Consider the following 115,343-nt stretch of genomic DNA (forward strand, 5'->3'; position numbering starts at 1 on the left):
CGTAGGCGGTGGAACAGCCGGCTGGCTGACTGCATGTTTCATGGCCAAACACCTGTCATCTTCCAAAGAGGGAGAGTGCATACAGATACGCCTGGTGGAGTCAAAAGACATAGGCATAATTGGCGTAGGCGAGGGCAGCTTTCCTTCGATACGCGGTACGCTGGCGGCGATAGGTATAGATGAGGCACGTTTTATCCGGGAGTGTCATGGCACATTCAAGCAGGGCATACGCTTTGATCATTGGGTCAGGCCAGCTGGTCGCACAGGTGCCGATCATTATTTCCATCCCTTCAGTCACCCCAGCCAGCGTGGGCCAGAATTATTACCTTACTGGTTGAAAGGCCTGGCTGCGCACGATGGTCAACAGCCGGCCTTCGCGGATGCCGTGACCATGCAGAAATGTATAGCAGATGCGTCACGCGGCCCCAAGAGATTTGCCGACAAGGACTTTCTGGGGCCGATGAATTATGCCTATCATTTCGATGCTGGCCGTCTTGCCGCATTATTGTCTGAGCATGGACAGTCACTCGGGGTGAAACAAATACTGGGCACGGTAGAGCATGTGCAACTCGATGATGATGGAGCCATTGCTGCCGTGCACACGCAAGATGGTCAGGTACTGGCGGCAGATTTGTTCATAGACTGCACAGGTTTTAGCGCAGGCTTGATAGGCAAGACCCTGGGCTCCCCATTCAAGTCTTTGAATGATGTGCTGTTTGTAGACAGGGCCCTGGCCTTGCAAGTACCTTATGCAAAGCCAGATGCGCCTATACCTTCATATACCATCTCCAGTGCGCAGGAAGCCGGCTGGATATGGGACATAGGATTGCAGGAAAGACGCGGCATAGGTTATGTGTTTTCCAGTCGTCATACGGACGAGGCCAGGGCGGAGCAAGTTTTGCGTCAATACATAGGCCCGGCAGCAGATGGCATGACACCCAGGTTATTGAAGCTCAATGTCGGTTATCGTGAAACTCAATGGATCAAGAACTGTGTGGCCATAGGCTTGTCCGGTGGTTTTATCGAACCGCTGGAATCTTCAGGCATAGGCTTGATAGAAACAGCGGCGTATTTGCTGACTTATCTGTTCCCATTCAATGGCGAATTTGATGCGGTGGCAACCCAGTTTAATCAGCACATGAAGGCGCGTTATGAGCGCATCGTTGATTTCGTCAAAATGCATTTCAGCCTGAGCCAAAGGACAGACTCTGCATTCTGGCGTGATAACAGGGATGCGGCCTCCATCCCTCAGAGCCTGCAGGAAAAACTCAAGATGTGGAGCTGCCGTCCACCGCACCGCATGGACTTTATTGCAGACCTGGAAATGTATCCGCCATCAAGCTGGCAGTTCGTTTTATATGGAATGGAGTTCCAGACTGACATGGCTAATAACAAATTCGTGTATCCGCAAGAGCAGGAAGCCACCCAGGAATTCCAGATGATAGCCCAGATGGCGCAGCGTGCCCTGGCTGACTTGCCTGATCACAGAAAACTGGTTGAACACTTGTGCAAGGCGGCATCTCCGCTTCCTTCTGTACTGGCAAGAAGGGCTTGATGGCGTTCAATACCATGCCTCTCTGGTTGGCAAGGTAAAACCACAGCGCAAGCACAAAAATCCATGATATGCTAATTGTGAAAAGCTTTTCACTGAATTGTGAAGACAAGTTGTCAATACTAAAATAATTACCCTGCTTGGGAAGGCATTGCGTGGTTGAGAGAACGAAAAGAAAAAACGAGCCAGTCACCTTATTGGATGTTGCGCGTGAGGCGGGTGTGTCGCCCAGCACGGTATCGCGCATCCTTAATGGCACGGCCAAGGTCTCTGATGACAAGCGCAAGGCAGTAGAAACTGCCATCGCAGAAATGAAGTTTGAACCCAACCAGCTGGCGCAAGGGCTGAAAAGTGGTCGCTCCATGACCATAGGCATCGTCGTGCAGGATATCTCCAGCCCCTTCTTTGATGAAACCCTGCACGGAGTCGATGATGGCTTGAAGGGTACTGGCTATGCATCGGTGATCGTAAGCGGGCACTGGAATGCTGACGAAGAGGCTTCCCGCATCAAGCTTTTACTGGCACGCAAAGTGGATGGCATCATCTTGCTGTCTGGCCGTATCGCCGATAAAAAAGTGCTGGAATTTGCTGTTGATAAACCCATAGTCGCAACAGGCCGCAGTTTAAACAGCAAGACCGCAGTGGGCTTCAAGCTTGATAATGTGCACGGGGCATATCTGGCAACCAGGCATTTGATAGAGCTGGGCCACAGGCGCATCGCCTTTGTGACCGGACCTGCAAACAATACTGATGCGGCTGAACGGCAGGAAGGCTATCAGAAAGCCTTGCGCGAAGCGAATATTCCCTTTGAAAAAAATCTGGTGGCTGAGGGTAATTTCCATGAGGCCAGTGGTTTGCTGGCAATTAACCGTCTGCTCGAAACCCAGCAGCAATTCAGTGCCGTGTTTGCGGCCAACGATCTTTCTGCCTATGGTGTCAGGCTGGGCCTGTACCGCAAGGGCATACGCGTACCAGAAGATATCTCCCTGATAGGTTTCGATGACTTGCCCAGTTCACTGTATACCACGCCACCGCTGACTACCATCCACCAGCCGCTGTACGACATGGGGCTGCTCGCGACCAAGACCCTGCTGGGCCTGATAGCGGGCAATGAAGTCGATACCAGCTTGCCTGGCCTGGAACTGATTGCCAGGGAAACCACCAGACGCCTGCGCTGATGTATGAGGTGTTGACCTATTTTTGCATCTTGAAAATAGGTCAACACTGGTGGTAATTGCAATTATCAGCAGCTAACTGACCGATGATGGGCTAACTACTTCTAGTCCTGTACATGCATGTCTGGCATAGTTTTTTGATATTCCTTCCACGTTTTATTCATTTCCTACCCTGATTTCGTCAGTTTGTCGCAAATCCCGTACCGGTTTTTATGGGATTTGTCAGAATGCCTGCCTTAGCCCGAGTGTTTATCTTGACGCTGAACAGGGGGCGGACTATATTACTGACTCAAAAGTAAGTTAATTTGAGTCGTTAATATTATGCTATGCCCTTTTAAGCCCAAGTGGGAGCGCCGCAAGGATGCCCGCCCGCAAGAATTACTCGCAGCTGCCCTCGATTTATTCGTAGAGCGCGGTTTCGCTGCAACACGTCTGGACGATGTGGCGCGCGCTGCTGGCGTCTCCAAAGGCACTTTGTACCTGTATTTTTCCAGTAAGGAAGAGCTGTTCAAGGCGGTGGTCAGGGAGAGCATAGTTCCTCTGATAGGTGAAGCAGAAGGTGTGATTGATCAGTTTGAAGGCAGTAGTGAAGAGTTGTTCCGCCTGATCATGGCAACCTGGTGGGGCAGCGTGGGGAATAACAAATTATCTGGCCTGCCGAAACTGATGATGGCAGAAGCCGGGAATTTCCCTGAGCTTGCCCGGTTTTACCAGGAAGAGGTCATAGACCGTGGCGAAAGCATGGTCGCCAAGATGCTAAAGCGCGGCATGGCTCGCGGGGATATACGGGATGTGAATCTGGTAATTGATTCCCGTCTTTTGATTGCTCCCATGATCATGATGATGATATGGAAACATTCTCACGGCGTCTGCAAAGTAGATCCTGAGCAGCTTGATACTTATATAGAACACTATATAGAAATGGCTTTGCGTAGTTTGTTGAAAAAATAGATTTTTTACTTATTGGAGAGCATGCGCTGCTTGACCCTCACATTATGTCAGGCTTTAAAGTCAGGGTTTCTTACGACCTGGACAGTTGATTGACCGTCTTAGCCCCAGGTCCCTGAAACAATTACTTTTGGAAAACAATCATGTTAAAGCGCAAGACTTTCTGGATCATTGCTGTAGTGCTGTTGCTGGCTGCAGGCATGGTGGTAATGAAGAAAAAATCTCAGGGTACCGTAGTCCAGGCTTCGGCAAGTGCTGTAGCAGTGTCTGGGCAGACGGCACCTTCAACACTGGAATTCTTGCCTGCCGACATCGTCGAAGTGGGTAATGCCGAAGTCAGAAAATTGCTGGCTTTGTCCGGCGCTCTGCGCGCCATCAACCAGGCTGCCGTCAAGGCTAAGGTGGCTGGTGATATTACCGAAGTGCTGGTGCGCGAAGGCGAGGCCGTGCAGGCTGGTCAAGTCCTGATCAAGATGGACAGCAGTGATTACCTGGCAAGACAGGAGCAGGCCAAAGGCGCTTTGAATGCTGCACAGGGGCAACTCGAGATTGCCCGTCTGGCACGTGACAACAACAAGGCCTTGCTGGAAAAAAGTTTTATCTCCAAAAACGCCTACGACAATACCAACAGCCAATATGCCATTGCCGTCGCCAATGTCGATAGCGCCAAAGCTGCATTGAATGTGGCGCAAAAAGCGCTGGCAGATACTGTCATACGCGCGCCCATCTCAGGCATGATCAGCAACCGTATGGTGCAACCCGGTGAAAAGATTTCGCCGGATAACCGCTTGCTTGATGTCGTTGATTTACGCATGCTGGAAATGGAAGCACCGGTACCAACCCAGGATATTGCCAGCATCAAAATTGGTCAGGCCGTGCAACTGAAAATAGAAGGTGTGCCAGCGGCTGTCGATGGCAAGGTAGTGCGCATCAATCCTGCCACGACTGCAGGCTCACGTTCCATCATGGCCTATGTGCAGGTTGCCAATCCCGATACGATTTTGCGTGCGGGCATGTTTGGCGAGGCACAACTGGTCGTCGATAAAAAGTCAGAAGTGCTGACGGTGCCGGAAACAGCGATACAGTATGAAGCCGAACAGGCGTTTGTGTATGCGATAGAAAACAATGTCCTGCAACAAAAGCCAGTCAAGCTGGGCCTGCGTGGCGAAAACCAGGGCAAGCCTGTGGTGGAGGTGTTGTCCGGCCTGGCACCGCAAGCAAAGATAGTTAAAGCCAATCTGGGGCGCTTGCGTGCAGGCGTGGCTGTGAAGCTGATTACAACGACAGGCAAGGTGTAATCATGTGGTTCACACGTATCAGCATAGGCAACCCGGTACTGGCGACTATGATGATGGTTGCCTTTGTGGTGCTGGGTTTGTTTTCTTACAAACGCTTGCGGGTCGATCAGTTTCCCGATATTACTTTCCCGGTGGTGGTGATACAGACCGATTATCCTGGTGCCGCACCTGAGACCATAGAGTCGGACATTACCCGCAAGGTTGAAGAAACCGTCAATACCATCAATGGTATCAGCGCGCTGACTTCGCGTTCATACGAAGGCACGTCTGTCGTTATCCTGGAATTTGACCTGACCGTTGATCCCGCACAGGCAGCGCAGGATGTGCGTGAAAAAGTCGCGCTCATCAAGGCGGGCTTTCGCAAGGAAGTCAAAGAGCCCAGGGTGACGCGTTACGATCCTTCTGATAAACCTATCTTCTCGGTCTCGGTGACTAACGATGAGAAGATCAAAAAACGTGATTTCCGTGAACTGACCACCATCGGTGACCAGTTGGTGAAAAAGCGTCTGGAAAATGTACGCGGCGTCGGTTCAGTCACCCTGGTCGGTGGCGTCAAGCGTGAGATCAAGATTTACCTTAAGCCGGGTGAAATGGAATCGCTGGGCCTGGGTGTCGACCAGGTCATCAATGCCTTGCGCAATGAAAACCAGGAGTTGCCTACCGGTGCCATCCGTGCGCTCGACAATGAAAAGGTCGTACAGATACAAGGGCGCATCAAGAACCCGCAAGACTTCGCCCGCATCATCGTGGCCCGTCGCGGCGGCCAGCCAGTCATGCTGTCGCAAGTCGCCAGTGTGGTGGATGGTCAGGAAGAGCAAGAAAGTTTGGCCCTGTATAACGGCCAGCGCACGGTCGCACTGGATATTTTGAAGGCGCAGGGACAAAATACCATAGAGGTCGCCGATGGCCTGACTGCAGCTTTGCAGGCACTGGAGCCACAATTGCAGGCACAGTATCCGGGTGTCAAAGTACAAGTCATCAAGGATGGTTCGCGCCAGATACGTGTGGGTGTAGAGAATGTGCGCCGTACCCTGATAGAAGGTGCTGCACTGACAGTGCTGATCGTCTTCCTGTTTCTGAACTCCTGGCGTTCTACCGTCATCACGGGCCTGACCTTGCCGGTTGCCTTGATAGGTACCTTCCTGTTCATGGACATGTTTGGCTTTACCATCAACATGATTACCCTGATGGCCTTGTCGCTTTGTGTGGGTTTGCTGATTGATGATGCCATCGTCGTGCGTGAAAACATCGTGCGCCATGCTGGTATGAAGGTCAATGGCAAGTTCAAGGATCATCACACGGCAGCGCTCGAAGGTACGGCAGAGATAGGCCTGGCAGTTTTGGCGACGACCTTTTCTATCGTCGCGGTATTCTTGCCTGTCGGTTTCATGGGCGGGATTATCGGTCGCTTCTTCCACCAGTTTGGTATTACCGTCACTGCAGCCGTACTGATTTCCATGTTTGTGTCTTTCACGCTCGATCCTATGCTGTCATCGATCTGGCCAGACCCGGATGCCCATGGCCATACTGCGCTGGATGCAAATGGCAAGCCTGTACGCAAGGGCTGGTATGCGAATAGCATAGGCCGTGTGCTGGAACAGTTTGAGCGTGGTGTGCAATGGTTTTCGCGTGGCTATCAGGTGATGTTGCGCTGGTCGCTCAAGCATCGTATCAAGACCTTGCTGATTGCAGCGCTGACTTTTTTCCTTGGCCTGGCAATACCGGGTACAGGCATGATCGGTTCAGAATTCGTACCGCAGGCTGACTATTCCGAAACAGGCGTTAATTACTATACGCCGGTAGGTTCATCGCTGGAGCTGACCGAGACCAAGGTGCATCAGGTAGAGGCTGTCGTGAAGGAATTCCCCGAAGTGCTGGATACCTATAGCACGGTGAATACCGGTTCGGCACAGGGCAAGAATTATGTGACCACCTTTATCCGCCTGGTACCACGCAAGGACAGGGCAAGGACTACCAGCCAGATGTCAGTACCACTGCGCACGCGCCTGAGCCAGATAGCTGGAATTACGGTCACGCATATCGGTGCGCTGGATGGTGTCGGTGGTGATAACAAGAATCTGCGTTTCAGTCTGCAGGGCAGTGATCTTGGTGAGTTGGCGAAATTGTCGGAGCAGGTACAGGGAAAACTGCGTGCCATTCCCGGCCTGGTGGATCTGGATTCCAGTCTGAAGGCGCAAAAACCAACCATCTCGGTGCAACCACGCCGTGATATCGCCGCTGACCTCGGTGTAGGTGTGGCCCAGATAGGTGGTGCTTTGCGGCCTTTGCTGGCAGGCGAGATTGCCACTACCTGGCGTGCACCTGACGAAGAAAACTACGATGTCACCGTGCGCCTCTCGCCGAACGACAGAAATAACCCTGAAGACCTGTCACGCCTGATGCTCAGCAGCACGCAAACCAATGCTGACGGTTCACCAAAAATGGTGCCCTTGCGTCAGGTGGCAGACATCAAGCCATCAACAGGCGCCAACCAGATCAACCGCCGCGACCTGAACCGTGAAGTCGAATTGTCTGCCAATGTGGTGGGCCGTTCTGCAGGTGAAGTCAGTGCTGAAGTCAAAAAAGTGCTGGATGGCATGCAATGGCAGCCCGGTTACCGCTACAAGATGGGCGGTGCCACCAAGAACATGACTGAATCCTTCGGCTATGCCTTGTCAGCGCTGGCTTTGGCGGTGATTTTCATCTACATGATCCTGGCATCACAATTTGCCAGTTTCTTGCAGCCGATTGCCATCATGTCGGCCCTGCCCATGACTTTGATCGGTGTTTTCCTGGCTTTGATGTTCTTCCGCTCTACCTTGAACATGTTTTCCATCATCGGTTTCATCATGTTGATGGGATTAGTTACCAAAAATGCGATTTTGCTGGTAGATTTTGCTAATCAGGCAAGAAAAGATGGCATGGGCCGCATGGAAGCCTTGCTGGAAGCGGCCCATGTGCGTCTGCGTCCCATTCTGATGACAACGCTGGCGATGGTATTTGGCATGGTGCCACTGGCCTTTGCCCTGTCTGAGGGGTCTGAGCAGCGCGCACCGATGGGACAGGCTGTGATAGGCGGGATTATCACTTCGTCATTGCTGACTTTGGTGGTTGTTCCGGTGATTTACACCTATCTGGATGATCTGGGTCTATGGATTACGCAAAAATGGCGCGGTAATCGTCAAACTGCCCAAGCGCTTTGATAAAATGCCGTTTCCATCAATTTTGCAATCGAGTATAGAAATGAATATCGAAAAAGCACGCTTCAACATGATAGAGCAACAAATCCGCCCCTGGAATGTGTTGAACCAGGAAGTACTGGATATGCTGATTGTGGTCAAACGCGAAGATTATTTCCCGGCGGAACAAAAAAGCCTGGCATTTTTTGATACTGAATTGCCTTTGCCGGATGGTAGCAAAGCCATGACGCCCAAGCTGGAAGCGCGCATTTTGCAGGAACTGGTGCTCAAGAAGCAGGAAAACGTCTTGCTGATTGGCGCAGGCACAGGTTATCTGGCCGCATTGCTGGCTTACTCTGCCCGCCATGTGACCGTGCTGGAATCATCCAAGGTCTTGCATGCACTGGCGACAGCTAATCTGCAACGCAATCATGTCAGCAATGTTGATGTGGTTCTGGCTGATGCCTTCAGCGACAAGAACACCGGCAGCTATGATGCCATCGTTATCGCTGGTGGACTCGAGCAATTGCCTGAACATCTGCAACAGCAATTGAATGTTGGTGGCCGCTTGCTGGCTTTCGTTGGTCAGTTGCCGACGCTGACAGCGAAATTGCTGACCCGTACTTCAGCGTCTGCAGTGGGCACGCAAAACCTGTTTGAAACTGTGGTGGAGCCTGCAGCAGGTGCCAAGCCGGTTTCGCATTTCAGCCTTTAATCCTGAAAAGAAAACAGGAGACATGACATGCAAAACATTACCGCAACGGAGCTGGCGCAATGGTTAAACGATAGTAGTAGAAAAGCCCCGGTTTTACTCGATGTACGGGAACCTTGGGAGCATGAGACTTGTCATATCCCGGGTGTGCAACTGATGCCCATGCAGACAGTACCAGCCCGTTTTCAAGAACTGGAACCGGATGATGTGATTGTCTGCATCTGCCATCACGGCGGGCGCAGTATGCAGGTAGCAAATTTTTTAGAGCGTCAGGGTTTTACCCAAACAATTAATCTGACTGGTGGTGTGCATGCATGGGCACAACAAGTCGATACGGGTATGCCCACTTATTAATTTACTTTTTTTCGGAGCCTTACATGCGTAATCCTATTCTTGCCACACTGCTGGCCTCAGCTTTCCTGACCTTGAATGCAAATGCAGGTGATTTGCTGCAAGTCTATAAGGATGCTCTGGCAAATGATGCGCAGTACGCAAGTGCCCGTGCCAGCCTGACTGCAGGTCAGGAAAAACCTGTGCAAGGCCGCGCAGGTCTGTTGCCCGGTATCGCTCTGAAAGGAAGTGACACCAAGTCCAGTACCGAGGCCGAAGTCGATGCGGTATCAGGTTCGCGCACTTTGAAAGGCGTGACCAATACCTGGACCCTGGCTTTATCCCAACCTTTGTTCAACTGGGGTAACTGGCAGCAATATGAACAAAGCAAATTGTCGCTGCTGGTCAGTGAAGCACAGTTTGCGCAAGCTAAACAAGATCTGATCCTGCGTGTGGCCCAGGCTTATTTTGATGTGCTGGCAGCGCAGGATACGCTGGAAACCTTGCGCGCTCAAAAGAGTGCCATCTCCGAGCAACTGGCTTCTGCCAAGCGTAATTTTGAAGTGGGTACGTCAACGATTACTGATACCCATGAAGCGCAGGCACGTTATGACCTGGTGACCGCGCAGGAATTTGCCGGTCAGAGTGATTTGCAAGTCAAGCGCGCAGCTCTGCAGCAAATTATCGCCAAGGATGCCGGTGAACTGGCAACCCTGAAAGTCGGTGTCAAACTCAGTGAGCCCCAGCCAGCATTGATTGATGACTGGGTTTCCTCCGCAGAAAAGCAAAATTTTAGCGTCGTCGCTTCACAAGTGGCAGTTGAAATAGCCAAGCGCGAGATACAGAGAAACCGTGCAGGTCACTACCCTACCGTTGATCTGGTTGCCAGTACTGGACGTACCTCGAATGCGGGTGCTGGCAATCCGAATGGCGCAGGTGTGGTCAAGCCAACGACCATAGGTGTACAGTGGAATATTCCTATTTTCTCTGGTTTTTCTGTCGATAGCCGCGTCAAGGAAGCGATTGCGCTGGAAGATAAATCACGCAGTGACTATGAAAATGCCCGCCGTACTGCAGCGCAGGGTGCACGTCAGGCATTTGTCGGCGTCAGCTCTGGCCTGGCTCAGGTAAAGGCCTATGAAGCGGCTGAAGTCTCCAGCCAGTCCGCACTGGATTCCAACAAGCTTGGTTATCAGGTTGGTGTGCGTATCAATATCGACGTATTGAATGCACAGCAGCAGTTGTACACCACGCGTCAGACCCTGGCGAAAGCGCGCTACGACACTATCCTGAATGGCCTGCGCTTGAAATCAGCAGCAGGCACCTTGAAAGAAGATGATCTGGCCGAAGTGAATACCTTGTTGCAGCACTAAGTCCAATTATTTCCAGTTTATAAAAAGCTCGCTTCAGGCGAGCTTTTTTTATTATTGCTTGCTTAAGATCAAGTCTGTTTCCTGAAATGCTATCAAACTCAGTTTGCATGGTTCTGGCATGAAAGGCTTGAAGATGGAGAAAACTCAGGGATTTCTGAATAAATCCAATGTGATACTTTGGGCGCTTGGTGTCGCCATATTTTCCCTACTTGCCTATTTTGCCTCGCCTTATGTGGTAGGCAGGAAATCCGTGATATTCCAGGCTAAGCGAGGTGAACTTGTGCAGACGGTGGTCGCCAGTGGCCGGGTAGAAACGCCTGCCAGGGTCGATATTGGTGCGCAGGTAACCGGCATGGTGGCAGCCGTGCCGGTAAAGGAGGGCCAGACAGTCAAGGCAGGTGAGTTGCTGATAGAACTCGATGGCGCCGACGAGAAAGCTGCTCTTGATCTGGCCAACGCCAACCTGCATCAGGCAGAAATCAAACTCAAACAAATTCAGGAACTGAGCCAGCCGCTTGCAGAGCAGGCGGTGACGCAGGCTCAAGTTAACCTCGGGAACGTGCAAAAACAATATGACCGCACCAGAGAGCTGGTGGCACAGGGTTTTGTTGGTCAGGCACAGCTGGATGACGCCAGGCGCAACCTGGACATAGCACGCAGCCAGGTTGATAGTGTAAAGCTGCAGGCACAGTCCACCCAGCCTGCGGGTAGTGACTATCAACTGGCACTCGCGGCCCTGGACCTGGCCAGGGCAAATCAAAAATCAGCACAGGCAAAATTGCAGCATACCCAGATCAGGGCAGTGGCAGATGGCATCTTGATTTCACGCGATGTTGAGCGTGGCGACACCGTTCAGCCCGGAAAGGTATTGATGGTCTTGTCACCTGTTGGCCTGACACAGTTACTCATACAAATCGATGAGAAAAATTTACGGTATATGCAACTGGGGCAAAGTGCGCTGGCTGTGGCAGACGCTTATCCTGGACAGAAATTTCCAGCACAACTCAGTTATATCAATCCTGGGGTCAATGCTCAGCGTGGATCTGTCGATGTGAAACTGAATGTGTCAAATCCACCCGCCTATCTGAAACAAGACATGACCGTGTCGGTAGAAATAGAAGTCGCCAGACGCAAAGATACCCTGTCACTCAGTGCTGAAGCCATTCATGATGTGGCGACTTCGCCCTGGGTGATGGTGATCAATAAGGGGAAAGCAGAGCGTCGCGCGATTGGCATCGGTGTACGCGGTGACAAGTCCGTGGAGATTTTATCCGGCTTGAGCGAGCAGGACATGGTGTTGCCCGCAACTGGCGTTGCCGTTCAGGAAGGTAAGCGAGCCCGGGCAGACTTGCAGCACAGTGGCGCTGGCAATCCGGCCAGAAGCAGTAACTAGCCATGACTAGCCATGACCAGCCATGACCAGCTATGAATAAGCTCTTGCCATTTGAATGGATAGTTGCGATGCGCTTCTTGCGCGAGGGACGCATGCAATCGATATTCATTATCCTGGGCGTTGCCATTGGGGTAGGGGTTATCGTCTTTATGTCAGCGCTGTTGTCCGGGATGCAGGGTAATTTGTTTAAACGCGTATTGAGTTCGCAACCTCACATTACCCTCGAGAGACCCAAGCAACAGGCCACTGCCGTATTGAATACCAACGAACAGCAGACCATTGCTGCGACAATACAAAAACCCTCACAACGCATGAATACCATCGATCAATGGCAAAAAGTACGTGATCAGATGCAGGCACGCGGCGACGTTGTGGCCGTGTCTCCAAATGCTTCTGGCCCTGCTCTGGTCGTGCGTGGCAGTGCTACTCAGGCCATTTCGCTGATAGGCATAGAGCCAGACGCCTATGTCAGGATCGTGCCCTTGCCGGAGAAAATGATAGCGGGTAGTTTTCGCATGATGAATACCGATATGATCATCGGCATGCAACTGGCAGAGGATATGGGCGTACAGCTTGGAGACAAGCTGCGGGTGACCAGTGCAGCAGGCGCCAGCCTGAATCTCAATATTGCCGGGATCTTTGACCTGGGTAGCCGTGGTGCAAACCAGCGAACGGTATTTGTCTTGCTGTCGACAGCGCAGAATCTGCTGGGCATGAATGGCGGCGTCTCAAGTATAGATTTGACCGTACAAGACCCCTATGCTGCCGAGACGATTGCTCAGTTGATTGCGAATGCAACCGGGCTGACTGCCATGAGCTGGATAGCCAGCAATAACCAGTTTTTCCTGGGGATGCGTGCGCAAACCTATTCCAGTCTGTTGATACGTATCTTTGTCGCACTGTCAGTAGCGGCTGGTATTGCCAGCGTCCTGGTGGTCTCGGTCGTACAGCGCCAAAAAGAAATTGGTATTCTCCGTGCAATGGGGGGAGCCGCAGCCAGGTGTTAAGAATCTTTCTGATACAAGGTGCCGTGGTCGGTTTGCTTGGTTCACTGGTGGGTTCTACACTTGCGACAGGCTTGCTGGCCGCATGGCGCATGATCGCGAAAAATCCGGATGGCACTCCTATGTTCCCAATCAGCATGGACTTCAATCTGTTCTTCTGGAGTGCCGTGATTGCCACGCTGACGGGCCTGCTGGCTGCAGTCACGCCTGCCTTGCGCGCATCCCGACTTGATCCTGTGGTGGCTATCCGTGGCTGAATCCCTGTTGCGTCTTGAGAACCTCAATAAATCCTATGGACTTGGCACGCCTGCAGAAACGCAGGTTTTACATGATATACAGATAGATATCAGCAAGGGCGAATTCGTGGCTCTGATCGGGCCATCAGGTTCAGGCAAGAGCACGCTGCTCAATATTATTGGATTGCTTGACAGACCAAGTAGTGGTTTGCTCTATCTGACCGGCAAAGAAACCAGTACGATGAATGATGCCGAACTGACTCATCTGCGAGGGGCGGCAATTGGTTTTGTATTTCAGGCGCATTATCTGCTGAGCGCATTTACGGCAACCGAAAACGTCATGATTCCCCTGATGATGCAAAAAGGCCATGCTGATGCCGATATGCGCCAGCGGGCAGAGGCATTACTTGCTCAAGTGGGTCTGGAGCAATGGAAAAACAATATGGTTGGCAATATGTCGGGTGGGCAGCAACAAAGGGTGGCCATTGCCCGTGCCCTTGCCTTGAATCCTCCGCTAATACTTGCTGACGAACCAACGGGTAACCTGGACACCAAATCGACTGACGCGATATTTGAATTGATGCGCAAGTTGAACGTGGAAAATGGCACTACTTTCCTGATGGTGACGCACAATATGGATTTGGCCCAGCGTTGCGACCGCATTATTGAATTGGTGGATGGCCGCGTTGTCTGAATTGTTTAATATAGACAGAGTTCAATGGCAAGTCCGTCGGGCAGGTTAATCAAATCCATATTCGCAATTCACTCAGTACCTGCGCCGATTTTTCTATAGCTGGCGGCCTGGTCTCCCAACCACTGTTCAGCCAGATGCAGATTCTCGCGTTCCCAGGGACGGAAGCCAGGCTTGAAATAAGCCAGGTAATGCGGCAGCGAAAACCATAGCAAGCCACGCGGGCGCAGGCAATATTTGATGGCCTGCCACCAGGTCTTCGGCTTAAATAACTGGCCATCCTTGTACAGGCAATGCATGGTTTGTAGTAGCGTATCAACGCTGAACAGCATGGTCACATACAGGAACCAGGCAATCCGACCGAAGTAACCACCACCTATTGCATGATAGGCGTCAAAGGCCACGGATTTGTGTTCGGTCTCTTCTACCGAATGCCAGGCCCATAGAGTTTTCAGCGGCTCTTCTGCGTCACCTATCCAGCAAGCTTCGCTCAAGGTACCGTCAGCGAAAATGGCAGTGAAATGTTCGTAGGCCATGGTGATGGCGAGGTTACTCCTGACACTGAGCATGGCTGCCGTGCGTATGCGCCAGGCCACATAGCCTTCCAGGAGATAGCTCAGGCCCTGGGCATCCAGTTGCTGATTATATTGCTTGTGAATATGACGGTGACTGGCTTCCTGGCCGATAAAACCCCTGATGTCTTCTTTTAATTGTTCATCCTTGAGCAGGGGCAGAGCAGCCCTGATGCTGTCGATGAAATATTGTTCACCAAGCGGGAAACTGTAGGACTGGGCATTGAACAGATGAGTGCGGAAGGCATCACCTCCCAGCCAGTGACGTGAAAAGCCTTGGGATAAATCAATGTTCAATTGACGTACTTGCAGAGGCTTTCGTGGACTATTTGGGCTGTTTTCTTGCTGGCTCATCTTTATCGTGTTTCTCATGTTGATCATGAAAAAAAGTGTAAATAATTAGCCTTTTAGGTCATTGTATCAATGCGTCAAATTTGTACCGACCCGTCAATCAATCAATAAAAAGAGTTTATTGAAATCTTCATCCGGCATCAGATAAATCCAGTATGCCGGATCGCGGGCGCTGATTTTTTGCCTGAGCTGCGCAGGTGGAATGCCTGCCAGCTCCACATATTCCCTGTGCATGTGAGCCTGATCGTAGTAACCGGTATCCTGGGCAATCTGGGTCAGGTCTCCCCAGCCGACATCTGGCTTGATGATGTGGGGCAGGGAAAAACCAAACCTGACTATGCGCCTGACATCACGCAGGGTGACACCAAAATTCTCGCGTACCCGGCGCTCCAGCTGTCTTTGCCCTATGCCAAAATATTCGGATAACTCCAACAGCGGGAAAAATATCTTCTTGTGTGCCGCCAGAAATGCCGCGCCTATGCTGCTCCTGGGTTTGTGATCAAGTACATCGAGCAAAAGCTGCTGAAATAAACCCACGATGGCTTTGCCATCTTCTACTTTGTCCAGCCCTTGCAGGAAGTTTTGAGTGCGCTCGGGACAAACCAGATCCTGAAAAGGCAGGGCACTGCCGACAATGCTGGCAACATTGATGCCCATGGCTTGTTGCAGCATGCCAGGACGGAAACATACCGACAAGCTCAGGGTTCCAGGAGCGTAGCGCACATGTGCAGGTTCCATGAAGGGGCCACGCAAGAAAAAGCGCTCAGCGACGAATTCGCTTTGATCTGCCCCGATGACGGTTGCGCCACCACGGGCGAACAGCATGATGGACGGACACAAGGTCGCAGGCAAAAATACTTCGCAGGCATCCAGTTCCACCATCATGATATGCATGATTAATGGAGACAGCTTGGGGTGTGAGGGGAAAACCTGGTATTTAATAGGAGTATGCAAGGTGGTTTGGATAGTCGTCTGGTACTGGGGCAGGCGCTATTTTACCCAAAGCCTGCACGTCTCTGCTATTTCATGCAGATGAAGAGCAGAGAACCCCATCATCTGCTGATGCTGCATGCTGGGTGTGGAGCCTGGCAATCACATTTTATACATGACTTGCAGATAAAAACTGCGTTTTGGCAGCGGTATGTCATTGGTAATGCTGCCGGGTGCAAAACTGGGTTCGCGCGCATCGACATTCAGCAGGTTGCGGATACTGCCGGATACTTCCCAGGCACCCGCATTGGTACGCAGGCTAAGATCAATCAATTTGTAATCTGCCACTGGCGGGCGCAGATCGCCAACGGTGCGCTTGCGTCCTGCCACCCAGTTGAATTGCGGGCTCAATAACCAGTCTGGCGCAAATTGCCAGTCGGCGCGGGCAAAGACATGGTGGTGTGGCGCATAGCCGGCATCCTGATTGGTGACCTGATCGGTATTGATTTGATAGCTGTAGTTGCCGCTAACCCGCAACTGGCGGCTGGCTTGCCAGTTAAGTTCAGTTTCCATGCCATGTCCTTCCTGGCTATTGGTATTGGCGTAGGAGCTACCCGTGCCTTTGATTGCATTCGGCACGGTACGTATCAAGTTTTTCATCCTGAACTGGAAGACATTGAGTTTTGCCTGCAAATCATTGCGTGCCTGCCATATCAGGGCAGCTTCCAGCGTCTTGATACTCTCGGGTTGTATGGACGAGTTGCCGCGTTGTGCAGGATTATTGATGCTGTAAAGCTCGTTAAAAGAGGGCGCACGGAAAGCCTGTCCATACAGGAGCTTGGCAGTCAGGTTGTACGCCGCTTCCCATACCAGCGCTACACGTGGGTTGGTCGTGCTGCCTACATCAGAAAAATTATCATGCCGGATACCGGCAGTCAGATTCCAGTCCGGCGCGAATTGCCATTCATCCTGGGCATACACATAATCAATCTTGCGGCGGTGCGGCTCCAGAAATGTCAGCGCACCCGTGTAAGTTTGTACCGCACCCGCAGGTTGCGGCAACCCGGCAGGGGTGATCAGAAAATTCTTGAATTCATAGGTGTCGTACATGTTCAGGTCATCATGCCCGACACCAACACGTAAATGATGGTCACGCCAGCCTGAATACACGGCATAGGCAGACACACGCAATTGTCGCTCTGAGGTATTGGGGGCACCTATGATCCCGTCAGGGAAATTACCAGTAGGGAACGTCACTCCTGGTGGATACAAGACCAGGGGCGAGGGCAGGCGTTGCAAGTATTGCGAATAACTCATATTGAAGCCCAGACCCCAGTCTTGACCAATGTGATGATCGCTCCACGACAAGTCTGACGTGAGACGCTGGCTTTTTAATTTGCCGCTAGGGTCAAGTGCCGAAGAAGTCCCGGTTCCCGTGCCAATGTTATCGCGCAGGATGAAATTGCTGCGCCAGCGCCATTTCTCATAACTCAGGTCAAGATGGGCATCAACTGCATCATGACCATTATTCAAGGGGCCAGGTGCCAGGCTGGCATGGGTGCCAAATACGCGGTCCAGGCCGGTTTGCGCATCGGCTGTGACGATTTCTGCACTGCCTGCGCTTTTGCCTATCCGAAAATAAGCGGCGACATCAACGCTGCCCAGTTTGCCGCCATGCTGTATCCAGACATCGCGAGTGGAAAATGAGCCGGTGTTAATACCAAATTCCGTGCCCTGTATTTCTGCAGCGGTTTTGGTGATGATATTGATGACACCGCTATAGGCATCAGCACCGTAAAGGGCGGAGCCCGGCCCCCGGATGATTTCTATGCGGGAGATATGCTGCAAGGGGTAACTGCCCCAAAGGCGCGACCTGTTCCCTGTCAGCAGCACGGTCATCGGTACGCCGTTTTGCAATACCAGGATTTGCGAATTGAGTTCATTGATAATGCCCCGTAATACATAGGCAGAAAAATTGTTGGCACCGATTTTTTCTGCATGCATGCCCGCTACGGTTTCCATGACCTGATCGAGATCAGTCGCACCCATGGCGCGAATATCGGCGGCCGTGATGACACTGGTAACGGCGGGTGCCAGCCGCAGCGACTTTTGGCTGCCCGTGGCGATACTGACGGTCAGTTTATCGCCATAGACGGCTTTGAGGTCGTCATCTTCTTCGGTATTGCCTGCAGCGGCATGTGCTGCCAGTGAAAAAGACAAAAGCAGGGCGCTCAGCATGGCTGTATGTGGTGGCAACTGCATCATTCCTCCCGGAGCAGACATTGCTTGAATGCACTCATCATAAATCCGCCAGCGAAGGCTGTCACCGGTTTCTGCAGCAGCCTGCTGAATGTAGCAATGCTTAACAAGTCTGAAGACATGCTGTGTGGTGGGAATGCCGCATTCACGCTGATCTTGAGGCGGGATTATATTTTGTGCATGACTTGCAGATACACCGCTCTGGGTGCCATCGGCAGGTTATCAAGCCAGGCAAGCTTAAATCTTTAAAAACAACGCCGTTTTACAACGGTGGCAAGAAATCGCGGAAATCCTGATGGTATGATGCACGTTTAATACCCTGCTTTTGTCAGTATTTGCTTTCTCATTTCTGGTTTGACAGATCATGTTAATCACTATCTTTGTGGCTGCCAGTTTGCTGGTGCTGGCAGGAACTTACAGCCTGTGCGGCAACCTGTATCTGTTGTTTTCAGGCGAGCGCCCCGCGAATTGGCAAAAACACTTTTACCTCTGCTTGCTGGGCGGACTGTTGTTGGGTCTGGCATCGTGGCTGGGCACTTTCTGGATGCTGCTGCCTTATCCAAATATAGCGGGTGATGGCTGGTTTGCTGGCTTCCCCTATGTGGCGGTATATATCGATGACACTGCTTATCACTACCATTTTGGTTTCACCAGGACCAGTGTGCTCGCCAATGGCTTGTTCTGGTTTCTGTTGCCCATGACGGGTCTGCATTTATATGCCAGGCACTGGCAACGTCAACAAAAGAAAACTCGCTGAGAATTTGCCTGGCGTCAAAGATTTTTTGCCTATACTGGTGAGATGGTTCTGAACCAGGGCTGACCAGGGAGCAAAAAATGAAAAAACAAGTTTTCCCATTTACCATGGTGGATGTCTTTGCCAGGCAAACACTGGCAGGCAATGGTCTCAGTGTCTTCGTGCTGGAGCAAACCTTGTCTGCTTACATGATGCAGGCAATGACGCGCGAAATGCGCCAGTTCGAGAGTATCTTCCTGCAGAAGCTGGAAGGGCAACACAGATGGCGCACCCATATATTCACCATGGAAGAAGAGCTGGGCTTTGCTGGTCATCCCATCATCGGCGCGGCAGCATGCCTGCACCAACTTTACCAGCCGGACAGCAAGACAGCGGAATTTGAATTCGTCCTGAATGAACGCAGTGTATTTGCCAGCAGCAAACAAGAGAGTGGCAATTTTTTTGCTGAAATGAATCAGGGCAAGGCCAGTTTTGGCGAACCCTTGAGCGCAAGTGTTGCTGAAAATTTCTTGAAAGCCCTAAACCTGCATGCGCATGACCAGGTAGCGGATTTGCCACTGCAAGTGGTATCGACAGGCCTGCCTTATCTGATCGTGCCTATACAACAGCACCTCGACAAAGCCCGTATCTGCCATGAAAAGTTTGAAGCGCTGCTGGCCAGCGTAGGTGCAAAATTTGTCTATGTGCTGGATGTGCAGCGCCGCGAAGGGCGTACCTGGGACAATGAAGGCAAGGTTGAAGATATCGCCACTGGTAGTGCGGTTGGCCCTGCCGGTGCCTATATGGTCAGGCACTTGCGTGCCCAGGCTGGTGATACGCAAATTTTTGCCCAGGGCGCCTATGTGCACAGACCCAGTGAATTGCATGTGAGCCTGAATGCCGAAGATGAAACTGTGCTGGTACATGGGCAAGTTTGTCTGGTTGCAAAGGGCGAGCTCTACGTCTAAAACCCTGAAGCATGAGTCAAGCATCAGTGGATCCGTCTTGTTCAGGTGGGTCATAGGGCAGGCATCCATCAATGAATTGCAATAATGGAATCATGATTTTTGCTTCTTGAAACTATGGCCGCCTGATATTGACATGCCAGATGCTGCTTTTCTTCAGACTTGCCTTATTGGCCCCTGCATGGTTCAGGCGTCACATTTTTGTGCTGACCATAGCTCTTGCAAGCCCTCGCGGCAATCTTTGCACACGAAATCTTTTGGATTTAACAAGTAGTTCAATTACATAAAGTAGTCTAACTACATTGCTCTCTTGCCCCCTTGTGGGGCGTACACAACACATTTCAGTGCATAGAGGTGGCCTTGCTATAGAGGTCTTATCTGGTGCACGTATTTTGTTTGTAGTTTTTTGTAGTCTTCGTTTGACATTGAATCTAGTTTTAGTACAAAATTCATCTCGGAACGTTGGGTTCTGATTGCCGGGCTGGAATGTTGGGTTTCTGTCCGGTGACTCAAAGAGTGCAAGTCATATAAAAGTGTGAGGGGACATTACATGAAACAAGCTACGCAAAAGCGTCGGCAGGGCGAAGCTCTGCACCGTTTTTCTTTTAAGTTGAGTCCAGTCGCCGCTGGATGTGCCGTATTGATCTTTGGCATGACCGACATCGCTGCAGCGCAAGAAGCAACTGGTACTACCGTGGTCGTGACAGGCATCCGCAAGGGCATAGAAGAAGCCATCTCGATCAAGAAAAATTCCAATTCCATCGTCGAGGCCATTTCAGCGGAAGACATAGGTAAATTGCCTGATGCCAGCGTGGCCGAATCGATTGCCCGTTTGCCGGGTGTGACCGCGCAGCGCAGCCGTTCATCAGGTAAGGCGGCAGATGTCAGCGTGCGTGGCTTGTCGCCAAGTTTTAATGGTTCCTTGTTGAATGGCCGTGAACAGGCTTCTACAGGTAATGCCCGCAGCCCGGAGTTTGATCTGTTCCCGGCTGAGCTCATGGGTTCCGTATTGATCTACAAAACGCCAGACGCAGCACTGGTTGGTCAGGGTCTGGCAGCGACGATCGATCTGAATACACTCAAGCCACTGGATTTTGGCAAGCGTGTACTGGCAGCCAGCTATCGCAAACAACGCACGGGCGTAAAATCAGGCTCCGAAGAGGGTACAGGCGACCGCGCATCTTTCTCTTATGTAGATCAGTTTGCGAACCGTACTCTGGGCGTGTCTTTGGGCTTGACCAAGTTCAAGGAAGATGGCGGCGGCCAGCAAAAGTTTGATTCCTGGGGCGGGTTTGCGCCGACTGTCGATTATAACGGTGCCAAAGTTGTGGCTCCGGGTGGTTTCAAGTCTGACACGGAAGTCAGTAAGAGTAACCGTGACGGCGCTTCCCTGACTCTGCAATACAAGCCAAATAAAAACTTCAAATCTACGGTTGATGTATTTTATTCTGCCGGCTCTACCAGCCTGAAGAAAACCGGTCTGGAAGGTGCAATTGCCGGTTCAGCCGGTGGCTATGATCCAGACGGCGTGCTCAGTAATGCAACCATCGTCAATGGTGTTGCCACCACCGGTACTTTCAGTAACTATAAAGGCGTAGTTCGCAATCATAAAGAAAGCGCTGACGATAAACTGACGTCGATAGGCTGGAACAGTGAAATGAAACTCGACGAGTGGACGGCAGTAGCTGATCTGTCTTATTCAAAGGCCGTCAAGCATAGCAAACGCTACGAAACCACGGCAGGTCAGCCGGGTGACGTAACGCCACTGGGCTCGATTTCTTATACCGGTTTTAATGGTGGTAATTTTTCTGATGTGAAGTACTCCACCAGCCTGAATTATTCCGACCGCAATGTCTCCAGATTGACAGACGTCGATGGCTGGGGTGGTGGTCCAAATACGCCGCAAGCCGGGTATGTTGCTTTGCCAGATATTAATGACAAGGTCAACAGCATACGTCTGAGTGCTAAACGCGACCTGAATTTTGGTCCAGTGGTAGCGGCACAGTTTGGCCTTAACTATACTGAGCGCGATAAAGCCCGTACTGGCCAGGAAGGCCGTCTGGTCGTTAAAGGCGGTGGTGGCTATGCTTCTGCAGCGGTACCAGGCAGTGCAGTGGCAACTGCGGGCACGGTTGGTTTGCCAGTAGTCTCGTTTGATCCTGATGGCTCTTTGGGCTCGATTTATGAGCTGGCGCGCTGGGTTGATGCATCCGTGCTCGCAAAAGACTGGACCGTCAATGAAAAAGTAACGACCGCCTACGCAATGGGTGATCTGGATGGTCAGGTAATGGGTTTGAATTACCGTGGTAACTTTGGTGGTCAGTTCATCCACACTAACCAGCGTTCGACCGGTAACCAGGTTGATCTGGCCAAGTGCACAGGCATCACTGTAGATACTTGCCCATTCAAGACTGCCTTTGGTGGCAAGTCTTATTCTGATTTTCTGCCTAGCCTGAACGTCTCTTTTGATCTGGGTAAAGAGCAGTTCTTGCGGGTAGGTCTGGCAAAAGTTTTGTCACGCGCAAACATGGATGATTTGCGTGCCAGCCAGGAATTTGGCGTCAAGACTGGCGGCGCTTTTCCTATCCTCACTGGCAGCGGTGGTAATGCTGAGCTCAAGCCTTTCAGTGCCAAGGCTTTTGATTTGTCGTATGAAAAATATTTCGGCAAGAAGGGTTATTTCAGCGTTGCCGGTTTCTATAAGCAGCTCGATACTTATATCTATCGTGCACCACGTACTTTCGACTTTAAGCCTTTTGTCAGTGCAACCACCCCTTTGCCTCTGAGTGGCCCATATCAAGGTTCTACCGTCGGTTTGCTGACGACGCCACAAAATGGTGAGGGCGGTAATATTCATGGCTTTGAAGTTGCCCTGAATATTCCATTCTCCATGATCACTCCTGTGTTGGATGGTTTTGGTGTCATGGTGAATCACTCTGATACCTCAAGCCAGATCACGCTGCCAGCGTTTGGTTTCGGCACTTCAAATATCAGTGCGCAAAATATTCCTTTGCCAGGCCTCTCCAAGCGTGTCAGCAATCTGCGTTTGTACTATGAAAAAAATGGCTTCCAGATCGCTGTTGCAGGTCGCAAACGTTCTGATTTCCTGGGGCAGATCAGCGACTTCCAGGACAATCAGCAATTGACTTTCATCAAGGGTGAAACTATCGTTGATTTCCAGGTATCGTATGAATTCCAGACGGGTTACCTGAAAGGTTTATCATTGCTGGCGCAAGCGAATAACTGGAACAATGCACCGTTCCAGCAATATGATACTGATCCAAACAAGATCACGGACAAGACCGTGTATGGCAGGACTTATCTATTCGGCCTGAACTACAAGTTCTAAGAACCAGTTTGCGATGTTACTGCGCGAGCGTGATCGGGGCTCATGTGCGGCTCAAAATGCTCATGTACTAAAGTACATTCCGCTTTTTGCGCTGCTCTTCACCCCGCTGACGCTCGCTACAGATCGTAAACAGGTTCTGATCTGGATTGTAAGCAGCCCCTGTCAGCGTCAGCTCACAGGGGCTGTTTTTTTTGGGGTGAAGACAAAATGCAAAATACAATTATAAAAAACGTGGTGATTGTAGGCGGTGGTACTGCCGGCTGGATGACCGCAACGGCGCTGGCAACTGTCTTGCAGGGGCAATATCAGATACGCGTAGTAGAGTCGGATGAAATTGGTATTGTCGGTGTCGGCGAAGCCACCATACCGATGATACAAAGATTCAACCAGGTGGTCGGTATCGATGAAAATGAATTCCTGCGCGAGACCCAGGGTACGTTTAAGCTGGCGATAGAATTTGTCAACTGGGGCAAGCAGGGTGATCGTTACATGCATGGCTTTGGCACGATAGGCCAGGATCTTGGCAGTGTGCGTTTTGATCAGTACTGGCAAAAAATGCGCAAGCTGGGTAAGGCCGATGAACTGGCTGCTTATTCGATTACCCGCATGATGGGCAAGGCAAATAAATTCATGCCCGCCCGTTACGATGTGCCTAATTCACCACTGAACCAGATTGCGCACGCCTATCATTTTGATGCCAGTCTGTATGCGCGTTACCTGCGAAAAATCGCCGAGTCGCGCGGTGTCGTGCGAACCGAAGGCAAGATAGTTTCGGTCAGTCAGCGCGAAGCTGATGGCTTTGTCGATGCCATCGTTCTGGAAAGTGGTGAACGCATAGACGGTGATTTATTCATCGATTGTTCCGGCTTCCGTGGCTTGCTGATAGAGCAGACCTTGCACACCGGTTATGAAGACTGGTCACAGTGGTTGCCCTGCGACAGGGCGCAGGCCGTGCCTTGTGAATCTGCGCCAGAATTATTGCCCTATACCCGCGCCACCGCGCACCGCGCTGGCTGGCAGTGGCGCATCCCGCTGCAGCATCGCATAGGTAATGGCCATGTGTATTGCAGCCAGTATGTCAGTGATGATGAAGCTGCTTCCGTGTTGTTGTCCAATCTTGATGGCAAGCCACTGGCTGATCCGCGTGTCATCAAGTTCAAGACTGGCATGCGCAATAAAACCTGGAACAAGAATGTGGTAGCGATAGGCTTGTCCAGTGGCTTTCTCGAGCCGCTGGAATCAACCAGTATCCATCTCATACAATCGGCCATTGCACGGCTGATTGACTTCTTCCCTGACCGTAGTTTCAATGCTGTCGATATTGCTGAATACAATCGCCAGTCGCGCTTTGAATATGAGCGTATCCGTGACTTCGTGATCCTGCATTACAAGCTTAATCAGCGCGATGATTCTGACTTCTGGAAAGCCTGCGCAGCCATGCCTGTGCCGGATAGTCTGCAGCATAAAATAGACCTGTTCCGCGCCAGCGGCCGCTTGCTGCGCGTTGATAATGAATTGTTTGCCGAGGTTGGCTGGTTGCAGGTTTTTGAAGGCCAAAATTTAGTTCCTGAAAGCCTCAATCCTCTGGTAAATTTGCAGACCGAAGCGGACACCATGGAATATCTCGATAGTGTGCGTGAGGTAGTGCAGAAATGCGTGGCCATCATGCCAGGACATGCTGCCTATATTGCCCAGCATTGCAAGGCCAGAAGCTGAGGCAGTACTGAGTGGGGGAGGCGCCACTGTCATTTTTTACTGGTGGTGCATAGAAAAAAAACTAAAAACAAAGTTGAAATTATGCATACTGGTATGAGCACTACCGAGATTTTTCTCATCGCGATGTTTGTCATTTTTACCGTACCTTATTTGATCTGGAGGGTAGCTAAAACCGACTATTACGCACCACTGGTAGTAGTCCAGATTATCACTGGTATTTTGCTGGGACCTGGTGTCCTTGGTGCGATTTATCCCGACTACTATAAATTCGTATTCAATCCCCAGGTGATACAGTCACTGAACGGCATCGCCTGGTGGGCCGTCATGATTTTTGTCATGATTGCCGGAATAGAACTGGACTTGAAGAAGGCTTGGGAATACCGCCGTGAAAGTACTATTACAGCGGGCCTGGCATTGGGTATGCCTTTATTGTTTGGTTGTGTAGCTGGTCTGGGTCTGCTGAGCATGGATGGCTGGATGGGGGCCAAGGCCATGAGCTGGCAATTCGTGCTCAGTGTGGGCATGGCTTGCGCTGTCACTGCCTTGCCCATCCTGATCCTGTTGATGGAAAAGCTCGATATCCTGCGCCAACCCATAGGCCAGCGCATATTGCGTTACGCCAGTCTTGACGATATTGCCATCTGGGGTGTGCTGGCCGTGATCTTGCTGGACTGGACCAGGGTAGGGCGACAAGTTGGCTTTTTGGTGGTGTTTGCGGTTGCTACTGTCTTGTTTCGCAAACTCATGGTGTGGCTGGAAGAGCGCGACCGCTGGTATGTAGGCCTGATCTGGCTGGCCGCCTGTGCTTTTGCAGCTGACTGGGCGGGTTTGCACTATATGGTAGGGGCTTTCCTCGCTGGCGCTGTCATGGATGCGCATTGGTTTAACCAGGATAAAATGGACCTCATGCGCCACCATGTCTTGCTGGCCATCATGCCGGTGTTTTTCCTGAGTACGGGTTTGCGTACCAACTGGGCGATGGGTGGTGTTGCCGTCTTCGTCGCTGCGGCTGTGTTGCTGTTCGCCTCTGTCACTGGCAAGCTCATAGGCATACAGGTGGCAGGCAAGATACTCAAATGGGAAAAAGGAGAGGCTTCCATCATAGGCTGGCTGTTGCAGACCAAGGCCTTGATCATGATTATCTTTGTCAACATCCTGCTTGATAAGAACATCATCACCAGTGAAACCTTTACTGCCTTGTTATTGATGGCGATCGCCAGCACCATGATGACCGTGCCTGTGGTCTATCCGAAATTGCAGAAGATGAAGGAGTTGATTTTCAGGAGCTGGTAAGATTTTTTGAATCTCTGTTTTTGCAGGTGAAATGCCCGTTGCTTTTGTGGAAGTAGCGGGCATTTTCTTGATGTGGCTTGTACGACTGAATGTGCCAGGATCAGCTTGAAATGTGCAGACAATCATGGGTAGTATTGCTACAGTTTGCTGTTTTCAAGTGAAGTTTTTGTGCCAGATTTTCATTTTTATCAGGCATGCTTGCTGTTTGTAGTAAGTCTTAAAAATTTATGTAGTTTGATTACATTTTGCTGTGGTAGTATTTCAGTATGCTGGCATTCTTGGTATGGTGACTTTGTTGGGAAGTCGTTTTAGCCACCAAGTAATACCGCAATAGTAGTTCATAATAAATTTGGGGACAAAACACCATGCAAGTATCTGCATACAAACCACGTCTGTCGTTCTGGCAGTTGTGGAATATGAGTTTCGGTTTCTTCGGTATTCAATTTGGCTTTGCGCTGCAAAATACCAATACCAGCCGCATCTTTTCTACCCTGGGTGCGAACCCCGATGAGTTGGCATTGTTCTGGTTGGCTGCGCCCATCACCGGCTTGCTGGTGCAGCCTGTCATTGGCTATCTGAGCGACAATACCTGGCACCCATTCTGGGGGCGCCGTCGTCCTTTCTTTTTCATCGGTGCGATACTGGCATCGATTGCCATGTTCCTCATGCCCAATTCCAGCGTCTTGTGGATGGCGATAGCTGTGCTGTGGATGATGGACAGCGCCATCAATATTTCCATGGAACCTTTCCGCGCCTTTGTTGGCGACAAGCTCGATGTCTCGCAACAAACTGCGGGCTTTGCGATGCAGACCTTCTTCATCGGTTGCGGTGGCGTGATTGCCTCTTTGTTGCCGACCATATTTACTGATTATCTCGGCGTCAGCAATGTGCCTGTGAATGGCGCGATCCCTGATACTGTGCGTTATTCCTTTTATTTTGGCGGTGCCATATTTGCCTTGTCTGTCATGTGGACAGTGTTTACCAGCAAGGAAATTCCTCCAGCAGACCTGGAGAAATTCAAACAGGAACGCAAAAATAACCAGGGCATAGGCAAGGCTGTATCAGAGATTCTTGGTGGTTTCACCAAAATGCCCAAGACCATGGTGCAACTGGCGCTGGTGCAATTCTTTACCTGGGTCGCCTTGTTTGCCATGTGGGTATATACCACGCCTTCGATAGCGCAAACTGTCTTCCATAGCAGTGACGCGCAGTCTGCAGCTTTCCAGGAAGGTGGTAACTGGGTGGGTATCATGTTCGCGGTGTATGGTGGTGTGTCGGCGCTCGCGGCTTTCTTGCTGCCTGTGCTGGCGAAGATGACCAGCCGCAAATTTGTGCACATGCTGTGCCTGGTGATAGGTGGTGTCAGCCTGATGAGTATCTTCCTGATTTCATCGAAACAAATGCTGCTCTTGCCCATGGTGGGTGTGGGCATAGCATGGGCCAGTGTGTTGACCATGCCTTACGCAATTCTGGCAGGTGCCTTGCCAGCAAACCGCATGGGGTATTATATGGGTTTGTTCAATTTCTTCGTGGTGATACCGCAGATCATAGCCGGTGTCGTGCTCGGTGCGATCCTGAAGCACTTCTTTGATAACCAGTCCGTCAAGGTGTTGATGCTGGGTGGGGCTTGCATGATAGTGGCTGGCTTGTTGACATTGCTGGTCAAGGATGAAGCTGTCGAAGTTGCATCAGGCTTGGACAAGACGGCAGCTAATGCTGCAGCAGTTTAATCCTCGAATTAATCCTCGATTTCGACGGAGTTTTTCATGCAAGCAAAAGCAATCAGACTGGGGCTGGCAGTACTGCTGACCACGTCCTGCGTTTCCATGTCGCTGGCTGCACCCAAGCTAAAAACAGCACAACCATTTTTGTGGGAAAACGCCACTGTCTATTTTTTACTGACAGACCGCTTCCATAATGCCAACCGTAAAAACGACCTTGCCTATGGCCGTAGAAATGATGCAGCACCCCAGCGAGGTTATGCTGGTGGCGATCTGGCTGGCATTACAGCTAAAATCAAATCTGGCTATTTCAAAGACCTGGGGGTCGATGTCATCTGGCTGACGCCACCGGTCGAGCAAATCCATGCAGGTACCGATGAAGGCACGGGCAAGTCTTACGGTTTTCACGGCTACTGGGCCAAGGACTTCACCCGTGTCGATGCCAATCTGGGTACAGAAGCTGACATGCGCGAGTTCGTTGATACCGCCCATGCACATGGCATGCGTGTTTTGCTCGACGTGGTCATGAATCATCTGGGACCAGTGACAGAGCAAGACCCGGTTTGGCCAGATGAATGGGTCAGAACATCGCCAACCTGTACATATAAAGATGCTGAAACCACCGTCAGTTGTACCCTGGTCAAAAACCTGCCGGACATACGCACAGACAGCAAAGCCACAGTCAGCTTGCCGCCAGTGCTGGTAGCGAAGTGGAAGGCAGAAGGGCGCTATGACAAAGAAATCAAAGAGCTGGATGATTTTTTCCAGCGCACAGGTTTGCCACGTGCGCCACGCTACTACCTCATGAAATGGCATGTAGATTGGGTGAAGAAATACGGTGTTGATGGCTTTCGGGCCGACACTGCCAAACATACGGAGCCAGAAATCTGGAAAGAATTGCACGGCCTTGCCAGCTTAGCTTATGAAGACTGGAAGCAGGCCAATCCTAAAAAGAAACTCGGCAATCAGGCTTTCTTCATGACGGGTGAAGTGTATAACTACGCGATTGGTCATGGTCAGGACTTTAACATGGGGGGCGGCCAGACCGTCAATTTTTACCGGAACGGTTTTGACAGCCTCATCAATTTTAGTTTCAAGTCAGACGCCAACAAGACTTATGAAGCCTTGTTCAGTGATTATGCCGCGCGCCTGCATGGGCCATTGGCTGGATATTCCGTACTCAATTACATCAGTTCGCACGATGACGGTGGGCCATTTGATCTCTTGCGCCAAAAGCCATTTGAATCTGCCAATAAACTCTTACTCAGTCCTGGCGCTGCGCAGATTTATTATGGTGATGAGACTGCGCGTTCGCTGAATGTCGCTGGCGCGCAAGGCGACGCGACCTTGCGTTCTTTCATGAACTGGGATGAGCTTGCAAAGAATGCCAGCCGTGATGGCTACCGCATTGCTGAGGTGCGTCAGCACTGGAGCCACCTGGGTTTATTCCGGCGTGCCCATCCTGCCATAGGAGCAGGTCTGCACGAAAAACTCGCTGAGCAACCCTATACCTTCAAGCGTACTTATGACAAGAACGGTATCAGCGACAAAGTAGTGATTGCACTGGATATCCAGGCGAATAGCAATCCTGCCATCAGCGTCGCAGGCGTGTTTGCCGATGGACAAAAACTGCGTGACTATTATTCAGGCAAGACGGCCACAGTCGTCAATGGCAAGGTGCAATTCAATAGCGGCTTGAGCACGATATTGATCGCACCTTAGTATGAACAGGCAAAAAAATAATTAGAGACAGCATGAAAAAAACAACTTTAGTAAAACTGAATATCTTTGCGGCTGCAGTCTTTGCATTGGCGAGTACAGTTCAGGCGCAAAATTCTGCACGCACTATCGTGTCTGTCAACAAGCAGGCTGATCACCTGGAAATCAAGACCAATGATGGCCACTATATCTTGAAGCCTTACAGTGACAAGATTATCGAAACCAGTTTTATTCCTGCTGCTGAAAAATTCAATCCGGCTTCGCATGCAGTAGTCTTGTTGCCAGCCCGCGTCAAGACCAGTTTCAAAGAAACAGCGAGCAGTATTCAGTATATTGCGGGTGACATCAGTGTCAGCATCAGCAAATCACCGCTACAAATTGCCTATGCCTACAAGGGTAAGCCCTTGCTGTCGGAAAGAAATGGCTATAGCAAAACTGCAGATACAGAAATGCTGGACTTTAATCTGGATGCCAGCGAAGCCCTGTATGGTGGCGGTGCGCGCGCGCTGGGTATGAACCGTCGTGGCAATCGCCTGCCTTTGTATAACAAGGCACACTATGGCTATGAAGAGCGTTCCGAACAAATGAACTTTGCCATGCCGCTGGTATTTTCATCAAAGATGTATGGCCTGCATTTTGATAATGCCGCGATAGGTCAGCTTGATCTCGACAGTAAGAAAAACAATGCACTGGCGTATGAAACCATCAGCGGCCGCAAGACTTACCAGGTGATTGCCGGTGACAGTTGGGCCGACATCGTCAGCAATTACACCAGCCTGACCGGACGTCAGCCTTTGCCACCGCGCTGGACTTTCGGTAATTTCGCCAGCCGCTTTGGTTATCATAATGAAGCAGAAGCGCGCAACATACTGGATAAATTCCGCGCTGAAAAAATCCCTGTCGATGCCATCATCTTTGACCTCTACTGGTTTGGCAAAGATATCAAGGGCACCATGGGTAATCTGGAATTTGATAAAGACAGCTTCCCCAATCCCAAGGGCATGATTGCCGACTTTGCCCGGCAAGGTATCAAGACTGTGCTGATCACCGAGCCTTTCATCTTGACGACTTCAAAAAAATGGCAAGAAGCTGTTGATAAAAATGTGCTGGCAACAGACAAACAGGGCAAGCCATTTACCTATGATTTTTATTTTGGCAATACTGGTCTCATCGATATCTTCAATCCCCCTGCGCAAGACTGGTTCTGGGCTATCTATAAAGATTTGAAAAACATGGGCGTGGCTGGCTGGTGGGGTGATCTGGGGGAGCCGGAAGTGCATCCATCTGCCTTGCAGCACAAGACTGGCAGTGCCGATGAATTGCACAATATCTACGGCCATCAATGGGCCAGGCTGATTGCTGATGGCTACAAGAAGGACTACCCCAATCAGCGGCCTTTCATCCTCATGCGCTCTGGTTATTCAGGTTCGCAAAGACTGGGCATGATACCTTGGTCTGGTGATGTCAATCGCAGTTGGGGGGATTGCGCTCACAACCTGAAATAGCCTTGCAGATGGGTATGCAGGGCATGGCCTATATGCATTCTGATCTTGGTGGTTTTGCCGGTGCCAATCTGGATGATGAGTTGTACGCACGCTGGTTGCAGTATGGCGTGTTCCAGCCAGTGTTCCGACCACATGCGCAGGAAGAAGTGGCGTCTGAGCCGGTCTTGCGTGAAGCCAGGACCAAAGCTCTGGCAAAGGCGGCGATAGAATTGCGCTACCGCATGCTGCCATATAACTACACCTTGGCATTTGAGAATAACCAGCATGGCCTGCCTTTCATGCGACCGCTGTTTTATGCGGAACCGCTGAACCAGAAACTGCAAACTGTTGCTGACACTTATCTGTGGGGGATAACTTCCTTGTTCATCCTGTCATGAAGGCAGGTGAAAAAGAAGCCAGCGTGTATTTCCCGGCAGGCAGTGCCTGGTTTGATTTTTATACTGGTCAGCAACATCAAGGTGGTGCGACTGACACAATAAGCGTAGAGCAAGATCATATCCCGGTGTTTGTGCGTGCCGGCGCTTTTGTACCCATGAGTCCGTTGGTGCAGAATACCCGTGACTATTCAGCAAAAAAACTGGAACTGCATTACTACCATGATGCCTCGGTCAAAAAGTCGGCAGGCAAGCTGTATGACGATGATGGCGAAACCGCGAATGCTTATGAGACGGGGGCTTATACCCTCATGCACTTCAGTAGCCAGGCAAATACTGCGCAGTTGAAAATCAGTCTCCAAGCGCAGACGGGTGTGCATGCTGAGGCTGCAGACAGGAACATTGCACTGCATATACACAATATTGCCAGCAAACCAGCATCAGTAATCCTTCAAGGGAAAGCTGCACCTTTCAGTTGGGATGAAACCAAAAAACAGTTACTTATTGATGCGCACTGGCAAAAAAATAGCAAGGCAGAGCTATTAATAAAGTTAATTAAATGATATTTTCATGCCCGTTTAGAGCCAGATGCAGACTGCTTGCTACGGCAATCACTGATTTTGGGCATGATTTTCAGGGTGTTTGTGGTAAATTGCGGGATTGTATTCTCTGTAAGACAATAGGCAGTAAACCGTATATATGAAGACAGCATGACGACAGAACACGCACTTGTAGAACATGGTAACGCGGCGGGCTTTTCCAGTGGCCCGCGCTTGTTGGCAGATATAGGCGCAACCCATGCGCGCTTTACACTTGAGTCTTCACCAGGTGTGTTTGAATCCGTCAAGGTCTTGAAGTGCGATGAATACACCGACATCATCGCCTTGCTGCGCGCCTATTTATCTACGGTGCCTGCCAGCAAAGTGCATCATGCGGCGTTTGCACTTGCCAATCCTATCGACGGTGACCAGGTCAGGATGACCAACCGCGACTGGGCATTTTCCATAGAAGATGTGCGCCGTGAATTTGGTTTATACACTCTCCTCATCGTCAATGATTTTACTGCACTGGCCATGTCCTTGCCGGGTTTGCAGGCCAAAGAGCTGATGCAGGTGGGTGGTGGTACACCAGTGCCCAAATCCGTTATTGGCGTCCTGGGGCCTGGCACTGGCCTGGGTGTGTCTGGTCTTATCCCTACCTCTGATGGCTTCGTCACCTTGGGTAGTGAAGGCGGCCACGTCAATTTCGCGCCGGTGGATGAGCGTGAATATGCCATCCTGCAATTTGCCTGGAAAGAATGGCCTCACGTCTCTACCGAGCGCCTGATTTCTGGCCCTGGCCTGGAATTGATTTATCGCGCCCTGGCAGATAGAAATAACAAGAAAGTCAAAGGCTTGGCAGCGCAAGATATCATGCGTGGCGCCTTGACTGATGATGATGATGCACTTTGTCTGGAAACCCTGGAATGCTTTTGCGGCATGCTGGGCAGTTTTAGTGCCAACCTCGCTGTGACTCTAGGGGCTTTTGGCGGCATCTATATCGGTGGTGGTATTGTTCCGCTGATGGGCGATTATTTCGCCACTTCAGCCTTCCGCACTCGCTTTGAAGCCAAAGGGCGCTTCACCAGTTATCTGGCGCAAATACCTACCTTCGTCATTACGACGCCCAATCCGGCGTTTTATGGCGTGTCGGCGATTTTGTCTGAACACTTGCGTGGCCGTAGCGGCGACAGTTCATTGATGGACCGCATACAGCAAATCCAGGCAGAGCTGACACCGGCAGAACGCCGCGTCGCTACCCTGGTGCTGGAAAACCCGCGCACGGTATTGAATGAAGCAATTGCTGAGATTGCCCGCCTGGCCGATGTCAGTCAGCCCACCGTCATCCGCTTTTGCCGCTCTCTGGGTTTCCTCGGTCTTGCAGATTTCAAACTCAAGTTTGCCAGCAGCCTGACCGGCACGATACCTGTACGCCATAGCCAGGTACGCATGAGCGACAGCACGCATGACCTGAGCGCCAAGGTCATCGATAACACTGTGTCGGCGATTTTGAATTTCCGTGATCAGCTCGATGTACGCTCGCTTGATCAGGCAATTGCCCTGTTGCGCAAGGCAAACAAGGTAGAGTTTTATGCCATGGGCAATTCGCGTGCCGTGGCGCTGGATGGTCAGCATAAGTTCTTCCGTTTCCGTATCCCTACCGCGTCCTATGGTGATGCGCATTTATTCTCGATGGCGGCAGAATTGCTGAACCCCGGCGATGTGGTCATCGTTGTCTCGAACTCTGGCAAACTGCCAGAGTTGCTGAAAGCCGTTGACGCTGCCCGCCTGGCCGGGGCAGATGTGATTGCGATTACGCCCAACCAGTCACCACTGGCAAAGAAGGCAACAGTCTGTCTGGCGGTCAATCATACTGAGGACAATGCCACCTTTTTGTCCATGATTTCACGCATACTGCAATTGTTGCTGATTGATATTATCGCGGTAGGTTTGTCGGTTGATACACCTGAAACCGAAGGGCATGGCGATGACGTCAAGCGCAAGGAGTTATCGCGTTTCAGTAATTTGCTGATTTCCCACCTGGACAGCTGATTAGGCCTTAATCTAGGCGATGCAGCTTGCCTGAGCAGTCTGGCTGCTGTTATTGTTTTGCCTTTCATCTTCGTGGACAGGCATGTTGGCTCTTGATCCCTTGGTCTTGCTCGATGCGGCTTTGCGCGGTACGCTGCTGGCTTTGCTGTTGCTGCTGTCCGCCATACTGGGTCGTGACCGCCCGCAACTGCTGGTAGTGCGCTCAGGTATCGCACTTTGTCTGGGCCTGGCGGTGCAGGTGATCAGTGCCACTCCCTGGATAGAAGCCACGGTGCCACGTCTGTGGCAAGCACCACTGGTGGCGATTTCTGTTGCGAACGCCGTACTGTTCTGGGTATTTGTGCAAGCCCTGTTCGATGATGACTATGCATTGCGGCCTATGCACCTGCTTGCCTGGTTTGCGGTAGCCGCCCTGAGTGCCTTGAACTGTGCCGTAGTGGCGGGCAGTGCCACTATCATTGCCCCTGTGACGATGGGCATGCAGCGAGCGATACCGCTGGTATTTGCCATTCTGGCGGCGTTGGCAGCGGCGAGGAACTGGCGTACCGACCTGGTTGAGCCGCGACGTCGGCTGCGTGCTTTTATCGTGATTGCTGGCAGTGTCTATACCGTTTTACTATTGATAGCCCGCTTAAGTTCGCCACAGGGGAGGTTGGCAGGCGGTACTGCGATGGCAGATGTACTTGTGTTGCTGCTCATCATCGCCGTCGTGACATTCAGGATGTTAAAACTGGGGCATCTGGATTTATTTCCCTTGCCTGCGTCTCCCTTACAAAAACAGGCAACGACACCAGACTTGCCTCCGCCAGTGTCTGAGGCAGGCGCAGGCGAAGCTACATTGGTGTTGGCTTTACAGAAACTGATGCAGGATGAGCGCCACTACCGCAGCGAAGACCTGACACTGGCCAGCCTGGCTGGCAAGATGCAAATCCCTGAATACCGTTTGCGCAGGCTCATCAACCAGCAGCTTGGTTACCGCAATTTCAATGCCTACATCAACGCCTTTCGCCTGGACGAAGCATGTGCTGCCTTGGCCGACCCGGCGCAGCAGGATGTGCCCGTGCTGACGATTGCGCTGACTTCCGGCTTCCAGTCCATAGGGCCATTCAACCGTGCCTTCAAGGCCGCGACCGGGCTCACGCCTACCGAGTACCGCAAACAAAATATGGCCGATTCCTGAAATCGGCTAGCCGAAATCTGTAATTTTCAGTCTGCGGCAAGACATCATTCGCTTTCCTGCGCATAGTCCGGTTCATCCGGGGCAATGTCCCCGGCACTCGACCGATTGGAGCCTGAATGATGAAAGCGAAGTATCTACTTCTTGTTAAACGACTATTCAATTGTTTTAAGAATGCACTGCTGTACCTGTTGTTATTTGCTACCGGCACTGCAAGTGCATCGGTTGGCCTGACAACGATAGCCCCAAGTGCTACAGATGGCACTATTACCTTGTATTATCCGAGCAATGCACCTGAGCAACAAATTAATTGGGGCCGCTTTCAGTTCCATTTGGCTGAACACGCAGAGCCTGTGCGCGGCAATGGACATCTGATCATTATTTCGCATGGTTCAGGGGTTCCCCCTGGGTGCATGCCGACCTGGCGCGCAGCATGGTTGAAGCAGGTTTTATCGTTGCCATGCCCGAACACCATGGTGACAATTACAAGGATGACAGTCATCCCGGGCCCGACAGTTGGACCTTGCGACCTGCGGAAGTATCACGCGCCATTGATGCTGTTGGCCGTGACCCGCGATTTGCGCCTTTGCTGACGCTGGACAAGGTAGGCATGTATGGCATGTCGGCAGGCGGCCATACCGCGCTCAGCATGGCAGGTGGGCGCTGGTCACCGGCGGGATTCAAGCAGCATTGTGAAGAAGATCTGGTCAATGATTTTCAATCGTGCGTAGGTTTGATTACCCGCCTCAATGGCGGTTTCTTTGATGGGCTGAAAAAATGGCTGGCTTTGACAATTATCCGCAGCCGTTTCAGTGATACCACCACGCGTGAACACCATGATCCCCGTGTGGCTGCGATTGTGGCTGGCGTACCTGCCGCTGCTGACTTTGACATGGCATCGCTACAAAACCCACCTGTGCCCTTGGGTCTGGTCACAGCCGGGCAAGACCGCTGGCTGGTGCCGCGTTTTCATAGCGGCAGGGTATTGGCGGCCTGCCAGACTTGTGAACACATTGCGGACGTGCCTGACGCCGGCCACGGTTCCCTGTTGTCGCCCCTGCCACCAAACCTGACTGGCCTGGTTGGCGACATGCTCAATGACCCACCCGGTTTTGACCGTGGGCAAATGTCTGCGGTGGATAAGAAAATTACCGCATTCTTTGCAAAGCACTTATTGCATTAGAACGTACTTATTTATTGAGCAGGTAATTGAAGCTGAAAGACACTCTGTCGGTATCTGTGAGGTTGGGGCCTACTCTGTGAAATACATCGGACCTGAACAAGACCAGCTTGCCGACTTCAGGTTCGATGACATAGTTTTCAAACTGCTTGTATTGCATGTCGCAAGGGAAGATGGCGAGCTCGCCATCATGCTGGTTGGTGCTGAAGTAATATACGCCGCTGATGGGTACGCCTTCAACATTCCTGTCGTGATTATGCCTTTCCTGGTAACCAAATTTCTTGGTGACATTGATCCAGCTTTGCGTATATTGGTGATCTATTTTCCAGTCCTTGTCACGCCTGGTCATGTGGACAAACTGCAAGACACTGTCTTCGATGAATTTTCTTAAATGCTGCAATCCGGCAAGTGCGAAAATATTTTTCTCATTGTTGAATGAACTGAGCACATTGTCACCCCATGAATGGCCAAGCAGGCGGTTCAAGTCTTCCTTGCGGCGCAAGACTTCGTCATTGATGGCATAAATGGTGTCGTCATCGGCCTTGGAGATGCCAACCAGGGTGGGGAAGAGTACTTCGATATTCATGTGCGCACCTTCTGAAATGATGCACATGATCATAGATGATTTGCCTGCTTATTTGCGTATTATTGCGATACTTTATGGTGATGGAAGGAGTGATTTTTAATGCTTCATTCCCTGCTCATTTCCATTTTCGCAAATTACCTCAAGCCCCGGGCATTCTGCATGCAGTTGCGCCAGCAGGGCCCTGGCGATACCAAGTTCACGGTAACTGGGTTTCACATACAGGACATGGACGCACACTTGCCCGGCATGGATGCTGCAATCCAGTGCTCCCACATGTTGCTGATCCAGAAATGCAGACAGCAAAAAATGCGTGCAGTTGCTTTGTTCATCTTGTTTACAGATGCGCAGTGCCGTTTTCACAGCTTCTCCAGAATTGATCTCTGTCATGATTTCACTGCTCCCCATAAGTAGTGGACGCCCAAAGCCAGCAAGCCGATGAAGAAACAGCGTTTGAACAGCGCTGGCTGCATTTTGTCGCGTATGACTTGCCCCAATTGCATGCCAGCCAATGCAGGTAGCAGGGCCAGTATGGAATCACCAGCAATATTCCATTGCAAAGTACCACTGCCGTACAGGTTGATGCCCAAGGCCAGTGTGGATACCGTGAAAGACAATCCCATCGCCTGTACCAGTTTGTCCTTATCAAGATTCAGGGCTTGCAGGTAAGGGACAGACGGCAAGACAAATACGCCGGTAGAGGCGGTGACCATGCCTGTCGCAATGCCGATGACAGGGGCCAGCATGCGTTCTGCCTGAGTGGGTACTTGCCAATGCACCGATGCCAGCCCCATGACGCCATATAGCAGCAATGCCACGCCCAGGCCAGCACCTGAGCAGACAGGATCGAGCTTACTGAATAAGAATCCGGCTACAAAAGTGCCAAGGCAAATGCCCAGAAGCATAGGGGTCAGGCGGTGCAATAAGGGCATTAGCCCGGTGCCACTGCCGAGTTGCCGTATATTCGTTAAAAGCGAAGGTAGAAACAATAGAGCTGCGGCTTGCATCGTCGTCATCGACAAGCTCAGCAAAGCGATTGCCACCGTTGGCAAGCCCAGGCCTATGACTCCTTTGATCATACCTGCCAGGAGAAAAATAGAACCTACGGCCAGCCACTGCGTGCTGTTGCCATGAGGGGTAAATAGCGTAATGAGGGATTCCATATAGACAGTTTGCCATTACCAACAAGAACTGAAAATGTGGAATATACTCAGAAAGGCTTCGTATTTTACGTAGTCTAAATATGGGACATACGAAAAAATGCCCCAACTGCGTTGCAGCTCCTAGCCGTACTAAAGTACTGTCTTCGTCGCTGACGCCTTGCTGGGACAATTTTTCGTAAGTCCTACTTTGAAAATATTATTCTCATGCGCTTTGATCTGGTTGATCTTCAATTATTTGTCCACGTGGTGGAGGCAGGCAGTATTACTGCCGGGGCAGACCGTTCCCATCTGGCGCTGGCGTCGGCCAGTGCGCGCTTGCGCGGTATGGAAGATTTGCTGGGCGTGCCCCTGTTACTGCGGCAAAGGCGCGGTGTGGAAGTGACTGATGCTGGCCGCACGCTGCTGCACCATGCGCGCATGCTGATGCAGCAGATGGAAAGAATGCGCGGTGATCTCGGTGATTATGCCAAAGGCCTCAAGGGCCATATACGGATGTTGTGCAATACCTCGGCGCTTACTGAATTCCTGCCGCAGGCGCTGGCCATTTATATGCAGGCACATCCGCACATCAATATCGAAGTTGAAGAAAGACTCAGCAACGACATCGTGCAAGCCATCATTGCTGAACAGGCCGATATAGGCATCATTGCCGATACGGTTGATAGTGCAGATTTGCAGGTATTTCCCTTCCGGCAGGATCAACTGGTGCTGGTGACGGCAGCCCAGCATCCATTGCATGCTGTGGCTGCGGTCAATGGCATCCTGGCCTTTGCCGATATCCTGACCTATGACTTCATAGGCCTGGCTGGTGACAGCGCCCTGCAACAATATTTGAATGAACATGCGGCGCGGCTGGGGCAGCGTTTGCATTACCGCCTGCGTTTGCGCAGCTTTGATGGCATTTGCCGCATGGTGGAAAGTGGTGCTGGCATCGCCATCATCCCCGAGACGGCAGCTTTACGTTATGAGCAGTTGATGAAAATACAAAGGCTGTATCTGACTGATACCTGGGCTGTCAGGAACTTGCTGATCTGTGTGCGGCAATATGATGAGCTGCCGACCTATGCGCGTGAATTGATCAATGCCATCAAGGCCTGAAAATTTTGTGCAGTATGCAAATAGCTTGGTCTGCCGGTCTTCTTGCTACAATGCAGGTCTGTTTCATCTTCAATCTCCGTTCTCATGTCCGTTACCACTTCCATAGGCAATGCTTTCAAAAGCTTCACGAGTAAATTTGCTGCCAGCCCGGTTTCACCTGCGTCACCCGTAATGGCACCAGTTTTTGCCAATCTGAATATCGATGCTGCATTGACGCTGGCCTTGTTCGAGGTCTTGACGGCAGAAACAATCAAATTGAAATGGCAAGACAATTACCTGGCCCTGGAAGATGGCTTGCTGCTGGCAGTTGAGCGGGTGGAAACTGTTACGCTTGCTGAAGACAAATTCCGTACCTGCACACGTATCTATGCCAGCCATGCGGCCTACTTCCCGGAGGGTTTGAGCGAATACCAGCATGCCATGGGTGCCACTGAATCTGACGCGATACTTGAAGGTTTGCGTACCTGGGCCAGGATGGACTTATTGGTATTGCAGGATGCTACCCGCGAGCAGCCTTTGAATTGCACAGTCATAGAAATGAACACCAGCGCTGAGGCGGCAGAAGGCCGCAGTTTTCGCCAGGTAATATTGGGCCCAGTCGCCCATCTCGCCAGCCTGCCCGCGCCCAAGAAAAAAGAAGAACATCCATTTTGCCCATGCTGCCTGTTTACAGAAAGCATGCCGGCTTTTCATGATCTGTTGCAGACCAGTGATTTCATCGGCATACGCTTGTTTGCCTCGCGTGATAACGAAGGCAAGCTGGCTGCTGATTGTCGTGTCAATGGCGAAGATTTTTTGCCTGCGGTCGAACACCTGAAACAATATGCAGAAAAATGGCCGCAGCGCGGACTGGAATTCCGCAAGCAATATGTCGTTGTCAGGACCAGCGGACATAGCGTCAATCAAGCGCAACTTGTGCAATCCGGCAAGGTGCAGCCTTGATGCCGGTTCGTCAAGTCAAATGGCGGATGTGATACATTAGAAATAAGCATTCACTATGCGTCACCAATTAACTATCAACGAGTGAGGAATATTATGTACCGTAGCTACTTCAAGGGACAATGGAGTGAAGGCAATACGCCACTGTTTGGCGCCATGGATAATGCAGTCTGGCTGGGTTCCTCAGTGTTTGATGGTGCGCGTTCCATTCGCGGCCTGACGCCAGACTTGCGTTTGCATCTGGCCCGCGTCATACAATCAGCCCAGCGCCTGGGTTTGCAATGCCCATACAATGTCGATGAACTCGAAGCATTGTGCCGTGAGGGCATCGCCCTGTTTCCGGCGGATGCCGAGCTGTATATACGTCCGCTGGTATTTGGCACTGACGGTTTGCTGATCCCTGAACCTTCAACTACGGGCTTTGCGCTGACTTTGTTTGATGCACCCATGCCGGCATTTTCCGGTTTCTCTGCCTGCCTGTCCAGCCTGCGTCGTCCCGATCCTTCCATGGCGCCGACTGATGCCAAGGCTTCCTGCCTGTATCCAAATTCCACCAGAGCCTTGCGCGAAGCCAAAGAGCGTGGTTTTGACAATGGCGTGGTCTGTGACATGCATGGCAATGTGGCTGAATTTGCCACTGCCAATCTCTTCTTCGTGACTGCTGATGATGAGATTGTCACACCTGTGGCAAACGGCAGTTTCTTGTCCGGCATTACCCGCGCCCGCGTTATTGGTTTACTCAAGGACGATGGCAAGCAAGTGTCCGAGCGCACTGTAAAACCGGAAGAATTGCTGGCAGCCAAAGAGATTTTCAATACAGGTAATTTTGCCAAGGTAACACCTTGCACCAGATACGAAAGCCGTGAATTGCCTATAGGTGTAGTGGCGACACGTGCCCGTGATCTGTATTTGCAATTCATGCAAAATACCTGATTCGCATCCTGACCCAGACTGAACGACAGATCGATGCTGAAGCGCATACATCATGTAGCCATCATATGCGCTGATTATCAGGTGTCCAAGGATTTCTATACCCGGATTCTGGGCTTGAGCGTTATTGCTGAGACCTATAGGCCAGAGAGAGCTTCATTTAAGCTTGATCTGGCCTTGCCAGACGGTTCGCAAATAGAATTGTTTTCCTTCCCTGATGCGCCACCCAGGGTATCCCGGCCTGAGGCACTGGGTTTGCGTCACCTGGCATTTGAAGTCGATGATGTGTCAGTCTGTAAAGCGATGCTGGAGGCAAAGGGGCTGGAAGTGGAAGATATCAGGCTGGACGAATTGACAGGGCGGCGCTTTGTCTTTTTTGCTGACCCTGATGACTTGCCCCTGGAGTTGTATGACGCTTTGCCTTGATAGATTTGCCAGGCAATATGAAGAAAGCATGAGTCGAAAAAAACCGGGGAATGAGATTCCCCGGTTTTTTTGACATACTCTGATTTACTTCAGGAACTGCTCATTCCCGACCATACCGATCTTGGTCACACCAAGACGCTGTGCCGCTGCCATGACCGCAGCCACAGACTTGTAAGGCACAACAGCAACCGGACGCAGATGAATCTCTGGCTGGTTTGCTGCAGGCATCGCTGCCGATTCAGCCAACTTCGCTTCCAGCTGTGCATGATCGACTGCCGTACCATTCCAGGACACCGTTCCATCAAAATCGACGTCGATATTCACCACCACAGGCGGTGTAGTTGGTGGCGGTGGGTTACCTGTCGGCATATTCAGGTTCACTGCGTGATTCTGAATAGGAATGGTAATAATCAACATGATGATCAATACCAGCATGACGTCAATCAGCGGCGTCATGTTCATTTCTATCATCACTTCCGGATCGGATGATCCTCCGCCGGAACCAATTTGCATACCCATAATGCTTCCTTCATGAGTTATTTACTCGCATAACGAATAATTCGATAGCTGAATAAAAAATCAAACTTCAAGACCAAAATCTATACCACAGAGACACGGAGTCACAGAGGAAAACCACAGAGAAAACCTTTTTAATACATGCTGCTTGTAATGACCAAGTGAAATGGTCTGTGATCAGTTTCAGCAACAAGATTTTCCTCTTGCCTTTCTCTGTGTCTCAGTACCTCTGTGTTGAGAGGTCTTGCTTTGAGGTGCGCACAGCGCACCCTACTGTCTTAGTTCCGTGGTGGCGGTTCAATCACGAAGCCGACCTTGGCGATACCGGCACGTTGTGCCGTCAGGATACTTTTGCCAATAAACTCATAGCGGGTATTCTGATCTCCACGGATATGCAACTCCGGTTGCGGGATCTTGACTGCTTCTACCTTGAGCTTTTCAAACAGGGCATCCGTGCCTGCCAGCGGCTTCATGCTGCCGTTCCAGTACAGATCACCATCCTTGTTCACCGACAGGGTGATGTTTTCCGGTTTGGTTTTGTAAATCACGTTGGTTTCTGCCGGTAATTTCAGCTTGACCGTATCTGTAATCACCGGGGTGGTGATCAGGAAGATGATCAGCAATACCAGCATGACGTCGACCAGCGGGGTGGTGTTGATGGTGCTGTTGACTTCGTCTTCACCATCTCCATCATTACCAATTGCCATTGCCATAATGTGTTCTCTTTCGATGTTACGCTTTAACCCTTAAAACCTCTCAACACAGACACACAAAGATCTCTTTTCTCTGTGGTGCAGCAGGGGTTTCGAGTGGCATGCCACTCGCCTGCGGAACGAAGACTTCTTGCAAGAAGTCTTTCCTTCCTCTGTGCCTCTGTGTTGAGAGGTCTTCGGGTGTTAATCAGTGATTACTAATTACTTCTTAGCAGCTGTTTTGCCCATATTGCCGGACAGGACAACGGAGTGCAGATCAGCGGAGAAGGCACGGACTTCTTCCATGGCGCTCTTGTTGCGACGGACCAGGAAGTTGTAACCCAATACAGCAGGAACAGCGACAGCCAGACCAATCGCGGTCATGATCAGCGCTTCACCAACAGGACCGGCTACTTTGTCGATCGATGCTTGACCGGACATACCAATCGCTGTCAGCGCATGGTAAATACCCCATACGGTACCGAACAGACCAACGAACGGTGCTGTGGAACCAACTGTCGCCAGGAAGGCCAGGCCGTCTTGCAGGCGGCTTTGAACTTTATCAACAGCGCGCTGGATGGACATGGAGACCCAGGTGTTCAGATCGATTTGTTCGAGCAGCGCGCCTTCATGGTGTTCTGTGGCTTTGATACCAGAGTCAGCGATGAAGCGGAATGGGCTGCCTTCTTTCAAAGAGGCGGCACCGGCTTGGACAGAGGCTGCTTTCCAGAATTTGGAACGGGCATCTGTGGCTTGGCCGGACAGTTTGACCTGGTCAATGATTTTGGTGATGAGGATGTACCAGCTGCCCATGGACATGATGACCATGATGATGAGGGTGCCTTTGGCAACGAAGTCACCAGTTTTCCAGAGAGCATCGAGACCGTATGGGTTTTCTACCATTTCTTTGGCAGCTGCAGGTGCTGCTGGGGCGCCAGCGTCTGCTGGAGCGGCTGGTGCCGGGGCTGCGTCAGCAGCAGGGGCTGGTGCGGATGCGGCAGCGGAGGCGGATTCCTGTGCAGAAACAGGGGCGACGGCAACGGCGGCTGTCAAGGCCAGGAGTGTTGCAGCCAGGAATGCGGAGAAACGGGTTTTCATTGAGGTGCTTCCTTTTAACAAAATAAGGTTGGTATTGCTTACTGCTGTTTTTATTTACTGCTGCTTTAAGATTTAATTTTTCATTAAACTTGCTTTGTGCCGTCAAGAAGCCTGTGCGGGCGTAGCGAGCAAGTTCAGGTTGAGTTAAGAAGCGCAACCGTACGGATGTACGGTGACGAACTTGCAAAAATCTGCAGGCTCAAGCTGGGCTTGCGCAGTAGCCTGCGCAGGTTTCGACTACTCTAACTTCCATACATACTGAACCTTGGCCCAGGTCTGTTGTGGTTTGCCATCGACGGTACCTGGTTTGTTTTTGCAGGAACCTGACATCAACTGGGATTTAACCGCATTGTCGAGACCGCGGAAGCCGCTGGATTTGTCGATCTTGACGTCGGCAACAGAACCATCTGCACCAATCAGGACGGACAACAGGACGGTGCCGGTTTCTTCATTACGCAGGGAGGCACGCGGATATTCCGGTTTGCATCCACCGACGTTGAAGTCGATCACGCCTGGTATCGTGACGGGACCTGTGGCCTTGGTTTCTGCAACTGGTGCAGGTGGGGCCTGGGTCTTGGTGAATGTCGGGTTTTCTGGCTTGACATTCGATACCGCTGATATCGCTGGCTGTTGCTGAACCGGCTGCTGGACCTGGACTTCCGGTGGCGGAATGAACGGTGGCGGCGGGGCCAACAATTTTGGCGGTGGCGGCGGCGGGGTGTCTGGCGGTGGTGGCGGTGGCTTCACTTCTTCTACCAGCTTGACTTCTGCTGGCTTGATCACCACTTCCATCGCTTTGCGCGCCAATCCAGATACCAGGGCATATACCACCAGTACGTGAAATGCGATAACCAGCCCCAAGCCTACAAACTTCTTCCCCGGCTCTTGCTGGCGATTTGAAAAATCCATTCCGGCTGTCTCCTCGATCTTAGAATATGAAGGCGGTAATAATAACCGCTGTTGGTGTTAAATTTGCGTTTCTTGGCTGAAAACTTTTCATATTTTTTGTAGCAAGCATATGAATCCCTGTTTTAAATAATCTGTACTGCCTGATTTGTACCCCGTCGAGCGCAATTTCCTTGTGCATTTCATCTTCAAAACAGTCAAGCAATAAGCAATATCTGAACCATGTATAAGGCCGGCTTTTGCATCAATAAGGCATCTGTATGGATAAACTTTGCACTGCATGATGCCTGTTGCGCACTAAAACCAAGATTGCACTCATGAAGCCGTGCTCCAAAAAAGATATTACTGTGTTGTAGTTGCCTTCCTATTGTCCTACAAAGACCACGGCACTCAGAGCGGGAATTGTAAACCGCCCGCTGATACTCTCATACTTCGCTTCTGCTGCCACACGTTTATCTGCTGCTTGTGTAAGCAAATGTGTAGGATGCAATTGATAGCTGCGCTGGCTTTGTCCGTCTATGGTTAATGATTGCGTCTGTGAGCTGATATTGATGAAATACATGACATAGTCAAAGTTTGCCCCTGCCAATTGCCTGCCATCCAGATGCGCTGCTATCAGCAAGGGATTTTGCGTGGGACCTGTATTATAGAAATGCAGGCGCTGTGCGATATCGGACGCTGTCGATAATCTGAACAGGCTGGAACTGGCCCTGATCTGCAATAAATCACGGAATTGATCGCGACTATAGGCAATATCTGCGCGGGTCGGTTTAATATTCGTCTGCTTCAGTGCCGCCTTGATGTAAGGGTAAAACTGGGCATTGTCTTTTTCTGGTGGCAAGCCTGTCGCGAAATAATTGTCGCCATAGCTCCAGTCCAGCCGGTTAAACCAGTCACCGGAATTGAAGCTATTGCTGTCCATAGACTTGGAGCGCAGGATATCGACGCCCGCATGGTAGTAGGCCACACCCTGGCTGAACGCTGTTGTTGCCAGGGCCAAAGCCTGAATGCGGGCGCGGTCTGCGCTGCTGGTGTCCAGCGGCAGGCGATAGGCATTGATGTCGAACAGGGTCTGGTTGTCGTGGTTCTCTACATAGTTGACGACTTCTCCAGGCTGGCTGGCATAGCCTGCAGGCTGACCAGCATAATCGATGTCCTGTAACTGCCTGGTCTTGCCATCAAAGGTCTGCATGCTGAAGTTGCGTACTGAGCCTGCCAGGCCCAGCCTGAGCATGTCGGCTGCGCGCAAAAGATCCTGCTGTGGCCTGGCCTTGTCGGCCAGGGCGTTTGGCATATAAAACAGGCCATTGATGTAACCCTGGTTTTTCACTATGCCTTCGCCTGCATCGCCATGGCCGCCACCGCGTATGGCATCGCGGGCGCGGTCGCTGAAGCTGCCTATGCCACTGCCATTCAGTGATAGCTGCGATGCCTGGACAAAGCGCTTGCCGTCCGCAATTTCACCAAAATTCCAGCCTTCCCCGAGGAACTGAATCTGGCGTCCGGTTTCTCGTAACAACCTGGCTTGCATGTCTTCCATTACCTGTCTGGGTTGGTGTCCCATCAGATCAAAACGGAAGGAGTCAATTTTGTAATGCTGTGCCCACAAGAGTACAGAATCGCTCATCAGCTTGGCCATCATGGCATTTTCTGTGGCGGTATTGTCGCAGCAGGTGGAGCGTTCTATTTGTCCGAGCTGGTTCAGGCGCTGATAGTAGCCGGGGACGATGCGGTCCAATACTGAGTAGGCAGTTTGTCCGGCCCCTGCAGTATGGTTGTAAACCACGTCCATGCCTACGCGCAAACCTGCCTTGTGCAAGGCCATGACCATTTTCCTGAATTCGATGATGCGCCTGGCTCCATCGCTGGCATCGGTGGCATAGCTACCCTCGGGCGCATTATAGTGATAGGGCTCATAACCCCAGTTATAACAATCTTTGTCGGCATATTGCGTAGCGATTTTTTGTTGTTCTTCGCCATCGGCTTTGCCCTTGATGACGGGTGTCTGGCAACCTGCTTCTGCTACCGTGGCAAAGTCAAAGACAGGGAGTAAATGGATGTCTGTCATACCCGCTGCGCTCAGAGCTTGCAAATGCCGCATGCCATTCGAGTTTGTTTCGCCAAAGGCCAGGTACTTGCCACGCCAGGCAGGTCTCACCGTTGTGTCATTGATGGAAAAATCCCGTACATGCAATTCATAGACTTGCATGTCGATCTGATTTTTTACTTTGGTGTTTGGCGTTTGCTCGTCCCAGCCCAGGGGTTTTAATTTGCTGGAAGACAGGTCAGCGATATAACTGCGCTTTGAATCTGTCGTCAGGCTGATGGAGTAGGGGTCGGTAACGCGATTACGCACCAGGCCCCTGCCTGGCACGTAAACATCGATCAGGTAGGTGTAATACTTGCCGGATAAATCCACCCCGGCACTGGCCTGCCAGTTGCCTGTATCGGTATCGGATTGCATGGGCAGTATGTTTGTAGATTTGGCTTTGCCATCTGGGTATAGACAAATCGAAACCCGTTGCGCCGTCGGTGCCCAGACCCGGAATTGTGTCTGCGTTTTATTGGTGGCTGCTGCCTTGCGAATGCTGGCGCCGTAATCATTGAGGCTGCCTGCTGTCTTGTATAAATCATCGAGCGCACCTGCAATTTGCAAGCCCGTGTAATCAATAACCCGGCCTTCATTGTCTTCTGCGACGACCATTACTTGGGATTGCTGCAATGAGCGTAATTCTTGCAAACTGATATGTGCAAGTTCATATACCTTGCCCGATCCGATATAGGCAAAGCGTTTCGCAATACCACTGTCTAGTGTCGCGTCTGATGCGGTCAGTGAAGCTACTTCATCAAAGCCGCTTGGTTTAGTGCCCTTGCTGAGTTTGAGTTGAGCTGTCCTGGAGATGTATAGCCTGACTTTGCTGTCCGCTGCCAAGCCAGGCCAGCGTATTAACTTGCTGGAAAGCCAATAGGCACGTGCTTCTGTAGCTGGCATCGCGGCTGGCGATAATGTGCTCTCAAATGGACCTGCATTGCATGCAGCAAGGTCTGTGTCTGGCGCATCGCTGGCGACGGCATGGCTGCCACAAGTTGCGGCACAAGTCGCGAGTACGCACGCCAGCAAAAAGCTGAGGCGGCTCTTTGCATGTGCAATGGCTTGTTCAAAAAACAAAACAGTCTCCTGGGTAAAGCAAGCTTCTTTACTTTGATTGTAGATATGTTTGAATCACATGAAAGTAGTGTGACTACATAAATAAAATCGAGTTCACGGCTAGTTTTACCGGTTTTATTGTGGCTAAAGTCAACTTTGCGCCAATATTTTTTCAAATTCTAACCCAATAATCGCAAATTTGTTAGACATGTGCAGTTGATATATGTAGTATTGCTACATAAAATCTGATCGTGGCCTGCTTTCTTATTTCAGCTCCACTCAGGCGCAAAAAAATGAATGGTGAGATGTTGAGCAATAATCCAAAAAAATCATGCAATGCCGGCCCACGCTTGCTGGCAGACATAGGCGGCACCAATGCACGTTTCGCATTGGAAATAAATAGCCACGAATTTAATGCTATTGCTGTATTGCCATGCAATGCCTATCCTGACTTGCAATCTGCCATCGCCGCCTATTTATCCAGTCCTGAAGTGCTGGCCGTATGTCAGTCAACGGTAAAAAACGCGGCCATCGCCATCGCCAATCCTGTTGATGGCGATGTGGTGCGTATGACCAATCATCACTGGACTTTTTCCATAGAATCTTTACGGCAGGCTGCCGGGTTTGATAATCTGCTGGTCGTCAATGACTTCACCGCTCTGGCAATGGCCTTGCCGCATCTGGCTGCTAATGAGCGTGTACAGATAGGTGGCGGCCATGCCCAGCCCAATCGCGCCATAGGTTTGATCGGTCCCGGTACCGGCCTGGGTGTGTCTGGCATCATTCCCTCTGGCGGGCACTGGGTCGCATTGTCCAGTGAAGGTGGGCATGTGAGTTTTTCTCCCAGCAGTGAGTTGGAGATAGCAATTCTGCGCGAGGTCTGGAAAGAATATCCGCATGCCTCCGCTGAAAGATTGATCTCAGGCATGGGTCTGGAATTGATGTACCGCATCCTGGCGCAAATGGATAAACAGGCCGATACTGAAGCAATGAATGCAGCCGATATCACCCGTCGCGCACTGGATGGCAGTTGTGCAATCTGCACACGCACCGTCGATTATTTTTGCGCCATGCTGGGCACTATCGCCGGTAACCTGGCCATGACACTGGGAGCGACTGGTGGTGTATATATAGGTGGCGGCATCGTACCTCGTCTGGGTGAGTTTTTTACCCAGTCAGCTTTTCGCCAGCGCTTTGAAGCGAAGGGGCGCTTTGCCGATTATCTGGCACAAATACCGACTTACCTGATCACGGCAGAGTATCCTGCATTTTTGGGAGTTTCTGCAATATTGAATGAGCGGTTGTCCCTGGACGGCCATGCGGATACTTGAATGAAAAGACCATTTGTCACCCAGGCGCACAGAAGCACAGAGACATAGAGGAGGTATTGAGGGAAAAGCTTGATCTTGTCAGTAGAACTCTCCTTCATGTTTTCTCTTTGTCTTTCTCTGTGTCTCCGTGTCTCTGTGTTGAGAGGTCTTTTTTCAGGTTAATAATCAAACTTCATATCCATGAATAACTCTAACAAAGAGCAAGCAAGCGACTGGTGGCGTGATGCCGTGATTTACCAGGTCTATCCGCGCAGTTTTTCAGACAGTAATGGCGATGGCATAGGTGATTTGCCTGGTATTACTTCCAAACTTGATTACATTGCCAGCCTGGGCGTCGATATCGTCTGGATTTCGCCTTTCTTCACATCGCCGATGAAAGACTTTGGTTACGATGTGGCAGACTATTGCGATGTCGATCCCATCTTTGGCACGCTGGCAGATTTTGATGCCTTGCTCAAGCGCGCACATGAACTGGGTTTGAAGATCATGATAGACCAGGTCTTGTCGCACTGTTCGGAAGTGCACCCCTGGTTTGTGGAAAGTCGCAAGAGCCGCGACAATCCCAAGGCCGACTGGTATGTCTGGGCCAATCCCAAGGCTGACGGCTCGCCCCCCAATAACTGGTTATCCGTATTTGGCGGCTCTGCCTGGCAGTGGGATGCACGTCGTCGTCAATACTATATGCATAATTTCCTGGTCAGCCAGCCTGACCTGAATTTCCACCATCCTGAAGTGCAACAGGCGCATCTCGACAATATGCGTTTTTGGCTGCAGCGTGGTGTGGATGGTTTCCGTCTTGATGCCTGCAATTTCCATTTCCATAACCAGTCTTTGCGGGATAATCCACCCAGCCAGGTGCGTGATAACAAGACCGTGCAGGACAATAACCCTTATGGCATGCAGGCGCATATCCATGACAAGACGCAGCCAGAGAATCTGGTTTTCCTGGAAAAAATCCGCAGCTTGTTGAATGAATATGGCGCGATCGCCATCGGTGAAGTAGGGGCCGATGATTCGCTGGCAGTGATGGCAGATTACACCGCCGATGGCAATAAATTGCAGATGGCCTATAGCTTCAATTTGCTGACAGCGACGTACTCTGCTGCCTACATACGCCAGCAAGTGGAGGAATACGAAGCGCGGGTCAAAGGTGGTTGGGTATCCTGGTCTGTGGGTAACCATGATTCTGTACGCGTTATGACACGCTGGGGTGGGGCAGGAGCAACTCCGCAATTTGCCAAAATGCTGCTGGCCATGCAAATGGCCTTGAAAGGCACACCCTGCCTGTATCAGGGGGATGAGCTGGCGCTGACAGAAGCCGACATCGCCTATGAAGATATACAAGACCCGTATGGCATTACTTTCTGGCCAGAATTCAAGGGCCGCGATGGTTGCCGCACGCCCATGCCCTGGCAGGTAGATCAGGTAAATGCCGGTTTCAGTTCTGGCAAACCATGGTTGCCAGTGCCGGCGGAACATGCTGCACATGCAGTTTCTGCGCAAGATCAGAATGATCAATCTGTCTTGAATTTTGCCCGCCATATCCTGGCCTGGCGCAAAAAATATCCACAGCTTAGCCGGGGAGAAATCAGCTTCTTCGATGCCCCTGAACCTGTATTGGCGATACGCCGTGACCTGACTGGCAGCAATACTCTGTTCGCAGCATTTAATCTGGGAAATCAGTCTGTCAGTTTTAACTGGCCAGCAACTCAGAATGCAGTGCAATTGAAGGACGCTGGCTTGCCAGGGCAAGTCACCGATGGTCAGGTGGAATTACCAGCCTACGGTGCATGGTTTGGTGAGCTACTAATGAAGTAAATGTTTTGCAGAGCGCTTGACAGGGCTGCATGCTGACCGTGCAGCCCTTTTTTTTTGGTAAGACAAACTTGCAACTGTTAAGCGGGTGTTTGCGCATCAACAGAAAATTGCTTGCGATAATTGCCGGGACTGTTCGCAACGATGCGGCGGAAGTGGCGGCGCAGAGATTCTTCCGAGCCAAAGCCTGCCAGCTCAGCGATCTGTGGCAGGCTGGTCGCTGGTGACTCCAGCAATTCCTTGGCGATGGCGACGCGTTCACGTATCAGCCATTCACCTGGCGCCATACCTGTGCTGTCCTTGAAATGGCGTTGCAGCGTGCGGGTACTCATGGCTGCTTTTTCTGCCATCGAGGCCAGATTATGCGGCAGGGCGGGGTTGGATCTGACCCAGTCCATTAACTTGGCCAGGCGTGCATGTTCATCTGCGGGCATGGGGCGTGGTACAAACTGTGCCTGCCCACCTTCGCGATGTGGCGGTACCACAAGGCGCTGTGCGACCATATTGGCTACCTTCGCACCATAATCCTTGCGCACCAGATGCAGCAGCATATCCAGTCCGGCGGCAGAACCTGCTGAAGTCATGATCTGCCCCTGATCTACATACAAGGCGTTTGCCTGTACCTTGATTTCTGGATAGCGTCTTAGCAATTTTTCTGCATAGCGCCAGTGGGTAGTGACGGTTTTGCCATCGAGTATGCCAGCAGCAGCGAGGATGAACACGCCAGAGCAGATTGTACAGATACGCGCACCACGCGCATGTGCTAGGCGAATTTTGCCCAGCAAAGCTGGCGGTGGCGTTTCATCGGCATCACGCCAGCCAGGGATGATGATAGTGTCGGCCTGATCCAGCATGTCCAGGCCATGTGGCACTTCTACCGTGATACCGCCAGCGGCCCGCAATTTGCCGGGTTCCGCAGCGCAAACAGCAAAGTCATACCATTCCACACCTAGTTCCGGGCGGTTCAGGGCAAACAGTTCAACCGTGCAGCCAAATTCAAAGGTACACAATTGATCATAGGCAAGGGCGACGACAAGATGTGGTTTCATGGCATGATCTTACCGTATCTTTTGAATTGCGACATATTCTGCACTGCTAAACTGTTTATTCGCGTAGCCAGTCGCGCAATTCATAGTACCAATAGGCGCATTGTGCGGCCATCAAGCCCATACTGCCAAAGGCAGGTGGCAAGCCGTAGTGATCAAGTCCATGAGGTAAAGTATGCTTGTGAGCGATAGCCTGCGCCACGGCTTCGCCAGCCAGCCAATTTGTGGCATCTTGTGCTGGGCATAGCTCATCAGGCCGCTCCACGCATATTCGACCTTTGTTCCAGCCAGTTGCGGATACACCTTGAGCATATCTCCATACAGTAAATCAGCGACTTCGGCGGGCTGCCTGTCGCGTATGGAAATCCGCCCGCCCCAGAGCAGGCGGCTGCCTGCCAGTGGCCGGTAATAATCAAAAGCAAAGCGGGTATCATAAACCGCAGCGCCGGTTTGCATGGCGCTTGCCAGTTTGTCGCCCAGTTTTTCAGTCGTCATGACATAGGTGGCGATGGGCAGTACCGAGCGCCCCAATTGTGGATAAAGTTTTTCTATGTAGCCGCCACAACAGGCGACCACGTGTCGTGCTTTCACCGAGCCATTTGCAGTACGTACGATCTTTTCAGCACTAGCGGCATCGATTGCGCGTACGCGGCTGCGCTCGTGAATGCGTACAGCCCCGGAACTCAAAACCCTGGCCAGGGCCTGGGCATATTTCAGCGGGTGGAAATGAAATGCATTTTGCTCATGCAGGGCGCCAAAATAACGCTCAGTATGCAATACTGCACGGGTCTGTTCCCGCGACCACGGTGTCCAATCGACTTCAAATTCGCGCAGCATGAAATCTCTTTGTTGCTGGAGTTTTTTTGCATCATCAAACCAGTTGGCGAGCAAGACACCGTTATCGTTGACGTCGCATTCCATCTGATGTTGCGTGATGCGTTGGCGTATCAGCGCAACTGCATCCAGCGTCAATTGATACAGCTTGCGCGCAGGCTCAAGGCCAACTTGTTTGATCAGGCTTGCATTGTCAAGGCTGAAACCGCCAAACACAAAACCGCCATTGCGGCCAGAAGCACCGTGGGCTATCGCCTCAGCTTCCAGCAAGACGATATTGCTGACGCCACGCTCCAGCAAGCCCATTGCCGTCGCCAGACCAGCAAAACCACCACCGATGATGCAGACTTCGCAAGCCAAGTCTTCTTGCAGAGCTGGATAGTCAATAGTAGCTGCGCTTGCCTGATAAAAAGTTTGCTGTAAATTTTCTTGGAGGATCATAAGCGCTTGCAGCGACAGAAAAGCCGTCAAATTACACGCAATAGCTGTTTCAAGGCAAGCTGGTGCTTTAATCTGCACATGTTTACTTTTGTTTTATTGCCAATTACACTAAGTTGATAAACATCTTCTCAGCGTCGATGTAAATCTGCTTCGGTCGTTAATCCCAGCAGCCAGGTCTGATGTTCCGCATCTCGCTACAAGCGCTAGTCGCTGGTATTGGTGGGGATTGGCAGGTATTGAACAGGCAGGCGCGCGTGGGCGGCTTCTATGAACACTCAACAATATTTTCCTGGTTTATCACATGCGTAAATTGCCAGCACGTTATGCCGGATTGGTCATGCCCTTCCTTTTATCAATACTGATGACCTTTATTGTCTCTTTCATCAGTACCTTGCGCAGTGTTGGATTAGTGGATCATTTCTTGCAAATCTGGATGGGTTCCTGGGCATTGTCCTGGGTATTTGCGTTTCCCACCTTGTTGCTGGTTTTGCCCCTGGTCAGGCGTATGACCAGCATGCTGGTTGAGACACCGGGTTAAACCCGACTTGTTTTCTTGCATAACTCTGCTAGCCTGAGTTTGAAGGACACTGCGGACAGATAGAAACATCTGCTTACAAGTAATTACTATTTATCACGTACAAATTATTGCGAATTTTATATTATTGCTTTTTGTAAATATATTCTTTGATGGTGCATGAAATTTCATTCATTGTCTTAATTCGTAACAATGAACACCGCATTTCTACAAGTAGTACAAGACCGCAAACTTGCCAATGAACTGAGACAGGTTGCGGATGATTTCGAAATTCTTGATTTCTTCAAACAATATGGCAGTTGCTGTTTTGCGATGTCTGCCATGCTCGCGCGCATATTGTCAGAAAAAGGTTATGCTGCCAGGGTCCAGGGATGCTATGCCGAAATCAAACAAAATAACGGTGTTTTTTATATAGGTTACAAAGGTTTTGTCCACGAGCAGCAAAAAGAAGGTCATGCCGTCTGCATTGTCGATGAACAATATCTCATTGATTTTGGGCTGGGGACTTTAAGAAAGTTATATGCCGAAGATTTCAGTCATGCGCTGGCCTGTGAAATTTCAGGTGTCAGCCCTGTCCTGGGTAATCTTGATCTGGATAGTGGTGCAACAATCACCTGGCGCACAGACTGGATTTCACCCATGGTGAGTATGGAGCTGGAGCATCAGCTAGCAGTAGTAGAGCGCATATTAATCGGCTATTACGACTTCCAGAAAAACCGCATGGCCTATCTGATCAAGAAATTATTTACCGATAAAAATAATTCCCTGGCCCAACCTGGCTTGGTGAGCAGGGTTATTGCTGTTCCACAGACAAGGCGGCAAAAGCAAGACAGTGAATTGCCAGTCTTGATTGATTAAACTGTTTTTCCAACAGACTTTTTTGTCGCTAAAGCCTTGCTTTCTTTTTTCAGGGCTTTGGATACTGGGCATACTGCCTGCAAGAAACCAGCCAGCGTATTTGCCAGATTGTCTCCCTGAAGGCGGTAGAAGACAAATTGCCCGCGTTTGTCGCTGGCAATCAGTCCTGCTGATTCCAGTATGCGTAAATGCTTGGACAAAGATGGCTTGGTCATGTCGAAACGCGCAGCAATTTCTCCGGCAGACAATTCTGTCTCCGATAAATAAGCCAGAATCTTCCGGCGTGGCGTTGATGCCAGGGCTTCAAATACTTTTTCCATAATACGCAAAGACTGTTGATTACTCATCATAGCATTTTAGCTGGCGATGGTGAAGTTAATTAGATAATTAGACCTTTAGCTAAATAAGGTATATGCTTGAACCGTGAACTGAAGAAAGGCAGACAGGTATCATGGAAGCTGACAAAGACATTGCAGGCAGCACGACGGTCTATTACAACAGTGCCTGCCCAGTATGTGATGCTGGCATACGCGATCAGCGAAGGCGCATGCAGACTTGCAAGATCAAATGGGTAGATGTGCATACTGACCCTGATGCAGTAACGGAAATTAGCAGCGAGCTGGAAACCGTACGTGAGCGCCTGCATGTGCGCAATGCCAATGGCGAGCTGCTGACAGGTGAGCAGGCATTGGCTGCCTTGTGGTCGCAAACCAGTGGCCGTCGCTGGCTGGCCTGGCTGACACTAAGGCTGAGTTTTTTCACGCGGCCACTGTATAACCTTATTGCCAGACACCTGTACCGCTGGAACCGCAGGCGCGGTCACTGGTAAGACCCTGACTCGACCATCATCAATCAATTGAGAACGTCATGAGCACAATTCATACGAGAGCAAGCAATGCCGACCCAGCCGAACTGGCACGTTTCAATAGCCTGGCAAGCCGCTGGTGGGATGAGAATTCAGAATTCAAACCCCTGCACAGAATTAATCCACATAGGTTGGAATGGATAGACAGCCTGGCCCAGCTTGCAGGCAAGCTGGTATTGGATGTGGGTTGTGGCGGCGGCATTTTGGCAGAATCCATGGCACGCAAGGGTGCCAAAGTCACTGGCATAGACCTGGCTGATAAACCCTTGCAAATCGCCCAGTGGCATGCGCAAGGCCAGGATGTGGATGTGCATTATGCCAAAAGCAGTACCGAGGCATGGGCCGGGCAACATGCTGGACATTACGATGTCATTACCTGCATGGAAATGCTGGAGCATGTGCCATCTCCCGCTGCTGTCATCCAGGCCTGTGCAGAGATGGTCAAACCTGGTGGCTGGGTATTTTTCTCAACGATCAACCGCAATCCCCTGAGTTATGCGCTGGCGATTGTGGGGGTGGAATATCTCATGCGCATCTTGCCGCGAGGTACGCATCAATATGCGCGATTTATCAAGCCGGCAGAATTACTCACCATGGCAAACGCCAGCGGTCTGGCCTTGCGGGACCAGCATGGCCTCGGTTATAACCCGCTGACCCAGCGCTTTCGCCTGCATGGTTTCATGGGGGTAGGTTATCTGCTGGCGATGCAGAAACCATTACAGGTGCAAGTTCCAGCAAGCCAGAGTAGCTGAGCAGCAAGCCCAGGCCAGGCATGACAAAGCCTACATAAAAGCGGTAACGCCCATCCTCTATGCATTTATAGGCTTGCGATTGCGGAAACAGCTTTACAGGCAAGGGTATGCCGTGCAGGTGCGCCGCAAGAACGCGCCAGCTCCAGCCGCCGCCTTCAAGAATATCTACCGTCAGGCGGAAATGCATCAGCCCTGTGCTCTCTTGCCAATAAGCATGCGGATACTGGCCATGCGGTACAAACACAGTGACCAGTTTTTCTACCTTGCCATCCGGTGTAATGAATTCTCTGGCCCAAATCAATTTCCCTGGCGCATGACTGATACTGACCTTGTAGCCTGAACGGTCGTGTGTGATCGGCACGCCAAGCTTCTTTGCCAGCCTGCGTCCCAGAAAGCCAGCCAGACCCTTGCCCAGCTTGATATCTATCTCACCTTGCAGCGTACCGCCATGAATATGGATTTGCTGTAGGAGAGGATGCAAATTGCTGAAAGACTCGCCAAACCACTCCTGAGCCGGGGTAAGAGGGTAACTCTGTCTCGTGGTTTCTGTAGTCATGCGTATCATTGTAAATCGTGCAAAGTAAGCCAGAAAAGAATATCGCTGAAACTGTCCGGTATGACTCCGATTTATCTTGATTGAGGCGTAGTAAAGTGTCAGACCAAAGGTAAAAACAGGCTTGTGCTTCTTTTTTACAGCACATGGCATTAAAATCCCGCACCGGACACATATTTTGCTGATGCGCAGGCCGTATATGGAAATGGCAGGTGCTTTGATCATCGAGTACAAAGAAGCAAGTACAAGCAAGCACAAACAAATAAGTACAAATAAGTAAGCACAAGAGAAAGTACAAAACATGGTTTTTAGTACGGTTAGTTTTTTATTCTATTTTTTACCGATCTTTCTCGTCTTGTATTTTGCATTGCCGTTTCGTCATATCCGCAATATTGTCTTGCTGCTCGCCAGCCTGATATTTTATGCTTGGGGAGAGCCAAAGAACCTGCCCTTGTTATTGATTTCCATCCTGCTCAATTACTTGTGCGGGCTGGGCATGGGCCGGGTGCAAGAAAAAGGTGGTACAGGAAAGTCCATCTTCATCGCAGGCATAGGTTTTAATCTGCTCTTGCTGGCCTACTTCAAATATTTCAATTTTGCGCTTGATAGTCTGTATGCCGTGCTGAATGGTGTCGGCATCGTCATGCCCAAGGCAGAGGCAGTCACGCTGCCGCTGGGTATTTCTTTCTTTTCCTTCCATGCGATTTCTTATCTGGTGGATGTCTATCGCAAGAAAACGGCGTATGAAAAGAATCTGTTTGCCCTTGCCATGTATATCACCATGTTCCCGCAATTGATTGCCGGGCCCATCATTCGTTTCTCCACCATCGCCAGGCAATTGCATCAGCGTCACCATACTGTGCGCAGGGCGGAGCTGGGGATCAAGATTTTTATTCTCGGTCTCGCCCAAAAAGTCTTGATCGCCAATAGTGTGGCCTTGCCTGCTGACCAGATATTTTCACTGGCACCAGAGGCTTTGGGGCTGGCCAGCGCCTGGCTGGGCATCACCTGCTATACCCTGCAAATCTATTTTGATTTCTTTGGGTATTCGAATATGGCGATAGGCCTGGGCCTGGTGACTGGCTTTACGTTTCCGCGCAATTTCAATTATCCCTATGTCGCGCAATCTATCACTGAATTCTGGCAACGCTGGCACCTGAGCTTGTCGCGCTGGTTCCGTGACTATCTGTATATACCTCTTGGTGGTAATCGTGGCTCCAGTCTTGCCACTTACCGCAATCTGTTTATCGTGTTTTTCCTGTGCGGGCTCTGGCATGGTGCAAGCTGGACCTTTGTGGCCTGGGGCCTGTATCACGGCGCTTTTCTGGTACTGGAGCGTAGCGGCCTGCAAAAAGTGCTGGCAGCTTTGCCAAGGGTATGCAGGCATGTGTATACGATACTGGTGGTGATGGTGGGCTGGGTGTTTTTCCGTTGCGACAGTTTTGCCCAGGCCCTGCATTATCTGCAGGCCATGGCAGGCGGCATGCCTGCAGACAATGCAGTCGCGCCTGTCATGAGCTTTATGAATGGTACGGTCCTCACGTCCCTGTGCATGGGTATCCTGGTGTCTGTTCCCCTCATGCAGACACTGAATAAGCCACTGGCACCCGTCAGGATGATTGCACCTGTTGTTAGCCTGACGCTGTTTGTCTTGTCGGCAGTCAGCCTGGCGACCGGGGCTTACAATCCCTTTATTTATTTCCGTTTCTGAGACTGGAAGCTAAAGATGAAATCATCCAGTCCAGCCACATCATCCAATGCCTATAAAAAACGTCTTTATAGCAGGGTAATCTTTATTTTTGCTTTCTTTGGTTTGTTGATACTGCCAGCCCTCATTCACCTGAGTGGCAAATGGCAGGGTAGTAACACGGAAAATCGCGTCCTGGCAAGCGCACCGGTATTACCGGCGAACATGGCAGATATGTTGAAATTTCCAGTCGCAGTCGATGCCTATCTGAATGATCACTTTGGTCTCAGGAGTCAACTGGTGGCATGGAATAACAGCCTGCGTTATCACCTGCTCGGCGATATCAATGCCGTGCAACTGACTGCAGGCAAAGATGGCTATATCTTCTTTAACTCCCATGCTGCCAATACCCCTTTGGGCATGGTACATTTTCTGTGCGGTAAAAATGTGACTGCGCAAGACCGTGTCGGCATGGTAGAAACTGCATCCGGCTTCATGCAGGCAGCTTTACAGACCAAGGCCGATAGTTACCTGCTCATGGTGCCTACCAAACCCATCGTCTATGCAGAAAAAATGCCAGACTGGTTGCAAAGCCAGTGCAAGCTATATACCCCACCTTGCCAGGCGTGATTGCCAGCCTTGATCAAAAACCAGGCCTGGCAGGCAGAGTGATCTATCCCTTGCCCGAGATGCTGGCGCTCAAGGCCAAAACCGAAGTGTATCCAAAAAATACTTTTCACTGGACAGGCATGGGCCCGCAAGCGCTGGCGCAATGGCTGTCTGAAAAATATTTTAAACATCCGAGATTGAGCACGCTATCTGCGCAGTTGCATGCCCGGCCCTCAGACATCCAGCAGTTCCTGCCAGGTGTCACACTGAACGTGCCAACCAGGGAACCCGACTATGCCCAGGCAGGTATTACTGCTTGCGCAGGAGTTCCCTGCTTCCCTGAGTGGAAGGGTGTGGCTGCCTCGCTGGGGGATGTCAGCCGATACCGGCATGATAAAAAACAGGGACCAAGACTGTTATTGATCTCGGATTCCTTTGGTCATGGCATCGCCGGTTTTTTTGCCGAATACTATGGCGAGGTCTGGCATCTGTCCATGAATAATATCAATCTGCTGACAGAGGCTGAGCGGGCCAGTTTGAAAAAAATTGTTTTTGAGGATTATGCGCCTGACCAGGTACTCTATGTATTTCATGATGCAGCCATCTCTTATTTTGAAAGAGCACCAGCTCAGCTTTTGAACGCAAAAAAATAAAACCCCTTGCCTCCTGATAGCCTTCATTGCCAGGTGCGGCAGAAGCTTTTGTGCACCTGCATTTCCGCGAGTCCTACAAGCTTGCGGTCCACTGTCCTATATCTGAGGACCACCGCCGCTGTTACGATGCATCCCATGCCTGAATGATACAAAATCAGTGTGTCAAAGACTGACGAGGCAACACTGTCAGTCACAGACAATTGATGTAGTAAATGCAGGCATCTAAAGCAAGTCTTCCCATCTGGCATATAAAAACAGGTGAAATCCTCAACAAGGAGTATAAAAATGAATAGCTTAGTTAAAAAAATCACGGGTATTTTTCTGGCAAGCATGATGGTACTGATGGTTGGTTGTGCTTCAACTGCCAAACAGGAAAGCGCAGGCGAGTATATTGATGACACTGTCATCACTACTAAAGTCAAGGCTGCCATCGTCAATGAGCCAACATTGAAAGCAAGTGAAATCAATGTTGAAACTTATAAAGGCATAGTCCAGTTAAGCGGTTTTGTTGCCGACCCGGCTTCATCCAGCAAGGCCGTCAGCGTGACGAGCGAAGTCAAAGGCGTTAAGTCGGTCAAAAACGACATACGCATTAAATAATCAGTTGATGGCCCGCGGGCTCTGTGCAGACCAGCACAGAGCCCGCGCCATTCTGTAAGAGTACAAGAGCCGGTAAATCACAGGTGATTCAAATAAGCCTGCACCTTGCGGTTCTGCGCTTGCCGGCAATTACGTGAAAGCCAGACGTGATTGTCATCTGCTCCACAAACAGCTAGCTTAATTGTTTAACTGATTGTGGAGTTTTTTTATTTGTGTTCGCTAACACACTGAAGTGTTTATTCTCTCCGCATAAACTGAATTTACTTTGATCCGGCAGCAACAAGGCAATGTTACTTATTGGTGATGATGCAAAGCCGGATACAAGTAATTTTTGTAGTCCCCTTTTTATACAGGAGCTTCATGATGAATTCAGATCAAGTCAAAGGCGCAGCAAAAAAAGTAGCAGGTAAAGTCCAACAAGAGGCAGGCAAGCTGGTCGGTAGCAAGGAGCAGCAAGTCAAAGGAGCCGCCAAGCAGGTAGAAGGCAGCATGCAAAAAGCGATTGGTAATATCAAGGAATCATTGAAAGAAAATCACAAGCATTAAGCGCCTGACGCTACCAAGGTTTGAGCACCAGGCTGTATGGTGCTCAGGCCCGGAAAACTCACTGCGAGCACCACGCAAATCGCTAATTCAATAAGCAGAATAATTCAAATGAATGGACAAAAGCGATGGATGTACCTTTACCCAATTTACCCGCTGATAGTGGAGGCACTGGCAGCACGGGCAACACTGGCAGCAATGACGTCAGTCTGGCTGCTGAGATTGCTGCGCCTGAAATCAGAGCATCTGCCGCCACTGACACCTCATCGCAACTGATCCCCGGCATTCATGTTAACGCCCGTGGCCTTGCCCTGACCATACTGGCAACGGTCGCTTTCGTCTTCGCCCTGCGTGTCGCGCAACGCTTTTTCATTCCATTGACATTCGGGATACTGATTGCCTATACCTTGTCTCCGTTGGTCGATGCATTACAACGCCTGCGTTTACCGCGCGCGATTTCTACGACTCTGGTCATGGTCAGCTTGCTTACTATCATCGCTACACAGGTCAATTCACTGCATACAGAATTTGACGCCATACTTGACCAGTTGCCGGTAGCAACCCGCCAGTTTTCCAATGAAATGAGCAAGCTGAAGCTGGGTCAGGCTGGCTTCATGCAAAAGATGCAGACAGCTGCGACAGAAATAGAAAAGGCAACCAGCCAGGCAACTACAGGCAACCAGCCCAATGTGAAGAAGGCAGTTGCCAGTGAAACTCCGGTACTGAAGTTGCGTGAGCTCTTGTTGGCTGGGTCCTTAGGCGTCATGGACTTGCTGGGGCAGACGGTCATGATGTTGTTTCTTGTTTTCTTCCTCTTGCTGTCAGGCGATAAATTCAAAAGAAAACTGGTCAAGATTACCGGTCCGTCACTGACACACAAACGTATCACCGTACAGATACTCAGCAAGATCAATACTTCGGTACAGCAATACATGTTCATGCTGCTGATTACCAATGGCTTGCTGGCCTTGTTGACCTGGATAGCATTTCACCTCATGGGCCTGGACAATGCCGGTGCATGGGCGGTCACGGGCGGCCTGCTGCATGTTATTCCTTATTTCGGGTCGATGTTAATGGCGCTGGCAGTCTGCCTGGTCGCCTATGTGCAGTTTGGTACTATTTCCATGGCACTGCTGGTGGCTGGTGTTTCCATAGCGATTGCGGCACTGGTAGGCACAGTGGTCACCACCTGGATGACAGGTCGCATCACCCAAATGAATACAGCCGCAGTCTTTATCTCATTGCTATTCTGGGGTTGGTTATGGGGTGCCTGGGGTTTGCTGCTGGGCGTGCCTATTATTGTGGTTGTGAAAGTCGTTGCCGAGCATATAGATGGCATGCAAGCCGTCGCAGAGTTATTGAATGAATGAGATGTTCGTTTTCGGGATCTGCAGTTTGCATCAGTCTTTCAGACATAAAAAAGCCATTCCTCGCTGGAATGGCTTTTGCATTATCAAACCAGTCATTGCAACCGATTGTGTAAACTTAGTTGCGATAGACGTGATTGTCTTTTACGTATACCTGGGCACCGACGCGCAGATCGGCAATATTATCCTGGATAATGCTTTGATAGACGCCATTATCCAGTCGCACACTGATCTGGTATGCCTCGCGTAACTGCTGGTTGCGATTATTTTTTCTATATTGTTACCGACGATGGCACCACCGACTACCCCGGCAGCCGTGGCCGCAGCATTACCCAGCCCGCCACCCACCTGATTACCCAGGATACCACCAACGATACCGCCGACTACAGCACCAGCACCAGGCCCTTTTTTCTCGTTGCTGACCTGTACTACCTGAATTGATTCAATCACGCCATAGCGGCCATAAGTTGCCTGAGAGGCTGGCACCCCGGTCATTGCAGATGGCGGGCTGCTGCCGCAGCCTGTGAGCATGGCCGAAGCAACAAGTGTTGCGGCGATGGCAGTTTGCTTGCAGATGTTCATGATCATTCTCCACTGTTGTGATGCAGATCATCTTAAATTTCACATCTCTACTTGTCAGTGCGTTAGCGCACCTTCACTTGCATGCTGAAACCATGCGGCATGGCAACTCCCTTGTAGGACAAGTCCGACACAGTGCAGCGTGTTCAGCGTACAAACGACTGCCAGACTCTCTGATGCCAGTTTTGCGGATAACAAACTAAAGTGTAATCAGCTTGAAAGTCATCGGGAAAATCTTGAAAAAAAACCGGTGTCAATGTCATGAAAATGAATTTTGTACCAAAGCTATCTCAGGTGCAGGACGAAATTGGATGTCTTTGAAAAGAGGAACAAAAATGAATATCACGCAAACACAAGTTTCTATGACCGCACATCCATCGCTGATTTCCGGTGGTACTTTGCATCGCAGGTATTCAGTTGATTATGCACCGGCAGCCGCAACTGATGTCGGCCTGCTCGATGAAACCATGCAGAACGACATCCTCGCTGCTTTGCCTGAAGATGAACTGGCGTTCCTCCTGCCGCACCTGGAACTGGTGCATCTGCCATTTGATAAAGAACTGTATGAGTATGGGGCCAAGCTGTCCCACGTGTATTTTCCTACTACTGCCGTCGTGGCCTTGCTGTACGTACTGGCTGATGGTGATGTTACAGAAATCGGCGTGACTGGTCACGAAGGCTTGCTGGGCATTTCTGCCGTCATGGGTGAACGTGCCCTGGGTACGGCCATGGTGCAATGTGCTGGTGACGCCTATAAACTTAAAGCCTCAGTATTGAAAGAGGCTTATGCAAGGGGCGGAAAGCTGCAGCAGATACTGATGCGTTATACCCAGGCCCTGTTTGCCCAGATGGCGCAAAATTCTGTCTGTGGCCGCCATTATTCGATAGACCAGCAATTATCACGCTGGTTGCTCGACAGGTTGGACCGCCTGCATTGCAATGAAATCAAAGTCACCCAGGAGATGATCGCCAATATGCTCGGTGTACGTCGCGAAAGCGTGACAGAGGCCGCCGGTAAATTGCAGCACGAAGGCCTGATCCAGTACAAGCGAGGCAATATCACCATGCTCGACCGTGAAGGCCTGGAAATGCATGCCGGTGAATGTTATCGCGTCTCCAAACAAGAGTTTGACCAGATACTCTCCACTGCCATGGCACGCTAATGTAATGGATGCACAGGCTTATCAGCCTGATTGATCTGGCCAGGCTGTTCAAGAAAAATCGACATCCCGTTGCGCAGGCAACGGGATTTTTTCATGCCTTGAATGGAATAAATGCCTCGACCACGGTGCCAATATTTTTCTCACCAGGTTTGACAGAGAAACTGCCGCCCAACAGCAGGGCACGTTCACGCATGCCCAGGATGCCATGCGATTTTGGTTTGGTGAAGGCTTCTTTCTGTATGCCTATGCCATTGTCCAGAACCTGCAGCCACAAACCCTTGTCGGTACGTTTCAGGCTGATCTTGACCTCGGTAGCCTGCGCATACTTGATGACGTTGTTCAGCGATTCCTGGGTAATGCGGAACAAGGCTATAGACCAGGCAGGGTCTATGGTGTCGAAGTCTTCTGTAATATCGGTTACGTAAGACAAACCGGCCATTGCCGTCGCTTCTTCGCAATAGTGCTGTATGGATGCAGACAGGCCAAGGTTGTCGAGCATGCTGGGGCGCAAATCTTCTACGATGCGTCGCTTCAAATCCACCGTGTCGAGCAGGGCGCGCTTGGTTCTTTGCAATTGCTTGGCCAGTTCTGGTTCCTTGTCCTTGAGTTTTTCTGTAACGACCGAGATATCCATGCTGATCGCCGTCAGGTTTGACCCCATCTCATCATGCAATTCCCTGGCGAGTTTGGCTTTTTCTTTTTCCGATACGTTCAGCAAATGATGTGACAATACAGATAATTGTTCTGTGCGTTTTAATACTGTGCTCTCGAGATTGTCGTTGGCTATCTTCAAGGCATTTTCTATGCCGCGTTGCTTGTAAAAACTGCGGTAGATCAGACGGTAAAACAGGATCAGCACCAGCAGGGCTATGCTATTGGTCGCCGTACCAAAAAACAGGGCATCCTTGTAGTCCTTGTAAAACTTCTGTCGCCTGCTTGCCAGCACCTCGTTTTCTTCTTTTTCCATGATGATATCGAGCAGGCGGATTTCATCCATGACATCCCTGCCATCACCTACCTTGGAAATCTCGACGATGCCCGTCAGGCCAAATTCTCTATAGGTGGACATGGCAGATTCAAAGATCTTGGTTTTGCTGTTATACAGCCTGCGCAGTTCTGCCAGGTTCTTGATCTGTGCCGGATTATCTTGCAACAGTCTTTCGAGTTCCTTGAAATCACTTTCCAGTTTGGTTCTTGCTATTTCCCATGGGCGCAAATAAACCTCGTTGCCAGACATGAAATAACCACGCAAACTGCTTTCAGAATCCATGATGAGTAAATTGATATTCTTGAGCTTGTCTTTGACACTCCAGTTATGTTCTACCCAGTCATTATTGAACTTGAGTTTTTCCATGTTCTGGTAAGCTGAATAGGCATTGCCGATCAGGACGAAGAGACAGGTCACGAACAGGAAAGTGATGTACAGCGGTATCGAAGTCGATGCGTTTTTTTTCATGAAGATTCCCTCAAATAGCACCTGCAAGTGTCACGTGATTGTGGAAGAAAATCAGAATCTGTCATACAGACTCTCATTGCAGGCAGTATTGTGAGCCCTGGTTTTTCATCACTTGCGGTCCATGAAAAACAATACCTGAATTGATAAATTATGTGTCACAAATTTTAAGGAAATCTCGTTAGCCCCAGAAATTTGACAAGGTAGGTTTATTCCTACAAGCAATTCCGCTAAAGCTTATTGCTAATCAAGCTTAGTCTCCTTAAAATGAATTCCATTGGGCCTCTTGATATGCAGTGGTCTTATCGATGCGAATTTCTATTACGGTTTATTGATGCGGGTTATTAATGCAGGTTGTCAATGTGGGTTTGCGGGTAAACAAGACGAGTTTCAGTTCGTAAGAGTTTGGAACAAAATGGACGACAAAAAAAAATTAAAAGTGTTTTTAATCGAAGACGCGCAAAGAATTCGCTCAGTGCTGATTGAAGTATTGCAGCAGGCAGAAAATATAGAAGTCATCGGTTTCGCAGAAAGTGAACAAGAGGCTTTGTATCAATTGCGCTCTATCGAGTGGGATGTCGCCATCGTCGATATAGGCTTGCGTGAAGGTAGTGGTCTGGCTGTACTGTCTGGCTTGAAAAGTGATGGGCGTCAGTATGGATCAAGGCTGGTATTTACCAGTAATCCCAGCAATGCTTTGAAAACCCGCACCATGTCGCTGGGTGCCGAGGCCTTTTTTGACAAGTCTCGTGAAATGGATAACCTGGTCGGTCACATCCAGGCCCTGGCTCATTAAGTTGTGTTTGCTGCACCCTGGCAGTTTCCCCTTCTTCCCCGTTGTTCCCGCTGTTCTGTTCGCTTATTCCAGCAAGTTATTCTTCATTGCGTAATATGTCAGGTCACAATTTGACTGCAGATTCATTTTTTCCATGACGCGCGTGCGATAAGTGCTGATGGTTTTTACACTGAGCGACAATGTCAGTGCAATGTCAGACACAGATTCACCCTTGGCCAACCTTAAGAATACCTGGAACTCACGGTCTGACAAATCGGTGTGCAAGGCAGTTTCTGCATCATGGTCAAAACCCTGGGCCAGAATTTCACCCACATCTGCGCTGACATAACGGCGCCCGGTAGAAACCGTCCTGACAGCCTTGATGAGCTCGTCGGCATCACATTCCTTGTTCAGATAACCGTTGGCTCCCATTTTCAGGAGATTCACCGCATATTGCTGTGCCGGGTAACCACTTAAAATCAGGATAGGCAAGTCTGGCTGCCCTTGCTTGATGGTACGCAAGGTATCGATGCCACTCTGGTCTGGCATGCTGATATCGAGCAGCATGACATCGCAAGCTTCTTTTCTGGCGATTTCCAGCGCTTCACGGCCCGTCGTTGCCTCGGCCACGACTTCAAAGTCGCTGACCTCAGAAAAGATCTGCTTGAAACCGGCCCGTACAATTTGATGGTCGTCACAGACTGCAATACGTATCATTTTCTTCCTTCAAATTTGGGAGTGCGGGAATGTAGCCCATTAGTTTCAATCAGGCATCAAAACCACGATCAAAATAAAACAGCGAGTCAGATTTTAATGCTCACCGCATGTCGTTTTGCCAGGGCATGTCCGCCTTGTGTCTCTTGCCTCTGCGTATAGCATAGCACTTCGACAGAATATTGGTAAATCATCGTCAAAGTTCATTGCAGGGTGCCGTCTTGCTTGCGGTGGTAAGGGTATAGGCCATGCAGGCCAGTGCCCGCAACTGGATGAATGCCCGTCAAGGAATTTATGTCCCGTCTGCAATAAAGCAGCAAGACTGGTCTTGCTGCTTCTGAAAGGGGGATAAGGCCTGTTTGTATTCAGCTACTGCCTGGGCAGTAGCTGGGGGCGCTGGCAAGTATTGCTGGCTTGATGGCCCCAGGCTTTTCAGCGTGTCTGGCGACGGAACAAGACACCGAGCGCCACCACCGTTGCCACTGCAACACCCAGCATCGTCATCGGTTGTTTCCTGACCTGGACGCGGCAAGTGTCCAGCAATTTTACCTGGCTCGTGTACAGTTTTTCGCTATGCTCGCCGAGTTTTGTCACTGCCTGGCTGGCACCCGAAGCCAGCTTGCTGGCTGCCTGTTCTTTGATGACGTTCAGTTTTTCAGCGACCGGTTTGACTGCTTCGGCAGTTTTCTCCTGCACCTGTTCTGTCTGCTTGGGTGGATTGTCGCTGGTAGGGAAAGGAATAGCAGGGTGGTTGATGTTGTCTGCCACGGCATCATTAGCCGGGGTAACAGTATTATTCGTCGTGCTGGGATTGCTAGGCATGATTACTCCTTTTTCTGGATCAGATCCAATTCACATCATGAGAGGGAACAGGGAAGCGTTCCCTCGTAATTATTGAGCACCATTGCCATTGTCCGTTGCCGGGCGGCTGACTTTTGGGGGCAAGTTGCCACCTTCACCTTCCCAGGTGCTGATTTCGGTTTTGTGCAGCTTCTTGGCAGCGTGTTTTTCGTGGTATCTCTTTTTACCGAAGGCGGTCATCAACGCCCAACTGGCAAGACCGGCAACGATAAAGATGTGTTTTGTGGCTATCATATATTTCTCCTGGTTATGCTCATTTGTTTAATCTGCTTCGTTTTGTTTACCATAATCCGGGTTCAGGACCGCGAAATCGAAGTAAGGCTGTTCTGCTCACGCTTGACGCATTGTCTGATCACCTTTTGTGCATCGCTGATCGCGATCTGGCATCTGGCATTGGTCATCTTCTGATAGCCGCTGGCAAGCATTTGCTGCCTGCCAAGCAAGCGCCCGACACCCACGCCTATTGCACCCTGCAAGAAAAATATTCCACATTTAAATAGACATATGTTCATTGCGATTTCTCCGGAAAATTGGTGAACCCTGATCCATGCGTTAAGTTAGTGGACTGTAACAGTGGTAGTTCTTACCCCGGCCAGCCCTTGCCAACATCTGGCTGTAAGTGTTATCGACTTGCAATGCATACTAGCATCGGCACAGCTGCACCCATATAGGACGCGGACGCCAGGCTTTGTAGGAATAGATGAAGTAACCATGCATGCGCCGCAGAAAATGCCGGTCCAGGACAGGAGTGACATGGTGGACGAAATACCAGTCTTACTGAACCAAAAAGCCCCAGGTTCTTGTGCTCCTACATGCCTGCAAGCCCATGTCCGATACTGCTAATTGTCCCCGGGTTTTAGTATGTGCTTATGTCAGCGGGAGATATTTTCCCTGGCGAAATTCCTGTCATGTCAGTATTTATGATGACAGGCAAGTTGTCGGCAAGCTGTTCTGTCTGCCTGCGTTCTCCGCATATTTTGCATACCTGGCAGGCAATCGTGTTCAGCACTAAGGCTGGCTAATTCACTACCAATAAAGGAAACATCATGGACAACGACGACATCATTTCTACCCTGAACGACCTGATAGAAACCAGCAAGGACGGCGAAAAAGGATTTAAAGTCTGTGCTGAAGATGCGAGTGGCCGCCATCCGCAACTTAAAGCCATGCTGGCCGAACGTGGGCGTGAATGCGCCCTGGCAGCATCTGAACTGCAGGAACTGGTACGCAATCAGGGTGGTGACCCGGAAACCGGCAGCAGCGTATCCGGTGCCTTGCACCGTGCCTGGACCAATATCCGTACCGCCATCACCGGCAAGGATGATGAAACAGTGCTCGACGAATGCGAACGCGGTGAAGATGTCGCCGTGAAAGGCTATCGCAAAGCCCTGGAAAAAGACTTGCCTGCTCACGTACGCCTGGTGGTAGAGCGCCAGTATCAGGGCGTGCTGCGCAATCATGACCTGATCAAAGCCCTGCGCAATCTGGTCAGGACTCATGCCTGAAATGATATTGAACTCATGAGTCAATAAAGGGCCAGTAGCTTCCCCAGTATGCCAGGCAAGCCTGGCATGTTCAGATAAAACCGCTGTGGCGCAAGTCTGGCGGTTTTTCCTTATGCGTGTGCATGCGCTCAAGTAGCCGGTACCTGGTTCACGCGAGCTGTAAAACAGTTATAATTCACGACATGAAAAAGCTGTTCCGACTATTTTTGTTATGTGTGCTGATGCTGGCCGTCCCTATGCAGGCAGCCTTGGCCGCGTCCAGAATATGTTGTGTTACTCAGCACCAGCAAACTTCTGGTGAGCATCTGCATGCACATCATGCAGACGAATCAGCCCAACAAGCCCACCAAACCCACCAAGCCACCATTGATCATGATGCCTCTGGCGAAGAGTGCTGTATCGCTGCTGCCATCCTGAATGCACTGCTGCCCACGGCATCGCTGCGTCCTACCTCAGAAAAGATCGATCTGATTTTTTCATCCTACGCTGGCCATATCGGCGATTGTCCCGACAAGCCTCCAAGGTTCTGAATCCCTGTGACAGTATTTCCCCCTGAAATATTCAGGGCTTAATTATTCAGAGATTATTCGTCATCGCTGCCTGCTTGCTGCGGCTGGTCATGCACGCGCATGCCATGCGCCATCATCCGCCATCATCTGCAGTAGCGTGACGTATCCATCATTGGACAAGGACAAGATTCATGAACACAATGCAACTAATAAACCGCACTGTATTTGCCAGCATGCTGCTGGTATCAGGTGCATCCATCGCCATCGCATCTGGCACACACGCTGGTGGCCACGAGCACGAAGAGGCCACCATAGGCAAGCCTGGTAATGCTGCTGAAGTCAATCGTACCATCACCATAGACATGAACGATGATATGCGTTTTAGCCCGGCCAGCCTGCAAGCCAGGCAAGGTGAAACCATACGCTTCGTCATCAGCAATTCTGGCAAGCTCAAACATGAGTTCGTGCTTGGCACGGAAAAAGAGCTCAGGCAACACTATGCGCTGATGAACAAAAATCCGGAAATGGAACACAGTGACCCTAATATGATCACCCTGGCAGCCGGGCAGAGCGGCGAAGTGCTGTGGCAATTCAGCAAAGCTGGAAAGATAGATTTCGCCTGCCTGCAGCCCGGCCACTACGATGCGGGCATGAAAGGCAAAGTGCAGGTCAATAAGTCAGGAACAGCCGCTGCAAGCACTGCCCCTTCACATCAACACCAATGACGGTAATGAGACTGTATATGAAATTGATCAACACATTCGCAGCAGCCATGCTGCTGGGCATGCATCTGCAAGCCGCGTATGCGCAAGAAATCAAGGCCGGTAGGGCAGAGAGTAGTGCACTTGCAAGCAGCATCAGCGAGGCATCCGAGGGCGAGGTCATCAAGATCGACAAAAGCGCAGCCAAGATCACCCTCAGGCATGGGCCCATCAAGAATCTTGATATGCCTGGCATGAGCATAGTCTTCAAAATCAGGGATGTTGCCCTGCTCGACAAACTGGCCACTGGTGATAAAGTCAGGTTCAGGGCGGAGAAAATCAATGGGGCAATCTATGTGACGGAGATTCAAACCCTGCAGTAGTAAACATCAATAGTAGTCAACAATAGTAGCCAGAAATAATGGCCAAACCCGGGCTGATCAGGTAAGGAAAACCTTGCCTGATCAGCCTGACAAACACCAAGCAAGCCGGAGACGTACCAATGAAAAAAATCGCATTTCTATTATCGATGAGCCTTTTTAGCTCAGTCGCCTGCGCCAACGAAGCAACAGATGCGCTAGCCGCATTCCACGCAGCCCTTACCAGTGGTGACAAAGCCAGGGCGGCAGAACTACTGGCGGCGGATGTCACCATCTATGAATCTGGTTATGTAGAACGCTCAAGGGCAGAGTACGCGGACCATCACTTGCCTGAAGACATCGCGTTTGCCAAGACCGCCAGTCGCAAAGTCTTGCAAACCAGTGAACGCATGGAAGGTAAGCTTGCCATGATCTGGCAAGAAACCGAGACCACCGCAAAACACAAGGGTAAGAATATCCACATCTTCGGTACTGAAACCAGTTTGCTCGAAAAACAGGATGGGCAATGGCGCATAGTCCATGTGCACTGGTCTTCACGCAAATCTAAATAAGGTCTTGATGAAAGCCTGGATTTTTGCATCATCAAACTTTGACAAGTATCAAAGCTTGATTCCCGAATTGTCCTAGTCTGCTATCAGTGTCAATTGACGAATTGTGCGCCAGCGCACCGAAGTCGCCAGTACTACATGTCACTATGACCATCAACAGGCAGAACAATAATCTCATGCGCTTGAATGCGCAGATGTGATCGTGGAGAACTCAAATGCGAAAATTAGGGCTGTTATTGTCAATGATGGTGATGCTGGTCTTGTCGGGCTGTGGCTATAACAGCTTTCAGAATGGTGACGAACAGATCAAGTCCAGCTGGTCTGAAGTCTTGAATCAATACCAGCGCCGTGCTGATCTTGTGCCTAATCTGGTGAACACCGTTAAAGGCTTTGCTGCACAAGAGAAGGATGTGTTGCTTGGTGTTACCAACGCCCGCGCCAAGGTCGGTAGCATACAGGCCACGCCAGAACTGCTGGCCAATCCAGAGGCTTTTGCCAAGTTCCAGGCGGCGCAGGGGGAATTGTCCGGGGCCCTGTCCAGATTACTGGTTGTCACTGAAAATTACCCCCAACTCAAATCTGACGCCAACTTCCGCGACTTACAGGCCCAGCTTGAAGGTACAGAAAACCGCATTACCGTGGCGCGTAACCGCTATATCAAGGCTGTGCAAGAATACAATGTGCTGGTGCGCTCCTTCCCAAGCAATCTCACCGCCATGATGTTTGGTTACCAGGTCAAACCCAATTTCGCGGTAGAGAATGAAAAGGAAATCGCCAGGCCGCCTAAAGTAGATTTCACTTCGCCTGCACCGGCCAGTGCTGGCAGCGCAAAATGAGTATCATGCACAAGACAGCAGCAGCCATCTTTGCATGTCTGCTGCTGTTTGTATTCAGTGCCTTTGCGCAAATTGCTGTCCGCCCATACAAAGCCGCGTTACGGATCTGACTGCAACACTCAGCGCAGAGCAAAAAAACGCACTCGAACAAAGTCTGCAAGCCTTTGAAAACAGGAAAGGCAGCCAGGTTGCCGTATTGATTGTGCCAAGCACTGCACCAGAAAGCATAGAGCAGTATGCCCTGCGCGTAGCAGAGCAATGGAAGCTGGGACGCAAAAAGGTGGATGATGGCGTCATCCTGCTGGTGGCAAAAAATGACCGTGCAATGCGTATAGAAGTCGGCTATGGCCTTGAAGGTGCGCTCAATGACGCAACTGCCAAACGCATCATTGCCGAGACCATGACGCCTTATTTCAAGCAGGCTGATTATTACGCAGGTATCAAAGCAGGCACAGACCAGATCATGCGCGTCATCGATGGTGAGCCTTTGCCTGTAAGAACGCGGGGTGGTGCCACAGAGCGTGGTGATTTTCAGCAATATGCCCCCATCTTATTCGTACTGGCCCTGGTTGTCGGCGGCGTCTTGCGTGCCATCTTTGGCCGTTTGCCTGGTGCCATCATCACCGGCGGTGTCGTCGGCGTAATCGCCTGGTTTGTGATCGGCGCTATGTCCATGGCCATATTCGCTGGTATCGTTGCCATGGTATTCAGTCTGTTCAGCGGTGTACTGGGAGCGCGCGGCATTGGTGCCTATTACGGGGGATCAGGACGTGGTGGCTTTGGTGGTGGCAGCGGTGGGGGCTTTAGCGGCGGTGGTGGCGGCTTTGGCGGTGGCGGCGCATCGGGACGGTGGTGAGCATGAAAAAATTTAACTTCCCGCGCATTGCAAGACATATGCTGAGTACCCATTCTCAACTAAAACGCGTTTTCCCATCCAATAGCCTGGACGCCATAGAGCGCGTCATCAAACAGTGTGAAGCAAACCATACGGGCGAAATTCGCTTTGTCATAGAAACCGCGCTTGATTGCGCAGCCTTGTTTGCAGAGCAGACTACGCGTGAGCGTGCCATCGAGGTCTTTTCCAAAGTGGGTGTATGGGACACCGAGCATAATAACGGCGTGTTGATCTATGTACTGCTGGCTGACCGCGAGGTAGAAATCATTGCTGACCGTGGCATTTACCGCAAAACGGGTATCGATGCCTGGAGCCAGATTTGTCAGCAGATAGAGGCAGCCTTTAAGCAAGGCCTTTTTGAAGACGGCGTCATCCAGGGCATACGTGCTGTAGGCCAGCACCTGAGCACGCATTATCCCGCAAGCGGCCAAAAGATAAACGAATTGCCCGACAAACCGGTCTTGTTATAAAGGGCTTGCAGGTGCCATGTCAATGCCTATTCGTGAGCAAGCCAGGCAAATGCCGCATGTCATCAAAAACCACATGCGCACCCGCATCACGCAAGCGCTGTGCAGGTGTCAGGGCGGCGTAGCCCAGCACGGTCATGCCTGCGGCCACTGCCGCACGCACGCCGGTCGGCGTATCTTCTACCACTATGCAATCAACAGGTGCAAAGCCCAGCGTTGCTGCCGCATGCAAAAACACGTCGGGCGCGGGTTTGGGTGCCCCTACATCCGTCACGCTAAAAATGCGGCCCTCAAATTTTGACCACAAGCCGGTTACACCCAGGGTCGTGCGCATCTTCTCATGGTCACCGCTGGACGCCACACAATACGGCAAGCTCAGTTGCGCCAATACTTCGGGTATGCCGGGTACGGCCTCCAGCTTGCTCTCCAGCACAGCCCTGGTGCGTACGCGGTAATCTGCCAGAAAACCTTCTGGCGGCTGCCTGCCCAGCATGGACGTGATCTTTGCCATACACTGTTCCATGGAGTGTCCGACAAATTGCTCGAACATGTCTTCCAGTTGCAAGGGCAAGCCCAGCTCATTGAGCATTTTTACAAAAACTTCATTGGTAATGCGTTCACTATCGACCAGTACGCCATCACAGTCGAAAATCACGAGTTGATAGGGAGAATTCATTTATTTTGTCAGGTGATCAGGTAAAAAACAGCGCCGCTTCGACTGTATAGCTATAGTAGAAGTTCCTGGCGCAAGTTTATCCTTTATGCCGTGCGGTTGGCACCGAAGTAGGCCAGCGTGCCAGAAATACATGACAGTGCCGTACCCCAGCAGATATCAATTACCGTCAATACGGGTGACCATGACTTCAGCGTTGCCAGGTTACTCAGGTCGTAAGTCCCGTAAGCCACCAGGCCCAGCAAGGCGCACAGGCAACTGGCCTGCTGCCATTTACGCACACGCAGGGCGGGCAAAATGCCAAATACAGTCAATCCCAGGGCATACAGTAAATAAAACAATGCCGCTGGTACCAGGCCTGGTTCTGCCAGCATCAAATCACCGAGGTAAGAGCGGTAAGTGGAGCCCATCAACAAGCCCAGCCATATTGCATCCAGCGCCAGGGTTGCCAGCAGTGCGAAGCCATAGGCAATGGCTATTTGCTTTAGCGACAGAGTATTGATTGTGAGAGGCATGACGGCTCGTTTGTCAGGTAAGGGTTTCAATAAGAGTCGAATACCCATCGCGTAATGCGTGATGCAATAAAAACATTGTCAAATATTGAATATCTGGTGTCTAATGGCTTGCTGGCGACAGCCAAAATCCATGCATGATGGCAAGTATTTCTTGCCTGGATTGTTCCCGCCGCGATTCAGCATTGTTCCTGCCATATTACAGCTTATCGTCATGCCCCAGAATTTAAAACAGCTTTTTACTTTCCTTATTACATGTACCCTGATTTTAGCTGGCAATGCATCAGCCATGACCATGCTCAGATCCAAACAGACGCTGATCCTGTTTGGCAAAGTCGTGCCTGAAGACAGCCAGCAGTTCCGCAAAAAACTGGAAGAAGGACCAGTCAAAACAGTAGTAATGACAGAAAGCCCCGGCGGCAATTTGCGCGCAGCTTATGACATTGCAGAACTAATTACAGAAGGCAAGATCAACACGGCAGTCAATGGCAACTGCAAGTCAGCCTGTGCCCTGATTTTCATGGCAGGCACAGAAAGACAAATGGTCGCCAGCAAGCATCTGGAAAAAACACGCCTGGGCTTCCATGCGCCACATAATAAAGTGACCAAGGAAATTTCTACTGCAGCCATCCCTCATTTCCGCAAATGGCTGCTGAAGGTCACACAAGGAAAATTCCCTGAAGAAGTGCTGGATCGTGCCCTCAATATTGAGCGCGCCGGCGATATGCTGTACTTCTATTACCCCGATGAAAATTTCCTCGGAGATATCCGTTTCTGTACTGAAGGCGCTTTGCGCTGCGAAGCCTTAAAAGGCTACAACATCGTCAAGATAGGCATCCTGACGACAGCAGAGCTACTGAAGTTAGAAAGCCTGGATGACACCGACCAGGCCGCAGCCAAACCATAGTAAAACCATAGTAAAACAGTTTTTCCATCCACCAGTCAAAAGGAAATGAGATGACGAACGAAGCGATTACTACCCTGGTATCAGGTAAATTAACTGTCTGCACTTATGGTGGCTTTGCACCAGTCTGCTACAAAGATGAACAAGGCAATCTCACTGGTCTTGACGTCATCTTCCTGGAAAAATTTGCGATTTCCCAAGGGCTGGAAATAGCGCTCATAGAACATGACTTTGATGGCATCTGGACCATGCCTGACGAGAATAAATGTGATGTCGCCGCCGCTGGCGTCCAAAAGCGCGACAAGCGGGATGCGGGGCCGGGTGGCGCCTGGAGTGATGCTTACTTCCAGGTACAAAGATCGCTGCTGGTGCGCAGCGCCGACCAGGCTGCATTTGACGACTACCTCAAGCTCTCAGGCAAATCCATCGTCGTCACCCGCGGCTCCACCGCCGACATCGATGCCAAAACCCGTTACCCCCATTGCAGCATCCTGTATGTCGATGATGTTGCCGAAGATCAGCCAGATGCCCAGGCCTATATCGTCAGAACCTTGATCGCAGACCACCGCGCCGACGCCTTTGCCGAAGGCGATGTCAGCAACCAATACTTGCGCAGCCAGTTTGGCCGCGATGTGGCAGGCGGCCTCGCGCTGGCAGACATTCACCATATCGATGGGGCGACAGCCGAAACCTTCAATTTCATCACCCGCAATTCCAGTACTGGCTTGCTGGAGCAATTGAATCTCTTCATCAAACAGAACAAGGGCAGTTACGTACCTGTAGCGCAGGAATAATTCAAAGGGCTGTTCAAACAAGCTGCCCTGATGCATGCCGCATCAGCCGCAGCATGGTCAGCAGCACTCTTAATTGTTGACCACTCTTGCTGTAGGCAGATTGCTGCCAGTCAGCGCCTTTCCTATCCCGGTAAACGATACGACGTTAAGCGGGAACTCCAAAAACACATGCAACAGGCTCAGGAAAAGCAGGGCCTGCATGCCAAGATTGTAATCATAAGCGTACAGTGCCATCGACAACAACCAGATCAGCAGCGTTAAAAACAAGGTTTTCTTAGGCACCTTATGCCATTGTATGACGGATGTTTTTGAAAACCAGTTCAGGTAATGATAGGTATACGCAAAAGCAATAAAGCGCATGACCACAAAGCCTGCATTGCTGCTAAAAATCTCGCTGGTTTTTGACAGCGCATCAAGATGAAAAACATTGATCAGGCTGAAGTTCAATAGCTCAAACTGAAAGTAAGATTGTTGAACATAAGCACTCACCGTGTAATGCAAACTCTCTGGTTTGACAATAAAAAAACTTGCCGCACAAACGATCAAAACTGCGATGGACAAAAATCCTGAAAACGATTTTTCTTTCAATGCACCAAACAGCATGAACGCCAGGGTGAAAATAAAGACGTGAATGACAGTAGGAAGAAAAATGCCCATCAAGAGTAAATAAGCCGTGGACTTATTAACGACAGCCACAGCCAGAAAAGCCAGAGCCACAAGCGCAATCCTATACAGCCTGTCTTTGACAAGCGCAAAAATAAGCGCCAGCAAAACCGCAAACGCCAATACGTCTGCAACAAAAGTGCTGTCCTTAGCCAGATGTGCAAGGCCAGGGAAGAAAAACAGGGCAAAGCACAGGCCAATCAAAAAAGTAAAATCGTATTTACCCTTGGTGAAATAATTTTTCTTGTGCAACCAGCCTATTTCAGTCAGGTAATGCAATGGGCCAAGCACAGCGTAAGAGAACAAAAATAGTTCGAAAGGGATGACGAACGCAACAGCGCACGACAGGATAATCAGGGCGGTGTTGATGTTGTTAATGCGGTTGGCGGTCATACTTTACGACACGGATACAATATAGATTTAGGTTATATTGATAGATACTTGTAACCTGCATTCAAAGCCGATTGACTCGCTTGAGTCCAATATCGATTAACAATATACTTCGCTAATAACCGAACTTCGGTATAGTTTGAGCTATCTGGAATCTCTTCTACCTTAAGTAAGGTAACTCCATTAGCATCAATATCGCAACGAATCTCAAGGAGATTTGATACTACTCTAGGCGGAATTAGAAAGTGGCCGATTTTTTGTTGTGAATTATTTCCTGACATTTCGTATATGTCTAAGGGAATTGGTGTATCAAGTGGACCAGTTATGCGTACTCGTATACTCGCATAGATGGGAATGAACGCAAAGGTATTAATTAGAGTGATTGTCTCGGTGTTCTCATTGACATCTGTTGAAATAGTAGCTTCCAGATCTTGCGAAGATTTTGATTCAGATGGTATCGATTGCGTACTTGCACATGCGACACATAATCCACTATAAATCGCATCAAGTAGCAACACATTGGTCCCTATCCCACTTAGTATCTTTGCTTGAATCGCAAGACCGGTGATAACGGCGTTTTCTTGGTAATCCTTTATTAACGGAATATTACCAGCTAATTTTTCAATCGTTTTTATGATAGGTAAAATCTTACAACCTTGGCCTGCAAGTAATATGAAATCAGGAGGGCTATTTGGGAAATGACTAAAAGCTTTATTGACACAATTTTTTAAGCGTTGATTTAAATCCTCAGATATTTCAAGGAACTGAGCCTGACTGATTTCCAATTCAATATTGTCAATCCCGGACGTTGTCTCAATATTTGCTAGTAATACATGAGCAACACTCCTACGACCTAAAGCAATTTTTGCTCGTTCAGCCTCTAGCATTAACGCATTTCTTTTGAGTTGAACTTGAGACGCTCCAGCATTTGCCAATTCAGCTCTTCCAATTCTTTCTATTAGGCTGAGTATAGCTTCGTCGTAATCCATTCCACCTAGATAGTTATCACCGTAGGCTGCTTGTACTTCGAAATGGTAGTCACCCTCTGGATATAAGTAGGAAACTTCTACCAAAGAAACGTCTGTGGTTCCTCCTCCAACATCAATTATTAGGATGTTTTTGGCGTAATAGCCATCATTTTTTTTAATAGATGGGAAGAAATCTTTGAGTTGAACGATATTTAGTGCCGCAACGCATGGTTCTCCTATCATTCTTGTTAATGGTACGCCAGCCATATGAAATGCATTCGCAAGTTTATTAGTAGCTGCAATTCCGAAATTCGCTGGAACCGATGCAATAACAGTGCCTCCTGTTTGACCTGTCGCTTCTTCAAAATTCTTGTGAATCGAAGCTATAAGAAGGCTTGCAAGTACTGTTGGTGATATTTCGTAACCATGAACATTTACTGTATCGTTTGACGTAAGAAGGCGTTTAAAATTTTTAACTGCAATGCACTTACCATTGTTACCGGGTTCGTTTGTAAGGTCTTGTCCTACTACGTAATCTAAATTCGGGTAGAACGAAATAATAGACGGATGGTTTTTTCGTCCTTCTGAACCAATAACATATTTGAGTTCACCACTTTTGTTCCAATATATAGCGAGGGAATTACTTGTGCCAAAATCAATTGCTAGGACGCTATCTGATAGGATTTCATCATACGATTCAGATCGTTTTCCGGAAATTCGAATTTCCTTCCCTATCTTCATAGATGCCGCTATGGACAGTTTGCGTTGATCTGACACAATTACAGTGTCTGCTATTGATAACGGATCGACGCGTGTATATGGTGTTTGTTTTGGGTGGCCATACTCATTTCCAATTGATGGGACGCGATGCAACAAGTATTGATCAAGTTCCCTAATGGTTTTACACTTACCGGTGTCGCCTAGAGCTTCGCTGAACGCATGAGTAAACACACCACTTTTAAGGTTGGGTAATTCGTAAGATCGCTCTGAGGGCGCACATGAAAAGAATGCTGCAACCCCTGGAAGTTTTATTTCAGAAGGATTGAACGAACTTTGGTAAGTATCTATGGCTTTGCCATTTCGAAAAACATTTCTACATGCATCTATCACCAGTATCGTGCATCGCGCAGACCATTTTTTTACCTCATGTAATAGATAATCGAAGCTTATCGCGGTGTATTCGACGGATCGATAAACAGCGTCTTGTGGCAAAAGATAATCTTTACCATCTGTAGCCGAATGGATTCCATGGCCGCTGAAATAAATGATCAATAAATCGAGGTTTTTCTGATTTGGAGGAATAGACAGTTTTTTAATGATATTGCTTCGTGTTGCGCTCGGACTCTTTTCTGATGGGCTCGATAAAATTTCAATATCTTCATTTTCAAAACCGCAATATGTTTTCAATAGGTTTGAGAAAATTTCGGCATCTTCACTAGCAAAATTTAGACTGCCAATCTCTGGATCATCATATTGAGAACAACCTATCAGTAGTGCGTGGCGCATATTGAGATATTAAGAATTCTTCTTAAACACTAATTTTATGCCACCTTTAACTTCTGCACCGACACTGCCCACCAAACGTACTTCACCCTTTGCAGTCACGTCTACAGTTACTTCGAAGCTGTCTAAGCGGTAGCTCGAGGATGGCATTTCTATAGATTGGAGCACATCACCCAGTTGCGAACAAACAGTAGTTAGTCTGGTCTTAAGGTGGGAGATATCCAAAATGTCTACTTTTCTGGCTATTTGATCAAGCGAATCATGCAATCCTTTTGCACCCTCATAATTGCTCTGCTCTTCATAAATGATAGGGATACCATCGAAAACTGCGTGATTGTCGGGTTTAGTCATTATATGACTCCTTAAATATCTAAGTAATTTGCGAAGTGGGGGGGCGGTGTTCGCAATGGAATTTTTTGCAGCACCAGTAAAAATATTGAAATCAATATTAATACCGCATTTGCGGTACTTTTTTCAAATATTACTTTTCATTGAGGCATCCTGCCATAGAAAAGTTGCTATATCAATATTTGTTAGAGGATTTTATTTTGCGTTACACAATTAAAGTGCTTGACTGTGCGGATGCTCGTGGTAGCCGCGTAAATTGATATCAAAATGATTTAAATAGATTTTAATAAGAGAAACAAAAAAAACCGCTCAAGCACAAGGCTAAAAGCGGGTTCTTTGCATCTGGCAGATCGCTCTGCAAGAAAATTCTGGTGGTGATAGGTGGACTTGAACCACCGACCCCAGCATTATGAGTGCTGTGCTCTAACCAGCTGAGCTATATCACCAAGAAGCCTGCGATTATGTCAGTTTGGCTTTTGGCTGTCAATATGCAAAACCAGATTTTGATGAAAATGGCGGCTATTTTTGCTTAAAAAGCAAAGCATTTCTGGTTTTGTGTCTGAATTACGCTGCGTATTGTTAAAAATGAGGTTCGTACTGAGGTTCCCAGCAAAGCTCGTAGTGAGCTTGGTGGGGTTCACTCTGGGATTGCTAGTGCCTGCCTGACGCTGTCCATGATTTGTGCCTGTGCATCGGCTGCCAGGCAGTCAATAATGATGCGGTTTGGCATGGATCTTAGCCAGGTGACCTGGCGTTTGGCGAGCTGGCGGGTGGCGATGATGCCTAGTTCGCGCATTTCTGGCAGGGTGGTTATACCATCGAGATAATCCCAGGCCTGGCGGTAGCCTACGCAGCGTATGGATGGCAGGTTGGCGTGCAGGTCTGGTCTTTGTTTTAGGGCTTTGACTTCATCGATAAAGCCTTGCTGTAGCATGGTGTCAAAGCGCAGGGCGATGCGCTCGTGGAGTACGCTGCGGTCTGACGGTTCCAGCGAGATTGCGTGCATGTCAAAGGGGGGGCGGCGCGTTCCTGTTTGGCCAGCAGGGCGGACATGGGCTGGCCGGTGATGGCGATGATTTCGAGGGCGCGTTGTATGCGTTGGCTGTCTTGTGGTTTGAGCCTTGCTGCGGTTTCGGGGTCGAGCGTTGCCAGTCTGGCGTGCAGGCCGGGTACGCCTATGCGGGCGGCCTCTGCATCGAGTTCTGCGCGTATGGCGGGGTCTGCGCCGGGCAGGTCGTCCAGGCCATCCATCAGGGCTTTGAAATACATCATGGTGCCGCCTACCAGCAGGGGCAGCTTGCCCCTGGCTTGTATCTCGCTGACCAGTCTTTGCGTGTCCTTGCGAAACTGCGCTACCGAGTAGGATTCTGCCGGGTCGATGATGTCGATGAGGTGGTGGGGTACGGCGGCCAGTTCTGCTGCATTGGGTTTGGCCGTGCCTATGTTCATGTCGCGATAGACCAGGGCAGAATCGACGGAAATGATTTCTGCCGGGTAGTGGCGCGCAATTTCCAGCGCAGCGGCGGTTTTGCCTGAGGCGGTAGGCCCCATGATGGCGATGATTTTTTGTACTGACATATTCATACAGGTTGTTCTGCCGGGATCAGTGCTGGTAAGACGCGGGCGGCGATAAAAATGAGGCTGCCCATGCTGCAGGCGATGATGGCGAGCGGATACACCGTGCCATTATGCGTGGCACCAACGATGCTGCCGACGATAAAGGCGACCAGCATATACAGCGCACCCATGAGGCCAGCGGCAGTGCCCGCTTGTTGCGGGAAGGGCGATACAGAATTGGATTGCGAAATAGGAAAGTTGATGCCATGCGCACCCATGGTCATGAACATGATGGGCGGTATCATGGTCCAGTGCTGCACACCTGCCAGTGTCATTGCCAGAAAGGTCGCACCAGCAGCGAGAGACAGGCTGCTGCCCATGCGCATGGTGATTTTGGTGCCAAAGCGTGCATGCAGGTGGCGGCAGACTACGGTGCCACTGAGGTAGCCGGATACACCAAAGGCAAAACAATATCCAAACCAGGCGGTTGGCAAAAGCAGCACCTTGATCAGTACAAAGGATGCGCCAGAGATGAATACAAAGATGGAACCATAAGACAGCGCACCCGGTAAGGCATATACCCAGAACACAGGCGCACCCAGCACGATGCGGTAATTGCGCAGCAAGCCGCTGACATTGGTGGCCTTGGCATCTTTATACAGATTGGTTTCTGGCAGGCGCAAGATGACCATGATGAGCAAGGCTGCTGCCAGCAGGGCATGCACAAAAAACGCTGCGCGCCAGCCCAGATTGACTTGCAAAAATGAACCCAGGATAGGCCCCAGCAAAGGCGCGGCAGATACCCAACTGCTGGCCTTGGAAATGACCTTGATGCTGTCTTGCGGATCATAAGCATCGCGCACGATGGCACGCGCAATGATGACGGCAGAGCAGCAGCCCAGCGCCTGCAAAAAGCGCGCAATGATGAGCATGCCCATGCTTTGCGATGCGCCACACAAGAGGCTGGCGAGCAGGTAGAGACTCAGCCCCGTTATTACCACAGGGCGACGGCCAAAGCGGTCAGACAAAGGGCCTATGATTAACTGTGCGCCACCAAAGCCAGCGACAAAGATGGACAGCGTCAGTTGTACTGTTGAGGCAGGCACATCAAACACTGCCGCCAGGCTGGGCAGCGATGCCAGGTACAGGTCAGTGCTTAAGGGTTGCAGCATCAAAAATGCGGCAATCAAAAAGAACAGGGGCGCTGTCGAGAACTGGGTGATGGCCTGGGCTGGCTGGTTCCCGGTTGCTTTGGATGTCTGCACGGTATTTGCCACCTCACTGACCACGCAAGAACATCTTGTCGAGATCATTCAAACCCAGTTGCACCCAGGTCGGGCGGCCATGGTTACACTGATCTGAGCGTTCTGTATGTTCCATCTGGCGCAGCAGGGCATTCATTTCTGGTACAGTCAGGCTGCGGTTGGCACGCACGGCGGTGTGGCAGGCCAGGGTGCCGAGCAATTCATTACGCCTGTCTATCAACACGCGGGAGCCACCAAATTCACGCACTTCACGCAAGACATCGCGTGCCAGTGACTGGGCATCGGCATTCTTCAAAAGCGCTGGCACTGCGCGCACAGCCAGCGTGGTCGGCGAGATGGCGGCCATGTCAAAGCCCAGCGCTTTGAGTGTGTCCTGGTGTTCTTCTACCGTGCCAACTTCAACTGCATCGGCAAAGAAGGTGATGGGGATCAGCATGGGTTGCACCGGCATGCTGTTTTCATCCAGGGCGTTTTTTAATTGTTCGTAGAGTATGCGTTCATGGGCGGCATGCATATCGACCAATACCAGGCCCTTGCTGTTTTGTGCCAGCACATACACGCCATGTAACTGGGCGAGGGCGAAGCCTAATGGGTAGTCGTCATCTGGCAGGCTGTTGGCAACCTGGTTGGCGGGGGCATAGCTGGCACCGGCCTCGTTGATGCCAGCACCGTTAGCACTGGGGCGGAAGAAGGCGCCATAGCTTTCCATGCGTTGGGTGACGCCGCCATTAGGCTGTGGGCGGTAGGGGTTTTGGTAGGCATTGCCGTAGCCGCTGCCGCTACTTGCGCCACCTCCACCACCAGCATAGGGGGATGGGTTGGCAAACTGCGATGCAAAGGTGGTTTGCTCGCCGGCTATCCAAGGCGTACCTCCATTTGCAGGTGTAGCTATGCCAGAGCCAGCAGACATGGGGCCGGGTACAGTCCCAAATGCCGTCGCCGATGTTTGCGCCAAGGCGCGGCTGACTGCATGGAAGACAAACTGATGCACAGAGCGGCTATCGCGGAAGCGTACTTCTATCTTCGATGGGTGCACGTTCACATCGACCAGCGCGGGGTCCAGATCCAACCCCAGTACATAGGATGGATAACGGTCACCATGCAATACATCCTGATAGGCAGCGCGCACGGCATGCGTCAGCAATTTGTCGCGTACGAAGCGACCATTGACGTAAAAGAACTGCGCATCGGCGCGGGCCTTGGATGCGGTGGGCAGGCCGACAAAGCCGTGTATGCGCAAGGGGCCTGCGCTTTCATCGAGTGACAGGCGGGCGTTCGAGAATGCTTCGCCCAGTATCTGCGCGCTGCGTTTGTCGATGGCGCTGACGTTCCAGTGATCGACGGCCTTGCCATTGTGGCTCAGTGAAAACGAGACATCGGGTCTGGCCAGGGCAATACGGCGCACGATCTCGGCGCAGTGGCCAAATTCTGTCTGCTCAGACTTTAAAAACTTGCGCCTGGCCGGAGTGTTGTAATACAGGTCTTGCACATCTACCGTCGTGCCTTGTGCGCCGGATGCGGGTGAGACCTTGCCGTTTTCTATCTGCCAGGCATGGGGGGCATCTGCGGTGCGGGTGGTCAGCGTCAGCAGCGATACCGAGGCGATGGAGGCTAAAGCCTCACCGCGAAAACCCAGGGTGGCGACATTTTCAAGCTCGTCAAGGCTGGCGATCTTGGAGGTGGCATGGCGGGCTACGGCCAGTGTCAACTGGTCTGGCGGTATGCCGCGGCCATTGTCGGTGATGGCAATGCGCTTGACGCCGCCTTCTTCCAGGCGGATGACAACATTGCTGGCACCGGCATCGAGGGCGTTTTCCAGCACTTCCTTGACGACGGCAGAAGGCCGTTCCACGACTTCGCCAGCGGCGATCTGTGAGATCAGGTTGTCGGGCAGTGCTTGTATGGGGCGATGGGTAGCAGGGTTCGAATTCATGCCATGATTATACCCGTCAGGCGTCTCAGACATTGCCGTCTGGTGTATGATTGCGGCGGCTTTATGTACAGACTATCTAGACCCTGGGACAATAATGGATTTTATGCAACTCCTCGACGTGATCTTGCATGTCGATAAAATGCTGGGCACTTTCGTTACGCAGTATGGCGCACTGGTGTATGTCATTTTGTTTGCCATCGTATTTTGTGAAACGGCTTTTGTTGTTTTCCCTTTCCTGCCAGGGGATTCGCTGTTGTTCATAGCCGGTGCGCTGTGCGCCGCACCCGATGCCCCCATCAATGTCTGGGTGCTGATCGCCTTGCTGGTGATTGCCTCCATCACTGGTAACTCCATCAATTACTGGATAGGCAGCCTGCTGGGGCACAAGGTCATGGAAAAAGATTTCCGCTGGATAGACCGCAATGCCTTGATGAAAACGCACATGTTTTATGAAAAGCATGGCGGCAAGACGGTGGTGCTGGCACGTTTTATCCCTCTGGTACGTACCTTTGCGCCTTTTGTGGCTGGTTTTTCCGAGATGACGCACAAGACTTTCCAGCTCTACAATGTACTGGGTGCCTTGTTGTGGGTGTTTAGTGTGGTGCTTGCGGGTTATTATTTTGGTAATATCCCTATTCTGCGTGACCATTTGAATACGGTAGTCCTGGTTGGCGTTGGTGCTGCAGTCATCCCGGTCGTGCTGGGTGGCCTGTGGCGACTCTTCAGGGGCAAACGCAAACCTTCTTGAAAGCGGGTTCTTATCTTGAAGCCCCGGCAGACTTCATCCACGGTTATCTGGTTGCAAGCCAGTGCACCAGCCAAGCCTGCCCTGGGTCAGTCTTGCAATGGTTGTGGGGTGTGCTGCGCGGCTGAGCCTTGCCCGGTGGCGCGGGTGTTCTTATTGCAATTTCGTGGCAGTTGCCAGGCGCTGGAGTGGCATGCGGATGTGCAGCAATATCGCTGCGGGATGTTAGTGCAGCCTGCGAATTATGTGCGTTTGTTGCCGATTTCGTGGCAGAGCTGGTTTGCGAGACGGGTAAAACGCTGGATAGCGGCGGGTACGGCTTGTGATTCGGATGCGAGTGTGGGCGGGTAATATTATTGGTTGGGCCATGTTGTTGGACTACGGATTGTAGGTTGGGCTACGGGGTATCAGCCCAACACTCGGCTTCCACAAACGCATACGTTATTTAATCGCCCAGTGCTGGGCTGGTGAAGCGTAGCCCAAGCTACGAATCCGGCCCAACCTACGCACTATCCAAGCTCTTCACTCCCTACCTGAATATAACAGGCAATATACTCGCACAAAACAATGCCGCTGCAACATTGCCAGCGACCAGCCTGGCTGGTGCCTGTAAATCCGGTTTCAAATCATTGGCATTCAATTTTTCTTGGAGGGCCCTGGCTATCCTGTCTGCAGTTTCTTCACGGCTTTCTGAGCCTGCGGCGGGATTGTTTTCCAATACCCGGCTTATCACAGAAATAAAATCAAACTTTTGCAGCAGAGTGCCAAACACCATTTTGTTGACGGTGGATTGCTCGCTCATCTTATTGAGTTGCGCGCTAATTTTTTCATGGATGACGGCGCTGGTGCTGCCAGCGGAGTGGGCCTTGTCCAGCAGTTGTGGGTAGTTGTCAGTCAGTTTGCTGACGACAAACTGGCTCAGGTCAGAGCCATGGCGCTCTGCCAAAAAGTGCAGGGCTGCGGCTATGCCCTGTTTTTTACCCATCAAAAAATACAAAATGGGTGCCAGCAAGGTCACTACGCACAGCACAAGCAGAGGCAGGCCACTGTGACCCCTGCCAGCCCAGCTGGTAAAAAACAGCAATAAAACCAGGTTCAGGAACACTCCGAATGCTGTGTAGCCTATGAGGCGGGAAGTGATTTTTACGCCAGCCAGGGCGCTTACATTCAAGATGGTTTTGATTGCCATAGGGGCGGATATTTCCTGTAAGAGGGCGAGAATTGCCCTCATTGGTTAGTCTATGGCGGTAAATCATAGCATACAGATAACAGTACCCCCTGAAATGCTTTGCCACTAGCGTGTCATCAGCAATAAACGCACGGCCAGCAGGGACAATACCGCAGCCAGTATGCGCGCCTGCAATTTGGCGACTTTGGCATGGCGCATCAGGGTCTGGCGTATCACATGGCCAAAACTGCTTAGCAGGGTATGAAAGACAGTGCTGATGATGGTCAGTGTCAAACCCAGTAGCAATAATTGCTGCGTGACCATCCCTGCTTGTGCGTCGACAAATTGTGGCAAGAACACCATGAAGAATAACAAGGCCTTGGGATTGAGCAGGCTGTTCAGGCAAGACCGGGCAAAAACTGTGCGTAACGCTACTGCCTGAGGCATAGCTGGTATTGTTGAAGCCGGATTACGCAGTGACTTGTAAGCCATCCACAGCAAATACATTGCGCCCGCATAGCGTATCAAGTCAAACGATGGTGGCCATGCTGTGATGATGGCGGTGATGCCGCAGGCAGTCAGCAGCGTCAGGAGGATGTCAGCTGCACCTATACCCAATGCGGCAGCAGCGCCGCCACGTACACCGTATTGCATCCCGCAAGTCATGACAAAGGCCATGTTAGGGCCGGGTGAGCATAGCAAGAGCAAAACTGCAATGCTGAAGGTGGCGAGAGTACTCAGGCTGATCATGGTGGCTTCTTGGTGATTGCTGAAAAGATGCAGGCAGTGTAGTCTCTTGATCTGATACAGTAAAAAAATTGTTCTAGATACTATCTTATGGCTTTCGCCCGTTATAAATCCATCGTTGATGATTATGCTGCCCGCATTCGCAGTGGCAAATTACGTCCCGGCGCGCAGTTACCAACCCTGCGCAAACTCATGCAGGAACATGGTATTGCGCTGGCGACAGCTTCACGCGTTTATACAGAACTGGAAGCGCATGGCCTGGTAGCTTGCGAGATGGGGCGCGGGACTTTCGTACGCGACACCAGCTTGCCGCGTCGCCTGGGGCTGGAACAGCAGACTTTGCAAGCTGGTGCGGTAGATTTGATTTTCAATTATCCCTGTCTGCCAGGCCAGGATGAAATGCTGCGCGAAGGCTTGCGTGCAATCGCCAGCTCGGGTGACCTGGATGCCTTGCTGCATGCAGCGCCACAAGGTGGCCGTCCGCATGAGCGGCAAATCATTGCCCGGCATCTGCGCAATCGTGGTTTGCGTTTGCCTGCTGAGCAGGTACTGATCGTCAATGGCGCACAGCAGGCGCTGGCGGTGACAGTGCAGGCTTTGCTGGCACCGGGCGATATCCTGGTCATGGATGCGCTGACTTTCCCCGGCATGAAAACCCTGGCGCAATCAGCACGGCTGGACGTGGAAGCCTTGCCACTGGCAGAAGGCAAATTGAATTTGCCAGCGCTGGCGGCGTTGTGCAAACGGCGTCCAGTGCGTGCCGTGTATGTGATGCCCACCATGCATAATCCCATGGGCACGGTGATGACAGATGAAGAACGCCAGCAGCTTGCCCAACTGGCGCAAAAGCATCAATTCCTGATCATAGAAGATGGCGCATATGCCTTTCTGGCAGAACCTGCACCCAAGCCGGTGTTTACCTATGTGCCTGAACAGACGGTGTATATTTCCGGCCTGTCAAAAAGTGTGGCATCGGGTTTGCGCATAGGCATGCTGGCTGCGCCGCCAGCGTTGATACCCGCGCTGGAAACAGCGATACGTGTCACCTCAGGTAACACACCGTCTTTGATGATCGCCCTGGCTTGCCGTTGGATAGAATCTGGTGTTGTCGATGAACTGGAAACAAGAAAGCGCAAGGATGCCAGGCAAAGGCAGAAGCTGGCGCGAGCAGCGCTGCATGCTTGCATGCTGACAGCGCATCCCTCTTCTTATTATTTGTGGTTGAGTTTGCCTGATACTTTGAGAGCGGAACAAGTCGCCACAGCGTTGGCAGAGCAGGGCATTATGGTGGCAACTGCCGATGCTTTTAACGCTGGAATAACTGCGCTGCAGGCTTTGCGGCTGGCGATAGGATCGGTTCCGCTGGATGTACTTGAACAGGCACTGACAAAGATAAATGAGGCATGCTGGCCTTAGTGAGTTCCAAGCACGTTCGTCATGCGTGATTCAGCGTGCCGGGAACTTCTTCATATCGCTAATTTTCACTTGCAGACCATGTCCTGTTGGTAAGTCGGTCAGACATTGCGCGACAGTGACATGTTTTTGACTGGCTTTGATTTCACCACAGGACAGGCCCTTAGTGGTTTCAAAAACCTGCGTCTTGCCAAGATAGTAGGTATTGCAGAAATCGACATCATGCCCGGGTGACATGAATTGGCGCACAACTGCCTTGTCCAGGGTTTTTATCCGTCCTTTGTAAGTGTCTACACTATGATCATAGTAGGATCGTATGTATTCCACTTCCTTTAGGGGCTGGGCCGTGAACAAGGCAAAGTATTTGGCCGAGCTGCGGGTTTCTTCCAGTTCTCTTGCAGAATAATCCCCGCCTTTTATCTTTTGTTCTATCAATGGCAGGGCAGAGGAGCAACTGAGAACTTTCATTTCCACATAAGCGGGAATGTTGGCTATATCTTCGGCCCGGCCAGGTGCAGCAATTGCCAACATCAGCACGGTCAGAATAAGTGATTTCAATTGTTTTCACCCATTGATATTCTCAGGTCATGCGGTTTTTAGCCAGCGGCGGGTTCTTGGAAAAATATTTCTTGATACCCTTCATGACTGCATCTGCCAGTTGATCCTGGTAGGCATTGTCGGTCAGCTTGGCTTCTTCTTCCGGGTTGGAGATGAAGGCGGTTTCTATCAAGATGCTGGGGATGTCAGGTGCTTTTAATACCGCAAAGCCAGCCTGTTCAACTGAGCCCTTGTGCAGCCTGTTGATGCCGCTGATTTCGCTAAGTACGACCTTGCCCAGCTTGAGGCTGTCATTGATTTGCGCCGTGGTCGATAAATCGAGCAAGACGCTGGCCAACTGCTTGTCATGGGTCTTGATATTGACGCCACCGATGAGGTCGGCAGCATTTTCTTTGTCTGCCAGCCAGCGGGCGGCAGTCGAGCTTGCGCCTTTTTCTGACAGGATAAACACAGATGAGCCGCGTGCGCTGGAATTGACAAAGGCATCTGCATGCACGGACATGAACAGGTCTGCCTGCACGGCACGGGCTTTTTGTACCCGGACATTCAAAGGCACAAAATAATCAGAATCGCGGGTCAGCATGACGCGCATATTTGGATGCTGCTCTATCTTGGCCTTGAGGCGCTTGGCAATCGCCAGCACCACATCTTTTTCACGGCTGCCACCACGGCCTATGGCACCTGGGTCTTCACCGCCATGACCAGGGTCGATAGCGATGGTGATCATGCGTGTCAGCTGTACCGGTTTTTCCTGCTTTTCTATGGCTGGCGCACCGGGTTTGATTTCTGGTTGCGGATCAAGCTTGATTTCTGGCTTGGGCTCTGGTTTGGGTTCGGTTTTGCCCGCGAGTATATCGGCAGGGTTTGCCGTAGCTACCGGTGCCTGGTTGATGGCACCTGGTTCCTTGTTCCATTCGCCTTTTTCTATCAAGGCAGCGAGCGGGTCTGTTGGATTGGCGGGGTAAAGATCAAATACCAGCCTGTGTTTGTAATTACCCACTGGTGGCAGGGTAAATACCTGCGGGCTGACTTCTTCTTTGAGGTCGAACACCAGGCGCACGACGTTGGGGCGGTTCTGGCCCACGCGCACTTGTTTGATATAGGGGTCATTCGACTTGATCTTGGCGACCAGTTCCTTGAGCTTGGCATTGAGCTCCAGTCCTTCGATATCGACAAACAGGCGATACGGGTCTTTCAGTACGAAGTGATTGGTTTTGAGCTCACTGTCATTTTCCAGCGTGACGCGGGTATAGTCTTCTGCTGGCCACACGCGCACGGCAAGTATCTGCGCCGCCCTGGCAGCAGGTGCCAGGACAGAGAGCAGCAGGGTACCACCTGCCTTGAGCAGGACGCGGCGTTTTTGGGTGCGCGCTGTATCAGTACCTGGCGTACTTTCAGGGCTTATAGATTCGGGGCGAACTTGAGTGATGCGAGACATGCGATACCTTTAGCAGACAACGCGTGCAATTCTACCTCACGACCGTCACCGGCGACGCGCAAAAATACATTCAAATCAGGTTCTGGCAGTACACCATCAGCTTTTTCTGGCCATTCAACGACGCAGATATTGCTGTCATTAAACTCTTCGCGGAAGCCCGCTTCGGCAAATTCATCTGCACTGATCATGCGATACAGGTCAAAATGCATGATGGTGACAGCCTGGCCATTGAGCGTGACCTGGTAAGGTTCGGCCAGCGTATAAGTAGGGCTTTTGACGTTGCCGCTATGGCCTGCGGCATGGATCATGGCGCGGGTCAGGGCGGTCTTGCCTGCACCGAGGTCGCCATGCAAAAAAATACTCATGCCTGGCTTCAGCGCATGCGCCAGGCATTTACCCAGTGCCTGGGTTGCTGCTTCATCGGCGAGTGTGGTCTTATAATGTGACATTTCCTGCAAAGTTCCTATTCATGAATCTGCCTAACATAGCACAACACCCTCAATCTGTGTACTACAGAGGGGCGGGCGCGTGAGTCTGGACAGCGCAACCCTGGCTGACCTGGCGGGGCAAATACGTCTATGGGGCAAGGAGCTGGGCTTTGCCGAGTTGCGCATAGGCGATGTCGATCTGTCACATATAGAAGGCAGCTTCCAGGCCTGGCTGGATGCCGGTTACCACGGCGAAATGACCTATATGGCCAGCCACGGTACCAAACGCACCCGCCCGGCAGAGCTGGTGCCGGGCACGGTCAGGGTGATTTCTGCCCGTATGAACTATCTGCCCAAGACGGAAAGCTGGCGTGTCGAAGAGCAGGGGCAGGCGGCAGACAAGGCTGTTATATCCTTGTATGCGCGTGGCCGCGACTACCATAAAGTCTTGCGTACCCGCCTGCAACAACTGGCCGAACGCATAGAAAAAGCCATAGGCCCGTTCGGTTACCGGGTCTTTACCGATTCTGCCCCCGTCATGGAAGTGGCGCTGGCAGCCAAGGCTGGCCTGGGCTGGCGTGGAAAACATAGTCTGTTACTCAGTCGCGAGGCTGGTTCGATGTTTTTTCTCGGAGAAATCCTGATTGACATACCCCTACCTGTCGATGAACCAGTCGGCCAGCATTGTGGCCAGTGCAGCGCCTGCATGGATGTTTGCCCGACCAAGGCCATCGTTGCACCTTATACCGTTGATGCGCGCTTGTGCGTGTCTTACTTGACAATAGAATTGCACGGCAGCATACCTGTGGAATTGCGGCCCCTGATCGGCAATCGCGTGTATGGCTGTGATGACTGCCAACTGGTCTGCCCCTGGAACAAGTTTGCCCAGGCGGCAGCCGTGGATGATTTTTCTGTCCGCAATGGTCTTGACAATGCCCGCATGGTGCACTTGTTTGCCTGGACTGAAGAACAATTCCTGCGCATGCTGGAGGGGAGCCCTATACGACGCATAGGGCATGAGCGCTGGTTGCGGAATATTGCGGTCGGGTTGGGGAATGCGGCGGTCAGTATGCGGGGGGATGCTGAGATCGTGGCGGCTTTGCAGGCACGGCTGGGGCATTCTTCTGAGATGGTGAGGGAGCATGTGGTTTGGGCTTTGGGGAGGCATGGAGTGGAGACAAGAAGCGATGGCTGAATATTTGTTTGATAATAGAGACACTACTTCAGGCAGAAATTTTGTCCTGACCAGTTATCTTGAGTGGATGTATCGCAGTAGTAATTTTGTCCGGTTTCTGGAGTACTTTTCGACAAGGACAGGATTTGTCGCGGATGAAACAGGATTTCGTTTCCCAGACTTGACTGAATATGATGCAGAATATTATTTCACAGGTGTGCGAGTCTGGGTTGGTACGCAAAAAGTAACACTGGCTGAGGTCGATTTTGTTGGGCAAGTCAGGGAAGCTTGTGAAAGCTATTGCAATAAGCATCAAGATCAAGCGAGTCTGGTCAATACTTTACTTCAAAAAATTCAAGACAATTGCAGGCAATTAGAGCTCACATCAAAATTTGAAATGTTGAGTAGAGATGCCTCCAAAGCGGACACGAGCATGACTGACGAAGTCATTGATAAACTGTTTCATGATGATTTGATCGACTGGGGCGTAGTTTTGTTAGAAGTGGCAGGTATGCAAGGTATTGATGAGGGTTTGAGACCGACACTTGTAAAAGATTTTGCGTACCATGAGCTTGAGGAAATCGCCATTCATGATCCCCTGTTGGAAGTCATTGTAGATCTGGCTAAAAACAGCGGATACAGCTCTGTTGATTTATGCGAAAAGATAGAAAAAGTCTGTCAAGCCAAAAATATAGATATGGATAAGTCCAGGCGAAAATGGTTGCTCGCTTTGCTCGACGGGATGTTATTGGATATTGACTCTGATTCTATGTACGGACTCATAAAAATCGCGAAATTTTGGGCTGCATGGGGATGGCCTCCTGGTAGTGCAGCCTTGATGCGACATGATAAGAAAATGTCTTCCCAAGACTATCATTCATCAGTCAATTACAGACAAGTGATAGCGAATCACCGTGAATGGCTGGAAACGGAGATTGCGGCCTGTCGATAGTGTTATGTTGAACGTTATTATGGCTAGCACTGTACACGGATACGTTAGGCAAGTTGTGTGTAAAACGACTTTCATTTGACATCACCGCACCAAACTCAACCACACCGGCAAAGTCAGCACCGACAACACCGTGCTGGCAGAAATCAGAAATGCCACGAATGGCCCGTTGCCGCCCATGCGTGCTGCGAGTACATAAGCACTGGATGCGGTAGGCAGGGCGCAAAAGACGACGGCGATTTGCAATTGTAGCGGCGGCAGTTCCAGCCAGCGACCGAGCAGCAGGGCGATGAACGGCAGGGCCAGCAGTTTCACCGATAAAAAATAGGCGGCTATACCCTTGGCTTCGCGCAAGCCAGACAGGCGCATCCCGGCACCCACTGCCAGCAAGCCCAGCGCGATTGAGGCATTGCCCAGCCGCGACAGGGTGGCGGCAATACCTTCTGGCATGGGTATTTCCAGCACACTGAACAAGACACCACTGGCGGTACCGACCACCAGCGGGTTGCTGGCGATTTCTTTCATGAGCCTGCCGCTATTGTGTGCCAGTGCATACACCGCGCCCATATTACAGAGCGGTACTAGAAAACCGATCAGCAATGCCATCAATGCGGTACCCTGGTCACCCGCGAGACGTGAGGCAATCGCTAGCGCTATATAGGAATTGAAACGAAATGCGGTTTGCACGCCTGATTCAAATATCCTGGGCGCTGTGGTAAACATGAACTTGGCCAGCCAGCCCAGCAGCATGCCACAGCCGGTAGTGATGACAGCGACCTGTAGCAAGTGCCCCGTTGAATGAAAATCAAAGCGGGTGCGCGAGGTGGTATAAAACAGCAGGGCCGGGAACATGATGAAATAAACGATCTTTTCCACCCCGGCCCAAAAATGTCCACCCCAGTGCGCATGACGTGCCAGTAGAGAGCCTATCAGTATCAGGCTGAAGTCGGGGAAGAGCAGGGTGAAGATGGACATCGGCTTTACTTCAATTATTTACTTGAGCAAGCCCGCCAGCTCTACCGCAGTCTTGACCTGCATCTTGTCAAAGATATGGGCACGGTGTACTTCTACCGTGCGCATGCTGATACCGAGCTGGTCGGCGATGACCTTGTTCATTTTTCCCAGCAAGATCAGGTCCAGCACTTCTTTTTCCCGGGCAGACAGGCTGGCAAGACGGTCATGGACCAGCGCGGCAGAACCTGCCTGGCGCGAGATGGCCAGGGCTTCTTGCACTCTGTCCATGAGCTTGTTGTCATTAAAGGGTTTTTCAAAAAAATCAAAGGCACCGCGCTTCAGTGTATCTACTGCCATCGGTACATCGCCATGGCCAGTCAGGAAAATCACGGGCAGGCGTTTGGTCAATTGCCGGGCTGCCAGCATTTCAAACAGATTGATGCCGGTCAGGCCGGGCATGCGCACGTCCAGCAGGATGCAGTCGCCCTGGCTGTCAAAGATCAGGGGTTTGTCGAGGGCCAGCAGGAATTTTTCTGCACTCTCATAGCTGTGTGCGGCGATCTGCCTGGACCTGGCCAGCCATGATAAAGAGTCACGTATGACCTCTTCATCGTCAATAATATGTAGCATGGTATCTCCCGTTTTTTGTGTGGCGCATTATGTATTTCTTGTTAACTTGATGCGCTCGGATAGTCTTGTATAGGTATAGCGAATTGGAAAATAGTACCACCGGCAGGGTTTTCATGATGTGAGAGCTTGCCGCCGTGGAATTCTATGGCAGTGCGGCAAATGTTCAAACCCATGCCCATGCCCGCAGACTTGGTAGTGAAAAATGGCGAGAACAGTTTCTCGGCCACTTCTACTGGTATGCCGTGACCGCGGTCAGTCACACTGACGATAATCTGCTGTGTGTCTTCATCCAGCGCAGCCTCTACCCGTAGTATACGTTTTTCAGGTGCCGTGGTTTGCATGGCCTCGATGGCATTTCTGGTCAGGTTCAACAAGACTTGCTCCAGCAATACCCGGTCTGCCAGCACCAGTGGCAACTTGGGCCTGACCTTCCATTGCAGGGCGACATGGCTGGCCTGCGCCTGCAGTTCCACCAGGGGCATGGCACTTTGTATAAGGTCGGCAATTTGCAGGGGCTCACGGGCCGCTTCGCGTTTTTTTACAAACTCGTGCACGCTGCGTATGATTTGCCCTGCACGCTGCGCCTGGGCATTGACTTTTTCGAGCGCACTTTGGAACAGGCTGCGGTCTATCATGCCCGCCTGCAAGAGGTTGACGGCCCCTGTGGTATAGCTGGAAATTGCCGCCAGTGGCTGGTTCAGCTCATGCGCGAGCATGGAGGCAATTTCACCCATGGTCGCCAGTTTGGCGCTGGTGTGCAGCTTTTCTTCCTGCTGACGAGTCAGTTCCTGGGCGCGCCTGAGCTCAGAGATATCAAGGATGGAGCTCATCCAGCCAGCCTGTTTTCCCTGTTCATCGATGAGGGCAGATTCATAGATCAGTACCGGGATGCGTTCGCCGCTGGCATGCTGGTATGTCGTCTCGAAACCTTCGGACGGCACGGTACCCGCCAGTAACTGGGTAAAGCGCTGCTGGTATTCTTCTATGGCTTCAGGTGCCCAGTAAGGCATGGGCGGCATGCGCCCTATGATTTCTTCTGCCGGGAAACCCACCATGCGACAAAAAGCCGGATTGACATAAGTCAGGCGGCCTTCCATGTCGCGTGCACGCAAGCCGGTGACCAGGGAGTTTTCCATCGCAGCGCGGAAGGTTACCTGCTTGCGCAGCGCCCCCTCTGCCGCCAGCCGCCGGTTGATATCTCGCCACAGGGCCAGCAGGCTCCAGATCAATCCTATCGATAACAGGATGACCGACAATACCAGCAAGTTCGACAAAAGCTTGGGTTCGGTCTTGATGCTGTTGGTGCGCAAGACCAGGGTCAGGCTGGGTAATTCCCAGGCGCGGCTGTGGGTATACACGTTTTTGCCGCTACCACCGGCGCTCCGCTCCGCCAGGATGCGGTCGTCAATGTCGGTGATGGTGATCTGGTTATCCTGGGCAAACCACCAGGGCACCAGTTCTTCCAGGATGGCATTCATGCGGTAACTGATCATGATGCTGCCTACCCGGTGATCGTCTTTGATCAGAGGGATCTGGCAATGCATGAGATAGGCATTCTTGGCATTGATTTCCAAAACCGGCTTCATGCACACCGTTTCTTCGCTGACATCAAGTTCGCCAAATTCAAACTTGGGGAGGGGGATCCTGTCATTGTTCGCCGGTATGACCTCGCGGGTATCGACCAGCAATTTATTGTTGGCGTCATACCAGGCGATGCGCTGGATTTCACGGTTGTTCTTGAGTATGGTGCGAAAGCGATCAAGCACGGCATCTTTTTGCAACTTGGCCGATTTGATTTCATTGCCTATCTGGCGCAAGACTTCGTCATTGCGGTTGAGCTGGAATTGTATGGCCTGCTCCACCCATAGCGAATCAGCGATCAGTTGCTCCTGACGCTCATTGGCTTCCATGCGCTGCGCCTGCCACGGTAACCAGATCAGCGTGGACAAGAATAACAACAACAGCAAGATGGGAATAATCCAGCGCCACTTTTGATTGGGCCAGGATTGGGAACGGTGAAGGCTTTTCATGACCCTAGTTTACTTCAGAGCGTGATTTATCGACAAATACATCGCACAAACACTGCATAATCATTACACAAACATCGCACAATAATTAAGCCTTGTGGTTTTCCACAGTTGCAAGATAATGCTGCGGTTGAAATAATCAGTGTAATAACCCTTATAACGATTGGAGACTTAGATGAAATTGAAATCCCTGTTGTTTTCCCTGGTGGCGGCTTCTTTGGTGAGTGGCGCAGCATTCGCGCAAGCTCCCATTGTTATCAAATTCAGTCATGTTGTCGCAAATGACACACCAAAAGGCAAGGCTGCTGAGCGTTTTAAGGAATTGGCTGAAAAAGCCACCAAAGGCCGCGTTAAAGTCGAGCTTTATCCTAACAGTACCTTGTACAAGGATAAGGAAGAGCTTGAAGCCCTGCAACTGGGGGCAGTGCAGATGCTGGCGCCTTCATTGGCCAAGTTTGGTCCTTTGGGCGTAAAAGAATTCGAAGTCTTCGATTTGCCTTATATTTTCCCATCAAAAGATGTGCTGTATGCCGTCACTGAAGGGGCAATCGGCAAGGATTTGATGAAAAAACTGGAGTCCAAGGGTATTACTGGCCTGGCATTTTGGGATAATGGTTTCAAAGTGATGTCCTCCAACAAACCCATGCACTTGCCAGCTGATATGAAGGGGCAAAAACTGCGCATACAATCTTCGAAAGTGCTGGATGCACAAATGCGTGCATTAGGTGCCAATCCACAGGTACTGGCTTTCTCTGAAGTGTATCAAGCGCTACAAACAGGTGTTGTTGATGGTACAGAGAACCCGCCATCCAATTTGTACACTCAAAAGATGCATGAAGTACAAAAGCATGTAACGGTGACCAATCATGGTTATCTGGGATATGCTGTCATTGTCAACAAGAAGTTCTGGGATGGTTTGCCAGCAGATGTGCGCACTCAACTGGATGAAGCGATGAAATCGGCAACCAAGTACGCCAACGCCATCGCTCAGCAAGAGAACGACAATTCGCTGGAAGCAGTCAAAAAATCTGGCAAAACCACAGTCTATGTTCTGACAGACAAAGAAAAAGCTGAATGGCGCAAAGCTTTGTTGCCAGTTCAGAAGGATATGGAAGGTCGCATAGGCAAGGATTTGATCGCCAATGTGAATAAAGAAGCTGTCAAACTCGGCTTTAAATAATATTCTGCCTGCCACCATGACATGGTCGTGGTGGCATTCTCTACAGTCTGCGCGTCCGCGCATGGTTCCGGGTCAGCGTTCTGCTACCCAGTTAAGGAGCTTATATGAAATTTCTGGATCACCTCGAAGAATGGCTGATCGCGACCCTCATGGGCGCGGCCACCATTGTTATTTTTATTGCGGTAGTACACCGCTACTTGTCTGGTTTTGCCATACCTGGCTTGCAAGATGCCTTGTTGAAGCTTAATACCAGTTGGGCGCAGGAACTGACCATCTATATGTTTGTGTGGATGGCAAAGTTTGGTGCAGCCTACGGCGTGCGCACCGGCATCCATGTCGGTGTTGACGTGTTGATCAATAAAATGAATCCGCAATGGCGTAACAAGTTTGTCGTGCTGGGTTTGCTGTCTGGAGCTTTGTTCACGGGTATCGTTGGCACCCTGGGTGCAAGTTTTGTCTGGGAAATGTCACATACTGACCAGACTTCAGCTGATATGGAGATTCCGATGTGGTGGGTATATCTGGCAATACCGCTGGGATCTTACCTGATGTGCTTCCGTTTCCTGCAAGTTACATGGAATTTCATCAAAACTGGTGAGTTGCCCAAGCACGATCACGCCCATGTTGAAGGTCTGGACGAAGAGGTGAAAGCATGAACGCCGCGATTATATTTATCCTGCTGTTAGTTCTCATGCTGACAGGTATGCCGATTTCAATATCGTTGGGTCTGACTGTTCTGACTTTCTTGTTCACCATGACCCAGGTACCTATCGAGTCGGTGGCCCTGAAATTATTTACTGGTATTGAGAAGTTTGAAATCATGGCGATTCCATTCTTCATTCTTGCAGGTAATTTCCTCACACATGGTGGTGTGGCGCGGCGCATGATTAACTTTGCGGCCTCTATGGTAGGGCACTGGCACGGTGGCTTGGCGTTGGCTGGCGTTATGGCTTGCGCGTTGTTTGCGGCAGTTTCTGGTTCTTCTCCGGCAACCGTGGTGGCGATTGGTTCCATCATTTTGCCTGCGATGGTGAAGCAGGGCTATCCAAAGGGTTTTGGTGCTGGTGTAATTACCACCTCAGGAGCCCTGGGTATCTTAATCCCACCATCTATTGTCATGGTGATGTATTCAGTGTCCACCAATACATCGGTGGGGCAATTGTTCATGGCGGGCGTCGTGCCAGGCTTGTTGCTGGCTTTCTTTTTGGGGCTGACAACCTGGTTCCTGGCGAAGAAACACAATTACCCCCGCATGCCCAAAGCGAGTTGGACGGAACGCTGGGCTGCATTCCGCAAGAGCGCCTGGGGATTGCTGCTGATAGTCATCGTCATGGGCGGTATCTATACCGGCATGTTCACACCAACGGAAGCTGCTGCAGTGTCTGCTGTGTATGCCTTCGTTGTCGCCGTGTTTGTCTACAAGGACATGACCATCAAGAAAGTACCCAAGGTCTTGCTGGATTCTGCTGCGATGTCAGCGATGCTGTTGTACATCATCACCAATGCTGTTTTGTTCTCTTTCCTGATGACCAGTGAAAATATCCCGCAAGCCATGGCTGGCTGGATCATGGACAAGGGCTTTGGCATCATCAGCTTCTTGCTGGTGGTGAATATACTTTTGCTGTTGGCTGGTAATGTGATGGAACCGTCATCGATCGTGCTGATCATGGCACCTATTCTGTTTCCGGTTGCGATGAAGCTGGGTATTGATCCTGTTCACTTCGGTATCATCATGGTGGTCAATATGGAGGTGGGTATGTGTCATCCTCCAGTGGGCTTGAACCTGTATGTGGCGTCAGGAATCACCAAAATGGGGATTACTGAATTGACTGTGGCTGTTTTGCCATGGCTGATGACGATGATAGGCTTCCTTTTGTTGATTACCTACGTACCGCAAATCACAATGTGGTTGCCAAATTTGATCTACAAATAAGTTAAACAAAGTAAACTGACCAAAGTTTAAAAGAAATTGCCGTGTTTCCCGCAAGGAAATACGGCAATTTTTATTTTGGCAGAATTTAAATTGGTGTTGCCTAGCACATTTTTTAGGTTTATGATCGTTTTTCACATATCTGCAACAATGCACCGTTTTGTATCATTTTTGTTTTGAAAGCCAAAACTTGTCATGCTATATTCACGGCAGTTCAGATTTTTGCAAGACTAAGATCAATAAGAAAAAGGCACACAGGTTTAAAAGGCGGTAGTGCAAAATAACGGTAACGATACCGTACACACTGAGGAGACGCGCGTTTTTACTACAAGCTGAGTGGATGTGATAAATTAAAAAAAATCGCATACGCTAAACAGCCGAAAACGCGAAAGATGTTTTAAGGGCGCATCGGATGATGCGCCTTTTTTCTTTTGTCAAAAAGGAAAACCATGTCGAATAAAGAAGCTAAGGAATCCAGGGAAACGGGCTTTTTCTCCGCCATCGTCGCAGCCCCTTTTGGGGCCGTTGGCATACGTTGCGAAGACCAGAAAATCAGTGAACTGGTTTACTTGCCGCCACGTTTCCAGGAAAAAGCACCATCAGACAAAGTGGCTGAAAAAGCCGCCAGGCAAATAGCGGCTTATCTGGAAAATCCCGACTTTCAATTTGACCTGCCTTTGAAAGAGGCCGGCACGGCATTTCAGGGCAAGGTGTGGCATGCTATTTCTTCCATACCGCGCGGCCAGGTGCTGACCTACGGCCAGATTGCCAAGCATATACGCTCGGCACCACGTGCGGTTGGCCAGGCCTGCGGTGCCAACTGGTACCCGCTGGTTATCCCATGTCACCGCGTGACTGCTGCTGGTGGCCTGGGGGCTTTGCCCACAATGATGATGAAACCGGATTCCACCTTGGTGTAAAGCGCTGGCTGCTGACACATGAGGGCGTGGCCGGCTTTACCCAGGAAAAATTGTGGAAGTAAAACCGCTGCCTGTCATCTTGCCGGATAAATTGACGTCGCAAATCGATCAGTTTTGCGACGCACTATGGCTGGAAGACGGGCTGGCAAAAAATACCATAGAGGCTTACCGCCGCGACATGCGCCTGTTTGCCGAGTATTTGCACACAGATCAAGCTAAACATCTGTACGAAGTCAATCATGCTGACATAGGCAATTACATTGCAGCCAAACACGGCACATCCAAAGCCAGTTCTGCTAACCGGCGCATGAGCGTACTAAAGCGATTTTATTTGCTGGCATTCCGTCAAAACCTGATCAGTGTCAATCCTTGCACCAAATTGCGCTCGGCCAAACAGGGACAGCGTTTGCCCAAAACCCTGAGCGAAGCCCAGGTCGTTGCCTTGCTGCAGGCACCGGATGAAACCAATCCCCATGGTTTGCGCGACAAGACCATGCTGGAACTCTTGTATGCCTGTGGCTTGCGTGTCAGCGAGCTGGTGGGTTTGCGATCTATAGAAGTCGGCTTGAACGAAGGCGTGCTGCGTATTACCGGCAAAGGCGACAAAACCAGGCTGGTGCCGTTTGGTGAAGTCGCCCGCACCTGGCTGGAACGCTATCTGCGTGAAGGCAGGCCAGCCATACTGAATGGCCAGATAGATGATGCCTTGTTCGTCACAGCCCGCGGTGGTGCCATGACCCGGCAAATGTTCTGGATACTTATCAAGAAGTATGCGATGCAGGCAGAAATTACGACGCACTTGTCGCCGCATACATTGCGTCATGCGTTTGCTACCCACTTATTGAACCACGGTGCTGATTTGCGGGTTGTGCAATTGTTGCTGGGCCATGCTGACATTTCAACGACGCAAATTTATACGCATGTGGCGCGTGAGCGTTTAAAAAAACTGCATTCCTTGCATCATCCACGTGGTTGAGCGAATGTGTGCAGATAAAAAAATCCACGCATAGCGTGGATTTTTTAATTGAAGCGCATTGATTTATTTTACGGCCGTATTCTCTTCCAGGAATTTTTCTACCCTGGTCCAGAAATCGACATTGTTTTTCAACAGGCGCCAGCCATGTGCTTCTTCCGGATAGGTGATCCACTCTATCTTTGCGCCAGTTGGTGCGGCATTTTTAAATTTTTCACCATGTACTAAAGGGACTCGTCTGTCCGCAGCACCATAGGCAAGAATTAATGGCTTGGTCAGTCTCTGTGCCTGTTCAACAGGTGAGGTTGCTTTTAGTTGCGCAGCATCCTTTTGCTGGTCACCGATTAGTATCGGCATACCAAAACGTTGCCATGCAGAGCCTTCCTGGTCACTCCAGGTTATGTCATATAGTAAATTGATGTCTGATACACCTACCCAGCTAATACCACAACGGTACAGGTCGGGTTCCTTGATCAGCCCCATTAAGACTGCGTAGCCGCCGTAGCTGGCACCCGCTATACAAATTCTCTTTGGATCTGCATATCCTTTTTCGATCGCCCACTTGGTTGCGTCGGTAACATCGTCTTGCATGCCCAAGCCCCATTGCTTCCAGCCTGATTTGAACAAATTTTTACCATAGCCTTGGCTGCCGCGGAAATCTGGCTCCAATACGGCATAACCACGGGAAGCCAGGAATTGTGTTTGAGGGTTCCAGCCCCAATGACCTCCTCTGACATAAGGGCCGCCATGAACCATGACGACCATAGGCAGATTCTTGCCGGTACTGTTTCGCGGCAATGTTAGGTACGCAGGGATTTCCAGGCCATCACGAACCTTAATCCGTATGAAGTCCTGATAAGACATCTTTTTAGAATCAACTTCTGGGAAGCTGTCGCCGATAGGTGTGAATTTCTCGGTGTTAGTGTTATATAGCAAGACCGACCCAGGATGAATATCCGAGAATGAATTGACCACTAACACATCACTGTCGGCATTTTCCGCGACGCTTAGTAAATTCACTGTATTAGGTAGAACTGCATCAATCTTCTTTTGTATTATTTTGTATTTATCGTCGAGCCACATTGTTGCAGGCGCGTCTGTTTCATACTGTATGCCTAAAAGTTTATTTTGCTTTTTGTTAAAGATGAAGCGACCAGCGAAGTCAAATCCTTTGGCGGAAACAATAGGTGTACTATCAATTTTATTTTTTTCAAGATCGTAGCGATAAACAGACTGCGTATCCTGTCCATTATTTGCAGTTACGTATAGTTGCCCGTCAGGAGCAATAAATGAAGGACTGAAGCCATCTTCTTTCTTACTGTCATAGTCGGTAAGCTTACGCCATGGTTTTTCATTTGCATCTTTGTAGTAAATAGCAGTTTTGTCATCCACACTGGTTATTGCAATGCGAACCTCACCAGACATATCCGCGAGGAAGCCAACAGAATTTGGTGGTGTTTGAATGGATTCGTTATAACCGGTAAGCGTATTTAACTTCAGAATGGTTTCAGATGGATTTTGTTTTGTACCTGTGCCACGCCCAACAAATACATCTTCAGAATTTTCCAGTCCAGTGGTGCTTATAAAATAATGGCGTGAAGTGAGGATACGGAATTTGCCTGAATTTCCCATTGTTTCTATGAGCTGGCGGAATTCTGAACCATCTTTATTGACCGCGAACAGGCCGCTATCTTTGAATACTTCACCCGCTCCAATTTTCCGATCACCGATACCGAAGACCAGTCTATTGTTGTTTACCCAAGAGAAGAACGTGATGTCATTTTTTTCGTAACGCGCCAGAATTTTGGGAGTCAGACTCGTTAGGTCCATGACTACCAGACCGAGCCTATCATTTTCACCTGCCGTGATCATCGCCAAATTCTTGCCATCTGGTGAAAACCGGACGCCATTGATTTGCGAGTTCTTAAAAAACTTTTCAACCGGGATTTTTTCTTGTACTGGCGTCTGCGCATAGACAGGCAGCGTCAAACTGAAAGCGAGAGCTGTGCAGATGGAAAGTTGCCTGCACATGGTAGTGAGTACCTGTTTCATTCTTTTTCCTATGTAATTTTTTTTGAAAAATAAGAAGCACTAAAAATAAACGCCCCGGACTACGAGGCGTTTATTCATTTGACTACGTCATCAAATCAACGGAAAACGTATTTTGCAGACAATGTGAAATAACGACCGAGGTTGTTATGCAAGGTTGAGCTGTAACCTTGTTGGACAGTTGCCAATGTAGTTGTTGGATTGTAAGGTGCTTTGGAATCAGTAATGTTTCTGATGTTGATGCCCAAAGTCAGATCTTTAAATCCAGTGTAAGTGTAGCCTACATCCAGAGTAGTCCAGCTTGGCACTTGGCAATCTGGGAAATACTTGGTGAAGTTAGGCTGGTTGGCAAAAGTCGCACTTACACCGGCTGGTACGCCGCTACCATAATAGCAATATGGCGTGGAGTATGTCGTAGCATTATCATAACGACGCCATTGTGCGATACTGTCTGTGAAGTTGATCGCGCCGTATGCTGTATGAGGACCTTTTTCCCAAACGGTACGCAAAGTGGCACGCAGACGAGGGATTGGTCCAACAGATGTTGTCCAGTCATTGATGCCACCGTTAGTACCAACGGCATTTCTTTCTACGTCGCCAGGAGACTCGGCGCGACGATAAGAAATCAGGTATGTGGATTTAAATGACGTCGACAGTTTGCCATTTTCACCCAGGTTGTTGCGCATTTTCAGCTCAACGTCCACACCACTGACTTCAGTACTACCTTGGTTAACCCAAGGAGTTTTTACTGCCAGCAATGGGCCTGTATTTGGAATAGGATTACCAGCCGCATCTTTCAATTGATTCAGAGGATTAGTATCACGAATGATGTAATCAGCTGGGAATTGACTAGGATGATCCAGCAGATATGTTGAGCTACTCAGGGCAACTTCACCTTCTTGGCGCAGTTTGTAGGCATCTATTACAACGTCAAAATTGGCTGTTGGAGAATAGATCATACCCAAGGCATAGCTCTTGGATTTTTCTGGCTTCAGGTCAGGATTAGCACCACCGACTCCAGAAATGCTCTTGGCGCAATCTACCTGCTCAGCACCCACTACTGGATTTGAACCGTTAGGGCAGCGAACTGGGTCAACCGTATTGTTCAGGAAGAACTGGGCACCACCGGCGGCAACCTGAGACAAAGCTGGTGCACGGAAACCTTCAGCGTAAGTACCGCGGAACGCCAGACCATCAACAGCAGTCCATTTAGCACCGACTTTAGGTACGAAATTACCTTTGAACGTAGGATATTTATCGTAACGGCCAGCGAAATCCATCTCGAAGTTTTTCAGGAATGGCGTGCGGACCTCAAAGAATGCAGAAGAAACATTACGTTGAGAATCGATTGCAGTCGTTGCCAAACCAAGAATATCACCACGTGCATTGATAGGATCTGGAGCAATGGACAGTTTCTCTTGACGGAATTCAACACCTACTGCGAAGCCAATACCGCCGCCACCCAGTGAACCAAATTCTGTCGTTGCCTTGGCATCGACTTGAGTAATTTCAGCAGTTGCCTTGTTGGTCAAATTCGGGCTGATGGTTGGATCAGCTGCGATGGAAGCCAATGTGCGGTTTTCAGTAATCAGCTTACGCAATGTTGGTACGTACAGGAAACCGTATGCTACTTCTTCACGTTCGGAACGATTCCATAAGACTGCGCTTTCCCAATCCCAGGAGGCGACGGTACCCTTCAGACCAGCAACCAGGCGTGCGCTCTTATTGTCAAGATCAGTACCTGTTTTCAGGTTTTCAAAGCGATACGAGACGGCAGAACGTGCATCTGGATTTGGATTGTCTGGATGACCAACAGGCAAGATAGCCTGGAATGGCGTAGCCAAACCACCAACCAGGAAGTTGGTAGTTGGAGACGTGCCGCTGATAGTGCGTGGTGACGAGCGATAAACACGCTTGGAATCAGTGTAAGCAAACTCACCGAAAGCGGACAGTTTGTCATTGATCTTCAAATTGCCGACTGTCATGAAATTAACGTCGTCACCCTTGGTTTGCGCATCAACGTCTGCATCTTGATTGTAGTTACAGAACGTGCGACCTCGCAATACACTAGTAGTGGCGATATTGTGTTCTGGGCCACCTACCAATTTACGGGATGCATCGCAATTGGTTTGATTAATAACAGTTGCACCTGTCGTGAAGAAAGACAGTGAACCAGGAGTACGTTCCTTGAAGAAGAAAGCCTGGTTGGATACGCTGCTGCTGAATGGATTTGCGCGGAAATTGATATCTGCATAGGCTTGTGCATTGATATCATTCGAGCCATTCGCCATGGTTGTGGCGTTTTGTTTTCTGTAATCCAGAGCAAATAACACATTGTAGCCCTGGCTGGCGTAGTCGCCGAAGCCTATCGTGCCATTGACATTTTGACGACCGAATTCGCGATCATCGTTAGCTGCTGCAGTTACAGAAACTTCGCCACCTTGATAATCACGTTTGGTGATGAAATTGATAACGCCAGCTACCGCGTCAGAACCATATACTGCTGACGCGCCATCTTTGAAAATTTCTACTTTTTCAATGGCAGACAGAGGAATACTGTTCAGATCGTACAGTGTGGATTGACCATTGTTTGGATTTGCATACGCAGACGGCGTCATGCGGCGACCATTCAACAGGATGAGGGTAGAGGTCGAACCCAGGCCGCGCAAAGATGCTGTCGCAACGCCGCGGGAGAAACCATTTTGGTCTGGTGTATCGTTATAACCACCAGTACCCATGGATGGAACGCTCTTCAACAGTTCAAGAACTGTTGTTGCACCACTTTGCTTGATTTCTTTAGCAGTGATGGTTTGTATCGGTGATGTACCTTCTTTATCAGCGCGTTTGATGTTCGAGCCGGTAATTTCAATACGTTGTGGTGCTTCAGTCTGAGCGTGGGCATAACCCCCGATCAGCATGGAGCCAGCAAATACGCTGAGCGCCAGGCGCACGGACTGCACGCCTATTTTTTCTTTAAATATCATTATTGTTCCCTCTTTGTTGATAGACCAGATGCAATCGGGTGCCGGATCCGTTTGGCAGACAGGTTTAGTTCTAAAATTTTGTAAATTTACAAACAATCCTGTACTGCTACCTGATGAAATGCTGCCAAATCCATCCTCTTTATAATTGCGTGCGGGAAGTGAAAGGCAATGAATCAAACAGAACTTTATTATGTAAATAAAATACCTTTGCGGGAAAGCATTTGTTACTTTTTTTTGAGTGCTTGTTGTTTGACAACGACAAGAAATGAAAATTTAATTTCTAATTTTCCATGAAATTGGATTTTCAGTATCTTTTTGGAAATTCATTTATTTTCATATAAATTCCAGTTATAAGCTTATAAAAGCTGGAAAAAGGTATCAGTTTCAAGAAAATATGATGGATTTGGAGTCATTTAGCGGTCTAATATAAAGTCAGGAAATGCGAAAAAATTTTCAAATTTCCGAATTTCTGCAAAAATCTGACCTGCTAATAAGTTCCTGCGATATGTAAGAACTTGTAACGAAAAACAAGGTCTATGAACTGAGCAAAGCCATGCTCAGTGAGTAGTTTGCGGCCAATTCATCTAACCAGGAAAAAATATGAAATTGTCAAAAGAAGTACATTTTAAGAAAAAGACCTTACTCCTTTTGTTATGTGCACTGAGTGAGGCAGCCCTTGCCCAGACACCTCCCGCGACCCCGGCCTCTGCGCCTGCTACAAATGGCACTGCGACAGCCACACCAGCGGTTGCGCCAGCGCCTGCAACAGCACCTCCTGTTGGATTGCGTCCTTTTAAAGATGTTATCAAAGACGCTAAAGAGCTCAAGGGATTTTTTAATTTGTACCAGAAAGACGACAAAGTCTGGCTGGAAATTCGTCCTGAGCAATTTGATAAACCATTCTTGTTTACTTACAACATCCCGAATAGCATCGGTGAGCGTGGCTTATATGGCAGCCAGATGGGGCGTGGATATCAGGCCGTGTTCAAAAAAATTGGCAACCAGGTACAACTGCTGGCCAAGAATACCCAGTTTTATGCCACTCCAGGCACACCACAGGCGCTCGCTGTTTCGCAGGCGTTTTCAGATAGTCTGCTGGCCAGCGCCAGCGTATTGAGTACGCCCAATTCAGAGTCGAAAGGCATCCTGGTCGATGCCAGTGCCTTGCTGTTCAATGATATCCCTGGTTATTCAACGAGCCTGGAATATGCCTACCGCACCATGTATGTCCTGGACAAGGCCAATACCAGCTTCGGCAAGCTGAATACGGATGAGTCTCTGGCAGGTTTTTTTGTCAATGCACATTTCATGACACCACGCATTGCTGCTTCTCCATTGGTGCCACCGCCAGTAGCTCTGCCTACGCCCCCACAAACGACACCTGATCCGCGCAGCTTTTTCGTAGGTTTTTATTTTAATTTCTCAGCGCTGCCAACTGAAGCCATGCGACCACGCCTGGCAGATGACAGGCTCGGGCATTTTGTGACGACCAGCTACGATTTCACCGAAGACCTCAAACCCAAGACTTCGCGTTACTACGTGAATCGCTGGCGCCTGGAAAAACAAGACCCAACAGCCGCACTGTCGGAACCAAAACAGCCTATCGTCTATTGGCTGGACAAGAACGTGCCAGAGAAATATCGTAAATCGATCACTGAAGGCGTGCTCGAATGGAACAAGGCTTTTGAAAAGATAGGCTTCAAAAACGCCGTGGTCGTCAAACAGCAAACTGAAAAAGACGCTTTTGATACCATGGATTCTCGCCATGCCTCGATACGCTGGTTTGTCGGTGCAGACGTCGGCTTCGCTATTGGCCCTTCACGTGTCGATGAGCGCAGCGGCGAAATTCTGGATGCAGACATCGGTATGTCGGATGTCTTTGCCCGCGGTGCCCGCCGCATGATAGGTGAAGATGCACAGACACATGCGCTGCATGCCCAGGGTGACTGTCATTTTGCCCACGAAGCATCAATGGAAATGGGGTTCGCCATGGACTTGCTGGATGCCCGTGGTGAAATGGACATGGACAGCCCAAAAGCCGAAGCACTGGCACAAGCCTATGTCAAAGACGTCATCATGCACGAAGTTGGCCATACACTGGGTTTGCGTCATAACTTCCGTTCTTCCACTATCTATACCCTGAAGCAATTGCAAGACCCGGCTTTTACCAAGGTTAATGGCCTGGCTGGCTCAGTCATGGACTATGTGCCTTTCAATCTGGCGACCAAGGGTGAGCCTCAGGGTGAATACGTCATGTCTTCCCTCGGCCCCTATGATTACTGGGCAATTGAATATGCCTACAAGCCCATCGATGCCGACAAGGAAAAAGATGAGCTGACCCGTATTGCTTCACGTTCTACCGAGCCTTTGCTGGCGTATGGTACGGACGAAGATTCTGCTGGCACCATGGTTTCTGATCCTGACGTCAATGTGTTTGATCTGGGCTCTGACCCTCTGGTCTATATACAAAAACGTTTGACGATTTCACGCGAATTGTGGGACAGGTTGCAAACACGTCAGTTAAAAGCGGGTGACAGCTATGAAACCCTGCGCCGTAGTTTTGAATACGGTTTTGGTCAGTTTGCCCGTACCGTACCTCTGGCGACGAAATATGTTGGCGGCACCACTTTCTTGCGTGACCACGCCGGTACAGGCCGTGCCACGTTCACGCCTATCGCGGTAGAACGTCAACGCCAGGCTTTGAAGCTGGTCTCTGAGAGCTTGTTCACGGCCAAGAGTTTTGTATTTACACCAGAGCTCCTGAGCCGTTTGGGTGTCGATCACTTCCAGCGTGCCAACCGTAATGACGTGTCCATCTCCGCACGTTTGCTGAGTCTGCAAACTGCGGCCCTGGATCAATTGATGTCTGATCTGGTGGCACAACGCATGCTCAATAATGCCGAGAAATTGCGCGACCCTAAAAAGGTATTGTCCCTGCATGAGCTGTACGGCAACCTGCAGTCGAATATCTGGAGTGAGCTGGCAAGTGGTACAGATATCAGTTCGGCCCGCCGCAATCTGCAACGTGAACACCTGAAGCGTTTGTCGAATGCCTTGCTGAAACCGTCTGCAACTACACCGGCTGATGCCCGTAGTTTGCAAAGGGAACAGGCAAATCAGTTGCTGGTAGCTATCCGTGGTGCGGTCGGCAAGCCTATGAGCCCGGAATCCCGTGCGCATTTGTCGGAAAGTCTGGCTACCTTGAATGAAGTATTGAAGGCTTCACTGGTGAGGGCTGGCGTTTGATCCAGTCGTTTAAAATAGTCGTTTAGTGCAGTCATTTTTTGCAGCATCCAGTATTAGCATCATTTTCAGATACTGACTGCTGGCAAGCTTGAAAGCCCCGTGTAAAAGCACGGGGCTTTTTTCATGTTTGCTGAAAAAATAGAATAGCGAACGACTGTTTTGCCCTTTACTTTAGCTGAGTAAGTAATGCATGCCAAGGTGTAAATTGAACGTATTTTTCAATTGCATTGCTGATTTATTCTGATATCAAATGCTTGTATAAATGGGAAAAAATTTATCCATTTATTGTTGAGGTAGCATTCATTGTGTGATATTTTATAAAATATAATTTGGCAACTTATGCTGACTTAAAAGTGTGCTATCGATATGTGTTTTTTGCTGCTTTTTTTAAGTTAAAGCAGCCTTTATTTGCCTGTGCTGTTGGATATATGGCTGGGTGAAGAAGTGCGGAAAAAGAATTCAGGCATGTGAATGTATGCATGAAAGTGCATAGTCCCGTGTCAGGATGCTGTTCCAGGCACAAAAAGCCGGGAATGGTGCAAATGCTCATGTCTGAACAGACATGATTTATTTACCTACAGTAGTGTCAAATGCGTTTGATTTCAAATGAAGAATTGAGCCTGATTGCCGGCGGTGACGGTGAAAGTCCAGATAATCCAATCATTGCCTCACCAGTTGAGATTGTTGGGGTTGTCCCCAGAGAAATTGTAGGGCCAGGAAATCCCCCCCGCCCTAATGGACCGATCCCTACTCCTTATCAGCCGCCTATCACTAAAATAGAGTGAGCCTGAGTTAGATTCTTGAAAAGCGCCAAATTCTTGGCGCTTTTTTATTGCTGGTATCTTGCAATTTCATTTTTACAGAACAAAAAAGTCCCCTGCAATGACAGGGGACTTTTGTCTTGCATAGCGAAATTAACTGCGCTTGTTTAAAACAACAAAATTATTTCTTTAAACATTGAGCAAAGAATTTTTCGCTCCGGTTGTACAAGTCAAATACGTTAACGTCTTTGTTAAAACCATGCCCTTCTTCTGGATAGACTTTGTAATCCAGGGTTTTACCAGCTTTCAACAAGGCATCACGCATTTTTTCTCCATGAATCAGAGGAACGCGTCTGTCATCCGAGCCCATGGTCAGCATGATGGGGCCTTTGACGTTGGCGGCATTCCTGGCTGGTGAGCGCAATTCAAACAAGGCCGCATCGGTTTTGGAATCGCCTACCCAGAGTTTGAATTCATTGTTCAGGTAGCCACCGGTTGCCGCGTCGGCATTTTCAGAGGTATCTGACCAGGAAACGTTCTGCAAGAGGCCGAGATCACTGACGGCTACGACAGAACTGGCGCAACGCCACAAATCAGGGTCTCTGGTCATGCCCTGCAGGGATGCGTAGCCACCGTAACTACCACCCATCAGCGCCATGCGTTTTTTATCGACGATGCCCTCCTGCACCAGGAACATGGCACCATCATTGATATCATCCTGCATGGTGCCGCCCCATTGCTTCCACGCCTTGACATAATGGTTGCGACCATAGCCTTCTGAGCCGCGTGGTTCCAGTTCCAGGACGGCATAGCCACGCGAGGCAAAGAATTGCGCTTCAGGCCAACGACCCCAGGAAGAGAAGTGATATCCACGCACCATAGGGCCGCCATGAATATTCATGATCAATGGCAGGTTCTTGGCTTCAGTGCCTTTAGGCAAGGTCAGGTAGCCATACACAGGCAAGCCATCGCGGGCCTTGAAACCTATGTATTTGCGCTCTGCCATCAAGGCCGGACTTGCCCATTCACGGTCCTGCACTATGGGTTCCAGGGTTTTCTTTTGAGTATCAAACAAATAGTAAATGCCGGATTGGATATCTGAAGTGGCATGGACCAAGGCTTTGCTTCCATCAGAAGACAACCTGAAGGCGTTGTGGGTTGCTGGCAGGGAGGCATCGATTTGTTCAGTCAGGGATTTTCTTGCGCTATTGCCAAACCAGATGCGCGTCGGTTTAGCTGCATCATAATACAAGCCGACGACCTTGCCAGTCTCGTCATCGACTTCGCGTATCAAGCGTGCGCTGGCACTCTGGCCATTGATATCAAATATAGGGTCTGCATGCACCAGCTCACCAAATTTCTTGGTGACAGTGTCATACTTGAACACGGCCATTTTATCCAGGCCATCTTTGTTGGTAGAGACATACAAGGTGCGGTCATCATTGTCAAAGCCGAGCACGTCGTACATCGTGCCATCGTTGTAGCTGGATTGTTCAAATATTTTTTCCCATTTGTCACTGTCGGGAGCACGGTGATAGTAAGCCGTCATCTGTGGCTGACCAGCTGCCGGACGGATTTCACCTCTTTGTGCGATGCGCGGACGTTTGTGAGTATCCAGTTCCCAGCCTTCTGTACGGCCTGGTGACTCAAACGTCAATAATTGCGAGCGCCTGGTTTTGAAGTTGAATTTATAGACATCCGCATATTCCTTGCTTCTTCCACGCATGGAAACATAGGCTTCTGGCGAATCATTACCTTCTGCCATGATGATGCTGTCAATATGAATGTCGCCTTTCTTGCGTTCATTCGTATTTTCCAGCTCCATGCTTTTATCATTGTCTATATCGTAGTAGTAGGAGCCTTTATAGACAAAACGGCCCCTCGCTTCTTGTCCGTCGGCAGTGCGATAGAACAGATACTTATTACCTACCCAGCGACTCTCGGCAACGTCAAAGCGGGGAGATGAAGTGATGACTTTGGCTTTGCGCGTAGCAAGATCTATCAATACCAGATTGCCACGGCCATTCAGTGGCACGATGGCGGCAATGGTTTTTCCATCTGGTGACATCGACAAGTCACGGTAATCAGTCAGCTTGAAGAAAACTTCTACCGGTATGTCAGCAGCACTCTGATACGCCTTGGCTTCTGCTGGGGCTCCGGCATGTGCAGCGTAGATAGGCAAGGCAGCAAAAGCGGCAACGATCACATGTTGCAGCGTTGTACGAAATTTCATGTTTACTCCTAAAAATGGGGGCACTAGGCCCCCAAAAATTTGATCCTGTATTTACTTTACATGGATGCAATGCTGCGTGTTTTTTTTCAATAATCGCTTTGATTATTTGAACGCGTACTTAACAGAGAATTGGAAACGACGGCCAAATGGACTGTTATAACCTGAGTTGTATGGGAATGAACCATTATTCAGCGCGCTACGGGCATCAAATGGTGGCTTGGTATCGAACAGGTTGGAGATGTTCAATGCCAGTTCCATGTTTTTGAAGCCCTTGTAACCTGTAAACCAGTTCCAGGTTGTTGTGGAAGCTACGCGGCAGTAGGAAGCAGGAGCGCCATAGATGATGTCGATCTTGCAGCTCTCTGCCGGTGTACCAACATAGTCATAACCAGAGATATAGTTACCAGACGCTTCATGTGACCATGGGCCTTTTTCCCAGCCAACTGCGAGGGAGCCACGGAATTCAGGCTGGCTGTAGGTCTTGTTGTAATCAACCGTTTCGCTATCCGGGAATGGCGTTGTCAGATATTCCCTGGTCAGGGACATTTTTGAACGGAAGTTCAGTTTGCCGTATTCACCCAGATTCTGTTTGCCCTTGAAGTCCAGATCAAAACCACTGACCTGTGTTTTACCGATATTGATGTACGGCAGGTTTACTTCAGTGATATGACCACCTTTATCGCGGGTAATGTATTTCGCGAAGTTAGGGTCTTTCTGGTTCGACAGCAAATAGGTGATGTCCAGAGAGCTGATTTCATCACGACGTTCTATCTTGTAATAGTCTAGGGTGACGCTATAGTCCTTGACAGGTTCCCAAACGATACCGATGGTGTTGCTGGTGGATTTTTCTGGCTTGAGGTTGGCATTACCAGAAATGTTTGCCTTCAGCGAGATATTGCAGTCTGGTTCTTCACCAGTCTGGCACAGTACCGGATCTTGCTGGCCGTTATAGAAACCAACTGAGACAGATGGAGAAATTTCACGGAAGTTAGGCGCACGGAAGCCTTTTGCAATCGTGCCGCGCAACACTACAGTTGGAAGCACACTCCATTTTGCACCTATCTTCGGTGTCAGAGAATTGCCACCGACACTGTAATTATCTGCACGCACCGCAGTGGACAGTTCCAGGGATTTCAGTACAGGCAGATTCAACTCACCATACGCAGATGCGACATTACGGCTGGAGAATGGCAACTTTGGCAAACCACCGATGGAATAAACGCGTTGATCCAGGAAGTACTGGTCGTCGACGTCACTGGTGGATTCGCGGCGGTATTCAATACCGGCAGCGCTACCGGCAAAGCCACCTGGCAATTCAAACAATTCAGAATTACTGACTTTGAGATCAGCAAACCAGGTTTTATTTTCGCCCTGACGTCTCAACATAGGAGAGATTCTGGCGCGCACATCAGCTGCATTGTTGGCGGCGCCAGGCACATAAGTGCCATTTGCCAGTGCGGCTTCCATCTGATCGGTGATGATGAATCCGCGTTGATCTACGTTGACTTTACTTTGCAGGTAGCCGAGCGACGTATCATATTCCCAACTGCCCAATGTGCCTTTGAAACCGCCGATGACACGTGTTTCAGTATCCTTGACATCAATAGTGCGGGCACCCAGGTCGCC

General features: G+C 50.3%; 100 protein-coding genes, 1 tRNA gene and 4 pseudogenes (2 of these 105 running past the window's edge). 64 read left to right on the forward strand and 41 right to left on the reverse strand.

Annotation, left to right across the window (positions count from 1 at the left end; genetic code table 11):
• From UNDKW_RS05170 to UNDKW_RS05220, 12 genes are all read left to right on the forward strand, one after another.
• Positions 1–1,555: the 3' portion of a tryptophan halogenase family protein gene (locus UNDKW_RS05170; RefSeq protein ID WP_162057848.1), read on the forward strand. Its footprint begins 26 nt before the window's first position; only the last 1,555 of its 1,581 coding nucleotides appear in the window; its start codon lies beyond the left edge, outside the window; its stop codon occupies positions 1,553–1,555.
• A 152-nt stretch (positions 1,556–1,707) separates the two neighbouring features.
• Positions 1,708–2,730 (forward strand): LacI family DNA-binding transcriptional regulator, encoded by a 1,023-nt coding sequence (locus UNDKW_RS05175; protein WP_162057849.1) that lies wholly within the window; start codon positions 1,708–1,710, stop codon positions 2,728–2,730.
• Between the two features lie 318 nt (positions 2,731–3,048).
• Positions 3,049–3,678 (forward strand): TetR/AcrR family transcriptional regulator, encoded by a 630-nt coding sequence (locus tag UNDKW_RS05180; RefSeq protein WP_162057850.1) that lies wholly within the window; start codon positions 3,049–3,051, stop codon positions 3,676–3,678.
• A 140-nt stretch (positions 3,679–3,818) separates the two neighbouring features.
• Positions 3,819–4,973: an efflux RND transporter periplasmic adaptor subunit gene (locus tag UNDKW_RS05185; RefSeq protein ID WP_162057851.1), complete on the forward strand. Its 1,155-nt coding sequence runs from the start codon at positions 3,819–3,821 to the stop codon at positions 4,971–4,973.
• 2 nt (positions 4,974–4,975) lie between these two features.
• Positions 4,976–8,176, forward strand: a complete 3,201-nt coding sequence (locus UNDKW_RS05190) for an efflux RND transporter permease subunit (RefSeq protein ID WP_162057852.1) — start codon at positions 4,976–4,978, stop codon at positions 8,174–8,176.
• 40 nt (positions 8,177–8,216) lie between these two features.
• Positions 8,217–8,867 (forward strand): protein-L-isoaspartate O-methyltransferase, encoded by a 651-nt coding sequence (locus UNDKW_RS05195; protein WP_162057853.1) that lies wholly within the window; start codon positions 8,217–8,219, stop codon positions 8,865–8,867.
• 27 nt (positions 8,868–8,894) lie between these two features.
• Complete coding sequence (locus UNDKW_RS05200) at positions 8,895–9,218, forward strand: rhodanese-like domain-containing protein (protein WP_162040090.1); 324 nt, start codon at positions 8,895–8,897, stop codon at positions 9,216–9,218.
• A 23-nt stretch (positions 9,219–9,241) separates the two neighbouring features.
• On the forward strand, positions 9,242–10,567 hold the full coding sequence (locus UNDKW_RS05205) for a TolC family outer membrane protein (protein ID WP_162040091.1): 1,326 nt from the start codon (positions 9,242–9,244) through the stop codon (positions 10,565–10,567).
• A 133-nt stretch (positions 10,568–10,700) separates the two neighbouring features.
• A complete protein-coding gene (locus tag UNDKW_RS05210; RefSeq protein ID WP_162057854.1) occupies positions 10,701–11,960 on the forward strand; it encodes an efflux RND transporter periplasmic adaptor subunit in 1,260 nt (419 codons plus the stop codon).
• Positions 11,961–11,992: 32 nt separating this feature from the next.
• Positions 11,993–12,967: an ABC transporter permease gene (locus UNDKW_RS05215; RefSeq protein ID WP_232063247.1), complete on the forward strand. Its 975-nt coding sequence runs from the start codon at positions 11,993–11,995 to the stop codon at positions 12,965–12,967.
• Complete coding sequence (locus tag UNDKW_RS30275) at positions 12,961–13,221, forward strand: FtsX-like permease family protein (RefSeq protein ID WP_232063248.1); 261 nt, start codon at positions 12,961–12,963, stop codon at positions 13,219–13,221. Before UNDKW_RS05215 ends, UNDKW_RS30275 begins: the two co-directional genes overlap by 7 nt.
• Complete coding sequence (locus tag UNDKW_RS05220) at positions 13,214–13,894, forward strand: ABC transporter ATP-binding protein (RefSeq protein WP_162057855.1); 681 nt, start codon at positions 13,214–13,216, stop codon at positions 13,892–13,894. Before UNDKW_RS30275 ends, UNDKW_RS05220 begins: the two co-directional genes overlap by 8 nt.
• Before the next feature lie 68 nt (positions 13,895–13,962).
• On the opposite strand, the gene UNDKW_RS05225 is transcribed toward UNDKW_RS05220, so the two are convergent.
• The 3 genes from UNDKW_RS05225 to UNDKW_RS05235 all read right to left on the reverse strand — a co-directional run bounded on the left by UNDKW_RS05225 (position 13,963) and on the right by UNDKW_RS05235 (position 18,006).
• The gene (locus UNDKW_RS05225) at positions 13,963–14,835 is read right to left on the reverse strand and encodes a metal-dependent hydrolase (protein ID WP_162057856.1); all 873 of its coding nucleotides are present in this window, start codon (positions 14,833–14,835) and stop codon (positions 13,963–13,965) included.
• A 75-nt stretch (positions 14,836–14,910) separates the two neighbouring features.
• A complete protein-coding gene (locus tag UNDKW_RS05230; protein ID WP_162057857.1) occupies positions 14,911–15,708 on the reverse strand; it encodes a helix-turn-helix domain-containing protein in 798 nt (265 codons plus the stop codon).
• A gap of 198 nt (positions 15,709–15,906) precedes the next feature.
• The gene (locus UNDKW_RS05235) at positions 15,907–18,006 is read right to left on the reverse strand and encodes a TonB-dependent siderophore receptor (RefSeq protein ID WP_232063249.1); all 2,100 of its coding nucleotides are present in this window, start codon (positions 18,004–18,006) and stop codon (positions 15,907–15,909) included.
• Positions 18,007–18,367: 361 nt separating this feature from the next.
• Here UNDKW_RS05235 and UNDKW_RS05240 point away from each other — a divergent pair, with 361 nt between their 5' ends.
• From UNDKW_RS05240 to UNDKW_RS05290, 12 genes and pseudogenes are all read left to right on the forward strand, one after another.
• The gene (locus UNDKW_RS05240; protein WP_162057858.1) at positions 18,368–18,760 is read left to right on the forward strand and encodes a hypothetical protein; all 393 of its coding nucleotides are present in this window, start codon (positions 18,368–18,370) and stop codon (positions 18,758–18,760) included.
• A gap of 77 nt (positions 18,761–18,837) precedes the next feature.
• On the forward strand, positions 18,838–19,704 hold the full coding sequence (locus UNDKW_RS05245) for a PhzF family phenazine biosynthesis protein (RefSeq protein WP_162057859.1): 867 nt from the start codon (positions 18,838–18,840) through the stop codon (positions 19,702–19,704).
• A 547-nt stretch (positions 19,705–20,251) separates the two neighbouring features.
• On the forward strand, positions 20,252–23,050 hold the full coding sequence (locus tag UNDKW_RS05250; protein ID WP_162057860.1) for a TonB-dependent receptor: 2,799 nt from the start codon (positions 20,252–20,254) through the stop codon (positions 23,048–23,050).
• Positions 23,051–23,257: 207 nt separating this feature from the next.
• On the forward strand, positions 23,258–24,766 hold the full coding sequence (locus UNDKW_RS05255) for a tryptophan halogenase family protein (RefSeq protein WP_162057861.1): 1,509 nt from the start codon (positions 23,258–23,260) through the stop codon (positions 24,764–24,766).
• Positions 24,767–24,847: 81 nt separating this feature from the next.
• A complete protein-coding gene (locus tag UNDKW_RS05260; RefSeq protein WP_162057862.1) occupies positions 24,848–26,059 on the forward strand; it encodes a cation:proton antiporter in 1,212 nt (403 codons plus the stop codon).
• Positions 26,060–26,424: 365 nt separating this feature from the next.
• Positions 26,425–27,789 (forward strand): MFS transporter, encoded by a 1,365-nt coding sequence (locus UNDKW_RS05265; protein ID WP_162057863.1) that lies wholly within the window; start codon positions 26,425–26,427, stop codon positions 27,787–27,789.
• Between the two features lie 36 nt (positions 27,790–27,825).
• Positions 27,826–29,502 carry an alpha-amylase family glycosyl hydrolase gene (locus UNDKW_RS05270; RefSeq protein ID WP_162057864.1) on the forward strand — a complete coding sequence of 559 codons (1,677 nt, stop codon included), beginning with the start codon at positions 27,826–27,828 and terminating at the stop codon, positions 29,500–29,502.
• A 32-nt stretch (positions 29,503–29,534) separates the two neighbouring features.
• Positions 29,535–31,381, forward strand: a pseudogene (locus UNDKW_RS05275) (TIM-barrel domain-containing protein).
• Positions 31,378–31,941, forward strand: coding sequence for a DUF5110 domain-containing protein (locus UNDKW_RS30280; RefSeq protein ID WP_370529088.1), 564 nt, complete (start codon positions 31,378–31,380; stop codon positions 31,939–31,941). The pseudogene UNDKW_RS05275 and the gene UNDKW_RS30280 overlap by 4 nt, the downstream one beginning before the upstream one ends.
• A 147-nt stretch (positions 31,942–32,088) precedes the next feature.
• The gene (locus UNDKW_RS05280; RefSeq protein ID WP_162057865.1) at positions 32,089–33,969 is read left to right on the forward strand and encodes a glucokinase; all 1,881 of its coding nucleotides are present in this window, start codon (positions 32,089–32,091) and stop codon (positions 33,967–33,969) included.
• Between the two features lie 82 nt (positions 33,970–34,051).
• Positions 34,052–35,149 (forward strand): AraC family transcriptional regulator, encoded by a 1,098-nt coding sequence (locus UNDKW_RS05285; RefSeq protein ID WP_162057866.1) that lies wholly within the window; start codon positions 34,052–34,054, stop codon positions 35,147–35,149.
• Between the two features lie 430 nt (positions 35,150–35,579).
• A complete protein-coding gene (locus tag UNDKW_RS05290; protein WP_370529089.1) occupies positions 35,580–36,329 on the forward strand; it encodes an alpha/beta hydrolase family protein in 750 nt (249 codons plus the stop codon).
• A 7-nt stretch (positions 36,330–36,336) separates the two neighbouring features.
• Here UNDKW_RS05290 and UNDKW_RS05295 read toward each other — a convergent pair whose 3' ends face one another.
• The 3 genes from UNDKW_RS05295 to UNDKW_RS05305 form a co-directional block, all read right to left on the reverse strand.
• Entirely contained in the window at positions 36,337–36,912 is a 576-nt protein-coding gene (locus tag UNDKW_RS05295; RefSeq protein WP_162057867.1) for a putative 2OG-Fe(II) oxygenase, read from the reverse strand.
• A 96-nt stretch (positions 36,913–37,008) separates the two neighbouring features.
• Entirely contained in the window at positions 37,009–37,299 is a 291-nt protein-coding gene (locus tag UNDKW_RS05300) for a GNAT family N-acetyltransferase (protein WP_162057868.1), read from the reverse strand.
• The gene (locus UNDKW_RS05305) at positions 37,296–38,072 is read right to left on the reverse strand and encodes a sulfite exporter TauE/SafE family protein (RefSeq protein ID WP_162057869.1); all 777 of its coding nucleotides are present in this window, start codon (positions 38,070–38,072) and stop codon (positions 37,296–37,298) included. The genes UNDKW_RS05300 and UNDKW_RS05305 overlap by 4 nt, the downstream gene beginning before the upstream one ends.
• 204 nt (positions 38,073–38,276) lie before the next feature.
• On the opposite strand from UNDKW_RS05305, the gene UNDKW_RS05310 reads away from it, so the two are divergent.
• From UNDKW_RS05310 to UNDKW_RS05325, 4 genes are all read left to right on the forward strand, one after another.
• Positions 38,277–39,170, forward strand: coding sequence for a LysR substrate-binding domain-containing protein (locus UNDKW_RS05310; RefSeq protein WP_162057870.1), 894 nt, complete (start codon positions 38,277–38,279; stop codon positions 39,168–39,170).
• A gap of 84 nt (positions 39,171–39,254) precedes the next feature.
• Positions 39,255–40,112 (forward strand): DUF6348 family protein, encoded by an 858-nt coding sequence (locus UNDKW_RS05315; RefSeq protein WP_162057871.1) that lies wholly within the window; start codon positions 39,255–39,257, stop codon positions 40,110–40,112.
• 93 nt (positions 40,113–40,205) lie between these two features.
• On the forward strand, positions 40,206–41,042 hold the full coding sequence (locus tag UNDKW_RS05320) for a branched-chain amino acid aminotransferase (RefSeq protein WP_162057872.1): 837 nt from the start codon (positions 40,206–40,208) through the stop codon (positions 41,040–41,042).
• A 33-nt stretch (positions 41,043–41,075) separates the two neighbouring features.
• On the forward strand, positions 41,076–41,465 hold the full coding sequence (locus UNDKW_RS05325) for a VOC family protein (protein WP_162057873.1): 390 nt from the start codon (positions 41,076–41,078) through the stop codon (positions 41,463–41,465).
• A gap of 84 nt (positions 41,466–41,549) precedes the next feature.
• On the opposite strand, the gene UNDKW_RS05330 is transcribed toward UNDKW_RS05325, so the two are convergent.
• From UNDKW_RS05330 to UNDKW_RS05350, 5 genes are all read right to left on the reverse strand, one after another.
• Complete coding sequence (locus UNDKW_RS05330) at positions 41,550–41,984, reverse strand: biopolymer transporter ExbD (protein ID WP_174247568.1); 435 nt, start codon at positions 41,982–41,984, stop codon at positions 41,550–41,552.
• Positions 41,985–42,259: 275 nt separating this feature from the next.
• Positions 42,260–42,694 carry a biopolymer transporter ExbD gene (locus UNDKW_RS05335; RefSeq protein WP_162040807.1) on the reverse strand — a complete coding sequence of 145 codons (435 nt, stop codon included), beginning with the start codon at positions 42,692–42,694 and terminating at the stop codon, positions 42,260–42,262.
• Between the two features lie 201 nt (positions 42,695–42,895).
• Positions 42,896–43,771, reverse strand: coding sequence for a MotA/TolQ/ExbB proton channel family protein (locus UNDKW_RS05340; RefSeq protein ID WP_162057874.1), 876 nt, complete (start codon positions 43,769–43,771; stop codon positions 42,896–42,898).
• A gap of 237 nt (positions 43,772–44,008) precedes the next feature.
• Positions 44,009–44,680: an energy transducer TonB gene (locus tag UNDKW_RS05345; protein WP_162057875.1), complete on the reverse strand. Its 672-nt coding sequence runs from the start codon at positions 44,678–44,680 to the stop codon at positions 44,009–44,011.
• A 361-nt stretch (positions 44,681–45,041) separates the two neighbouring features.
• Positions 45,042–47,846, reverse strand: coding sequence for an alpha-1,6-glucosidase domain-containing protein (locus UNDKW_RS05350; RefSeq protein ID WP_232063250.1), 2,805 nt, complete (start codon positions 47,844–47,846; stop codon positions 45,042–45,044).
• Between the two features lie 272 nt (positions 47,847–48,118).
• Between UNDKW_RS05350 and UNDKW_RS05355 the strand changes: the two genes are divergently transcribed.
• A complete protein-coding gene (locus tag UNDKW_RS05355; RefSeq protein WP_174247569.1) occupies positions 48,119–49,156 on the forward strand; it encodes a glucokinase in 1,038 nt (345 codons plus the stop codon).
• 180 nt (positions 49,157–49,336) lie between these two features.
• Positions 49,337–50,974 (forward strand): alpha-amylase family glycosyl hydrolase, encoded by a 1,638-nt coding sequence (locus tag UNDKW_RS05360; RefSeq protein ID WP_162057876.1) that lies wholly within the window; start codon positions 49,337–49,339, stop codon positions 50,972–50,974.
• A 77-nt stretch (positions 50,975–51,051) separates the two neighbouring features.
• On the opposite strand, the gene ftrA is transcribed toward UNDKW_RS05360, so the two are convergent.
• Both ftrA and UNDKW_RS05370 read right to left on the reverse strand, forming a co-directional pair.
• Positions 51,052–52,020: a transcriptional regulator FtrA gene (gene ftrA, locus UNDKW_RS05365; RefSeq protein ID WP_162057877.1), complete on the reverse strand. Its 969-nt coding sequence runs from the start codon at positions 52,018–52,020 to the stop codon at positions 51,052–51,054.
• A 55-nt stretch (positions 52,021–52,075) separates the two neighbouring features.
• Positions 52,076–53,292, reverse strand: a pseudogene (locus UNDKW_RS05370) (NAD(P)/FAD-dependent oxidoreductase).
• Between the two features lie 301 nt (positions 53,293–53,593).
• Between UNDKW_RS05370 and UNDKW_RS05375 the strand changes: the two are divergent.
• Positions 53,594–53,830 carry a DUF2798 domain-containing protein gene (locus tag UNDKW_RS05375; protein ID WP_162057878.1) on the forward strand — a complete coding sequence of 79 codons (237 nt, stop codon included), beginning with the start codon at positions 53,594–53,596 and terminating at the stop codon, positions 53,828–53,830.
• Between the two features lie 189 nt (positions 53,831–54,019).
• Positions 54,020–54,685 carry a hypothetical protein gene (locus UNDKW_RS05380; RefSeq protein WP_162057879.1) on the forward strand — a complete coding sequence of 222 codons (666 nt, stop codon included), beginning with the start codon at positions 54,020–54,022 and terminating at the stop codon, positions 54,683–54,685.
• Here the strand turns inward: UNDKW_RS05380 and UNDKW_RS05385 are convergent.
• Positions 54,682–55,035 (reverse strand): metalloregulator ArsR/SmtB family transcription factor, encoded by a 354-nt coding sequence (locus UNDKW_RS05385; RefSeq protein ID WP_232063252.1) that lies wholly within the window; start codon positions 55,033–55,035, stop codon positions 54,682–54,684. The two genes, UNDKW_RS05380 and UNDKW_RS05385, sit on opposite strands and share 4 nt — an antisense overlap.
• 101 nt (positions 55,036–55,136) lie before the next feature.
• On the opposite strand from UNDKW_RS05385, the gene UNDKW_RS05390 reads away from it, so the two are divergent.
• Both UNDKW_RS05390 and ubiG read left to right on the forward strand, forming a co-directional pair.
• Entirely contained in the window at positions 55,137–55,514 is a 378-nt protein-coding gene (locus UNDKW_RS05390) for a DUF393 domain-containing protein (RefSeq protein WP_162057880.1), read from the forward strand.
• A 38-nt stretch (positions 55,515–55,552) separates the two neighbouring features.
• Complete coding sequence (gene ubiG / locus UNDKW_RS05395) at positions 55,553–56,302, forward strand: bifunctional 2-polyprenyl-6-hydroxyphenol methylase/3-demethylubiquinol 3-O-methyltransferase UbiG (protein WP_162057881.1); 750 nt, start codon at positions 55,553–55,555, stop codon at positions 56,300–56,302.
• Here the strand turns inward: ubiG and UNDKW_RS05400 are convergent.
• A complete protein-coding gene (locus tag UNDKW_RS05400) occupies positions 56,229–56,858 on the reverse strand; it encodes a DUF4166 domain-containing protein (protein ID WP_162057882.1) in 630 nt (209 codons plus the stop codon). The genes ubiG and UNDKW_RS05400 overlap by 74 nt on opposite strands.
• A gap of 298 nt (positions 56,859–57,156) precedes the next feature.
• Here UNDKW_RS05400 and UNDKW_RS05405 point away from each other — a divergent pair, with 298 nt between their 5' ends.
• The 6 genes from UNDKW_RS05405 to UNDKW_RS05430 all read left to right on the forward strand — a co-directional run bounded on the left by UNDKW_RS05405 (position 57,157) and on the right by UNDKW_RS05430 (position 62,317).
• Positions 57,157–58,566 carry an MBOAT family protein gene (locus UNDKW_RS05405; protein ID WP_162057883.1) on the forward strand — a complete coding sequence of 470 codons (1,410 nt, stop codon included), beginning with the start codon at positions 57,157–57,159 and terminating at the stop codon, positions 58,564–58,566.
• Positions 58,567–58,581: 15 nt separating this feature from the next.
• Positions 58,582–59,172 (forward strand): hypothetical protein, encoded by a 591-nt coding sequence (locus tag UNDKW_RS05410; RefSeq protein WP_162057884.1) that lies wholly within the window; start codon positions 58,582–58,584, stop codon positions 59,170–59,172.
• Complete coding sequence (locus UNDKW_RS05415; protein WP_162057885.1) at positions 59,139–59,804, forward strand: hypothetical protein; 666 nt, start codon at positions 59,139–59,141, stop codon at positions 59,802–59,804. The genes UNDKW_RS05410 and UNDKW_RS05415 overlap by 34 nt, the downstream gene beginning before the upstream one ends.
• Before the next feature lie 285 nt (positions 59,805–60,089).
• Positions 60,090–60,404: a BON domain-containing protein gene (locus tag UNDKW_RS05420; RefSeq protein ID WP_162040130.1), complete on the forward strand. Its 315-nt coding sequence runs from the start codon at positions 60,090–60,092 to the stop codon at positions 60,402–60,404.
• A gap of 363 nt (positions 60,405–60,767) precedes the next feature.
• Positions 60,768–60,950, forward strand: coding sequence for a CsbD family protein (locus UNDKW_RS05425; RefSeq protein ID WP_162040131.1), 183 nt, complete (start codon positions 60,768–60,770; stop codon positions 60,948–60,950).
• A gap of 125 nt (positions 60,951–61,075) precedes the next feature.
• Positions 61,076–62,317 carry an AI-2E family transporter gene (locus UNDKW_RS05430; protein ID WP_162057886.1) on the forward strand — a complete coding sequence of 414 codons (1,242 nt, stop codon included), beginning with the start codon at positions 61,076–61,078 and terminating at the stop codon, positions 62,315–62,317.
• Positions 62,318–62,458: 141 nt separating this feature from the next.
• Here the strand turns inward: UNDKW_RS05430 and UNDKW_RS05435 are convergent, their stop codons facing one another.
• Positions 62,459–62,896 carry a glycine zipper 2TM domain-containing protein gene (locus UNDKW_RS05435; RefSeq protein ID WP_232063253.1) on the reverse strand — a complete coding sequence of 146 codons (438 nt, stop codon included), beginning with the start codon at positions 62,894–62,896 and terminating at the stop codon, positions 62,459–62,461.
• Positions 62,897–63,360: 464 nt separating this feature from the next.
• On the opposite strand from UNDKW_RS05435, the gene UNDKW_RS05440 reads away from it, so the two are divergent.
• Positions 63,361–64,056, forward strand: a complete 696-nt coding sequence (locus tag UNDKW_RS05440) for a Crp/Fnr family transcriptional regulator (RefSeq protein WP_232063400.1) — start codon at positions 63,361–63,363, stop codon at positions 64,054–64,056.
• Positions 64,057–64,147: 91 nt separating this feature from the next.
• Here UNDKW_RS05440 and UNDKW_RS05445 read toward each other — a convergent pair whose 3' ends face one another.
• Positions 64,148–65,512 (reverse strand): CHASE3 domain-containing protein, encoded by a 1,365-nt coding sequence (locus UNDKW_RS05445; protein ID WP_162057888.1) that lies wholly within the window; start codon positions 65,510–65,512, stop codon positions 64,148–64,150.
• Between the two features lie 412 nt (positions 65,513–65,924).
• On the opposite strand from UNDKW_RS05445, the gene UNDKW_RS05450 reads away from it, so the two are divergent.
• Positions 65,925–66,305, forward strand: coding sequence for a response regulator (locus tag UNDKW_RS05450; RefSeq protein ID WP_162057889.1), 381 nt, complete (start codon positions 65,925–65,927; stop codon positions 66,303–66,305).
• Between the two features lie 63 nt (positions 66,306–66,368).
• Here the strand turns inward: UNDKW_RS05450 and UNDKW_RS05455 are convergent, their stop codons facing one another.
• The 3 genes from UNDKW_RS05455 to UNDKW_RS05465 all read right to left on the reverse strand — a co-directional run bounded on the left by UNDKW_RS05455 (position 66,369) and on the right by UNDKW_RS05465 (position 68,093).
• The gene (locus UNDKW_RS05455; RefSeq protein WP_162040136.1) at positions 66,369–67,001 is read right to left on the reverse strand and encodes a response regulator transcription factor; all 633 of its coding nucleotides are present in this window, start codon (positions 66,999–67,001) and stop codon (positions 66,369–66,371) included.
• A gap of 429 nt (positions 67,002–67,430) precedes the next feature.
• Entirely contained in the window at positions 67,431–67,820 is a 390-nt protein-coding gene (locus tag UNDKW_RS05460) for a hypothetical protein (protein ID WP_162057890.1), read from the reverse strand.
• A 69-nt stretch (positions 67,821–67,889) separates the two neighbouring features.
• Positions 67,890–68,093 carry a hypothetical protein gene (locus UNDKW_RS05465; protein ID WP_162057891.1) on the reverse strand — a complete coding sequence of 68 codons (204 nt, stop codon included), beginning with the start codon at positions 68,091–68,093 and terminating at the stop codon, positions 67,890–67,892.
• 812 nt (positions 68,094–68,905) lie between these two features.
• On the opposite strand from UNDKW_RS05465, the gene UNDKW_RS05470 reads away from it, so the two are divergent.
• The 8 genes from UNDKW_RS05470 to UNDKW_RS05505 all read left to right on the forward strand — a co-directional run bounded on the left by UNDKW_RS05470 (position 68,906) and on the right by UNDKW_RS05505 (position 73,703).
• Complete coding sequence (locus UNDKW_RS05470; RefSeq protein ID WP_162057892.1) at positions 68,906–69,364, forward strand: PA2169 family four-helix-bundle protein; 459 nt, start codon at positions 68,906–68,908, stop codon at positions 69,362–69,364.
• 182 nt (positions 69,365–69,546) lie between these two features.
• Positions 69,547–69,894, forward strand: coding sequence for a hypothetical protein (locus UNDKW_RS05475; RefSeq protein ID WP_162057893.1), 348 nt, complete (start codon positions 69,547–69,549; stop codon positions 69,892–69,894).
• A 179-nt stretch (positions 69,895–70,073) separates the two neighbouring features.
• Complete coding sequence (locus tag UNDKW_RS05480; RefSeq protein WP_162061776.1) at positions 70,074–70,598, forward strand: plastocyanin/azurin family copper-binding protein; 525 nt, start codon at positions 70,074–70,076, stop codon at positions 70,596–70,598.
• A gap of 17 nt (positions 70,599–70,615) precedes the next feature.
• The gene (locus UNDKW_RS05485) at positions 70,616–70,957 is read left to right on the forward strand and encodes a copper-binding protein (RefSeq protein ID WP_162057894.1); all 342 of its coding nucleotides are present in this window, start codon (positions 70,616–70,618) and stop codon (positions 70,955–70,957) included.
• Between the two features lie 119 nt (positions 70,958–71,076).
• Positions 71,077–71,505, forward strand: a complete 429-nt coding sequence (locus UNDKW_RS05490; RefSeq protein ID WP_162057895.1) for a DUF4440 domain-containing protein — start codon at positions 71,077–71,079, stop codon at positions 71,503–71,505.
• 212 nt (positions 71,506–71,717) lie between these two features.
• Positions 71,718–72,338: a LemA family protein gene (locus UNDKW_RS05495; RefSeq protein ID WP_162057896.1), complete on the forward strand. Its 621-nt coding sequence runs from the start codon at positions 71,718–71,720 to the stop codon at positions 72,336–72,338.
• Between the two features lie 34 nt (positions 72,339–72,372).
• Positions 72,373–73,194 (forward strand): YgcG family protein, encoded by an 822-nt coding sequence (locus UNDKW_RS05500; RefSeq protein WP_197893099.1) that lies wholly within the window; start codon positions 72,373–72,375, stop codon positions 73,192–73,194.
• A gap of 2 nt (positions 73,195–73,196) precedes the next feature.
• Complete coding sequence (locus UNDKW_RS05505) at positions 73,197–73,703, forward strand: TPM domain-containing protein (protein WP_162057897.1); 507 nt, start codon at positions 73,197–73,199, stop codon at positions 73,701–73,703.
• Between the two features lie 19 nt (positions 73,704–73,722).
• Here the strand turns inward: UNDKW_RS05505 and UNDKW_RS05510 are convergent, their stop codons facing one another.
• Together UNDKW_RS05510 and UNDKW_RS05515 are read right to left on the reverse strand one after the other, a co-directional pair.
• Positions 73,723–74,376 carry an HAD family phosphatase gene (locus UNDKW_RS05510; RefSeq protein ID WP_162057898.1) on the reverse strand — a complete coding sequence of 218 codons (654 nt, stop codon included), beginning with the start codon at positions 74,374–74,376 and terminating at the stop codon, positions 73,723–73,725.
• 83 nt (positions 74,377–74,459) lie between these two features.
• On the reverse strand, positions 74,460–74,888 hold the full coding sequence (locus UNDKW_RS05515) for a DUF2177 family protein (RefSeq protein ID WP_162057899.1): 429 nt from the start codon (positions 74,886–74,888) through the stop codon (positions 74,460–74,462).
• A gap of 286 nt (positions 74,889–75,174) precedes the next feature.
• Here UNDKW_RS05515 and UNDKW_RS05520 point away from each other — a divergent pair, with 286 nt between their 5' ends.
• On the forward strand, positions 75,175–75,792 hold the full coding sequence (locus UNDKW_RS05520) for an ATP-dependent Clp protease proteolytic subunit (protein ID WP_162057900.1): 618 nt from the start codon (positions 75,175–75,177) through the stop codon (positions 75,790–75,792).
• A gap of 50 nt (positions 75,793–75,842) precedes the next feature.
• Complete coding sequence (locus UNDKW_RS05525; RefSeq protein WP_162057901.1) at positions 75,843–76,583, forward strand: ABC transporter substrate-binding protein; 741 nt, start codon at positions 75,843–75,845, stop codon at positions 76,581–76,583.
• 69 nt (positions 76,584–76,652) lie between these two features.
• Here the strand turns inward: UNDKW_RS05525 and UNDKW_RS05530 are convergent, their stop codons facing one another.
• From UNDKW_RS05530 to mutL, 7 genes and pseudogenes are all read right to left on the reverse strand, one after another.
• Positions 76,653–77,639, reverse strand: a complete 987-nt coding sequence (locus UNDKW_RS05530) for a hypothetical protein (protein ID WP_162057902.1) — start codon at positions 77,637–77,639, stop codon at positions 76,653–76,655.
• 32 nt (positions 77,640–77,671) lie between these two features.
• Positions 77,672–80,110: an Hsp70 family protein gene (locus tag UNDKW_RS05535; protein ID WP_162057903.1), complete on the reverse strand. Its 2,439-nt coding sequence runs from the start codon at positions 80,108–80,110 to the stop codon at positions 77,672–77,674.
• A gap of 9 nt (positions 80,111–80,119) precedes the next feature.
• Positions 80,120–80,458, reverse strand: a complete 339-nt coding sequence (locus UNDKW_RS05540) for a hypothetical protein (RefSeq protein ID WP_162057904.1) — start codon at positions 80,456–80,458, stop codon at positions 80,120–80,122.
• 366 nt (positions 80,459–80,824) lie between these two features.
• Positions 80,825–80,901: transfer RNA gene (locus tag UNDKW_RS05545), tRNA-Met, on the reverse strand.
• A 191-nt stretch (positions 80,902–81,092) separates the two neighbouring features.
• Positions 81,093–82,039: pseudogene (miaA, locus tag UNDKW_RS05550) on the reverse strand (tRNA (adenosine(37)-N6)-dimethylallyltransferase MiaA).
• Complete coding sequence (locus UNDKW_RS05555) at positions 82,036–83,277, reverse strand: multidrug effflux MFS transporter (RefSeq protein WP_162057905.1); 1,242 nt, start codon at positions 83,275–83,277, stop codon at positions 82,036–82,038. Before UNDKW_RS05555 ends, miaA begins: the two are co-directional and overlap by 4 nt.
• A gap of 13 nt (positions 83,278–83,290) precedes the next feature.
• Positions 83,291–85,210, reverse strand: coding sequence for a DNA mismatch repair endonuclease MutL (gene mutL, locus UNDKW_RS05560; RefSeq protein ID WP_162057906.1), 1,920 nt, complete (start codon positions 85,208–85,210; stop codon positions 83,291–83,293).
• A gap of 94 nt (positions 85,211–85,304) precedes the next feature.
• On the opposite strand from mutL, the gene UNDKW_RS05565 reads away from it, so the two are divergent.
• On the forward strand, positions 85,305–85,958 hold the full coding sequence (locus tag UNDKW_RS05565) for a DedA family protein (RefSeq protein WP_162040155.1): 654 nt from the start codon (positions 85,305–85,307) through the stop codon (positions 85,956–85,958).
• A 15-nt stretch (positions 85,959–85,973) separates the two neighbouring features.
• Entirely contained in the window at positions 85,974–86,306 is a 333-nt protein-coding gene (locus tag UNDKW_RS05570; RefSeq protein ID WP_174247570.1) for a hypothetical protein, read from the forward strand.
• Between the two features lie 178 nt (positions 86,307–86,484).
• Here the strand turns inward: UNDKW_RS05570 and UNDKW_RS05575 are convergent, their stop codons facing one another.
• Positions 86,485–87,144 (reverse strand): hypothetical protein, encoded by a 660-nt coding sequence (locus UNDKW_RS05575; RefSeq protein WP_162057907.1) that lies wholly within the window; start codon positions 87,142–87,144, stop codon positions 86,485–86,487.
• A gap of 105 nt (positions 87,145–87,249) precedes the next feature.
• Complete coding sequence (locus tag UNDKW_RS05580) at positions 87,250–87,873, reverse strand: LysE family translocator (RefSeq protein WP_162057908.1); 624 nt, start codon at positions 87,871–87,873, stop codon at positions 87,250–87,252.
• Positions 87,874–87,960: 87 nt separating this feature from the next.
• Here UNDKW_RS05580 and UNDKW_RS05585 point away from each other — a divergent pair, with 87 nt between their 5' ends.
• The gene (locus UNDKW_RS05585; RefSeq protein WP_162057909.1) at positions 87,961–89,286 is read left to right on the forward strand and encodes a PLP-dependent aminotransferase family protein; all 1,326 of its coding nucleotides are present in this window, start codon (positions 87,961–87,963) and stop codon (positions 89,284–89,286) included.
• A gap of 30 nt (positions 89,287–89,316) precedes the next feature.
• On the opposite strand, the gene UNDKW_RS05590 is transcribed toward UNDKW_RS05585, so the two are convergent.
• The 3 genes from UNDKW_RS05590 to tsaE are packed head-to-tail and all read right to left on the reverse strand — an operon-like array spanning position 89,317 to position 91,728.
• On the reverse strand, positions 89,317–89,841 hold the full coding sequence (locus UNDKW_RS05590) for a hypothetical protein (RefSeq protein ID WP_162057910.1): 525 nt from the start codon (positions 89,839–89,841) through the stop codon (positions 89,317–89,319).
• A 22-nt stretch (positions 89,842–89,863) separates the two neighbouring features.
• Positions 89,864–91,279, reverse strand: a complete 1,416-nt coding sequence (locus tag UNDKW_RS05595) for an N-acetylmuramoyl-L-alanine amidase (RefSeq protein WP_162057911.1) — start codon at positions 91,277–91,279, stop codon at positions 89,864–89,866.
• A complete protein-coding gene (tsaE, locus tag UNDKW_RS05600; RefSeq protein WP_162057912.1) occupies positions 91,243–91,728 on the reverse strand; it encodes a tRNA (adenosine(37)-N6)-threonylcarbamoyltransferase complex ATPase subunit type 1 TsaE in 486 nt (161 codons plus the stop codon). The genes UNDKW_RS05595 and tsaE overlap by 37 nt, the downstream gene beginning before the upstream one ends.
• 79 nt (positions 91,729–91,807) lie before the next feature.
• On the opposite strand from tsaE, the gene queG reads away from it, so the two are divergent.
• The gene (queG, locus tag UNDKW_RS05605; RefSeq protein ID WP_162057913.1) at positions 91,808–92,902 is read left to right on the forward strand and encodes a tRNA epoxyqueuosine(34) reductase QueG; all 1,095 of its coding nucleotides are present in this window, start codon (positions 91,808–91,810) and stop codon (positions 92,900–92,902) included.
• Positions 92,874–93,833, forward strand: coding sequence for a ribonuclease toxin immunity protein CdiI (gene cdiI / locus UNDKW_RS05610; protein ID WP_162057914.1), 960 nt, complete (start codon positions 92,874–92,876; stop codon positions 93,831–93,833). The genes queG and cdiI overlap by 29 nt, the downstream gene beginning before the upstream one ends.
• Positions 93,834–93,914: 81 nt before the next feature.
• Here the strand turns inward: cdiI and UNDKW_RS05615 are convergent, their stop codons facing one another.
• Genes UNDKW_RS05615 through UNDKW_RS05625 form a run of 3 tightly spaced genes read right to left on the reverse strand, consistent with a single transcriptional unit; the run spans position 93,915 to position 97,444 of the window.
• Entirely contained in the window at positions 93,915–94,805 is an 891-nt protein-coding gene (locus tag UNDKW_RS05615) for an AEC family transporter (protein ID WP_162057915.1), read from the reverse strand.
• 18 nt (positions 94,806–94,823) lie between these two features.
• Positions 94,824–95,414, reverse strand: a complete 591-nt coding sequence (locus UNDKW_RS05620) for a response regulator transcription factor (RefSeq protein ID WP_162040165.1) — start codon at positions 95,412–95,414, stop codon at positions 94,824–94,826.
• A gap of 41 nt (positions 95,415–95,455) precedes the next feature.
• Positions 95,456–97,444: a PAS domain S-box protein gene (locus UNDKW_RS05625; protein WP_162040166.1), complete on the reverse strand. Its 1,989-nt coding sequence runs from the start codon at positions 97,442–97,444 to the stop codon at positions 95,456–95,458.
• A 172-nt stretch (positions 97,445–97,616) separates the two neighbouring features.
• Between UNDKW_RS05625 and UNDKW_RS05630 the strand changes: the two genes are divergently transcribed.
• The 5 genes and pseudogenes from UNDKW_RS05630 to xerD all read left to right on the forward strand — a co-directional run bounded on the left by UNDKW_RS05630 (position 97,617) and on the right by xerD (position 102,447).
• On the forward strand, positions 97,617–98,621 hold the full coding sequence (locus tag UNDKW_RS05630) for a TRAP transporter substrate-binding protein (RefSeq protein WP_162040167.1): 1,005 nt from the start codon (positions 97,617–97,619) through the stop codon (positions 98,619–98,621).
• A gap of 104 nt (positions 98,622–98,725) precedes the next feature.
• Complete coding sequence (locus UNDKW_RS05635) at positions 98,726–99,277, forward strand: TRAP transporter small permease (protein WP_162040168.1); 552 nt, start codon at positions 98,726–98,728, stop codon at positions 99,275–99,277.
• Complete coding sequence (locus tag UNDKW_RS05640) at positions 99,274–100,554, forward strand: TRAP transporter large permease (protein ID WP_162040169.1); 1,281 nt, start codon at positions 99,274–99,276, stop codon at positions 100,552–100,554. Before UNDKW_RS05635 ends, UNDKW_RS05640 begins: the two co-directional genes overlap by 4 nt.
• Positions 100,555–101,000: 446 nt before the next feature.
• Positions 101,001–101,533, forward strand: a pseudogene (locus UNDKW_RS05645) (methylated-DNA--[protein]-cysteine S-methyltransferase).
• Positions 101,524–102,447, forward strand: a complete 924-nt coding sequence (gene xerD, locus UNDKW_RS05650) for a site-specific tyrosine recombinase XerD (RefSeq protein ID WP_232063254.1) — start codon at positions 101,524–101,526, stop codon at positions 102,445–102,447. The pseudogene UNDKW_RS05645 and the gene xerD overlap by 10 nt, the downstream one beginning before the upstream one ends.
• Positions 102,448–102,510: 63 nt before the next feature.
• On the opposite strand, the gene UNDKW_RS05655 is transcribed toward xerD, so the two are convergent.
• Together UNDKW_RS05655 and UNDKW_RS05660 are read right to left on the reverse strand one after the other, a co-directional pair.
• Positions 102,511–104,496, reverse strand: coding sequence for a S9 family peptidase (locus tag UNDKW_RS05655; protein WP_162057916.1), 1,986 nt, complete (start codon positions 104,494–104,496; stop codon positions 102,511–102,513).
• Between the two features lie 95 nt (positions 104,497–104,591).
• The gene (locus tag UNDKW_RS05660; RefSeq protein WP_162057917.1) at positions 104,592–107,477 is read right to left on the reverse strand and encodes a TonB-dependent siderophore receptor; all 2,886 of its coding nucleotides are present in this window, start codon (positions 107,475–107,477) and stop codon (positions 104,592–104,594) included.
• A 600-nt stretch (positions 107,478–108,077) separates the two neighbouring features.
• On the opposite strand from UNDKW_RS05660, the gene UNDKW_RS05665 reads away from it, so the two are divergent.
• Both UNDKW_RS05665 and UNDKW_RS05670 read left to right on the forward strand, forming a co-directional pair.
• Positions 108,078–110,723: a zinc-dependent metalloprotease gene (locus tag UNDKW_RS05665; protein ID WP_162057918.1), complete on the forward strand. Its 2,646-nt coding sequence runs from the start codon at positions 108,078–108,080 to the stop codon at positions 110,721–110,723.
• 590 nt (positions 110,724–111,313) lie between these two features.
• A complete protein-coding gene (locus tag UNDKW_RS05670; RefSeq protein ID WP_162040174.1) occupies positions 111,314–111,508 on the forward strand; it encodes a hypothetical protein in 195 nt (64 codons plus the stop codon).
• A 157-nt stretch (positions 111,509–111,665) separates the two neighbouring features.
• On the opposite strand, the gene UNDKW_RS05675 is transcribed toward UNDKW_RS05670, so the two are convergent.
• Together UNDKW_RS05675 and UNDKW_RS05680 are read right to left on the reverse strand one after the other, a co-directional pair.
• The gene (locus UNDKW_RS05675) at positions 111,666–113,717 is read right to left on the reverse strand and encodes a S9 family peptidase (protein ID WP_162057919.1); all 2,052 of its coding nucleotides are present in this window, start codon (positions 113,715–113,717) and stop codon (positions 111,666–111,668) included.
• A 102-nt stretch (positions 113,718–113,819) separates the two neighbouring features.
• Positions 113,820–115,343, reverse strand: partial view of a TonB-dependent siderophore receptor gene (locus tag UNDKW_RS05680; protein ID WP_162057920.1) — the 3' portion only. It continues 1,077 nt past the right edge of the window; only the last 1,524 of its 2,601 coding nucleotides appear in the window; the start codon falls outside the window, past its right edge; it ends in the stop codon at positions 113,820–113,822.

It is taken from the genome of Undibacterium sp. KW1 (assembly GCF_009937955.1).
Taxonomy (GTDB): Bacteria; Pseudomonadota; Gammaproteobacteria; order Burkholderiales; family Burkholderiaceae_D; genus Undibacterium.

Coding starts and splice junctions, on each gene's coding strand:
- UNDKW_RS05250 (WP_162057860.1), top strand. CDS start 20,252: ATGAAACAAGCTACGCAAAAGCGTCGGCAGGGCGAAGCTCTGCACCGT.
- UNDKW_RS05355 (WP_174247569.1), top strand. CDS start 48,119: ATGAATGGTGAGATGTTGAGCAATAATCCAAAAAAATCATGCAATGCC.
- UNDKW_RS05225 (WP_162057856.1), bottom strand. CDS start 14,835: ATGAGAAACACGATAAAGATGAGCCAGCAAGAAAACAGCCCAAATAGT.
- UNDKW_RS05280 (WP_162057865.1), top strand. CDS start 32,089: ATGACGACAGAACACGCACTTGTAGAACATGGTAACGCGGCGGGCTTT.
- UNDKW_RS05385 (WP_232063252.1), bottom strand. CDS start 55,035: ATGATGAGTAATCAACAGTCTTTGCGTATTATGGAAAAAGTATTTGAA.
- UNDKW_RS05210 (WP_162057854.1), top strand. CDS start 10,701: ATGGAGAAAACTCAGGGATTTCTGAATAAATCCAATGTGATACTTTGG.
- UNDKW_RS05405 (WP_162057883.1), top strand. CDS start 57,157: ATGGTTTTTAGTACGGTTAGTTTTTTATTCTATTTTTTACCGATCTTT.
- UNDKW_RS05475 (WP_162057893.1), top strand. CDS start 69,547: ATGAAAAAGCTGTTCCGACTATTTTTGTTATGTGTGCTGATGCTGGCC.
- UNDKW_RS05620 (WP_162040165.1), bottom strand. CDS start 95,414: ATGCTACATATTATTGACGATGAAGAGGTCATACGTGACTCTTTATCA.
- UNDKW_RS05295 (WP_162057867.1), bottom strand. CDS start 36,912: ATGAATATCGAAGTACTCTTCCCCACCCTGGTTGGCATCTCCAAGGCC.
- UNDKW_RS05510 (WP_162057898.1), bottom strand. CDS start 74,376: ATGAATTCTCCCTATCAACTCGTGATTTTCGACTGTGATGGCGTACTG.
- UNDKW_RS05200 (WP_162040090.1), top strand. CDS start 8,895: ATGCAAAACATTACCGCAACGGAGCTGGCGCAATGGTTAAACGATAGT.
- UNDKW_RS05435 (WP_232063253.1), bottom strand. CDS start 62,896: ATGAACATCTGCAAGCAAACTGCCATCGCCGCAACACTTGTTGCTTCG.
- UNDKW_RS05340 (WP_162057874.1), bottom strand. CDS start 43,771: ATGAAAACCCGTTTCTCCGCATTCCTGGCTGCAACACTCCTGGCCTTG.
- UNDKW_RS05440 (WP_232063400.1), top strand. CDS start 63,361: ATGCAGAACGACATCCTCGCTGCTTTGCCTGAAGATGAACTGGCGTTC.
- UNDKW_RS05595 (WP_162057911.1), bottom strand. CDS start 91,279: ATGTCTCGCATCACTCAAGTTCGCCCCGAATCTATAAGCCCTGAAAGT.
- UNDKW_RS05375 (WP_162057878.1), top strand. CDS start 53,594: ATGCGTAAATTGCCAGCACGTTATGCCGGATTGGTCATGCCCTTCCTT.
- cdiI (WP_162057914.1), top strand. CDS start 92,874: ATGGAGTGGAGACAAGAAGCGATGGCTGAATATTTGTTTGATAATAGA.
- UNDKW_RS05410 (WP_162057884.1), top strand. CDS start 58,582: ATGAAATCATCCAGTCCAGCCACATCATCCAATGCCTATAAAAAACGT.
- UNDKW_RS05575 (WP_162057907.1), bottom strand. CDS start 87,144: ATGGCAATCAAAACCATCTTGAATGTAAGCGCCCTGGCTGGCGTAAAA.
- UNDKW_RS05635 (WP_162040168.1), top strand. CDS start 98,726: ATGAAATTTCTGGATCACCTCGAAGAATGGCTGATCGCGACCCTCATG.
- UNDKW_RS05495 (WP_162057896.1), top strand. CDS start 71,718: ATGCGAAAATTAGGGCTGTTATTGTCAATGATGGTGATGCTGGTCTTG.
- UNDKW_RS05450 (WP_162057889.1), top strand. CDS start 65,925: ATGGACGACAAAAAAAAATTAAAAGTGTTTTTAATCGAAGACGCGCAA.
- UNDKW_RS05525 (WP_162057901.1), top strand. CDS start 75,843: ATGACGAACGAAGCGATTACTACCCTGGTATCAGGTAAATTAACTGTC.
- UNDKW_RS05180 (WP_162057850.1), top strand. CDS start 3,049: ATGCTATGCCCTTTTAAGCCCAAGTGGGAGCGCCGCAAGGATGCCCGC.
- UNDKW_RS30280 (WP_370529088.1), top strand. CDS start 31,378: ATGAAGGCAGGTGAAAAAGAAGCCAGCGTGTATTTCCCGGCAGGCAGT.
- tsaE (WP_162057912.1), bottom strand. CDS start 91,728: ATGTCACATTATAAGACCACACTCGCCGATGAAGCAGCAACCCAGGCA.
- UNDKW_RS05465 (WP_162057891.1), bottom strand. CDS start 68,093: ATGATAGCCACAAAACACATCTTTATCGTTGCCGGTCTTGCCAGTTGG.
- UNDKW_RS05245 (WP_162057859.1), top strand. CDS start 18,838: ATGAAAAAACAAGTTTTCCCATTTACCATGGTGGATGTCTTTGCCAGG.
- UNDKW_RS05500 (WP_197893099.1), top strand. CDS start 72,373: ATGTCTGCTGCTGTTTGTATTCAGTGCCTTTGCGCAAATTGCTGTCCG.
- UNDKW_RS05305 (WP_162057869.1), bottom strand. CDS start 38,072: ATGGAATCCCTCATTACGCTATTTACCCCTCATGGCAACAGCACGCAG.
- UNDKW_RS05190 (WP_162057852.1), top strand. CDS start 4,976: ATGTGGTTCACACGTATCAGCATAGGCAACCCGGTACTGGCGACTATG.
- UNDKW_RS05230 (WP_162057857.1), bottom strand. CDS start 15,708: ATGCATATCATGATGGTGGAACTGGATGCCTGCGAAGTATTTTTGCCT.
- UNDKW_RS05660 (WP_162057917.1), bottom strand. CDS start 107,477: ATGATATTTAAAGAAAAAATAGGCGTGCAGTCCGTGCGCCTGGCGCTC.
- UNDKW_RS05535 (WP_162057903.1), bottom strand. CDS start 80,110: ATGCGCCACGCACTACTGATAGGTTGTTCTCAATATGATGATCCAGAG.
- UNDKW_RS05400 (WP_162057882.1), bottom strand. CDS start 56,858: ATGACTACAGAAACCACGAGACAGAGTTACCCTCTTACCCCGGCTCAG.
- UNDKW_RS05565 (WP_162040155.1), top strand. CDS start 85,305: ATGGATTTTATGCAACTCCTCGACGTGATCTTGCATGTCGATAAAATG.
- UNDKW_RS05260 (WP_162057862.1), top strand. CDS start 24,848: ATGCATACTGGTATGAGCACTACCGAGATTTTTCTCATCGCGATGTTT.
- UNDKW_RS05580 (WP_162057908.1), bottom strand. CDS start 87,873: ATGATCAGCCTGAGTACTCTCGCCACCTTCAGCATTGCAGTTTTGCTC.
- ubiG (WP_162057881.1), top strand. CDS start 55,553: ATGAGCACAATTCATACGAGAGCAAGCAATGCCGACCCAGCCGAACTG.
- UNDKW_RS05425 (WP_162040131.1), top strand. CDS start 60,768: ATGAATTCAGATCAAGTCAAAGGCGCAGCAAAAAAAGTAGCAGGTAAA.
- UNDKW_RS05240 (WP_162057858.1), top strand. CDS start 18,368: ATGTTAATCACTATCTTTGTGGCTGCCAGTTTGCTGGTGCTGGCAGGA.
- UNDKW_RS05530 (WP_162057902.1), bottom strand. CDS start 77,639: ATGACCGCCAACCGCATTAACAACATCAACACCGCCCTGATTATCCTG.
- UNDKW_RS05640 (WP_162040169.1), top strand. CDS start 99,274: ATGAACGCCGCGATTATATTTATCCTGCTGTTAGTTCTCATGCTGACA.
- UNDKW_RS05205 (WP_162040091.1), top strand. CDS start 9,242: ATGCGTAATCCTATTCTTGCCACACTGCTGGCCTCAGCTTTCCTGACC.
- UNDKW_RS05320 (WP_162057872.1), top strand. CDS start 40,206: ATGTACCGTAGCTACTTCAAGGGACAATGGAGTGAAGGCAATACGCCA.
- UNDKW_RS05330 (WP_174247568.1), bottom strand. CDS start 41,984: ATGGGTATGCAAATTGGTTCCGGCGGAGGATCATCCGATCCGGAAGTG.
- UNDKW_RS05540 (WP_162057904.1), bottom strand. CDS start 80,458: ATGACTAAACCCGACAATCACGCAGTTTTCGATGGTATCCCTATCATT.
- UNDKW_RS05485 (WP_162057894.1), top strand. CDS start 70,616: ATGAAATTGATCAACACATTCGCAGCAGCCATGCTGCTGGGCATGCAT.
- UNDKW_RS05420 (WP_162040130.1), top strand. CDS start 60,090: ATGAATAGCTTAGTTAAAAAAATCACGGGTATTTTTCTGGCAAGCATG.
- UNDKW_RS05195 (WP_162057853.1), top strand. CDS start 8,217: ATGAATATCGAAAAAGCACGCTTCAACATGATAGAGCAACAAATCCGC.
- UNDKW_RS05310 (WP_162057870.1), top strand. CDS start 38,277: ATGCGCTTTGATCTGGTTGATCTTCAATTATTTGTCCACGTGGTGGAG.
- mutL (WP_162057906.1), bottom strand. CDS start 85,210: ATGAATTCGAACCCTGCTACCCATCGCCCCATACAAGCACTGCCCGAC.
- UNDKW_RS05215 (WP_232063247.1), top strand. CDS start 11,993: ATGAATAAGCTCTTGCCATTTGAATGGATAGTTGCGATGCGCTTCTTG.
- UNDKW_RS05255 (WP_162057861.1), top strand. CDS start 23,258: ATGCAAAATACAATTATAAAAAACGTGGTGATTGTAGGCGGTGGTACT.
- UNDKW_RS05460 (WP_162057890.1), bottom strand. CDS start 67,820: ATGCCTAGCAATCCCAGCACGACGAATAATACTGTTACCCCGGCTAAT.
- ftrA (WP_162057877.1), bottom strand. CDS start 52,020: ATGAAACCACATCTTGTCGTCGCCCTTGCCTATGATCAATTGTGTACC.
- UNDKW_RS05325 (WP_162057873.1), top strand. CDS start 41,076: ATGCTGAAGCGCATACATCATGTAGCCATCATATGCGCTGATTATCAG.
- UNDKW_RS05670 (WP_162040174.1), top strand. CDS start 111,314: ATGCGTTTGATTTCAAATGAAGAATTGAGCCTGATTGCCGGCGGTGAC.
- UNDKW_RS05515 (WP_162057899.1), bottom strand. CDS start 74,888: ATGCCTCTCACAATCAATACTCTGTCGCTAAAGCAAATAGCCATTGCC.
- UNDKW_RS05380 (WP_162057879.1), top strand. CDS start 54,020: ATGAACACCGCATTTCTACAAGTAGTACAAGACCGCAAACTTGCCAAT.
- UNDKW_RS05445 (WP_162057888.1), bottom strand. CDS start 65,512: ATGAAAAAAAACGCATCGACTTCGATACCGCTGTACATCACTTTCCTG.
- UNDKW_RS05490 (WP_162057895.1), top strand. CDS start 71,077: ATGAAAAAAATCGCATTTCTATTATCGATGAGCCTTTTTAGCTCAGTC.
- UNDKW_RS05655 (WP_162057916.1), bottom strand. CDS start 104,496: ATGAAACAGGTACTCACTACCATGTGCAGGCAACTTTCCATCTGCACA.
- UNDKW_RS05345 (WP_162057875.1), bottom strand. CDS start 44,680: ATGGATTTTTCAAATCGCCAGCAAGAGCCGGGGAAGAAGTTTGTAGGC.
- UNDKW_RS05615 (WP_162057915.1), bottom strand. CDS start 94,805: ATGTCCATCTTCACCCTGCTCTTCCCCGACTTCAGCCTGATACTGATA.
- UNDKW_RS05585 (WP_162057909.1), top strand. CDS start 87,961: ATGGCTTTCGCCCGTTATAAATCCATCGTTGATGATTATGCTGCCCGC.
- UNDKW_RS05390 (WP_162057880.1), top strand. CDS start 55,137: ATGGAAGCTGACAAAGACATTGCAGGCAGCACGACGGTCTATTACAAC.
- UNDKW_RS05335 (WP_162040807.1), bottom strand. CDS start 42,694: ATGGCAATGGCAATTGGTAATGATGGAGATGGTGAAGACGAAGTCAAC.
- UNDKW_RS05270 (WP_162057864.1), top strand. CDS start 27,826: ATGCAAGCAAAAGCAATCAGACTGGGGCTGGCAGTACTGCTGACCACG.
- UNDKW_RS05185 (WP_162057851.1), top strand. CDS start 3,819: ATGTTAAAGCGCAAGACTTTCTGGATCATTGCTGTAGTGCTGTTGCTG.
- UNDKW_RS05235 (WP_232063249.1), bottom strand. CDS start 18,006: ATGCAGTTGCCACCACATACAGCCATGCTGAGCGCCCTGCTTTTGTCT.
- UNDKW_RS05520 (WP_162057900.1), top strand. CDS start 75,175: ATGACCATGCTCAGATCCAAACAGACGCTGATCCTGTTTGGCAAAGTC.
- UNDKW_RS05665 (WP_162057918.1), top strand. CDS start 108,078: ATGAAATTGTCAAAAGAAGTACATTTTAAGAAAAAGACCTTACTCCTT.
- UNDKW_RS05470 (WP_162057892.1), top strand. CDS start 68,906: ATGGACAACGACGACATCATTTCTACCCTGAACGACCTGATAGAAACC.
- UNDKW_RS05300 (WP_162057868.1), bottom strand. CDS start 37,299: ATGACAGAGATCAATTCTGGAGAAGCTGTGAAAACGGCACTGCGCATC.
- UNDKW_RS05315 (WP_162057871.1), top strand. CDS start 39,255: ATGTCCGTTACCACTTCCATAGGCAATGCTTTCAAAAGCTTCACGAGT.
- UNDKW_RS05675 (WP_162057919.1), bottom strand. CDS start 113,717: ATGAAATTTCGTACAACGCTGCAACATGTGATCGTTGCCGCTTTTGCT.
- UNDKW_RS05360 (WP_162057876.1), top strand. CDS start 49,337: ATGAATAACTCTAACAAAGAGCAAGCAAGCGACTGGTGGCGTGATGCC.
- UNDKW_RS05290 (WP_370529089.1), top strand. CDS start 35,580: ATGGTTGAAGCAGGTTTTATCGTTGCCATGCCCGAACACCATGGTGAC.
- UNDKW_RS05480 (WP_162061776.1), top strand. CDS start 70,074: ATGCAACTAATAAACCGCACTGTATTTGCCAGCATGCTGCTGGTATCA.
- UNDKW_RS05455 (WP_162040136.1), bottom strand. CDS start 67,001: ATGATACGTATTGCAGTCTGTGACGACCATCAAATTGTACGGGCCGGT.
- UNDKW_RS05630 (WP_162040167.1), top strand. CDS start 97,617: ATGAAATTGAAATCCCTGTTGTTTTCCCTGGTGGCGGCTTCTTTGGTG.
- UNDKW_RS05625 (WP_162040166.1), bottom strand. CDS start 97,444: ATGAAAAGCCTTCACCGTTCCCAATCCTGGCCCAATCAAAAGTGGCGC.
- UNDKW_RS05265 (WP_162057863.1), top strand. CDS start 26,425: ATGCAAGTATCTGCATACAAACCACGTCTGTCGTTCTGGCAGTTGTGG.
- UNDKW_RS05430 (WP_162057886.1), top strand. CDS start 61,076: ATGGATGTACCTTTACCCAATTTACCCGCTGATAGTGGAGGCACTGGC.
- UNDKW_RS05285 (WP_162057866.1), top strand. CDS start 34,052: ATGTTGGCTCTTGATCCCTTGGTCTTGCTCGATGCGGCTTTGCGCGGT.
- UNDKW_RS05505 (WP_162057897.1), top strand. CDS start 73,197: ATGAAAAAATTTAACTTCCCGCGCATTGCAAGACATATGCTGAGTACC.